General features: G+C 72.2%; 100 protein-coding genes, 1 tRNA gene, 2 pseudogenes and 1 riboswitch. Of the genes and pseudogenes, 69 read left to right on the top strand and 34 right to left on the bottom strand.

Annotation, left to right across the window (positions count from 1 at the left end; translation table 11 throughout):
• Positions 1-44 precede the first annotated feature (44 nt).
• Positions 45-713: a helix-turn-helix domain-containing protein gene (locus tag ACIP5M_RS12030; protein ID WP_401195331.1), complete on the bottom strand. Its 669-nt coding sequence runs from the start codon at positions 711-713 to the stop codon at positions 45-47.
• Positions 714-931: 218 nt separating this feature from the next.
• Here ACIP5M_RS12030 and ACIP5M_RS12025 point away from each other — a divergent pair, with 218 nt between their 5' ends.
• The 3 genes from ACIP5M_RS12025 (at position 932) to ACIP5M_RS12015 (ending at position 5,522) form a co-directional block, all read left to right on the top strand.
• Complete coding sequence (locus ACIP5M_RS12025; protein ID WP_401195328.1) at positions 932-1,918, top strand: helix-turn-helix domain-containing protein; 987 nt, start codon at positions 932-934, stop codon at positions 1,916-1,918.
• 116 nt (positions 1,919-2,034) lie between these two features.
• Positions 2,035-3,390 (top strand): 6-phospho-beta-glucosidase, encoded by a 1,356-nt coding sequence (locus ACIP5M_RS12020; protein WP_401195325.1) that lies wholly within the window; start codon positions 2,035-2,037, stop codon positions 3,388-3,390.
• Positions 3,391-3,539: 149 nt separating this feature from the next.
• Positions 3,540-5,522 carry an MDR family MFS transporter gene (locus ACIP5M_RS12015; RefSeq protein ID WP_401196288.1) on the top strand — a complete coding sequence of 661 codons (1,983 nt, stop codon included), beginning with the start codon at positions 3,540-3,542 and terminating at the stop codon, positions 5,520-5,522.
• Positions 5,523-5,556: 34 nt separating this feature from the next.
• Here ACIP5M_RS12015 and ACIP5M_RS12010 read toward each other — a convergent pair whose 3' ends face one another.
• Complete coding sequence (locus ACIP5M_RS12010) at positions 5,557-6,057, bottom strand: NUDIX hydrolase (protein ID WP_401195323.1); 501 nt, start codon at positions 6,055-6,057, stop codon at positions 5,557-5,559.
• Positions 6,058-6,267: 210 nt separating this feature from the next.
• Here ACIP5M_RS12010 and ACIP5M_RS12005 point away from each other — a divergent pair, with 210 nt between their 5' ends.
• On the top strand, positions 6,268-7,668 hold the full coding sequence (locus tag ACIP5M_RS12005; protein WP_401195321.1) for an NAD(P)/FAD-dependent oxidoreductase: 1,401 nt from the start codon (positions 6,268-6,270) through the stop codon (positions 7,666-7,668).
• 4 nt (positions 7,669-7,672) lie between these two features.
• On the opposite strand, the gene ACIP5M_RS12000 is transcribed toward ACIP5M_RS12005, so the two are convergent.
• Positions 7,673-8,755, bottom strand: a complete 1,083-nt coding sequence (locus tag ACIP5M_RS12000; RefSeq protein WP_401195318.1) for an ATP-dependent DNA ligase — start codon at positions 8,753-8,755, stop codon at positions 7,673-7,675.
• 75 nt (positions 8,756-8,830) lie between these two features.
• On the opposite strand from ACIP5M_RS12000, the gene ligD reads away from it, so the two are divergent.
• From ligD to ACIP5M_RS11970, 6 genes are all read left to right on the top strand, one after another.
• Positions 8,831-9,850, top strand: coding sequence for a non-homologous end-joining DNA ligase (gene ligD / locus ACIP5M_RS11995; RefSeq protein WP_401195315.1), 1,020 nt, complete (start codon positions 8,831-8,833; stop codon positions 9,848-9,850).
• 94 nt (positions 9,851-9,944) lie between these two features.
• Positions 9,945-11,189: a serine hydrolase domain-containing protein gene (locus tag ACIP5M_RS11990; protein ID WP_401196285.1), complete on the top strand. Its 1,245-nt coding sequence runs from the start codon at positions 9,945-9,947 to the stop codon at positions 11,187-11,189.
• A gap of 37 nt (positions 11,190-11,226) precedes the next feature.
• Positions 11,227-11,784 (top strand): pyridoxamine 5'-phosphate oxidase family protein, encoded by a 558-nt coding sequence (locus tag ACIP5M_RS11985; RefSeq protein ID WP_401195312.1) that lies wholly within the window; start codon positions 11,227-11,229, stop codon positions 11,782-11,784.
• A gap of 100 nt (positions 11,785-11,884) precedes the next feature.
• Positions 11,885-12,268 (top strand): VOC family protein, encoded by a 384-nt coding sequence (locus ACIP5M_RS11980; RefSeq protein WP_401195309.1) that lies wholly within the window; start codon positions 11,885-11,887, stop codon positions 12,266-12,268.
• Positions 12,269-12,437: 169 nt separating this feature from the next.
• On the top strand, positions 12,438-13,376 hold the full coding sequence (locus tag ACIP5M_RS11975; protein WP_401195306.1) for an alpha/beta fold hydrolase: 939 nt from the start codon (positions 12,438-12,440) through the stop codon (positions 13,374-13,376).
• On the top strand, positions 13,373-14,815 hold the full coding sequence (locus ACIP5M_RS11970; protein WP_401195304.1) for a DHA2 family efflux MFS transporter permease subunit: 1,443 nt from the start codon (positions 13,373-13,375) through the stop codon (positions 14,813-14,815). The genes ACIP5M_RS11975 and ACIP5M_RS11970 overlap by 4 nt, the downstream gene beginning before the upstream one ends.
• On the opposite strand, the gene ACIP5M_RS11965 is transcribed toward ACIP5M_RS11970, so the two are convergent.
• On the bottom strand, positions 14,799-15,461 hold the full coding sequence (locus ACIP5M_RS11965; protein WP_401195301.1) for a TetR/AcrR family transcriptional regulator: 663 nt from the start codon (positions 15,459-15,461) through the stop codon (positions 14,799-14,801). The two genes, ACIP5M_RS11970 and ACIP5M_RS11965, sit on opposite strands and share 17 nt — an antisense overlap.
• Before the next feature lie 146 nt (positions 15,462-15,607).
• On the opposite strand from ACIP5M_RS11965, the gene ACIP5M_RS11960 reads away from it, so the two are divergent.
• Entirely contained in the window at positions 15,608-16,411 is an 804-nt protein-coding gene (locus tag ACIP5M_RS11960) for a VOC family protein (RefSeq protein WP_401195298.1), read from the top strand.
• A gap of 57 nt (positions 16,412-16,468) precedes the next feature.
• Positions 16,469-16,717 carry a WhiB family transcriptional regulator gene (locus ACIP5M_RS11955; RefSeq protein ID WP_401195296.1) on the top strand — a complete coding sequence of 83 codons (249 nt, stop codon included), beginning with the start codon at positions 16,469-16,471 and terminating at the stop codon, positions 16,715-16,717.
• Between the two features lie 215 nt (positions 16,718-16,932).
• On the opposite strand, the gene ACIP5M_RS11950 is transcribed toward ACIP5M_RS11955, so the two are convergent.
• From ACIP5M_RS11950 to ACIP5M_RS11935, 4 genes are all read right to left on the bottom strand, one after another.
• On the bottom strand, positions 16,933-17,904 hold the full coding sequence (locus ACIP5M_RS11950) for an acyl-ACP desaturase (RefSeq protein ID WP_401195294.1): 972 nt from the start codon (positions 17,902-17,904) through the stop codon (positions 16,933-16,935).
• A gap of 252 nt (positions 17,905-18,156) precedes the next feature.
• Positions 18,157-18,303 carry a hypothetical protein gene (locus ACIP5M_RS11945; protein WP_401195292.1) on the bottom strand — a complete coding sequence of 49 codons (147 nt, stop codon included), beginning with the start codon at positions 18,301-18,303 and terminating at the stop codon, positions 18,157-18,159.
• 102 nt (positions 18,304-18,405) lie between these two features.
• Positions 18,406-20,043 (bottom strand): ABC-F family ATP-binding cassette domain-containing protein, encoded by a 1,638-nt coding sequence (locus ACIP5M_RS11940; RefSeq protein WP_401195290.1) that lies wholly within the window; start codon positions 20,041-20,043, stop codon positions 18,406-18,408.
• A 208-nt stretch (positions 20,044-20,251) separates the two neighbouring features.
• Entirely contained in the window at positions 20,252-20,668 is a 417-nt protein-coding gene (locus ACIP5M_RS11935) for an SsgA family sporulation/cell division regulator (RefSeq protein WP_401195288.1), read from the bottom strand.
• 304 nt (positions 20,669-20,972) lie between these two features.
• On the opposite strand from ACIP5M_RS11935, the gene ACIP5M_RS11930 reads away from it, so the two are divergent.
• The gene (locus ACIP5M_RS11930) at positions 20,973-22,106 is read left to right on the top strand and encodes a WD40/YVTN/BNR-like repeat-containing protein (RefSeq protein ID WP_401195286.1); all 1,134 of its coding nucleotides are present in this window, start codon (positions 20,973-20,975) and stop codon (positions 22,104-22,106) included.
• Between the two features lie 208 nt (positions 22,107-22,314).
• Here the strand turns inward: ACIP5M_RS11930 and ACIP5M_RS11925 are convergent, their stop codons facing one another.
• On the bottom strand, positions 22,315-22,614 hold the full coding sequence (locus ACIP5M_RS11925) for a YciI family protein (RefSeq protein ID WP_401195283.1): 300 nt from the start codon (positions 22,612-22,614) through the stop codon (positions 22,315-22,317).
• Positions 22,615-22,640: 26 nt separating this feature from the next.
• On the opposite strand from ACIP5M_RS11925, the gene ACIP5M_RS11920 reads away from it, so the two are divergent.
• Positions 22,641-23,321 carry an endonuclease V gene (locus ACIP5M_RS11920; RefSeq protein ID WP_401195281.1) on the top strand — a complete coding sequence of 227 codons (681 nt, stop codon included), beginning with the start codon at positions 22,641-22,643 and terminating at the stop codon, positions 23,319-23,321.
• A 1-nt stretch (position 23,322) separates the two neighbouring features.
• On the opposite strand, the gene ACIP5M_RS11915 is transcribed toward ACIP5M_RS11920, so the two are convergent.
• Both ACIP5M_RS11915 and ACIP5M_RS11910 read right to left on the bottom strand, forming a co-directional pair.
• Positions 23,323-24,534 carry a saccharopine dehydrogenase family protein gene (locus tag ACIP5M_RS11915; protein WP_401195278.1) on the bottom strand — a complete coding sequence of 404 codons (1,212 nt, stop codon included), beginning with the start codon at positions 24,532-24,534 and terminating at the stop codon, positions 23,323-23,325.
• 159 nt (positions 24,535-24,693) lie between these two features.
• Positions 24,694-26,352 (bottom strand): hypothetical protein, encoded by a 1,659-nt coding sequence (locus tag ACIP5M_RS11910; RefSeq protein ID WP_401195276.1) that lies wholly within the window; start codon positions 26,350-26,352, stop codon positions 24,694-24,696.
• Between the two features lie 156 nt (positions 26,353-26,508).
• Between ACIP5M_RS11910 and ACIP5M_RS11905 the strand changes: the two genes are divergently transcribed.
• From ACIP5M_RS11905 to ACIP5M_RS11880, 6 genes are all read left to right on the top strand, one after another.
• Positions 26,509-26,901 (top strand): MmcQ/YjbR family DNA-binding protein, encoded by a 393-nt coding sequence (locus tag ACIP5M_RS11905; RefSeq protein ID WP_401195273.1) that lies wholly within the window; start codon positions 26,509-26,511, stop codon positions 26,899-26,901.
• Between the two features lie 94 nt (positions 26,902-26,995).
• Positions 26,996-28,126: a CaiB/BaiF CoA transferase family protein gene (locus tag ACIP5M_RS11900; RefSeq protein WP_401195271.1), complete on the top strand. Its 1,131-nt coding sequence runs from the start codon at positions 26,996-26,998 to the stop codon at positions 28,124-28,126.
• On the top strand, positions 28,126-29,151 hold the full coding sequence (locus ACIP5M_RS11895; protein WP_401195269.1) for an LLM class F420-dependent oxidoreductase: 1,026 nt from the start codon (positions 28,126-28,128) through the stop codon (positions 29,149-29,151). Before ACIP5M_RS11900 ends, ACIP5M_RS11895 begins: the two co-directional genes overlap by 1 nt.
• Positions 29,152-29,161: 10 nt before the next feature.
• Positions 29,162-30,304 carry an acyl-CoA dehydrogenase family protein gene (locus tag ACIP5M_RS11890; RefSeq protein ID WP_401195266.1) on the top strand — a complete coding sequence of 381 codons (1,143 nt, stop codon included), beginning with the start codon at positions 29,162-29,164 and terminating at the stop codon, positions 30,302-30,304.
• Between the two features lie 24 nt (positions 30,305-30,328).
• Complete coding sequence (locus ACIP5M_RS11885) at positions 30,329-31,543, top strand: acetyl-CoA C-acetyltransferase (protein ID WP_401195264.1); 1,215 nt, start codon at positions 30,329-30,331, stop codon at positions 31,541-31,543.
• A gap of 51 nt (positions 31,544-31,594) precedes the next feature.
• Positions 31,595-33,766, top strand: a complete 2,172-nt coding sequence (locus ACIP5M_RS11880; protein ID WP_401195262.1) for a 3-hydroxyacyl-CoA dehydrogenase NAD-binding domain-containing protein — start codon at positions 31,595-31,597, stop codon at positions 33,764-33,766.
• A gap of 64 nt (positions 33,767-33,830) precedes the next feature.
• Here ACIP5M_RS11880 and ACIP5M_RS11875 read toward each other — a convergent pair whose 3' ends face one another.
• The 4 genes from ACIP5M_RS11875 to ACIP5M_RS11860 all read right to left on the bottom strand — a co-directional run bounded on the left by ACIP5M_RS11875 (position 33,831) and on the right by ACIP5M_RS11860 (position 39,212).
• The gene (locus ACIP5M_RS11875; RefSeq protein ID WP_401195259.1) at positions 33,831-34,805 is read right to left on the bottom strand and encodes an antibiotic biosynthesis monooxygenase; all 975 of its coding nucleotides are present in this window, start codon (positions 34,803-34,805) and stop codon (positions 33,831-33,833) included.
• On the bottom strand, positions 34,802-37,528 hold the full coding sequence (locus ACIP5M_RS11870) for a molybdopterin-dependent oxidoreductase (protein WP_401195256.1): 2,727 nt from the start codon (positions 37,526-37,528) through the stop codon (positions 34,802-34,804). The genes ACIP5M_RS11875 and ACIP5M_RS11870 overlap by 4 nt, the downstream gene beginning before the upstream one ends.
• Positions 37,525-38,352, bottom strand: coding sequence for an FAD binding domain-containing protein (locus ACIP5M_RS11865; protein ID WP_401195253.1), 828 nt, complete (start codon positions 38,350-38,352; stop codon positions 37,525-37,527). Before ACIP5M_RS11865 ends, ACIP5M_RS11870 begins: the two co-directional genes overlap by 4 nt.
• A gap of 122 nt (positions 38,353-38,474) precedes the next feature.
• Entirely contained in the window at positions 38,475-39,212 is a 738-nt protein-coding gene (locus ACIP5M_RS11860) for a MerR family transcriptional regulator (protein ID WP_401195251.1), read from the bottom strand.
• An 85-nt stretch (positions 39,213-39,297) separates the two neighbouring features.
• Between ACIP5M_RS11860 and ACIP5M_RS11855 the strand changes: the two genes are divergently transcribed.
• Positions 39,298-41,130 carry an AMP-dependent synthetase/ligase gene (locus ACIP5M_RS11855; RefSeq protein ID WP_401195249.1) on the top strand — a complete coding sequence of 611 codons (1,833 nt, stop codon included), beginning with the start codon at positions 39,298-39,300 and terminating at the stop codon, positions 41,128-41,130.
• A gap of 56 nt (positions 41,131-41,186) precedes the next feature.
• On the opposite strand, the gene sph is transcribed toward ACIP5M_RS11855, so the two are convergent.
• The gene (gene sph, locus ACIP5M_RS11850; RefSeq protein ID WP_401195248.1) at positions 41,187-42,191 is read right to left on the bottom strand and encodes a sphingomyelin phosphodiesterase; all 1,005 of its coding nucleotides are present in this window, start codon (positions 42,189-42,191) and stop codon (positions 41,187-41,189) included.
• A 157-nt stretch (positions 42,192-42,348) separates the two neighbouring features.
• Here sph and ACIP5M_RS11845 point away from each other — a divergent pair, with 157 nt between their 5' ends.
• Positions 42,349-43,251 (top strand): oxygenase MpaB family protein, encoded by a 903-nt coding sequence (locus tag ACIP5M_RS11845; protein WP_401195245.1) that lies wholly within the window; start codon positions 42,349-42,351, stop codon positions 43,249-43,251.
• A 63-nt stretch (positions 43,252-43,314) separates the two neighbouring features.
• Here the strand turns inward: ACIP5M_RS11845 and ACIP5M_RS11840 are convergent, their stop codons facing one another.
• Positions 43,315-44,841: a M1 family metallopeptidase gene (locus ACIP5M_RS11840; RefSeq protein ID WP_401196283.1), complete on the bottom strand. Its 1,527-nt coding sequence runs from the start codon at positions 44,839-44,841 to the stop codon at positions 43,315-43,317.
• A 405-nt stretch (positions 44,842-45,246) separates the two neighbouring features.
• Between ACIP5M_RS11840 and ACIP5M_RS11835 the strand changes: the two genes are divergently transcribed.
• The 5 genes from ACIP5M_RS11835 to ACIP5M_RS11815 all read left to right on the top strand — a co-directional run bounded on the left by ACIP5M_RS11835 (position 45,247) and on the right by ACIP5M_RS11815 (position 51,423).
• The gene (locus ACIP5M_RS11835; RefSeq protein WP_401195242.1) at positions 45,247-46,110 is read left to right on the top strand and encodes a hypothetical protein; all 864 of its coding nucleotides are present in this window, start codon (positions 45,247-45,249) and stop codon (positions 46,108-46,110) included.
• Between the two features lie 98 nt (positions 46,111-46,208).
• The gene (locus ACIP5M_RS11830; RefSeq protein WP_401195240.1) at positions 46,209-48,713 is read left to right on the top strand and encodes a Tex family protein; all 2,505 of its coding nucleotides are present in this window, start codon (positions 46,209-46,211) and stop codon (positions 48,711-48,713) included.
• Between the two features lie 249 nt (positions 48,714-48,962).
• Positions 48,963-49,457 carry a hypothetical protein gene (locus tag ACIP5M_RS11825; protein WP_401195237.1) on the top strand — a complete coding sequence of 165 codons (495 nt, stop codon included), beginning with the start codon at positions 48,963-48,965 and terminating at the stop codon, positions 49,455-49,457.
• Complete coding sequence (locus ACIP5M_RS11820) at positions 49,454-50,647, top strand: MAB_1171c family putative transporter (RefSeq protein ID WP_401195235.1); 1,194 nt, start codon at positions 49,454-49,456, stop codon at positions 50,645-50,647. Before ACIP5M_RS11825 ends, ACIP5M_RS11820 begins: the two co-directional genes overlap by 4 nt.
• Positions 50,644-51,423: an SDR family NAD(P)-dependent oxidoreductase gene (locus ACIP5M_RS11815; protein WP_401195233.1), complete on the top strand. Its 780-nt coding sequence runs from the start codon at positions 50,644-50,646 to the stop codon at positions 51,421-51,423. The genes ACIP5M_RS11820 and ACIP5M_RS11815 overlap by 4 nt, the downstream gene beginning before the upstream one ends.
• Positions 51,424-51,495: 72 nt before the next feature.
• On the opposite strand, the gene ACIP5M_RS11810 is transcribed toward ACIP5M_RS11815, so the two are convergent.
• Both ACIP5M_RS11810 and ACIP5M_RS11805 read right to left on the bottom strand, forming a co-directional pair.
• Positions 51,496-51,798, bottom strand: a complete 303-nt coding sequence (locus ACIP5M_RS11810) for a hypothetical protein (protein ID WP_401195231.1) — start codon at positions 51,796-51,798, stop codon at positions 51,496-51,498.
• Between the two features lie 309 nt (positions 51,799-52,107).
• Positions 52,108-53,745, bottom strand: coding sequence for an ABC-F family ATP-binding cassette domain-containing protein (locus tag ACIP5M_RS11805; RefSeq protein ID WP_401195228.1), 1,638 nt, complete (start codon positions 53,743-53,745; stop codon positions 52,108-52,110).
• A 93-nt stretch (positions 53,746-53,838) separates the two neighbouring features.
• On the opposite strand from ACIP5M_RS11805, the gene ACIP5M_RS11800 reads away from it, so the two are divergent.
• Together ACIP5M_RS11800 and ACIP5M_RS11795 are read left to right on the top strand one after the other, a co-directional pair.
• Positions 53,839-54,798 carry a GlxA family transcriptional regulator gene (locus ACIP5M_RS11800; protein ID WP_401195225.1) on the top strand — a complete coding sequence of 320 codons (960 nt, stop codon included), beginning with the start codon at positions 53,839-53,841 and terminating at the stop codon, positions 54,796-54,798.
• A 193-nt stretch (positions 54,799-54,991) separates the two neighbouring features.
• A complete protein-coding gene (locus ACIP5M_RS11795; RefSeq protein ID WP_401195222.1) occupies positions 54,992-55,627 on the top strand; it encodes a DJ-1/PfpI family protein in 636 nt (211 codons plus the stop codon).
• Here ACIP5M_RS11795 and ACIP5M_RS11790 read toward each other — a convergent pair.
• The gene (locus ACIP5M_RS11790) at positions 55,620-56,378 is read right to left on the bottom strand and encodes an enoyl-CoA hydratase/isomerase family protein (RefSeq protein WP_401195220.1); all 759 of its coding nucleotides are present in this window, start codon (positions 56,376-56,378) and stop codon (positions 55,620-55,622) included. The two genes, ACIP5M_RS11795 and ACIP5M_RS11790, sit on opposite strands and share 8 nt — an antisense overlap.
• Before the next feature lie 87 nt (positions 56,379-56,465).
• On the opposite strand from ACIP5M_RS11790, the gene ACIP5M_RS11785 reads away from it, so the two are divergent.
• A complete protein-coding gene (locus tag ACIP5M_RS11785; RefSeq protein ID WP_401195218.1) occupies positions 56,466-57,191 on the top strand; it encodes an HdeD family acid-resistance protein in 726 nt (241 codons plus the stop codon).
• A 130-nt stretch (positions 57,192-57,321) separates the two neighbouring features.
• Positions 57,322-57,825 carry an ATP-binding protein gene (locus ACIP5M_RS11780; protein WP_401195215.1) on the top strand — a complete coding sequence of 168 codons (504 nt, stop codon included), beginning with the start codon at positions 57,322-57,324 and terminating at the stop codon, positions 57,823-57,825.
• A 60-nt stretch (positions 57,826-57,885) separates the two neighbouring features.
• Here ACIP5M_RS11780 and idi read toward each other — a convergent pair whose 3' ends face one another.
• Both idi and ACIP5M_RS11770 read right to left on the bottom strand, forming a co-directional pair.
• A complete protein-coding gene (gene idi, locus ACIP5M_RS11775; protein ID WP_401195212.1) occupies positions 57,886-58,485 on the bottom strand; it encodes an isopentenyl-diphosphate Delta-isomerase in 600 nt (199 codons plus the stop codon).
• Between the two features lie 162 nt (positions 58,486-58,647).
• Positions 58,648-59,415 (bottom strand): annotated as a pseudogene (locus ACIP5M_RS11770) (SAM-dependent methyltransferase); the annotation flags it as partial.
• A 430-nt stretch (positions 59,416-59,845) separates the two neighbouring features.
• Here ACIP5M_RS11770 and ACIP5M_RS11765 point away from each other — a divergent pair.
• From ACIP5M_RS11765 to ACIP5M_RS11695, 15 genes are all read left to right on the top strand, one after another.
• Positions 59,846-61,624 (top strand): DUF5941 domain-containing protein, encoded by a 1,779-nt coding sequence (locus tag ACIP5M_RS11765; protein ID WP_401196281.1) that lies wholly within the window; start codon positions 59,846-59,848, stop codon positions 61,622-61,624.
• Positions 61,621-62,373, top strand: a complete 753-nt coding sequence (locus tag ACIP5M_RS11760; RefSeq protein WP_401195209.1) for a sugar phosphate nucleotidyltransferase — start codon at positions 61,621-61,623, stop codon at positions 62,371-62,373. Before ACIP5M_RS11765 ends, ACIP5M_RS11760 begins: the two co-directional genes overlap by 4 nt.
• Positions 62,361-63,422, top strand: coding sequence for an iron-containing alcohol dehydrogenase family protein (locus ACIP5M_RS11755; RefSeq protein WP_401195206.1), 1,062 nt, complete (start codon positions 62,361-62,363; stop codon positions 63,420-63,422). Before ACIP5M_RS11760 ends, ACIP5M_RS11755 begins: the two co-directional genes overlap by 13 nt.
• Positions 63,400-64,179, top strand: coding sequence for a CDP-alcohol phosphatidyltransferase family protein (locus tag ACIP5M_RS11750; RefSeq protein ID WP_401195203.1), 780 nt, complete (start codon positions 63,400-63,402; stop codon positions 64,177-64,179). Before ACIP5M_RS11755 ends, ACIP5M_RS11750 begins: the two co-directional genes overlap by 23 nt.
• 8 nt (positions 64,180-64,187) lie before the next feature.
• Positions 64,188-65,060 (top strand): glycosyltransferase family 2 protein, encoded by an 873-nt coding sequence (locus tag ACIP5M_RS11745; protein WP_401196278.1) that lies wholly within the window; start codon positions 64,188-64,190, stop codon positions 65,058-65,060.
• A gap of 95 nt (positions 65,061-65,155) precedes the next feature.
• Positions 65,156-66,085 (top strand): ABC transporter permease, encoded by a 930-nt coding sequence (locus ACIP5M_RS11740; RefSeq protein ID WP_401195201.1) that lies wholly within the window; start codon positions 65,156-65,158, stop codon positions 66,083-66,085.
• Entirely contained in the window at positions 66,078-66,860 is a 783-nt protein-coding gene (locus ACIP5M_RS11735; protein WP_401195199.1) for an ABC transporter ATP-binding protein, read from the top strand. The genes ACIP5M_RS11740 and ACIP5M_RS11735 overlap by 8 nt, the downstream gene beginning before the upstream one ends.
• A 398-nt stretch (positions 66,861-67,258) precedes the next feature.
• On the top strand, positions 67,259-68,194 hold the full coding sequence (gene hpnC, locus ACIP5M_RS11730) for a squalene synthase HpnC (RefSeq protein ID WP_401196275.1): 936 nt from the start codon (positions 67,259-67,261) through the stop codon (positions 68,192-68,194).
• 23 nt (positions 68,195-68,217) lie between these two features.
• Entirely contained in the window at positions 68,218-69,168 is a 951-nt protein-coding gene (gene hpnD, locus ACIP5M_RS11725; RefSeq protein WP_401195196.1) for a presqualene diphosphate synthase HpnD, read from the top strand.
• A 148-nt stretch (positions 69,169-69,316) separates the two neighbouring features.
• Entirely contained in the window at positions 69,317-70,696 is a 1,380-nt protein-coding gene (gene hpnE, locus ACIP5M_RS11720; RefSeq protein WP_401195194.1) for a hydroxysqualene dehydroxylase HpnE, read from the top strand.
• 56 nt (positions 70,697-70,752) lie between these two features.
• Positions 70,753-71,853: a polyprenyl synthetase family protein gene (locus ACIP5M_RS11715; RefSeq protein ID WP_401195192.1), complete on the top strand. Its 1,101-nt coding sequence runs from the start codon at positions 70,753-70,755 to the stop codon at positions 71,851-71,853.
• A 146-nt stretch (positions 71,854-71,999) separates the two neighbouring features.
• Positions 72,000-74,096, top strand: coding sequence for a squalene--hopene cyclase (gene shc, locus ACIP5M_RS11710; RefSeq protein WP_401195190.1), 2,097 nt, complete (start codon positions 72,000-72,002; stop codon positions 74,094-74,096).
• The gene (locus tag ACIP5M_RS11705; protein WP_401195187.1) at positions 74,096-74,749 is read left to right on the top strand and encodes a 1-hydroxy-2-methyl-2-butenyl 4-diphosphate reductase; all 654 of its coding nucleotides are present in this window, start codon (positions 74,096-74,098) and stop codon (positions 74,747-74,749) included. Before shc ends, ACIP5M_RS11705 begins: the two co-directional genes overlap by 1 nt.
• A 5-nt stretch (positions 74,750-74,754) precedes the next feature.
• Positions 74,755-75,783 (top strand): adenosyl-hopene transferase HpnH, encoded by a 1,029-nt coding sequence (hpnH, locus tag ACIP5M_RS11700; protein WP_401195185.1) that lies wholly within the window; start codon positions 74,755-74,757, stop codon positions 75,781-75,783.
• Positions 75,780-77,162: an aspartate aminotransferase family protein gene (locus ACIP5M_RS11695; RefSeq protein WP_401195182.1), complete on the top strand. Its 1,383-nt coding sequence runs from the start codon at positions 75,780-75,782 to the stop codon at positions 77,160-77,162. Before hpnH ends, ACIP5M_RS11695 begins: the two co-directional genes overlap by 4 nt.
• Positions 77,163-77,207: 45 nt before the next feature.
• Here the strand turns inward: ACIP5M_RS11695 and ACIP5M_RS11690 are convergent, their stop codons facing one another.
• The gene (locus ACIP5M_RS11690; protein WP_401195180.1) at positions 77,208-78,026 is read right to left on the bottom strand and encodes a tyrosine-protein phosphatase; all 819 of its coding nucleotides are present in this window, start codon (positions 78,024-78,026) and stop codon (positions 77,208-77,210) included.
• 276 nt (positions 78,027-78,302) lie between these two features.
• Positions 78,303-78,512, top strand: a riboswitch (cyclic di-AMP (ydaO/yuaA leader).
• 4 nt (positions 78,513-78,516) lie between these two features.
• Here ACIP5M_RS11690 and ACIP5M_RS11685 point away from each other — a divergent pair.
• The 10 genes from ACIP5M_RS11685 to ACIP5M_RS11640 all read left to right on the top strand — a co-directional run bounded on the left by ACIP5M_RS11685 (position 78,517) and on the right by ACIP5M_RS11640 (position 87,072).
• A complete protein-coding gene (locus ACIP5M_RS11685; protein WP_401195178.1) occupies positions 78,517-79,506 on the top strand; it encodes a peptidoglycan DD-metalloendopeptidase family protein in 990 nt (329 codons plus the stop codon).
• Between the two features lie 162 nt (positions 79,507-79,668).
• Positions 79,669-80,454 (top strand): SGNH/GDSL hydrolase family protein, encoded by a 786-nt coding sequence (locus ACIP5M_RS11680; protein ID WP_401195176.1) that lies wholly within the window; start codon positions 79,669-79,671, stop codon positions 80,452-80,454.
• Positions 80,455-80,552: 98 nt separating this feature from the next.
• Positions 80,553-81,749, top strand: a complete 1,197-nt coding sequence (locus ACIP5M_RS11675; RefSeq protein ID WP_401195173.1) for an MBL fold metallo-hydrolase — start codon at positions 80,553-80,555, stop codon at positions 81,747-81,749.
• 711 nt (positions 81,750-82,460) lie between these two features.
• Positions 82,461-84,395: an ATP-binding protein gene (locus tag ACIP5M_RS11670; protein WP_401195170.1), complete on the top strand. Its 1,935-nt coding sequence runs from the start codon at positions 82,461-82,463 to the stop codon at positions 84,393-84,395.
• A gap of 83 nt (positions 84,396-84,478) precedes the next feature.
• Complete coding sequence (locus tag ACIP5M_RS11665) at positions 84,479-84,910, top strand: roadblock/LC7 domain-containing protein (protein ID WP_401195168.1); 432 nt, start codon at positions 84,479-84,481, stop codon at positions 84,908-84,910.
• On the top strand, positions 84,910-85,323 hold the full coding sequence (locus ACIP5M_RS11660; RefSeq protein ID WP_401195166.1) for a DUF742 domain-containing protein: 414 nt from the start codon (positions 84,910-84,912) through the stop codon (positions 85,321-85,323). The genes ACIP5M_RS11665 and ACIP5M_RS11660 overlap by 1 nt, the downstream gene beginning before the upstream one ends.
• Positions 85,301-85,909 (top strand): GTP-binding protein, encoded by a 609-nt coding sequence (locus ACIP5M_RS11655; protein WP_401195164.1) that lies wholly within the window; start codon positions 85,301-85,303, stop codon positions 85,907-85,909. The genes ACIP5M_RS11660 and ACIP5M_RS11655 overlap by 23 nt, the downstream gene beginning before the upstream one ends.
• Positions 85,906-86,451, top strand: a complete 546-nt coding sequence (locus ACIP5M_RS11650; protein WP_401195162.1) for a GAF domain-containing protein — start codon at positions 85,906-85,908, stop codon at positions 86,449-86,451. The genes ACIP5M_RS11655 and ACIP5M_RS11650 overlap by 4 nt, the downstream gene beginning before the upstream one ends.
• 76 nt (positions 86,452-86,527) lie before the next feature.
• Positions 86,528-86,890, top strand: a complete 363-nt coding sequence (locus ACIP5M_RS11645) for an MmcQ/YjbR family DNA-binding protein (protein ID WP_401195160.1) — start codon at positions 86,528-86,530, stop codon at positions 86,888-86,890.
• Positions 86,891-86,998: 108 nt separating this feature from the next.
• Positions 86,999-87,072, top strand: a tRNA-Pro gene (locus tag ACIP5M_RS11640).
• 130 nt (positions 87,073-87,202) lie between these two features.
• On the opposite strand, the gene ACIP5M_RS11635 is transcribed toward ACIP5M_RS11640, so the two are convergent.
• From ACIP5M_RS11635 to rpmB, 4 genes and pseudogenes are all read right to left on the bottom strand, one after another.
• Positions 87,203-87,610 carry an FKBP-type peptidyl-prolyl cis-trans isomerase gene (locus ACIP5M_RS11635; RefSeq protein WP_401195158.1) on the bottom strand — a complete coding sequence of 136 codons (408 nt, stop codon included), beginning with the start codon at positions 87,608-87,610 and terminating at the stop codon, positions 87,203-87,205.
• Positions 87,611-87,758: 148 nt separating this feature from the next.
• Positions 87,759-87,929, bottom strand: coding sequence for a 50S ribosomal protein L32 (rpmF, locus tag ACIP5M_RS11630; protein WP_401195156.1), 171 nt, complete (start codon positions 87,927-87,929; stop codon positions 87,759-87,761).
• Positions 87,930-88,072: 143 nt separating this feature from the next.
• Positions 88,073-88,174, bottom strand: a pseudogene (locus tag ACIP5M_RS11625) (30S ribosomal protein S14); the annotation flags it as partial.
• Positions 88,174-88,410, bottom strand: coding sequence for a 50S ribosomal protein L28 (gene rpmB, locus ACIP5M_RS11620; RefSeq protein WP_401195154.1), 237 nt, complete (start codon positions 88,408-88,410; stop codon positions 88,174-88,176). The gene rpmB and the pseudogene ACIP5M_RS11625, both read right to left, overlap by 1 nt.
• 210 nt (positions 88,411-88,620) lie before the next feature.
• Here rpmB and ACIP5M_RS11615 point away from each other — a divergent pair, with 210 nt between their 5' ends.
• The 3 genes from ACIP5M_RS11615 (at position 88,621) to ACIP5M_RS11605 (ending at position 92,768) form a co-directional block, all read left to right on the top strand.
• Positions 88,621-89,331: a hypothetical protein gene (locus tag ACIP5M_RS11615; RefSeq protein ID WP_401196348.1), complete on the top strand. Its 711-nt coding sequence runs from the start codon at positions 88,621-88,623 to the stop codon at positions 89,329-89,331.
• A gap of 219 nt (positions 89,332-89,550) precedes the next feature.
• Positions 89,551-90,822, top strand: a complete 1,272-nt coding sequence (locus ACIP5M_RS11610) for a cytochrome P450 (RefSeq protein WP_401196273.1) — start codon at positions 89,551-89,553, stop codon at positions 90,820-90,822.
• A 116-nt stretch (positions 90,823-90,938) separates the two neighbouring features.
• Positions 90,939-92,768 carry an ABC transporter ATP-binding protein gene (locus ACIP5M_RS11605; protein ID WP_401195152.1) on the top strand — a complete coding sequence of 610 codons (1,830 nt, stop codon included), beginning with the start codon at positions 90,939-90,941 and terminating at the stop codon, positions 92,766-92,768.
• 15 nt (positions 92,769-92,783) lie between these two features.
• Here the strand turns inward: ACIP5M_RS11605 and ACIP5M_RS11600 are convergent, their stop codons facing one another.
• The gene (locus tag ACIP5M_RS11600; protein WP_401195150.1) at positions 92,784-93,830 is read right to left on the bottom strand and encodes an NUDIX domain-containing protein; all 1,047 of its coding nucleotides are present in this window, start codon (positions 93,828-93,830) and stop codon (positions 92,784-92,786) included.
• Positions 93,831-93,852: 22 nt separating this feature from the next.
• Positions 93,853-94,476, bottom strand: a complete 624-nt coding sequence (locus ACIP5M_RS11595; RefSeq protein ID WP_401195148.1) for a LysE/ArgO family amino acid transporter — start codon at positions 94,474-94,476, stop codon at positions 93,853-93,855.
• A 69-nt stretch (positions 94,477-94,545) separates the two neighbouring features.
• Here ACIP5M_RS11595 and ACIP5M_RS11590 point away from each other — a divergent pair, with 69 nt between their 5' ends.
• The 7 genes from ACIP5M_RS11590 to ACIP5M_RS11560 all read left to right on the top strand — a co-directional run bounded on the left by ACIP5M_RS11590 (position 94,546) and on the right by ACIP5M_RS11560 (position 101,853).
• Complete coding sequence (locus tag ACIP5M_RS11590; protein WP_401196270.1) at positions 94,546-95,502, top strand: LysR family transcriptional regulator ArgP; 957 nt, start codon at positions 94,546-94,548, stop codon at positions 95,500-95,502.
• Positions 95,503-95,512: 10 nt separating this feature from the next.
• A complete protein-coding gene (locus ACIP5M_RS11585) occupies positions 95,513-95,905 on the top strand; it encodes a molybdopterin-binding protein (protein WP_401195145.1) in 393 nt (130 codons plus the stop codon).
• 241 nt (positions 95,906-96,146) lie between these two features.
• Positions 96,147-97,229 carry a magnesium/cobalt transporter CorA gene (gene corA / locus ACIP5M_RS11580; RefSeq protein ID WP_401196268.1) on the top strand — a complete coding sequence of 361 codons (1,083 nt, stop codon included), beginning with the start codon at positions 96,147-96,149 and terminating at the stop codon, positions 97,227-97,229.
• Between the two features lie 85 nt (positions 97,230-97,314).
• The gene (locus ACIP5M_RS11575; protein ID WP_401195142.1) at positions 97,315-97,893 is read left to right on the top strand and encodes a GNAT family N-acetyltransferase; all 579 of its coding nucleotides are present in this window, start codon (positions 97,315-97,317) and stop codon (positions 97,891-97,893) included.
• Between the two features lie 94 nt (positions 97,894-97,987).
• Positions 97,988-98,800, top strand: a complete 813-nt coding sequence (locus ACIP5M_RS11570) for a chitosanase (protein ID WP_401196266.1) — start codon at positions 97,988-97,990, stop codon at positions 98,798-98,800.
• Between the two features lie 284 nt (positions 98,801-99,084).
• On the top strand, positions 99,085-99,438 hold the full coding sequence (locus tag ACIP5M_RS11565) for a DUF805 domain-containing protein (RefSeq protein ID WP_401195139.1): 354 nt from the start codon (positions 99,085-99,087) through the stop codon (positions 99,436-99,438).
• 195 nt (positions 99,439-99,633) lie between these two features.
• Positions 99,634-101,853: an NADP-dependent isocitrate dehydrogenase gene (locus tag ACIP5M_RS11560; protein WP_401195138.1), complete on the top strand. Its 2,220-nt coding sequence runs from the start codon at positions 99,634-99,636 to the stop codon at positions 101,851-101,853.
• A gap of 61 nt (positions 101,854-101,914) precedes the next feature.
• On the opposite strand, the gene ACIP5M_RS11555 is transcribed toward ACIP5M_RS11560, so the two are convergent.
• The 3 genes from ACIP5M_RS11555 to ACIP5M_RS11545 form a co-directional block, all read right to left on the bottom strand.
• Entirely contained in the window at positions 101,915-102,382 is a 468-nt protein-coding gene (locus tag ACIP5M_RS11555; RefSeq protein WP_401195135.1) for a hypothetical protein, read from the bottom strand.
• Positions 102,383-102,517: 135 nt separating this feature from the next.
• Positions 102,518-104,776 (bottom strand): germacradienol/geosmin synthase, encoded by a 2,259-nt coding sequence (locus ACIP5M_RS11550; protein WP_401195132.1) that lies wholly within the window; start codon positions 104,774-104,776, stop codon positions 102,518-102,520.
• 13 nt (positions 104,777-104,789) lie between these two features.
• Entirely contained in the window at positions 104,790-106,202 is a 1,413-nt protein-coding gene (locus ACIP5M_RS11545) for a family 2B encapsulin nanocompartment shell protein (protein ID WP_401195129.1), read from the bottom strand.
• 310 nt (positions 106,203-106,512) lie between these two features.
• On the opposite strand from ACIP5M_RS11545, the gene ACIP5M_RS11540 reads away from it, so the two are divergent.
• Positions 106,513-107,829, top strand: a complete 1,317-nt coding sequence (locus ACIP5M_RS11540) for a hypothetical protein (RefSeq protein ID WP_401195127.1) — start codon at positions 106,513-106,515, stop codon at positions 107,827-107,829.
• 34 nt (positions 107,830-107,863) lie between these two features.
• On the opposite strand, the gene ACIP5M_RS11535 is transcribed toward ACIP5M_RS11540, so the two are convergent.
• The gene (locus ACIP5M_RS11535; RefSeq protein ID WP_401195125.1) at positions 107,864-109,375 is read right to left on the bottom strand and encodes a hypothetical protein; all 1,512 of its coding nucleotides are present in this window, start codon (positions 109,373-109,375) and stop codon (positions 107,864-107,866) included.
• A gap of 36 nt (positions 109,376-109,411) precedes the next feature.
• Here ACIP5M_RS11535 and ACIP5M_RS11530 point away from each other — a divergent pair, with 36 nt between their 5' ends.
• Positions 109,412-109,618 carry a hypothetical protein gene (locus ACIP5M_RS11530; protein ID WP_401195122.1) on the top strand — a complete coding sequence of 69 codons (207 nt, stop codon included), beginning with the start codon at positions 109,412-109,414 and terminating at the stop codon, positions 109,616-109,618.
• 152 nt (positions 109,619-109,770) lie between these two features.
• On the top strand, positions 109,771-110,880 hold the full coding sequence (locus ACIP5M_RS11525; protein WP_401195120.1) for an ABC transporter substrate-binding protein: 1,110 nt from the start codon (positions 109,771-109,773) through the stop codon (positions 110,878-110,880).
• Positions 110,881-110,889: 9 nt separating this feature from the next.
• Here ACIP5M_RS11525 and ACIP5M_RS11520 read toward each other — a convergent pair whose 3' ends face one another.
• Positions 110,890-111,969 carry a family 2 encapsulin nanocompartment cargo protein terpene cyclase gene (locus ACIP5M_RS11520; protein ID WP_401195118.1) on the bottom strand — a complete coding sequence of 360 codons (1,080 nt, stop codon included), beginning with the start codon at positions 111,967-111,969 and terminating at the stop codon, positions 110,890-110,892.
• Between the last annotated feature and the right edge of the window lie 344 nt (positions 111,970-112,313).

Here is a 112,313-nt window from a genome sequence, read left to right as displayed (position 1 = left end):
TCCGGATCAGTACTCAAAGGATCAGACCCAGATTTTCGACTGGGTCAGGATTCGTTCGGTTTGACGCTCTCGAGCAGCATGTCCAGCCATTCGGTCACCTTGTCCCGATGTTTGTCGCTGGGCAGTTGGGCGGCTCGCCACGCGATGCCGCGTACACCGTGGTTCTGGAGGAGTCTTGCCAGCGGATCGCCGGCCGAAGCGGCCGCGGCCGGGGAGTTTTCCCGCGCCCGCCCGGCGAAGTCCTGGAGGAGTTCCTGCTCGGTGCGCTGGAGCGCGTCGGTGAGGGCGTCGGCGTCGTGGGCGGTGAGGAAGCCCGCGTGGACCCCGAAGAAGCGCTGGATCGCGTCGCAGTGCTCCATGGTGGGGCGGCGGTCGCCGTTGATGAGGGCCCCGGCCTGCTGCCGGGACATGCCGGCGCCGTCCGCGATCTCCTGCTGGGTGTAGCGGCGGCCGTTGGGTTTGACCCGGGTGCGCCGGAGCAGGTCGAGGCGCTGGAGGAAACGGGCCTGGAGATCGGGTTCGCCGGCCGGTCTGCCGTCGAGCAGGGTTCTGACCACGTCCGCCGGCACCCCGGAGGCCTCGGACAGGCGCCGCAGGTCGAAGACCTGGTTGAGGTCGCGGCCCATCTTTCCCGCGAGTTCGGCGACACGCGTGATGGTGGCTGCCAGGGGTGCGTGGGCCACCGCGACGGGAGCCGGGAAGCCGTCTGTCACCAGTGGTTCTCCTAGATCGCGCGAAGTCGGTACGGGCACGTGGTCGGCTTCTGGAATCTATCCGTTCCTGTGGCGAAGGGCTAGAACGTGCCACAGCTGTGGCGGGAATGAGCTGTCAAGAGGCTGGAATTGCCACAATAGTTGACACTCGAATGAGGTCGGTAGCAGGATCGCCACACGGAAATGAAGATCCAGACCGTGAGGAGGGGGAGCTCTCGGTGCCACATCTCGCAGCGGTGGGCCCGTCCGATGGCTTCGCCCGAGCCGGTGAGGAGCGCCTGGCGGGCGACGAGTCCGCACGCGGCGCTGTGCGGTCGGAGCGACGCAAGGAGATTTTGCGCCAGCGCCGCGAAGAGCTGGGGCTGAGCCAGGAGGACCTCGCGGCCCGGCTCCGTATTAGCGTGCGTGCGTACGGCAACTGGGAACGCGGCCTGGTCAAGGAGTGGACGGACCGCAAACTGCTCGCTCTCGCCGAGGCGTTGGAGATGAGCGAGCGGCAGTGCTTCTGGCTCTTCCGCGTCATGGTCGACCGCGATCCGCCGCCCACCTGGCGGGCCTCGGAGGAGAACCGGCTGCCCGAGGACCCCGCGCAGCGCGACTACCTGTGCGACTACGCGGCCCTCATGGAGGCCGTCCCCTACCCGAGCTTCCTGGTGGACCACCGCTGGGACGTCGCGCTGACCAACTCGGCCTTCGACCGGCTCTTCCAGTCGGTGCGACCGCACCCGACGGCCCTGCCGGACGACAACTTCCTGCGCTTCGTGCTCTTCCACCCGGACGCGGCGGGCGTGCTGGAGGACCACGAACCGGCCTGGTGCGTACCCCTCCTGGCGCAGTTCGCCACCGCGCTCGGCGCCGCCCCGGAGGACGAGGGGCTGTGCAGCATCCGCCAGGAGGTGGCCCGGGACCCGTTCATGGAGGCCGCCTACCGGTACGGGGTGCCGCACTGGCTGAGCATGCGCGGGGCCGAGGCCGCCGAGCAGGACGGGGCGGTGCGGACCGTGCGCCACCCCGACCCGCGGTGGGGGCTCGTGCGCTGCCGGATGGTGGCCGAAACCAGCCGGATGCTGGACGGCATGGGGCTGACCCGGATCACGCTGATCCTCTCCGCCCCGCAGGGCACGCCGACGGGCTACGTCCCGGGCCGCGGGGTCCCGCACCAGCAGGGCGCCCGGCTGCGGGCCGTGCCGTCGCCGGCGGAGTGAACCACCGGGGGAGACTGGTGCCATGACTCCGGCGCGCCGACCGCGCGCGGGCGGTGTGCCGGCCCCGTGCCCACCGGCACGCCACGGCACCGGGCACGGGCGAAGGGCGGTAGGGCGTGCGGCTGACGATCCTCGGCGGGGGCGGTTTCCGGGTACCGCTGGTCTACGGAGCACTGCTCGGCGACCACGCCGAGGGCCGGGTGACCCGGGTGACGCTGTACGACGAGGACGCCGGGCGGCTCGCGGCCATGGCCCGCGTGCTCGCGGACCAGGCGGCCGCCGCCCGAGTGCCGGACGCCCCGGCCGTCACGGCCACCGGGGACCTCGACGAGGCCCTGCGCGGGGCCGACTTCGTCTTCTCGGCCATCCGCGTCGGAGGCCTGGAGGGACGCGCCGCCGACGAGCGGATCGCGCTGGCCGAGGGAGTGCTGGGCCAGGAAACGGTCGGCGCGGGCGGGATCGCGTACGGCCTGCGGACCGTGCCGGTGGCCCGCGAACTCGCGCGCAGGATCGCCCGTACCGCACCCGGGGCATGGGTCATCAACTTCACCAACCCGGCCGGGCTGGTCACCGAGGCGATGGCCGAGGAGCTCGGCGAGCGGGTGATCGGGATCTGCGATTCCCCCGTCGGGCTCGGGCGGCGCATCGCCCGGCTGCTGGGCGCGCGGCCCGAGGAGGCCTGGATCGACTACGTCGGCCTCAACCACCTGGGCTGGGTGCGCGGGTTGCGCATCGGGGGCCGGGACGAGCTGCCCCGGCTGCTCGCCGACACCGAGGCGCTGGAGTCCTTCGAGGAGGGGCGGCTCTTCGGCGCCGAGTGGCTGCGCTCGCTCGGCGCGGTCCCGAACGAGTACCTGCACTACTACTACTTCAACCGTGACACCGTACGGGCCTACCAGGAGGCGGAGCGGACGCGCGGGGCCTTCCTGCGCGACCAGCAGCGCGGCTTCTACGCCGAGGCCGGCCGGGCCGGGCTGCCGGCCGGGGCGGCGCTGGCCGCCTGGGACCGGACCCGGGCCGAGCGCGAGGCCACGTACATGGCCGAGAACCGGGAGGCGGCGGGCGCCGGCGAGCGCGAGGAGAGCGACCTGGAGTCGGGGGGCTACGAGAAGGTCGCGCTGGCCCTGATGCGGGCCATCGCGCGCGACGAGCGGACCACGCTGATCCTCAACGTCCCCAACGGATCCACGCTGTCCGTCCTGGACGCGCAGGCGGTCATCGAGGTGCCCTGCCTGGTCGACGCGAACGGCGCCCACCCGGTGGGCGTCGCCCCGCTGCCGCTGCATGCGGTCGGGCTGGTGACCTCGGTGAAGGCCGTGGAGCGGGAGGTCCTCGCCGCCGCGGCGAGCGGCTCGCGGGCGACCGCGGTGAAGGCCTTCGCGCTGCATCCGCTGGTGGACTCGGTGGGGGTGGCCCGGCGGCTGCTGGACGGCTACGCCTGCGCGCATCCGGGCCTGGCCTACCTGCGCTGATCCCGGGGCGGGATCGCCCGTACGGCCCCGTGCCGCATGCGGTACGGCAGGGCTGCTGTGAGAGTGCGGATGTGACCACTGCCCCCGCCGCGGCCGCGGCGCCACCCGTGCTCGACCGGCGGAGGCGCAACGTCGTCTTCGGCACGATCATGCTCGGCGTGCTGCTGGCCGCACTCGACCAGACGATCGTGGGCACCGCGCTGCCCACGATCGTGGCGGATCTGGGCGGCGGGGACCACATGTCGTGGGTGGTGACCTCGTACCTGCTCGCCGAGACCGTCGCGACGGTGCTGGTGGGCAAGTTCGGCGACCTCTTCGGCCGGAAGCTGATCTTCCAGGTTTCGGCGGTCGTCTTCATCACCGGCTCCTTCCTGTGCGGCCTCGCCGGCAACATGTCCCTGCTCATCCTGTGGCGGGGCGTGCAGGGCATCGGCGCCGGCGGGCTCATGGTCACCTCCATGGCGCTGATCGCCGATGTGGTCCCGCTGCGGGAACGCGGCAAGTACCAGGGCGCGATCGGCGCCGTGTTCGGCGTGGCGACGGTGATCGGCCCGCTGCTGGGCGGGCTGTTCACCGACCATCTGAGCTGGCGCTGGGCCTTCTACGTCAACGTGCCCGTGGCGATCCTGGTCGTCGCGGCGGCCGCCCGGACGATCCCCTCGGTGCGCGCCGCGGCACGGCCGGCGATCGACTACCTCGGCATCGCGCTCGTCGCCGCCGGCTCCAGCGCGCTGATCCTGGCCACGAGTTGGGGCGGGAACGAGTACGCGTGGGGTTCGGGGACCATCATCGGGCTGTTCGCGGCCGGGGCGGTGGCCCTGGCGCTGTTCTGCGTGGCCGAGACGCGGGCGACGGAACCGATGCTGCCGATGCGGCTGTTCCGCAATCCGGTGTTCGCGGTCTGCTCCGTGCTGAGCTTCGTCGTCGGTTTCGCGATGCTCGGGGCGATGACCTTCCTGCCGACGTACCTGCAGTACGTGGACGGGGATTCGGCCACCGTGTCCGGCGTGCGGACGCTGCCGCTGGTCGTCGGCCTGCTGCTCGCGTCGGTCTTCAGCGGCAACGTCACCGGCAAGACCGGGCGGTACCGGATTTTCCCCATCGTGGGCAGCCTGGTGATGGCCGTTGGGCTGTACCTGCTGTCCCGGATGGGCCCGCAGACCGGTGCCTGGCTGGAATCGGTGTACATGTTCGTGCTCGGCGCCGGCATCGGCCTGTGCATGCAGGTGCTGACGATCGCCGTCCAGAACACCGTCGACTACGCCGACCTCGGCACGGCCACCTCGGGCGTCACCTTCTTCCGTACGCTCGGCAGCTCCTTCGGGACCGCCGTCTTCGGCACGATCTACGCCAACAGCCTGGGGCCCGAACTGAAGGCGGGCGTGGCGGAGGCGGCGCGCGCGACCGGGGCCGATCCGGCGGCGCTGGGGCGGGCGGCGCAGAGCCCGCAGGGCGTGCACGCGCTCGATCCGGCGCAGGCCGGACCTGTCATCGCCGCGTACGCGCAGGCCCTGCACACGGTGTTCCTGTGGACCGTGCCGGTCGCGGTGGTCGGCTTCGTCGTGGCGCTGTTCCTCAAGCAGGTCCGCCTGCGCGACACCGCCCGGGCCGGGTCCACGGACATGGGCGATGGCTTCGCCTCGCCGGCCACGGCCTCGGGGGACTCGGCCAAGCTGCTGGAGCTGGCGGTCGGAAAGCTCGTACGGAACATGGGGCCGCAGGAGGCACGCGCCATCGTCGAGGCTTCCGACACCCGGCTGGACATGGCGGGCGCCTGGGCGGTGATGCAGGTGGACCTGCTGACCAGGACGGTCGGCTACGCCAGTCTGGGGCTCGTCGCGAACCGCCGGTCCCTGCCGCCGGAGGTGCTGCTGCCGGTCTTCGACCGGATGGTCGACGAGGGGTACCTGACGCGGGAGGGCAACTTCCTCGCGCACACCGCGGCCGGGGCGCGGGAGGCGGCGGTCATCTCGCGCGCGTGGGCGGACTGGCTCGGCGACCGGCTGGAGAAGGACCGGGGGCGGCCGCGGAGCGCCGAACTGCGGGTGGCCGCGGACGCGATCGCGAAGCGGCTGCTGGCGGAGGACCTGGGCGAGGGCAACTTCGCGCCGCGGATGGGCGCGCGGGCTTAGGCCGTCTCTTTCGGATCTTGTCGGCCGGTCTCCGCTACCGGGCGCCGGCGGCGGGGTGCTCGGCCGTCGGGTAGTCGAACGAGGGTACGGGCGGCAGGGACGTGAGCTCCGGGCACCAGCTGCGCAGGACCGCGGCCGACGGGGCGTAGAGCGCGGCGGGGATCTCGGCCGGGGCGAACCACTGCCAGCGGACGATCTTGTGGGGCTCGGTGACGGCTGGCACGCCCTGCGCGGTGGTGGTGACGGCAGCCGCCGTCAGCCGGGTCACGCCGGATTTCGCGTCGATCTGGACGGACAGGACCCGGATCCCCTCGGGTGCCGCCCGCAGATCCGTCTCCTCGGCCAGTTCCCGGGCGGCGGCCTGCTCGAAGCCCTCGCCCGGGTCGACCTTGCCGCCGGGCAGTTCCCAGCGGCCGTCGTGCGCCTGGCCGAGCAGCACCCGGCCGTCCGGGCCGACAACGACCAGCCCGACGCCGACGACGGCATTGGGCTGGGGGACGGCTCGCTCGGGGCGTTCGCCGGTCGTGGTGGTCATGGACGTCCTTCCTGCCAATGGCTCCATTTGCCACTTCGGCAACAACGTTTGTCAAGCCGGGAGCTGACGGCCGCGGGGCACCTCCCGGCGGCAGAGGCGGAGGGACGGGGCGTACGGTCCAGGACACTTGTGCGGGTTTCGGTCAGGTCCCGCCCGCGCAGGCTCTGAGCGGTGTGATCGTCGTACGGATCATCGGTTCAGGGGGGCGCAATGGCACATGTGCTGGTCATCGGCGGAGGTCTGGGGGGACTGGCCACGGCCCTGCTCGCGGCCCGGAGAGGACACACGGCCGAAGTCTTCGAGCGGGACACCCGCGCCCCGGGCACCGCACTCGACCGCGACTTCTTCGGCTGGCGGCGGCCGACCGTACCGCAGGCCACCCAGCCGCACGCGCTGCTGGGGGCCGCGCGGAACCTCCTGCGCGACGAACTGCCGGACGTCCACCGGGAGATGCTCCGGCTGGGGGCCCGGGAACGGCACGAGCTGGACTGGTTCGACGTACGCCCGCCCGCGCGCCCCGGGGACGAGGACCTGGTGATGCTCCAGGCCAGGCGCATCGTGCTGGAGAGCGCCTTGGCGAGCGCCCTGCGCGCCGAACCGGGCGTCGTGGCGCGGTACGGGGAACCGGTGACCGGGCTGACGACGGCCCGGGGCGCCGGCGACGGGGGCGCGATCCGGGTGACGGGGGTGACCACGGGCTCCGGGAGCCACGAGGGGGACCTCGTGGTGGACGCGGGCGGACGGCGCGGCGGCGCCGAGCGCTGGCTGGCCGCCGCGGGCAGCCGGCCGCCCGTCGTGGAGCGGCACCGCACCGGGCTCGCCTACTTCTGCCGCTGGTACCGGCTGCCCGAGGGCATGGACGAGGGGCCGCGCCGGCCCTGGGCGGTGACGGGCGGGGCCTTCGCCGGATGCGCGGTCTTCCCCGCCGACAACCGGCTCTTCGCCGTGACCCTGTTCGTGCACACCGCGGACACCACGCGCTCCGCCCTGCGCGACCCGGCCGTCTTCGAGGCCGCCGCCCGCGCCTTCCCGCCCGGCGCGGCCTGGCTCGCCCTGGGTGCCGAGCCGCGCTCGGAGGTGCTGGCCACCGCGAGCCTGGACAACCGGTGGAGCGCGCTGGTGGACGAGCGGGGCCCGGTGGTGAGCGGGCTGGTGCCGGTCGGGGACGCGATCACGCACACCAACCCCACCCTCGGACAGGGCACCTCGCTCGCGCTGTGGGCGGCGCGCCGGGTGGCCCGTACGGCACACCGGGATCCGGGATCGGAGCGGTTCGCCGCCGACCACCACGCGTGGGCGGTGCGCACCCTGAAGCCGTGGTTCGACTTCCAGGTCGTCGCCGACGCGGCGATCGGGGAGCGGTTCGCGACCCGGGCCGTGCGCACGGGGCCGGCGCGCGAGGTGGCCGCACTGTTCGACTGCGCGCTGGAGGACCCCGAGGTGATGCGGGCGCGGGCTCGGGTCCGGCATCTGGCCGAGCCGCCGGAGCGGGCGTACGCGGATCCGGAGATCCGGGCCCGGGTGGCCCGCTGGCTGGCCGAGCGGCCGGACTACGCGCCGAACGCGGTGGGCCCGGGCCGGGCGGAGTGGGAGAAGCTGACGGCCGGCTGACGCCTCAGCGGGCGCCGGGGCCGGGGGGCGGGCCGAAGACCTCGGCGAGGTCGTATCCGACGGCCTCCTCCAGCTGGGCGTAGGTGCAGCTCTCCGGCGCCCGGTCGGGCCGCCAGCGGCGGAACTGGGCGGTGTGCCGGAAGCGGTCGCCCTCCATGTGGTCGTAGGCCACCTCGACGACCCGCTCGGGGCGCAGCGCCACCCACGACAGGTCCTTCTTGCCGGTCCAGCGGCTCTGCGCGCCCGGCAGCCGGGCGTCCTCGTGGGCGGACTCCTCGGCCCAGGCGGCCCACGGATGGCCCGCGGGCTCCGGCATGCGCAGGGGCTGGAGCTCCTCGACCAGCTCGGCGCGGCGCTTCATGGGGAAGGCGGCGCAGACGCCGACGTGCTGGAGGGAGCCGCGGTCGTCGTACAGGCCGAGCAGCAGCGATCCGACAATCGGACCGCTCTTGTGGAAACGGAAACCCGCGACGACGACATCGGCCGTACGCTCGTGCTTGATCTTGAACATGAGGCGGGCATCGGGCCGGTAGGGGAGATGCAGGGGTTTGGCGATCACCCCGTCCAGCCCGGCGCCCTCGAACCGCTCGAACCACTCCTGCGCGAGCGCGGGATCGGTGGTCGCGGGCGCGAGGTGGACGGGGGGCCGAGCGGTGGAGAGGGACTGGACGAGGGCGTTGCGGCGGTCGGCCAGCGGAGTGTCGAGGAGTGCCTCGTCACCGAGCGCGAGCAGATCGAAGGCGACGAAGCTGGCAGGGGTCGTCTCGGCGAGCAGCTTGACCCGGGACGCGGCGGGATGGATCCGCTCGGTCAGCCGGTCGAAGTCGAGGCGCCCGCCCATGACGATCACGATCTCGCCGTCCACCACGCAGCGGGCCGGCAGGTTCTCCTTCAGTGCCGTCACCAGCTCGGGAAAGTACCTGGTCAGGCTCTTTCCCGTCCGGCTGCCGATCTCGACCTCGTCGCCGTCGCGGTGCACGATGGCACGGAAGCCGTCCCACTTGGCCTCGTACTGCATGCCCGCCGGGATCTTCGCCACGGACTTCGCGAGCATCGGCTTCACGGGCGGCATCACTGGCAGATCCATGTCTCCGATTCTGCGGTGGTACGTCCGGCCCCGCCCGGTGTGCGCGCCCGGCCGGGCCCGCCTACCGTGGCGCACATGGGTGCTGCGGGCAATGCCATCGAGCTTGAGGCGGGCGGGCGCACGGTACGGCTGTCCAGCCCGGACAAGGTGTACTTCCCCGAGCGCGGCCTCACCAAGCGGGACGTGGCCGAGTACTACCTGGCCGTCGCGGACGGCATCACGCGCGCCCTGCGCAACCGGCCGACGACCCTCGAACGCTATCCGGACGGGGTGGAGGGCGAGTCCTTCTTCCAGAAGCGGGCCCCCAAGAACCTCCCCGGCTGGATCCCGACCGCCCACATCGCCTTTCCCAGCGGACGCAGCGCCGACGAGATCTGCCCGACCGAGCCGGCCGCCGTCCTGTGGGCCGCCAACCTGGGCTGCCTCACCTTCCACCCCTGGCCCGTGCGGCGCGAGGACACCGACCGGCCCGACGAACTGCGCATCGACCTGGACCCGCAGCCGGGCACCGACTACCACCACGCGGTGGCCGCCGCCCACGAACTGCGCACCCTGCTGGACGAACTGGGCCTGCGCGGCTGGCCCAAGACCTCGGGCGGGCGCGGGTTGCACGTCTTCGTGCCGATCGAGCCGCGCTGGACGTTCACCGAGGTCCGGCGGTGCGCCATCACCATCGGCCGCGAGCTGGAACGCCGGATGCCGGGCAAGGTCACCACGGCCTGGTGGAAGGAGGAGCGGGGCGAGCGGATCTTCGTCGACTACAACCAGACGGCGCGCGACCGCACGATCGCCTCCGCGTACTCCGTCCGCCCGCGCCCGCACGCCCCGGTGTCGGCGCCGCTGCGCTGGGACGAGGTGGACGACGCCGAGCCGCGCGACTTCGACATCGTGACGATGCCGGCCCGGTTCGCCGAACTGGGCGACCTGCACGCTGACATGGACGAGCACGCCTTCAGCCTGGAACCCGTACTGGAAATCGCCGACCGCGACGAGCACGATCACGGGCTGGGCGACATGCCCTACCCCCCGGACTACCCGAAGATGCCGGGCGAGCCGAAGCGCGTCCAGCCGAGCCGGGCGAAGCGCGAAGACTGACCCTCCTGGCTCCGTCTCGCGGGGGTGGTGGTGCGGGCCTAGTCTGGTTCTGCCGTCTTTGTCCCGGTACGGCAGGAGGCGCACCGTGAGTTCCATGCATTCCACGCCCCGTCGGATGCGCAGGGGCTGCGCGGCAGTCGCCGCCGCGAGCCTGCTCCTCGCGCCGGCCCTCGCGGGATCCGCGTATGCGGCGCCGAGTGCCCAGGGGCAGAACGTCTTCGCCGCCCCCGTCCCGCCGCCCTCCCCGGACGGTTCCGCGGAATTCCGGCAGCTCACTCCGGCCGTCGCGGCGCAACTCGACGCCGCGATCCGCGAGGTCATGCGCGAGACGAAGGTGCCGGGCGTGGTCGCGGGCCTCTGGGCCCCGGGCAAGGGCAGTTACGTGAAGGCCTTCGGGGTCGCGGACAAGGAGACCGGCGCGCCCATGAAGACCGACGTCCACCAGCGCATCGGCAGCGAGACCAAGACCTTCACCGTCACCGCCCTCCTCCGGCTCGTCGACCAGGGCAAGCTGGGGCTGGACGACCCGATAGGCAAGTACATCAACGGTGTTCCGAACGGCGACCGCATCACCCTGCGCGAACTCGCCGGAATGCGCAGCGGGCTCTTCAACTACAGCGAGGACGACGACTTCGACAAGGCACTGGAATCCGGGCCCAACCGCGTCTTCACCCCCCAGCAGCTGCTCGACTACTCGTTCAAGCACCCGGTGCAGTTCGCGCCCGGTGAGAAGTTCGAGTACAGCAACACCAACCTGATCCTGCTCGGCCTGGTGATCGAGAAGGTCACCGGCCGCCCGCTCCATGACGTCATCCGGCAGGACGTGCTGGAACCGGCCGGGCTGCGCCACACGGTCTTCCCCACGGACGCCGCCTTCCCCGAGCCGCACGCGCAGGGCTACACCGACGAGTCGGTGTCGGGCGAGATCGTGAACGCGACCGACTGGAACCCCTCCTGGGCGTGGGCCGCGGGAGCGATGATCTCGGACCTCCAGGACCTGCGCAGCTGGGCACGCACCCTTGCCACCGGCACGCTGCTGACGCCCAAGACCCAGGCCGAGCGCCTGAAGACCGTCACGATCGGCATCCCCGGCGCCGGGTACGGCCTGGGCATCTTCGACATCCAGGGCTGGCTGGGCCACAACGGCTCACTGCCCGGCTACGAGGTCCTGGCCGTCTACCTGCCGCAGGCGCAGGCGACCATGGTCCTCCTCCTCAACACCGACGTCCTGCACGACGGCCAGGAACCCAGCACCCTCTTCGGCGAGGCCGTCACCCGCATCGTGACCCCGGGTCACGTCTACCCGGGGCACAAGCCGTCTCCGCCGAAGCACGACTGAGCCCCGGAGCCGCGGCGGGGCGCAAGGGAGTGACGCCATGCCAGGACGAGGATCCGCGAAGCAACCCACCACCGAACTCGACGCCCGCTACAGCTCGGCTCTGCAGCCCCGCCCGGGTGCCGCGGACGTCACCGCCACCGACTGGGCCGAGGCCCGGCGGCGGCTGGAGGCCGCCGAGATCTTCTGGGCGTCCACCGTGCGGCCCGACGGCCGGCTGCACGTCACTCCCGTGATCGCCGCCTGGCACGAAGGGGCGCTGTACTTCTCCACGGGCCCGGGCGAGCAGAAGGCGAAGAACCTCGCCCATGACGGGCACTGTGCGCTGACCACCGGCGGCAACTCGCTCACCGAGGGGCTCGACCTGGTGGTCGAAGGCACGGCGGAGCGGGTTGCCGATGCGGCGCTGCTGGAGGAGGTGATCGCGGCGTACGAGGCGAAGTACGGCTCGCACATCACCTCCCCCGAGGGGACGTTCCACGGCATCGGGGACGCGTTCCGGAGGGGGGACGCGGTGGTGTTCGCGGTGGCCCCGGCCACGGCGTACGGCTTCGGCCGGGACGACGGGGTCTACACGCACACCCGGTGGACGTTCTGAGTCTGCTCTGAACGGCGTCGCCGGGGAAGTCCCGTACTCGACAGGCGGTTCAGCCCCGGTGACCGCCCAACTCACGCGTCATGTCCGTACACTGACGGGCATGGCATGCCGTATCACCGAGCTGGTCCTCGACTGTGCCGACCCCGAGCGGCTCGCCGCATTCTGGAGCGGGGTCCTGGGCTATGCCGAACTGGGCCGGGACGACGACGGAAGCATCGAGATCGGCCCGCCCGGCGCCGGCTCCGGCGGCCCGCAGCCCACTCTCCTCCTCAGCCCCAGCGATGACCCGCGGACCGGGAAGCTCCGCCTTCACATCGACGTGAACCCGACCGACCGCGACCAGGACGCCGAGCTGGAGCGGCTGCTCGCCCTCGGCGCCAGGCCGGTCGACGTCGGCCAGACCGGCAGCGAGAGCTGGCACGTCCTGGCCGACCCCGAAGGCAACGAGTTCTGCCTCCTGCGCAGCCGGGTCCGGCCGGTCTGATCCGTACTCCGAAGTCTTCGAGCCGCTCGGCTCCCGCATGGGCTGTCTACGCCTCGAAAACAACACGAACGATCGTGCTAATATCTTCTCACCACCCTGCCGGTTGGTGCCACCTGGCCGCCTGGTCAGTGGCCATCTGAGGAGATCCGGAGAACCGGGCATGCACCCCATGGCTTCACTCCTGCGCACCACCCTCGACGTCAGCGCCCGGCTCGCCCCGGGCCTGGCCGGAGCGCCCGCCTTCGCGCTGTTCGTCCGGCCGCTCGGCCGGCCGCGGCTCCGCCCCGAGGAGGCGGAGGTCATGGCGCAGGCCCGGACCGGCCGGATGCTCGTGCGGGGGATACCCGTCACCACGTACCGGTGGGGCGACGGAGAACGGCCCGTCCTGCTGGTGCACGGCTGGTCCTCGCGCGCCTCGCGGTTCGCGGGCTTCGTCGAGGCCCTGCGGGCCGAGGGGCGCACGGTGGTCGCCTTCGACGCCCCCGGCCACGGCGAGTCCGGCGGCCGGGCCTCCACGGTCCGCGACTACCGCGAGATCATCAGTCGGCTGCACGCCGAGTACGGGGACTTCTCGACCGTCCTCGCCCACTCCGTCGGCGTCCTCGCCGGCCTCTTCAGCCTGCGGGACGGGGTCCGTGCGGACCGGGTGATCGGCATCGGGGGCATCGCCGAATTCGGTTATCTCCTGGATCAGTTCCGCGCCCGGCTGGGGGTGGGCGAGGCGGTCGAGCGCGTGCTGCGCAGCCACATCGAACGGCGCGTGTTCCCCGGCGAGGCCGACATCTGGCAGCGCCTCGACGCCACCCGCGGACCCGCCGACCGGCAGATGCCGATCCTCCTCATCCACGACGTGGACGATGACGTCGCGGACCCCGCCCAGTCCCGCGCGATCGCCGCGGCCCACGGTTCCCGGGCCCGCTTGATCGAGACCAGCGGGCTGGGGCACCGCCGCATCCTGGCGGACCGGCGAGTCATCGCGGAAGCGGTCGAGTTCGCCGTATCGCCCCCGCCGCCCCCGTCGCCCGAGTCATCCGAGTCATCCGAATCGTCCGCGACGTCCCCCTCGTCCCGGCCGTCGGACGCCCGTGCTTCGGCGGTGGCCCGATGACGCACCCCGGTCCGCAGATCACCGACGCCACCCGCGCCCCCTCCGGCCCCGGCCCCGGCCCCGGCGCCGGCGCCGGCCCGGACGCCCGGCGGATTCTTCTCCTCGCCTGTGCCGTCACCTTCCTCGCCTTCCTCGACGCCACCGTCGTCAACGTCGCCTTCCCCGACCTGCGGCGCGCCTTCCCCGCCGTGTCCCTGGCCCGGCTCACCTGGGTGGTCAGTGCCTACGCCGTCCTGTTCGCCGCCCTGCTGGCCGCCGCCGGACGGCTCGCCGACACCCTCGGCCGGCGCGTCCTGTTCCTGGGGTCGGCCCTCGCCTTCACCCTCACCTCGCTCGCCGCGTCCGTGGCCCCCTCCGCGGAGCTGCTGATCCTCGCGCGCGCCCTTCAGGGGGCGGCGGCCGCCGGGATGATCCCGGCCGCGCTGGGACTCGTACTCGCCCACACACCGCCCGCGCGGCGAGCCGCGGCCCTCGGTGCCTGGGGTGCCGCGGGCGGGCTCGCCGCGGCCATCGGCCCCAGCCTCGGGGGACTGCTCGTCGAGGTGTGGGACTGGCGCGCGATCTTCCTCGTCAACGTGCCGCTGGGCCTGGCGGTCTGCTGGGCCGCCGCCCGCGCCGTGCCCCGCGACGCCCGTTCGGCGCGCCGACTGCCCGATCCTCTCGGTACGTTCGCTCTCGCGCTCGGCATCGCGGGCGTGGTGACCGGCCTCTCCCAGGGCGAGGAGTGGGGCTGGACCGACCCTGCGGTGCTCGGGCTGCTGGGCGGCGGAGCCTTGTCGGCCGCCACCGCGCTCCACCGCTCGCGGCGGCACCCGGCCCCGGCCGTCGACCTCGACCTGTGGCGCGACCCGGTCTTCGCGCGCGCCACCATCGGGGCACTGCTCTTCGGCGCCGGGATGTACGCGTGGCTGCTGACCGGACCCTCCTACCTCATCGCGCGGTGGGACTACTCGGTCCTCGAAGCCGGTTTCGGCGTCACGCCGGGAGCCGTACTGGCCACCGTCGGCGCCTGGTTCGTCGGCCGCCGCGTCCCGGTCCGCCTGCAGTGGGCGGCGGTCACCCTCGGCTCCCTGCTGTTCGCCGCCAATGCCCTGCTGCTGTGGGGGTGGGCCGACGCCTCGACCTCGTACGCACAGATCTTCCTGCCGGCGGGCCTGCTGGGCGGCCTCGGCATCGGAATGGTCCTGACCGCCCTCTCCACGGCCGCCTCGGCCGCCCTCCCGCCGCAGCGGTTCGCCGCGGGCACGGGACTGTTGATGACGGCCCGTCAACTCGGGGGCGCGCTCGGCGTCGCGGCCACCGCGGCCCTGCTGACCGGGGCCGGTGACCACTGGCGCGCGGTCTTCCTGCTGGTCGCGGTCGCCGCTCTGGCCGCGACGGCCGCGGGCTGGTCGATGCGGGTGCGGGGAGCGGCGGGCGGGGTCAGGAAGGGGAGCTGACCGCCGACGGCCGGTCCGGGAGTTCCCCCGGGGCGGCCGCCACCGCGCGCAGCCGGTCGAGGATGCCTCGGCCGGCCCTTTCGTATGCCACCGGGTCGTCGTGCAGGACGGAGTGTGCGTTGGCCAGTTCCATCAGGGCGATCACCTCGAAGGCGAGCTGCGGCACGTCCGCCGCGCCGACTCCGTCCCGGAACGCGCCCACGAGCCGTGCCTCGTCCAGGATCCGCTCGATGTAACGCGTCCAGTCGGCGCGCACCTTGGCGATCTCGTCGCGTACGGGCCCGGGGCGCGCGTCGAACTCCGCGGAGACGGAGTAGAAGAAGCAGCCGCCCGGGAAGATGCGCCGCCCGGAGTAGTCGAGCCAGCGCTCGCACACCGTCCACACCTTGGTGAGGCCGGCGGGGTCCTGGCGTACGGGCCGGACCACCTGCTCGACGAACACGTCCACGGCGGCGCGGACGGTGGCGAGCTGAAGGTCCTCCTTGGAGCCGAAGAGCGCGAAGACACCGCTCTTGCTCAGACCGAGATCCGCGGCGATCTTCCCCAGGGACAGGCCTTCGAGACCGTCCACGGAGGCGATGCTCATGGTCCGGTCGAGAACGGTCCTTCGCGTCTGGTTCCCGCGCTCCACGCGTCCGTCTGCCATTCCGCCATCTTACCGAACGCACGGTCGTGCACTCTGTGCCGAGGCAGCCGGGCCGCTGTCAGTGGGGGGTGCGATGCTCGGAGAGGAGAGGGCAGGGACGGCAGCACGGCAGCGGAGGACTGCAGAGGCGGGAAGGAGTACGGGCCATGCTCACCACGGACTACAGGGACGGTTCCCCGAACTGGGTGGACCTCGGCACGCCGGACATCGACGGCGCCGCCGGGTTCTACCGGGGACTGTTCGGCTGGGACTTCCTCGCGGGCGGCGAGGAAGCAGGCGGGTACGGGACGTTCCGCCTCGGCGACAGGACGGTCGCGGGCGGCATGGCCGCTCCGGCGGACCAGGGCCCGTCCGCCTGGCAGGTGTACTTCCAGACCTCGGACGCGGACGCGACGGCGGCGGCCGTGACCAAGGCGGGCGGCACCGTGACGTTCGAGCCGATGGACGTCATGGACCTGGGGCGGATGGCGGTGTTCGCCGACCCGGCGGGAGTGGGCTTCGGAGTCTGGCAGCCCCGGAAGAACCGCGGCCTGGACGCGGTGACCGAGGTGGGCACGATGTGCTGGACGGAGTTGTACACGGGAGACGTGGCCGCGGCGGCCTCCTTCTACGGGGAGGTCTTCGGCTGGGAGCTCGGCGAGATGCCGTTCGAGGGCGGCACCTACACGATGGTCAGACCTGCCGGTACCACGGACGAGGCGGCCTTCGGCGGCCTGGTCCCGATGTCGGCGGACCCGGTGGAGGACACCGAGCGTCCCTACTGGACCCCGTACTTCGAGGTGGGCGACTGCGACGTGACGGCGGCGAAGGCGGAGGAGTCGGGCGGCAAGGTGCGCCTGACGCCGGTTTTCATGGAGGGCGTCGGCCGCTTCGCGAAGCTGGCGGATCCCTACGGGGCACGGTTCGCGGTCATAGCCAGCGCCCCGCCGGTCCCGCCGGCAGGGGTGTGACTGGGTATTGATCGGGCGTTGATCGGACGTCCATCGGCGGCGGTCAGTATCTCCGGCATGTCGATGAACACCACTGCCGCAGCCACCGCCACCGCCTGGTACGACCTCGCCCTGTGCGCCCAGACGGGCCCGGGCTTCTTCTTCCCGGAGCCGGGCTCGTCCCTGCGGGAGGCGAAGCGGTTGTGCGGGGCGTGCGAGGGGAGGGCGGCGTGCCTGGAGTACGCCCTGGCCCATGACGAGCGCTTCGGCGTCTGGGGCGGCCTCTCGGAATCCGAACGCCACGCCTTGCGGCCCCAGCGCCCTTGATCAGGTCCGGGTCGCCTTCCCGCACCGCACCGCCGTGCCGGCCCTGCCTGCAGGGCACCTCTCGAACCCGCCGCCCACGCGTAACCCTGGCAGAGCACGGCTCTGCCAGGGCAAGGGGCGTCGCTCGGGCGAGCGAGCGGGAACCGGTCAGGACCGAGCCCCAGGGGTCCAGGAGCCGGCCGCTCCCGGGGGTCGGGGGTCCTGGGGTCCCGGCGTCAGCCCTTGCGGGCCGCGATGCGCGCCGCGCGGGCGGCCAGGCGCTCGTCGAACTTGCGGGCCTCGGAGTCCAGGCCGTTCATGAAGAGGCCGAGCTCCTCCTGGGCCTTCTGGCCCTCCGGGCCCAGACCGTCGATGTCCATGATCTTCAGGAAGCGGATCACGGGGCTCAGCACGTCGTCGTGGTGGATCCGCAGGTTGTAGACCCCGCCGATCGCCATCTGCGCGGCCATCCGCTCGAAGCCCGGCATGCCGTGTCCGGGCATCCGGAAGTTGACCACGACGTCCCGCACGGCCTGCATCGTCAGGTCCGGGGCGATCTCGAAGGCCGCTCCCAGCAGGTTGCGGTAGAAGATCATGTGCAGGTTCTCGTCCTGCGCGATGCGCGCCAGCATCCGGTCGCAGACCGGGTCGCCCGACTGGTGGCCGGTGTTGCGGTGCGAGATGCGGGTCGCGAGCTCCTGGAAGGCCACGTACGCCACCGAGTGCAGCATCGAGTGGCGGTTGTCGGACTCAAAACCCTCCGACATGTGCTGCATGCGGAACGCTTCCAGCTTGTCCGGGTCCACGGCGCGCGAGGCCAGCAGGTAGTCGCGCATCACGATGCCGTGGCGCCCCTCCTCGGCGGTCCAGCGGTGCACCCAGGTGCCCCAGGCGCCGTTACGGCCGAAGAGGGTCGCGATCTCGTGGTGGTAGCTGGGGAGGTTGTCCTCGGTCAGCAGGTTCACGACCAGCGCGATCTTGCCGATCTCGGTGACCTTGGACTGCTCCGGGTCCCAGGCCTCGCCGTCCTCGAAGAAGCCGGGGAAGTTCCGGCCATCGCTCCACGGGACGTACTCGTGGGGCATCCAGTCCTTGGTGACCTGCAGGTGGCGGTTGAGCTCCTTCTCCACCACCTCTTCCAGCGCGTACAGCAGCTTGGCGTCGGTCCACGCCTCCGAGCTGCCGAGGTGGGGAGAGGTGATCGTCACGGGTACTCCTGGGTGCAAAGCGAATTACCTACGGTTCCGTAGCCTACGGAGTCGTAGGTTAAGCGCGACATCAAGACGAGCCAAGCCCCAGCCGTCCCTATGTCTGGTTACATCCAGTTATCTATGCAGTTTGCGGGGGGCATGAAGCGGAAGCGGAAGGGAAAAGTCGCGCGGAAACCGCAGCGTGCCGGGCCCGCCGGAACCGCCGTCACGCCGAGGGGTGGTCGGCCGCCCCCGCCTTGACGGAGGAGATCAGCGCCGTGGGGCGTCGACGGAGCCGGTGGCGCGGGCGGCGGACTCGGTCGTTCCGGTGTGGGCCCCGTCCTCGGCGGCGCGGCCGAAGCGGAAGCGGTTGGCCCCCGGGTTACGGAAAGCCCCGCCCCGGGGGATATCGGTCATAGCGGTCGGCGGCCCCGGCGGGCGCAGCCGCTCCGGCACCCCCGCGACGCGCCCCCGGCCCCGGCCCACCCCGGCCCCCGTCGCCCCCGACCTACGGCCCCGTCACCCGTGCCACAGCACCTCGCGGACCTCCTCGGCCGTCGTCGCCCGCAGTTCGCCGTCCAGGAGCAGCCATCGGGTGACGCCGATGGACTCGAGGAACGGCATGTCGTGGCTCGCCACCACCAGCGCGCCCTCGTAGGCGTCCAGCGCGTCCGTCAGCTGACCCACACTGGCCAGGTCCAGGTTGTTCGTCGGCTCGTCCAGCATCAGCAGCTGCGGAGCGGGCTCCGCCAGCAGCGCCGCCAGCGCCGCCCTGAAGCGCTCGCCGCCCGACAGGGTGCCGGCCGGGCGGTCCGCGCGGGCGCCCCGGAAGAGGAAGTGCGCGAGCCGCGCCCGGATCACGTTGTTCGTGGCCTGCGGGGCGAACCGGGCCACGTTCTCCACGACCGAACGGCTGTCGTCGAGCACGTCCAGCCGCTGGGGCAGGTACCGCGCGGCGACGTGGGTCACCGCCGCTCCGGACTCCGGCGCGACGAGCCCCGCGATGGTGCGGAGCAGCGTGGTCTTGCCCGAGCCGTTGCGGCCCACCAGTGCGATCCGCTCCGGGCCGCGCAGCTCCCACTCGCCCCGTACGCCGGCCCCGTGGACCAGGCGGAGATCGCTCAGGGTCAGGACGCGCCGCCCCGGTGGCACCCGGGTGGCGGGCAGTTCGATCCGGATGGTGTCGTCGTCGCGCACCGCCTCCACCGCCTGGTCCAGCCGCTCCTTCGCCTGCGCCAGCTTCTCGGCGTGCATGGTGCGGTGCTTGCCGGCCGATTCCTGGGCGGCGCGCTTGCGGGCGCCCATCACGATCTTCGGCTCGCGCTTGTTCTCGTACATCTTCTGCCCGTACCGCTTGCGCCGGGCCAATTTGACCTGGGCGTCGGCCAGTTCGCGCTTCTGGCGCTGTACGTCGGCCTCCGCGACCCGGACCATCCGCTCGGCCGCCTCCTGCTCGGCGGCGAGCATCTGCTCGTAGTCCGTGAAGTTGCCGCCGTACCAGCGGACTTCGCCGTCGCGCAGATCGGCGATCTGGTCGACCCGCTCCAGCAGCTCCCGGTCGTGGCTGACCACGACCATCACGCCGGTCCAGGATTCGACCGCCGCGTACAGGCGGCCCCGGGCCCGCAGATCAAGGTTGTTGGTGGGTTCGTCCAGGAGCAGGACGTCGGGGCGCGCGAGCAGCAGGGCGGCGAGCCGCAGCAGGACGCCCTCACCGCCCGAGACCTCTCCGACGGTACGGTCCAGCCCGATCCGGGCGAGCCCGAGCTGGTCGAGCGTGGCCAGGGCCCGCTCCTCCACGTCCCAGTCGTCGCCGACGGCGGCGAAGTTCGCCTCGGTGGCCTCGCCCGCCTCGATGGCGTGCAGGGCGGCGCGGGTCGTGTGGATGCCGAGCGCCTCGTCCACGCGCAGCGCGGTGTCGAGGGTGATGTTCTGCGGCAAGTGGCCGACGGTGCCGGCCATGGACAACTGCCCGTCAGACGGGGTGAGTTGGCCGGCGATCAGCTTCAGCAGGGTGGATTTCCCGCAGCCGTTCCGTCCGATCAGCCCGGTGCGGCCGGGGCCGACGGCGAGGTGGAGCCCGTCGAAGACGGGAGTGCCGTCGGGCCAGTCGAAGGACAGTGCGGAGCAGGTGACGTAAACAGGGGGATGACTCATGGAGGCCTCCAGGTTGCGTGAGTGGTGCGTGCAACGCGGGGAGACAGCCGACGGTCGATCAATGGACAAAGGTCAATGGCCGGGGGTCGGTGTCTCGGACCTCAGAAGAGCAACGTCCTGCTCCGTTCGACGGCGATGGGGCGCCTACGAAGCTACGGGCGGCCGGAGCCGCCCGCAAACGAATTACGGACCGGCGGGCGGCCGCGGCTCAGCAGGTGTCGCGCATCAACTCGGCCAGGCTGTGGTCCATGTCGAGGTAGAGGTGCTCCAGGCCGGGCGGGACCACGGTGGAGGCCCGCTCCAGGAACCGGCGCAGCTCCGCCGTCACCATGAGCACGACCGCGACGCCCTCCGGCGCGTGGAACTCGATCGTGGTCCGGTCGGCGTCGTACGGGCGCACGCGCACGTCGCCCCAGCCCGACGGCCGCTCCAGCCCGGACTCCAGCAGCTCGCGCGCGAAGGTCCAGGAGATCTCGACGCCCTCGAGGGTGGCCGGGGCGGGGAACGCCATGCGCACGGCGTACGGATCCGCGCGGTCGTAGCAGAGGGTGACGGGAACGGTCTCGACCTTCGGCGCGGTGGCGACCAGACGGGCCTGTACGGCCTGCTCGATGACAGTGATCAAGGCTCACTCCCTTGCGGCGGATCTGCTGCCGGGTTGAGGGGTGGAACCCGGCAACCCGATAGACGCCGGAATCGGCAAATCCGTGCAGGCCCGGTGACGTGAGCTGTGTCACGGGTTGGCCGGAATCAACCCGTGTGATCGCACAGAGTGACCACGGGGGAGAGGCGGCGGGCGGCGGGCCGGTCGGTTCCACCCGTTCCGGAGAGAGGCAAAAGGGCCGGTTAGCGATCACTCCACAGGACCAACGCGGCCTCCGGGGAGGCACCCTGGACGGGACTTCGGGGGTGCGTTAGCTTCCGGCGCCATGAGACTTCTGGGAGTGGAAGCGAGAGCGGGAGTGGGAGCGGGCCTGTGCGCGGCGGCGCTGGTGGTGGGGCTCGCGGCCGCACCCGCCCGGGCCGACGGGGCCTTACCGGCCCTGCCGGGCGGAGCCGCCGCCGTGACGCCGGGCCGGCCCGGCGCGGGCTGGGCGCTGAAGGACACCGGCAAGGACGCGCGGTTCCGCGGCCTGGCCGCGGTCAGCCGGAGCACCGCCTGGGTGGCCGGCTCCAAGGGGACGGTACTGCGCACGGTGGACGGCGGGCGCAGCTGGCAGGACGTCTCGCCGCCGGGTGCGGTCGCCGAGGGACTGGAACTGCGCGATGTCGAGGCCTTCGACGCGCGGCGCGCCGTGGCCCTGTCGATCGGGGAGGGGGAGGCTTCCAGGGTGCTGCGCACCGAGGACGGCGGCGCCACCTGGACCGAGACCTTCCGCAACCCCGACCCGCGCGCCTTCTACGACTGCCTCACCTTCTTCGACTCCCGGCACGGACTGGCGATGAGCGACCCCGTGGACGGGAAGTTCCGCATCCTGTCGACGGACGACGGCGGGCGCAGCTGGCGGGTCCTGCCGGCCGAGGGCATGCCGGCCGCGCTGCCCGGCGAAGCGGGCTTCGCGGCGAGCGGCCAGTGCCTGGTGGCGGCGGGCCCGCGCGACGTCTGGCTGGCCACGGGCGGCGGGGCCACCGCGCGCGTGCTGCACTCCGCCGACCGCGGACTGACCTGGCGGGCCGCCGAATCCACCCTCCCGGCCGGGGACCCGGCCCGCGGGGTCTTCGCCCTCGCCTTCCGCGACCGTACGAGGGGACTCGCGGTCGGCGGCGACTACCGCACCGGGCAGGCCTCCCCGCAGGCCGCGGCCGTGTCCTCCGACGGCGGCCGCACGTGGAGCCGGGCGGCCACCCCGCCGCCGGCCTACCGGTCCGGGGCGGCCTGGTACCCGTACGGCGGCGGCACGGCCCTCGCGGTCGGTCCGACGGGCACGGACGTGACGCTGGACGGGGGCCACACCTGGCGGAGCCTGGAGGCGGGCTCGTTCGACACCGTCGACTGCGCACCGGACGCGGGCTGTTGGGCGGCGGGGGAGAAGGGCCGGGTGGCCCGGCTGGAACGCCGCTGACCCGGGCGGGCCCGGGACGATCAGGGCTTCACCCGGCTCATGACCGGAACGGGGAACGGGCGGCGGGGACGCCGGCGTGAGCCCCCAACCCCCTGACGGAACCGGTCGAGTAACTGGCCGGCGACCAGCGGCGTCCGGAGTGGATCAGGGTCGGGCAGCCCGCGGTGCCAGGCGCCCCCGGGGTCCGGCCCTGACCGCCGGACAGCCCCTAGACCGCGGGGTTCTCGCGGACCGTCGACAGGTCCGCCGAGGTCCTCGTGGCCATGAACTCGGTGATGCGGTAGGCGCAGACGCCCGCCACCGTGAAGGGGTCCTCGGCGGCGATCTTCTCGATCTCCGCGCGGGAGACCCCGCCGGCGAGGATGACGCCGCCGTCACGCGGGACCTTGCGCCCCGACGCGAGGAACACGCCGGCGGCGTAGTAACCGTCCAGCCATGCGATGTGGGCGTCCATCTCCTCTTCGACGGCTTCGATGGGCGCGATGTAGGTGAGCTCCATGACGAACATGATCGCCAGGCTACTCTCGCACCATCATGACGAGTGAGAACACCCCCGCCGACGAGGCCGAGGCCCGGGCGATACAGGACGAACTACGCCACCGGCTCGTGCTCACCGAGCCCGGCCCGCCCCCCGGCCGCGGACTGGTCGCCGGCGTCGACGTGGCCTACGACGACGCCCGCGACCTGGTCGCCGCCGCGGCGGTGGTGCTCGACGCCGCCACCCTGGAGGTCGTCGAACAGGCCACCGCCGTCGGCCGCGTCAGCTTCCCGTACGTGCCCGGGCTGCTCGCCTTCCGCGAACTGCCGACCGTACTGGCCGCCCTCGACTCCCTCACCGCCACGCCCGGCCTCGTCGTCTGCGACGGCTACGGCCTGGCCCACCCCCGCGGCTTCGGTCTCGCCAGCCACCTCGGCGTGGTCACCGGCATCCCGGCCATCGGGGTCGCGAAGAACCCCTTCACCTTCACGTACGAGGAACCGGGCGCCCGGCGCGGCGACGCGTCCCCGCTGCTCGCGGCCGACGGCACCGAGGTGGGCCGGGCGCTGCGGACCCAGGACCGCGTCAAGCCGGTCTACGTCTCCGTGGGAAGCCGCGTCTCGCTCGACAACGCCTGCGCCCACACTCTCGCCCTCAGCCCCCGGTTCCGCATCCCCGAGACCACCCGGCACGCGGACTCCCTGTGCCGCCGCGCCCTGCGCGAAGCCGCCGGGTGATTCAGCGCAGCTCCCTCGCGTCCACCACGCGGAAGGTGATCCCCGCCTTGCGCAGCCGGTCGATCAGCGCGTCTCCCATCGCCACGGCCGTCGTCAGCTGCCCGGCGGTCTGCGGCAGGGCGTCGTAAGCCAGGCAGAGCGCGGACTCCGCCAGCATCTTCGCGGTCTCCCCGTACCCCGGGTCGCCGCCCGACACCTCCGTGAACACGCGGCGGCCGCCGCCCTCGCCGACGAACCGCGCCGTGAACCAGCTGCGGGCCCGCCGCTCCGCGTCCGGTCCCTGCCCCGGCTCCCAGCGGTTCATCAGCCACCGCCGGGCCGGCGGGATCTGGGCCAGGACCACGGCCGCGCCGACCGCCGCCGTACCGCCCACGGCGAAGGGCAGGTGCCTGACCGAGGCGTAGTGCCGGTAGCGGAAGTCGGGGCCGTACCGCTCCAGGGCGGCGGCCGACCGGGCCACGACCGCCGGGTCCAGTGTGGGCAGCGGCAGCGCCCACGTGCCGGTCTCCCGGCTGAACCGCGGCGCGCCCACCGGCGTGCGCGTCCGTCGCCCCAGCAGCCGGGGCTCGTGCAGCCGGCGGGCGCGCGCGGCCGCCAGGGTCTGCGGGCCGCGGCCCACGGCGGTGAGCGCGGAGGCCAGCGTGCCGCCGGAGAAGAGCGCGTTGGACCGCAGGAACCCGTCGACCCGCAGCGGAACGCCCTCCGGCAGCTGCTCCACGGTGAAGTACGCGCCCAGGTCGGCCGGGATCGAGTCGAAGCCGCAGGCGTGCACGAGCCGCGCCCCGGTCTCCCGGGCCCGCGCGTCGTGCTCGACGTACATGCGGTCCACGAACTCGGGCTCCCCCGTCAGGTCCACGTAGTCCGTGCCCGCCTCCGCACAGGCGGCGACCAGCTCCGCGCCGTACCAGACGTACGGCCCCACGGTCGTGGCCAGGACCCGCGTGGAGGCGGCCAGTTCGCGCACCGCCGCCGGGTCGGAGGCGTCCGCCCGCAGCAGCGGCAGGGACGCGCAGGACGGATCGAGTACGGCCAGCCGCTCGCGCAGCCGCTCCAGCTTCGCGGTGTCCCGGCCCGCCAGCGCCCACCGGCAGCCTGCGGGCGCGTGCGCGGCGAGGTACTCGGCGGTCAGCGCCCCCACGAACCCGGTCGCTCCGAACAGCACGATGTCGTAGGCCCGTTCGCCTGCGCGTTCCCGGTCCCGATCCTGTTCCATGACCGCTCCTCCCAGCTGGTGTCGGGGGCCGAGGCTAGCGCGGGTGCGGCCGGGCCGCGCACCCAGGTGCCCCGGACGGCGGGAAACGGGCGGCGCCCCGGGAGCCGGACCGCTGTGGTCCGTTCCCGGGGCGCCGTTCGTACGGGTCCTGCCGGTGGATCAGTTGTCGGCGTAGAAGCCGAAGGTGTCGACGACCAGGTCGGTGTTCTGGTAGCTCATGTTCCAGAAGTCGATGATGTTGTTGCTGCCGGAGCTCGCCTGGACCAGGTTCGGGACGGTCTTGCCCGGGGTCCAGTTGAGGTTGGAGGAGTTCGGCGGGGTCGGCGTGGTGGCCCACTTGTTCTGGTAGGCGTCCCAGGAGTTCGGGTCCGGGGAGACGGTGAGGAAGCCGGTGCCGGCCGTGTTGGTGACGGTGGCGTTGAGGACGAGGGCGGTGACGTGCGGGTCGCCGCCGCCGACGCGGCCGTAGATGTAGTTGCGGCCGTCGAGCGGGCCGTCCCACTCGCGGGTGTCGAACCAGCGGTCGGGGGTCGTGCGGATGAGCGCGCTCGCGCTCTCCGGGCTGTAGTAGCCGACGACGTCGACGACCACGTGCACCCCGGCACCGCCGCCGTTGCGGACGCTGATCCTGCCGTCCGGGCCGATCGGGACGATGACGGAGTTGGCGACGGTCTGGCCCGCGGTGAAGTTCAGGTTCGACGCGGTCGGGGCCGAGCCGCCGGAGGGGTAGACCGTCAGGTGGCCGGCCGCCTGCGGCTCGGTGACCGTCACGTTGAGCGCGACGGCCTTCGCGGTCGACGGGACGCCCGCGCGACCCGCGATCTGCGTGCTGAAGCTGCCGAAGCCCGGGACCGAGCCCTTGCCCGTGCCGAGGCCCTCGCGGGTGTCGACGACGCGGCTCGGGTTGACCGAGGTGTAGCCGTTGGACGGGCTCTTGGTGAAGTAGCCCGTGACGTCGGCGATGAGGTCGATCGCCCCGTCGCCGTGGTTGTAGATGTCCACATAGCCGCCGTCGCCGACCGACGTGATCACCATGTTCGGGACGGTCTGCCCCGGGGCGTAGTTGACGTTCGAGGTCGTCGGCTGGTCGTCGCCCTCGGCGTACACGCGGACGTGACCGGCCTTGGCCGGGTTGGTGACGGTGACGTTGAGGGCCACGGCGGTCGCGTCGGCCGGGATCTTGGCGGCGCCGCCGACCTTCAGGCGGACGATGCCGAAGGCGGGGACCTTGGTCTTGGCCGCGCCGATGCCCTCGCGGGTGTCGAGCAGACGGGTCGGGGCGTGCGGGGTGAAGTCGTTGCCCGGGGTCCGGAAGACCGTCTGGTTCGTGCCGCGGACGCCTCCGCCGCTGCCGTCGATCAGGGTGACCTTGATCGTGTAGGTACCGGCATGCGCGTAGCTGTGGTTCTCGGTCAGGTTGGTGGGGCCGTTGGCGCCCACCTGGACCGAGCTGCCGTCGCCCCACTCGACGAGCACGCCGAGCGCGGTCCCCGGGTCGCTGGTGACGGCCATCTGCAGCGCCACGGCGTGGGCGCTGGTGGCCTGGGCCTCGAGGCCGACCGTGGGCTCGGCGGCGGCCGCGCCCTCGGTCTGCGGCGCGGCCTGCTTGCTGCCCTTGGCGGCCGGGTGCACCGTCTTGGACGCGGGGCTGGAGAAGGTCGCGGACCCGTACGCCTCGTTCTTGGCCTTGGTCAGGTCGAGGTCGGGAACGGACGCCCCCGGACCGGCCGTTCCCTTGGCACCGTCCTGGCCCGCCGCGTTGGCGACACCCGGGACGATACCGACGCCTGCCGCGACGATTGCGGCAGCGGAAAGCATGAGTCGGCGATTGCGCACCGGCCCCCCCATTTTTCGTTTTTTTGAACTTGCTCAGGTTTGAAGCCCGCTCAGAGTACATAGCCGTCCGCCGTGCCGCGAGGAGTTTGATCGGCGGATTCGGGCTAGCGTGAGGATCCGGGCAGGCAGGAGGCGTCGATGAAGGCAGCGGTGCGCAAGTGGGAGGCGGTGCGGGAGTTCGCCCGTGGGCTCCCGGAGGCGGTCGAGGAGTACCCCTGGGGTCCCGAGGACTGCGTGGTGAAGGTCAACAAGAAGATCTTCGTGTTCCTCGGGAACGCCGACGGGCCGCAGGCACCGGGGCTGTCCGTCAAGCTCAAGGACGAGGCGCTGCACGGGCACGCGATGGCCGCGCCCGGCGCGGAGCCGACGGGTTACGGCCTGGGCCGCTCCGGCTGGGTCTCCGTCCCGCTGGGGGAGAAGGGTGCGCCCTCCGCGCAGGTGCTGTGCGAGTGGGTGGAGGAGAGCTACCGCACGGTGGCCCTCAAGCGGCACGTCAAGGAACTGGACGCCCGGATCGAGGCAAATGGCTAAGCGCTTGCTCTTGTGCTGAGTGGGACGCGTTCCTAGCATCGCTGGTGTTACATCAGTTGTGTCACAGACTGGTCCTACCGATGCTGGGGGCTCGATGGCAGTGACAGGGAACGGACCGCTCGCCGGGGTGCGCGTCGTCGAACTGGCGGGCATCGGCCCGGGCCCGTTCGCCGCCATGCTCCTCGCCGATCTGGGAGCGGACGTCGTACGGGTGGACCGGCCCGGCGGCGGCGGCCTCGCGGTCGACCCGGCGTACGACGTCACCAACCGCAACAAGCGCTCCGTGCTGGTCGACCTCAAGTCCGCCGAGGGCCCCGCCCGCGTCCTCGACCTCGTCGAACGGGCCGACATCCTCATCGAGGGCTTCCGCCCCGGGGTTGCCGAGCGGCTCGGCGTCGGCCCGGCCGACTGCCACGCCCGCAACCCCCGGCTGGTCTACGGCCGGATGACCGGCTGGGGCCAGGAGGGCCCGCTCGCGCACACCGCCGGGCACGACATCGCGTACATCGCCGTGACCGGGGCGCTCGGCATGATCGGCAACCCCGGCGAGCCCCCCGCCGTGCCCGCCAACCTCGTCGGCGACTACGCGGGAGGCTCCCTCTACCTGGTGATCGGCGTCCTCGCCGCGCTCCGGCACGCCCAGACCCCCGGCGGCGCCGGCCAGGTCGTGGACGCGGCGATCGTCGACGGCACCGCCCACCTCACCGCGATGATCCACGGGATGGTCGCGGCCGGCGGCTGGCAGGACCGGCGCGGGGCCAACCTCCTCGACGGCGGCTGCCCCTTCTACGGCACCTACGAGACCTCCGACGGCCGGTACATGGCGGTCGGCGCGCTGGAGCAGCAGTTCTACGACACCTTCGTGGAGCTCCTCGGCATCAAGGACGAGGCCCCCGCCCGCAAGGACGTCGCCCGCTGGGGCGAACTGCGCGAGGCCGTCGCCGCACGCTTCAAGTCCCGTACGCGCGAGGAGTGGACGGCGGTCTTCGAGGGCACCGACGCCTGCGTGGCGCCCGTGCTCTCGCTGGGCGAGGCCCCGCACCACCCCCACCTCGCGGCCCGCGGGACCTTCACCGACTTCGGCGGCATCACCCAGCCCGCCCCCGCACCGCGCTTCTCCTCGACCCCGGTGGCGGTCACCGCGGGCCCCGCCCGGCCGGGGGCGGACACCGCGTCCGTGGCCGCCGACTGGGACCTGCCGGCCCTGCTCGGGAAGGAGGCGTGATGGAGCTGTCGATGATGCTCGACTACGCCGGCGACCCGCGGCGGGCCGCCGACCAGGCGGCGGCGCTGGAACCGGCCGGGCTCGACGCCGTGTGGGTCGCCGAGGCCTGGGGCTTCGACTCCCCGACGATCATGGGCTACCTCGCCGCCCGCACCGAGCGGATGAAGATCGGCTCGGCCATCCTCAACGTCTACTCGCGCACCCCCGGCCTCATCGCCCAGACGGCCGCGGGCCTCGACGCGGTCTCGGGCGGCCGGGCGATGCTCGGCCTCGGCGCCTCGGGCCCGCAGGTGGTGGAGGGCTGGCACGGGAGGCCGTACGACAAACCGCTCGGCCGCACCCGCGAGACCGTCGAGCTGTGCCGCCGCATCTGGCGCCGCGAGACGATCGACCACCACGGCATCACCGACATGCCGCTGCCGCCCGAGAAGGGCGGCCGGCACGGCAAGCCGCTGAAGATCCTCACCCGCCCGGTCCGCGACTCCATCCCCGTCCACATCGCCTCGCTCGGCCCGGCCAACGTGCGGCTGACCGCCGAGATCGCCGACGGCTGGCTGCCGACCCTCTTCATCCCCGAGAAGGCCGGGGCGGTGTGGGGGAGCGCCCTGGCCGAAGGCGCGGCGAAGCGCTCGCCCGAACTCGGCCCGCTGCAGACCGTGGCGGGCGGCCTGCTCGCCATCGGCGAGGACGCCGCGGCCGTACGGGAGCTCGCGCGCCCGCAGATCGCCCTGTACGTCGGCGGCATGGGCGCGGTCGGCAAGAACTTCTACAACGACCTCGCCGTGGCCTACGGATACGAGGAGCAGGCCCGCAAGATCCAGGAGCTCTACCTCTCCGGCTGCACTCGCGACGCGGCGGCCGCCGTCCCGGACGAGTTCTGCGAGCTGATGACGCTGTGCGGGCCCGAGGGCTACGTACGCGAGCGTGTCGAGGCCTTCCGGGAGGCGGGCGTGACCATGCTCAACGTCACGCCCGTCGGCGACGACCCGGCCCGGCTGATCGAAACCGTCAAGAACTGGCTGTAAGGAGCCCACCATGAAGCGCCAGATCTTCGACGCCGAGCACGAGGCGTTCCGCGAGACCGTCCGCACCTTCCTGAACAAGGAGGTGCTGCCGCACTACGAGCAGTGGGAGAAGGACGGCATCGTCAGCCGCGAGGCCTGGCGGGCCGCCGGCCGGCAGGGACTGCTGGGCCTGGCCGTCCCGGAGGAGTACGGGGGCGGCGGGAACACCGACTTCCGCTACGCGGCCGTGATCGCCGAGGAGTTCACCCGGGCCGGGGCCGCCGGGCTCGCCATCGGCCTGCACAACGACATCATCGGCCCCTACCTGACCTCGCTCGCCACCGAGGAGCAAAAGCGCCGCTGGCTGCCGGGCTTCTGCTCCGGCGAGACCATCAGCGCCATCGCGATGACCGAGCCGGGCGCGGGCTCCGACCTCCAGGGGATCCGCACCAGCGCCGAGGACCGCGGCGACCACTGGGTGCTCAACGGCTCCAAGACCTTCATCTCCAACGGCATCCTCGCCGACCTGGTGATCGTCGTCGCGAAGACCACGCCCGAGGGCGGGGCGCACGGCCTGTCGCTGCTGGTCGTCGAGCGCGGCATGGAGGGCTTCGAGCGCGGCCGCAACCTCGACAAGATCGGCCAGAAGGCCCAGGACACCGCCGAGCTGTTCTTCCACGACGTGCGCGTCCCCAAGGAGAACCTGCTCGGCGAGCTCAACGGCGCCTTCGTCCACCTGATGACCAACCTCGCGCAGGAGCGGATGGGCATCGCGATGGCCGGCATCGCCGCCGCCGAGTACCTGCTGGAGATCACCACCGCGTACGTCAAGGAGCGCGAGGCCTTCGGCCGGCCGCTCTCCAAGCTCCAGCACATCCGGTTCGAGATCGCCGAGATGGCCACCGAATGCGCGGTCACCCGCACCTTCCTCGACCGCTGCATCACCGACCACTCCAACGGCCGACTGGACCACGTCCACGCCTCGATGGCCAAGTGGTGGGCCACCGAACTCCAGAAGCGCGTCGCCGACCGCTGCCTGCAACTCCACGGCGGATACGGATACATGACCGAATATCGGGTCGCGCGGGCCTTCACCGACGGCCGCATCCAGACCATCTACGGCGGCACGACCGAGATCATGAAAGAGATCATCGGCCGCTCCCTCCTCGGCTAACGACCTCCCCCGAAAGGCTTGACAGTGAGCACCGAAGCTTACGTATACGACGCGATCCGCACCCCGCGCGGCCGCGGCAAGGCCAACGGCGCCCTGCACGGCACCAAGCCGATCGACCTGGTCGTCGGCCTCATCCACGCCCTGCGCGAGCGCAACCCGGGCCTGGACCCGGCGTCCATCGACGACATCGTCCTCGGCGTCGTCGGCCCGGTCGGAGACCAGGGCTCCGACATCGCCCGGATCGCGGCCATCGCCGCCGGGCTGCCGGACACCGTGGCGGGCGTACAGGAGAACCGCTTCTGCGCCTCCGGCCTGGAGGCCGTCAACCTGGCCGCCGCCAAGGTGCGTTCCGGCTGGGAGGACCTGGTCCTCGCGGGCGGCGTGGAGTCCATGTCCCGCGTCCCCATGGCCTCCGACGGCGGCGCCTGGTTCGCCGACCCGATGACCAACTGGGACACCGGCTTCGTCCCGCAGGGCATCGGCGCCGACCTGATCGCCACCATCGAGGGATTCTCCCGGCGCGACGTGGACGAGTACGCCGCCCTGTCCCAGGAACGCGCGGTCGCCGCCATCAAGGACGGCCGCTTCGCCCGGTCCGTGGTGCCGGTCACCGACCGCAACGGGCTCGTCGTGCTGGACCACGAGGAGTTCGTCCGCCCCGGGACCACCGCCGACACCCTGGCCACGCTCAAGCCCTCCTTCGCGGACATCGGCGACCTCGGCGGCTTCGACGCGGTCGCGCTGCAGAAGTACCACTGGATCGAGAAGATCGACCACGTCCACCACGCGGGCAACTCCTCCGGCATCGTCGACGGTTCCGCGCTCGTCGCCATCGGCTCGAAGGAGGCCGGCGAGCGCAACGGACTGCGCCCCCGCGCCCGGATCGTCTCGGCGGCCGTCTCCGGCTCCGAGCCCACCATCATGCTGACCGGCCCCGCCCCCGCCACCCGCAAGGCCCTCGCCAAGGCCGGCCTGACCATCGACGACATCGACCTCATCGAGATGAACGAGGCCTTCGCGGGCGTCGTCCTGCGCTTCGTCAAGGACATGGGCGTCTCCCTCGACAAGGTCAACGTCAACGGCGGCGCCATCGCGCTCGGCCACCCGCTCGGCGCGACCGGCGCGATGCTGCTCGGCACCGTCGTCGACGAGCTGGAGCGCCAGGACAAGCGCTACGGGCTCGTCACCCTCTGCGTCGGCGGCGGCATGGGCGTCGCGACCGTCGTCGAGCGGCTCTGAACAGCGTCCTGTATCCCCCCAGACCTCCTCTCTGACACGGAAGTAGCGAACATGAGCGAGTCCACCACGATCCGCTGGGAACAGGACGAGACCGGCGTCGTCACCCTGGTCCTCGACGACCCGGACCAGTCCGCCAACACGATGAACCAGGCCTTCAAGGACTCCATCGCGGCCGTCGCCGACCGCGCCGAAGCCGAGAAGGACTCCATCCGCGGCATCATCTACACCTCCGCCAAGAAGACCTTCTTCGCGGGCGGCGACCTGAAGGACATGATCCGCCTGCGCCCCGAGGACGCGCAGCTCGCCTTCGACACCGGCACCGAGATCAAGCGGTCCCTGCGCCGCATCGAGACCCTCGGCGTGCCCGTCGTCGCCGCCATCAACGGCGCGGCCCTCGGCGGCGGCTACGAGATCTGCCTCGCCTCCCACCACCGCGTCGCGCTCGACGCCCCCGGCTCCAAGATCGGCCTGCCCGAGGTCACCCTGGGCCTGCTCCCGGCCGGCGGCGGTGTCACCCGTACCGTGCGCCTGATGGGCATCGCCGACGCGCTGCTCAAGGTGCTGCTCCAGGGCACCCAGTACAACCCGCAGCGCGCCCTGGACAACGGCCTGGTCCACGAGCTGGCCGCCACCCCGGAGGAGATGCTCGCCAAGGCCCGCGCCTTCATCGACGCCAACCCCGAGTCCCGGCAGCCGTGGGACGTACCCGGCTACCGGATCCCCGGCGGCACGCCGTCGAACCCGAAGTTCGCCGCCAACCTCCCGGCCTTCCCCGCGAACCTGAAGAAGCAGCTGAACGGCGCCCCCTACCCGGCCCCGCGCAACATCCTGGCCTGCGCCGTCGAGGGCTCCCAGGTGGACTTCGACACCGCCCTGACCATCGAGGCCCGCTACTTCACCGACCTGGTCACCGGTCAGACCGCCAAGAACATGATCCAGGCGTTCTTCTTCGACCTCCAGGCCGTCAACGCGGGCCGCAGCCGCCCGCAGGGGATCGAGCCGCGCACGGTCCGCAAGGTCGCCGTCCTCGGCGCGGGCATGATGGGCGCCGGCATCGCGTACTCCTGCGCCCGCGCGGGCATCGAGGTGGTCCTCAAGGACGTCAGCGCCGAGGCCGCCGCCAAGGGCAAGGCCTACTCGCAGAAGCTGCTCGACAAGGCCGTCTCCCGGGGGCGCACGACCGAGGCCCAGCGCGAGGAGCTGCTCGCCCGGATCACCCCCACCGCCGAGGCGGCCGACCTGGCGGGCTGCGACGCCGTCATCGAGGCCGTCTTCGAGGACACCGCCCTCAAGCACAAGGTGTTCCAGGAGATCCAGGACGTCATCGCCCCCGACGCGCTGCTGTGCTCCAACACCTCCACCCTGCCGATCTCCGGACTCGCGCAGGGCGTGGAGCGGCCCGCCGACTTCATCGGGCTGCACTTCTTCTCGCCCGTCGACAAGATGCCGCTGGTCGAGATCATCAAGGGGGAGCGGACGGGCGACGAGGCGATCGCCCGGGCCTTCGACCTGGTCCGCCAGATCAACAAGACCCCGATCGTGGTCAACGACTCCCGGGGCTTCTTCACCTCGCGGGTCATCGGCCAGTTCATCAACGAGGGCGTGGCCATGGTCGGGGAGGGCATCGAGCCCGCCTCCGTCGAGCAGGCCGCCGCCCAGGCCGGCTACCCGGCCAAGGTGCTCTCGCTGATGGACGAGCTGACCCTCACCCTCCCGCGCAAGATCCGCAACGAGACGCGGAAGGCCTTCGAGGCCGAGGGCCGGCCGTGGGCCGAGCACCCCGCCGACACCGTCATCGACCGCATGGTCGACGAGTTCGGCCGCCCGGGCCGCAGCGGCGGCGCCGGCTTCTACGAGTACGACGAGAGCGGCAAGCGCACCCGCATCTGGCCGGGCCTGCGCGAGCACTTCGCCAAGCCGGACGCCGACATCCCCTTCGAGGACATGAAGGAGCGGATGCTCTTCTCCGAGGCCCTGGACACCGTCCGCTGCCTCGACGAGGGCGTGCTGACCTCCATCGCCGACGCCAACATCGGCTCGATCATGGGCATCGGCTTCCCGGCCTGGACCGGCGGCGTGATCCAGTACATCAACGGCTACGAGGGCGGGCTGCCGGGCTTCGTGGCCCGCGCCCGCGAGCTCGCCACCGCCTACGGGGAGCGCTTCACCCCGCCCGCCTCGCTCGTGGCGAAGGCCGAGCGCGGCGAGACGTACGCCGACTAGCCGCGCAGATCTGGAAGGCCGGGCCCGGGGGAACCCGGCCCGGCCTTCCCCGCCGCGGCAGCGGTCAGGGGAGGGTCCAGAACTGCCGCGTCACGAGGTAGAAGACGAGGACCCAGAACCCGAGCGCCGCCGCGACGGTGCCCAGACCGACGAGGTTGGTCCGCAGCGGCGAGGCGTCCGGTGCGGGCCACAGCCACCGCTTGAGCAGCCGGTTCACGTAGTACGGCATCGTGAGGAAGCTCATCGCGAAGCTGGACAGCAGGTTGCCCACGAGCAGCCCGAGCCACAACGGCCACTTCAGCGGCGACATGGCGAGGGCCAGCAGCACGACGGTGGGGTACAGGCCGACCCAGACCGCGATGGAGGTCTTGGTGTCCGAGGGCGGCGGGACTTCCCTGCCGTTCTCCTCGAAGGCGAACCAGCTGCCGAACGAGTTGTCGATCGTGCGCAGTTTGAAGTCCTCGAACTTCTTCCCCTCGGCCAGAACCTCCCGTCGCTTCTGCGACGTCAGCCAGGCGTCGAGGTGTTCGGCGCTGTCGTACCGGTACAGAGTGGTCCATTCGTCCTGGAGGCCCTCGATCGGGCGGAAGATCTCCGTGCCGCGGAAACCCTCGAACTTCTTCTCCGCGTCGCTCATGCGGCGCTGCCATGCGAGGAAGTCGTCGACCTGGTCCGGGCGGACGCGGTGGGTCACCACCACCGTCACGAGCGGGTCGGCCGGCTGCGTCCCGCCGCTGATCACCTGCTGGGTCGCGGGACCGTCGAAGTACTTCTCGCCTTCGTCGAGCAGTCGCTGCCGGGTCGCGCCGTTGATCCACGCCTGCAGGTGGGCCACCGAGTCGAAGCGGTAGACGACCACCCACTCGGGCTGCAGGGCGGTCGGCGGGGACACCTCGGCGCCGAGGTGCCCGGGGTACTGCGCGGCGGCGGCGTTCACGTCCTCCTGCCACTTCTCGTACGCGCGCTCCATCCCGGGCCGGACCTTCCGGCCGATGATGACCGTCGCCGCGGCCTCCGCGGCGCGCTGTCCGGCGGTCATCGGCCCGGGCCCGTCCGCGCCGGCCGGTTCTCGGCCAGCCGGCCGTAGATGCGCTCCGGAGTGAAGGGCAGCTCGCGGTAGCGGATGCCCGTGGCGTCGCGCAGCGCGTTCGCCAGCGCGGGCGCGACCGGGTTGATGCAGCACTCGGCCATGCCCTTCGACCGCATGGCCCCGACGGAGTCCGAGGAGCCGACCAGGAGCACCTCGGTGCGGGGGACGTCGGCGTAGGCGGGGATCCGGTAGTTGCGCAGGTTCGGGTTGACCATGACCCCGTCCGCGTCGACCTGGAAGTTCTCGGTCAGCACGAACCCGATGCCCATGGCGACGCCGCCGTCCACCTGTCCGCGGACCTGCTCGGGGTTGATGAGCACTCCGGCGTCGGCCGCCTGGACGCTGTAGAGGATGCGGATCTCACCCGTCACCCGGTGGACGGCGATGCGGAACCCCTGGGTGTTGGAGGTGACGCTTCGGGGAGATCCGTAGGCCTTGCGGGCGGCGGTGAACCGGATGCCCCGCTCCCGGGCCAGGGCGACGAGCTCGGCCAGCGGCACGCGCTCGTCCCCGCACCTGACGTGCTGGTCCTCCAACGAGCACATGACGACGTGGACGCCCGTGTGGGCGGCGGCGAACTCGAGGATGCGGTCGCGCACCGCGGCCGCCGCCCGGAGCACCGCGTTGCCCGCCACGAAGAGCCCGGCGCTCGCGAAGGCGTCGGTGTCGAAACCGGTGCGGTCCGTGTCGGACTGCACCAGCCGGATCCGAGACGGCGTGGTACCCAGCTGCCCGGCCGCGATCTGCACGTGCGCGGTCGACGTACCCTCGCCGAACTCGACGGTGCCGACGGCGAGTTCGTACACGAGGTCGTCACCGAGCGTGATCCAGGCCTCCGAGATGTGCTCGGTCGGGGGAGCCGTCTCGTGCAGGGAGCTCGCGGCACCGGCCCCGACCAGCCACTCCGGTCCGGGGGAGGGCTGCTCGGACGTGCGGGCCAGGGCGCCGGCCACCAGGTCGATGCACTGGGCGAGGCCGTCCTCGTTGAACATCACGTCGTCGGGGCCCTCGTGCATCGCGACCAGCGGATCGCCGGGGCGCACGATGTTGCGGCGCCGCAGCTCGAGCGGATCCATGTGCAGGGCGAGGGCCAGCTCGTCCATCGCCGACTCCACCGCGAAGGCCGGCTGCGTCATCCCGTAGCCGCGCAGCGCACCGCTCGGGACGGTGTTCGTGTAGACGGAGTAGGCGTCGTACTTCTTGTTGGGGCAGCGGTAGATCATGACGGCGGCGCCGCCCGCGTACAGCGTCTCGCCGCCGTGGTTGCCGTAGGCGCCCGTGTTGGACACGTTGCGCACCTGGAACGCCGTGAGCGTGCCGTCCGATGTCGCACCGAGCTTGACCGTCAGCTTCATCGGGTGTCGCGGTGACGCGGTGGTGAACTCCTCCTCGCGCGTGTACTCGAGGCTGACCGGCCGCCCGGTGTCGAGGGTGGCGAGCGCGACCAGGTCTTCCGAGATCACTTCCTGCTTGCCGCCGAAGCCGCCGCCGACGCGCTTGCAGAAGACGCGCAGCTGGTCCGGTCGCAGCGAGAAGAGGTACGCCAGTTTGACCTTCGCGATCGACGGCGACTGCGAACTGGTGCGGACGTTGAGCCGGCCGTCCTCCATCCAGGCGATCGAGCCGTGGGTCTCCAGGTGCGCGTGCTGCACGCGCGGAGAGAAGTAGGTCCCCTCGTGGATCACATCGGCCGCCGCGAACCCGGCGTCGACGTCGCCGATGTGGGAGTGGATGTCGACCAGCAGGTTGCGGGTGCAGTCGCGGACGAACGGATCCGCGGAGACGTGCAGTCGGGGCGCCCCGTCGGCCATGGCCTCCTCGGGGTCGAAGACCGCCGGCAGCACCTCGTACTCCACGGCCAGCCTCCGGCAGCCCTCCTCCGCGGCCCCGACCGTGTCGGCCAGGACGGCGGCGACGCGCTGGCCGACGAAGCGGACCGTGTCGTCGAGGACGTAGGTGTCGTCCGGGTCGACCAGGTGGTCGGTGTGGATCGCCGTGGTGAAGCGCCTGCGCGGCACGTCCTGCCAGGTGTAGACGCGGTGCACGCCGGGGACCGCGAGCGCGGCGGTCTTGTCGATCGAGACGATCCGGGCGTGCGCGTGGGGCGAGTGCAGCACCTTCAGGTGCAGCAGGCCCTCCATGTGGGTGTCCATCGTGAACTCGGCCCGCCCGGTCACCACGTCCTCGGCCGCCGGCGCGCCGACGCTCGTGCCGACGGCCTTTCCCGGCGCGGGCGTCCGCACCGCGGTGACGCCCTTCACGGCGTCCTCGATCGACCGGTAGCCGGTGCAACGGCAGAGATTGCCCTTCAGCGCCCTGGGCAGGTCGGCCTTCTCGGCCTCGGTGAACGTCGCCGAGGTCATGATCATCCCCGCGGTGCAGAAGCCGCACTGGAACCCCGGCGCATCGCGGAACTGCCGCTGCACCGGATGCAGGTCGCCGGGTGCGCCCAGACCCTCGATCGTGGTCACCTCGCGGCCGTCCGCGCGGAAGGCGGGGGTGATGCAGCTGTGCACCGGCCGGCCGTCCAGCCACACCGTGCAGGCACCGCAGTCGCCCGTGTCACACCCCTTCTTGACGCCGAAGTGGCCGAGTGCGCGCAGGAAGGTGCGCAGGCACTGGCCGGGGGCCGGCTGATCGTCGAAGCTCCGTCCGTTCACGAGGTAGGTCATGCCCGGCCCCCGGTGATGAATTCGCGGCGGATCTCCTCGGCGAAGTGCTCCGTCAGGTGACGGCGGTGGTCCGGGGTCCCGTTGGGGTCGGCGAACCACACGTCGGCGGGGATGGCGTCGATGCTCTGCCGCAGGGTGTGGGCATCGGGAAAGCTGTCGAAGGCGAACCGGACCGGCCGCGTGGTGCCGGCGGTGACGGTGAGGAGCAGATCGCTCGTCCCGGGCGTGTGCGTACCGATGAGGAACACGGTCGAGCGGCCGAGGCGGGTCAGCGAGAAGCGGCGGTGCGCGGGGCGTCTGCGCAGGGCGTGCGCGGGAATCCGGATGCGGCGCAGCACCTCCCCGGGCGCGAGGACGTTGCCGTTGTTCCCGGTCACGAAGTCGAGGGCGTCGACGGTGCGCACGGACCCGTCGCGAGCCCACAGCTCGTACCGGGCCTCGAGTGCGACCGTGAGCGTGATCATCGGGCCGGCAGGCAGGGACATGCAGATGTTTCCGCCGACGGTCGCCGCGTTCCAGACCTTGAACGAGGACAGGAACGCCTCGCAGGCCGTCGGGATGAGGCTGCCCGCGGTCCAGTCGGCCGGCGGTGCGAAGGCGTACAGGTCGCGGATGGTGCACGTGGCACCGATCTCGAGGCCGGCACCGCTCGGGACGAGCTGGTCCCAGGGCAGGGCCGTCAGGTCGACCAGGCGGGCCACGTTCGGCTGTTCGGTGGAGAACAGCCAGGTGCCGCCCGCGAGCCAGGCGTCCCCCTCGCGCCAGTCCCTGCCCGGCCGGTCGGCCGGTCGCCGGACGACCTCGGTGACGGCGTTGAGGTCCATGGGAATCGACCTCCCTCACGAAGACTCGTGAGCTGCTCGGGGAGGGCCGGCCCGTCGCGGAGATCCCCCGTCCAGCGTAACGGGAACGGGTGGGCCCCGCTCGAGCGCTCGCCCCCGCCGGGCTACCCGCCCGGCGTCTCCCCGGAGACGAAAGCCGCCCGCAGTTCCTCGCGGAGCGACCGCTGGAAGGCCGTCACCAGGGCCTGCACCACCATCGGCTGCATGTGCGCCGACAGCGCCTTCATCGACTCCACCCGCTCCGGATCGCTCTCGCCTTCCGTGAACGGCCCCCACACCTCGTCGCGGAACAGCGCCGTCAGTTCGTGCGCCGCCGAGCGGGTGTGCTCCACCAGCACCGTGCGCGCCGCCAGGATCGTCTCGTGCGCGATCGGCACGTCGAGCAGCGCCACGCCCAGGCGCAGCAGCCCCACGTCCACACGGAACCCGTCCCCCGAGGCCGCGAGCACGTTCATCGCCGTCAGCCGCCGCACGTCGGAGTCCGACAGGCTCCGCCCGGCCCGCTTCTCCAGCTCGGACCGCGACACCTCCTGCGCCGAATCCGGTGCCCAACTGGCCACCATCGCACGGTGGATCGCCAGGTCGTGCGCGCTCAGGTCGTCCGGCAGCGCGTCCAGGTAGCGCTGACACGCCGACAGCGTCATGCCCTGGTGCTGCAACTCCTCGATCAGGGCCAGCCGGGAGAGGTGCTCCGGGCCGTAGTGGCCCACCCGACGAGGGCCGATCACGGGAGGGGGCAAAAGCCCGCGCGTGCTGTAGAACCGTACGGTACGGACGGTGACGCCCGCCCTGGCCGCCAGCTCGTCGACGGTGAGCATCGGCTCGGGTGCCTGGTCGGCCATCGTCTGCGCCTCGCTCTCTGCTCCACAGCTTGGGTTCAACAGTATTGCTGTCGCACCAACGATGTGAAACGGCCAGGAGCTGCCCATGACCACGAAACTGCGACTGCCCGGACACCCGGAGGAGACCACCCTCCCCGCCCTGCTGGCCCGCAACGCCGCCGAGTACGGGGCACTGCCCGCGCTCTCGTGGCGCACGGCCGGGGCCTGGGAGACCCTCAGCTGGAGCGAGGTGCGCCGCAAGGTCGCCGTCCTCGCCTCCGGCTACGCCGCGCTCGGCGTCGAGCGCGGCGACCACGTCCTGCTGATGATGGGCAACCGCCCCGAGCACTGGCTCAGCGACCTGGCCCTCGTCCACCTGGGCGCCGTCCCCGTCACCGTGTACGGAACCTCCGCGCCCCAGCAGATCGCCCACATAGCCCGCCACAGCCGGGCCAGGCTCGCCGTCGTCGAGGGCGAGCGCGAACTCGCCCGCTGGGAGCCGCTGCTCGCCGACCCCGCAGTGCCCCTGGAACGCCTGGTCGTCGCCGAGGCCGCGCAGGCCGGCCCGCACCGCACGTACGGCTCGCTGTACGCGAGCGGCGCCCGCCTGCACCACCCCGACGCCTTCGAGAAGGCCTGGCGGGAGACCCGCCCCGAAGACCCGCTGACCGTCGTCTACACCTCCGGCACCACGGGCGACCCCAAGGGCGTCCGGCTGACCCACCGCAACATCCTGCTCCAGACCGTCCGCCTCGACCGGAACGTGGACCTCCCCGAGCACGCCGAGCACATCTGCTACCTGCCCTTCGCGCACATCGCCGAGCGGGTGCTCGGCATCTACCTGCCCCTGCTGCGCGCCGCGCACGTGCGGCTGTGCGCCGACCCCACCGCCGTGTCCGGCGCGGTCCGCGAGCTGCACCCCGTGCAGTTCTTCGGCGTGCCCCGGGTGTGGGAGAAGCTCGCCGCCTCCGTACGGGCGGTCCTCGCGCAGCTCCCGCAGGAGCAGCGGCAGGCCATCGAGGCCGCGAACGACCTCGCGCGGGCCCGGGCCGGCCACCGGGAGCGCGGGCAGGCGGTCCCGCCCGCGCTCGAAGCCTCGTACGCCCGCGCGAAGGAGCAGGTGCTCGACCCGCTGCTGGGCCTGGCGGGCCTGGACCGGCTCGTCTGGACGGCCAGCGCGACCGCACCGATGCCGATCGACGTGGTCCGCTTCTGGGCGGGCTGGGGGATCACCATCATGGACGCCTGGGGGCTGACCGAGACCTCCGGCGTGTGCACGGTCAACAGCCCGGACGCCTTCCGGCTCGGCTCGGTGGGCCGCCCGATCGAGGGGCTGGAGCTCAGGCTCGCCGAGGACGGCGAGATCCTCGCGCGCGGCGCGACCGTCTTCGGCGGCTACCTGCGGCCGGACGGCTCGGTGGAGAGCGCGTGCGACGCGGAGGGGTGGTTCCCGACCGGCGACGTGGGCCGGCTCGACGAGGACGGGTTCCTCTGGCTGACGGACCGCAAGAAGGAACTGATCATCACCTCGAACGGCAAGAACGTCTCGCCGGCGCTCGTGGAGAACACCGTCAAGGAGCACCCGCTGATCGGCCAGGCCCTGGTCCACGGCGACGGCCGCTCCTACCTCGTCGCCCTGCTGGTCCTGGACCCGGAGCTGGCCCCGGCCTGGGCCGCCGCCCGGGGGATCGAGGCCGCCTCACCGGCCGAACTCGCCGAGCACCCCGCCGTCCGTTCGGAGGTCGACCGCGCCGTCGAGGCGGCCAACGCGCGGCTCAACCGGACCGAGCAGATCAAGCGCTACCGGCTGCTGACCGAGGAATGGGGGCCCGAAACGGGTGAGCTGACCCCCTCGCTGAAGCTCCGCCGCCGGGTGATCCGCGACAAGTACGGCGACCTGATCGACGGCCTCTACGGGCCCTCGTACGAAGCTCCGTAGCCCGCACGGGCGGGTCGGTGAGCGGGCGACCGCTGACCGACCCGCCACGGGCCGGCCTAGCGGCCGATCAGCGGGTAGTGGTCGGAGAGGTTGGTGTAGGTGTAGGAGGTGCCCCAGCTGGAGACCGTCCAGGGCGCCGACTCCTCCTTGACCACGTTGTTCTCCCAGCCCGCCGGACGGGCGTTGCCCTTGCGGTAGAGGACGTAGTCCAGGTCCTCGCGCGGGTCCGTCGGGTAGCGGTAGTGCGCGATCGAGTTCAGCGCGGTGTCGAAGGAGTACGGGTGGCCCGTGCGCGTGTCGGAGCCGGCCAGGTCGGCGTTGGCGAGCATCGAGGCGTACTCGGGGGTCCGCGAGTCGACGTTCATGTCTCCCGCCACGATCACCTGCTCGGCCGCCGGGATGTTCTTCCCGTCCAGGAAGGCGTCTATCGCGCGGAACTGACGGGCGCGCATCTCCGCCGCCTCGCCCGCGCCGCAGCCGGAGTCGGTGGACTGCGCGTGGGTGCCCACCACGTGCACCCTGGTGCCGTTCACGTCGAGGACCACGTAGGCGAAGCCCTTGTTCGACCACCAGTCGGAGCCGCAGGCGTCCTTGTAGACGACCTGCTCCTTGCGCACGATGGGCCACTTGCTCAGGATCGTGACGCCGCCGTCCTCCGGGGTGGTGGAGGAGTAGGAGCCGCCCGTGGCGTCCCAGCCGCTCTTGCTGCGGCCCACGACCGGCGTCTGGTACGGGTAGCGGGCCGCCGAGTTGGCCTTCAGGGCGTCCGAGGCGCCGTTGTCGAAGGCCTCCTGGAGCACGACCACGTCGTGGCCCTGGTAGAAGGAGGCCTTGGGGATCTCCGCGGCCCGGTGGTCCTGGCCCCAGTTCGGGTACAGGTTCTTGCTCATCAGGAACACGTTGTACGACAGGACGCTGAGCCGCGGCGCGGCGGCGGCCGTGGTCGTGGCGGCGGGAGCGGCCGTGGCGGAGGGTGCGGTGGTGACGGCCAGCGTGCCGGCGGCGACCGCGGCGACGGCCACGGCGGCGGCCCGGTGACGGCGGTGCGAGGTGTGCAGCATGAGGTCTCCCTCGTTCCTGTGGGGAAGATCGGCTTCGCCATCCAAGCAGCCGCGGTTACCTCTGGGTAACACCCGTGACAAGACTTTCTGTCCGGCCCGGGACATCGTGGGGGCCCATACTGGGATGACGGCACGAAGCGCACTGGGGGCAGGGAACATGAGCACGACGCGGGAGCCCGCAGAGCAGACCGCGCGCGGCGGCCCCGCCGGCCGGACGGACCCGGAGCCGCCCCCGCCCGGCGGCGTGCTGTGGACCATCGCGGGGGACGTCAGGGCGCTGCTGATGCTGCCCGCCGCCTTCACCATGCAGGTCGCGCACCCCGCCATCGCGGCCGGCGTCGACGAGTACTCCGTCTTCCGCACCGACCCCTGGGGCCGCGGCGAGCGCTCGCTGCGCTCGGTCCAGCTGTGGGTGTACGGCGGGGAGGGCGCCGCCGAGGAGGGGCGCCGGGTACGCCGTCTGCACCGGGGCATCCAGGGCACCGACACCCGCGGCCGCCGCTACCACTCCCTCGATCCGGCCTGCTACGCCTGGGTGCACGCCACCGGCTTCCCGGTCTACACGTACGCCGGCCGCTACCTCCTGCGCCGCTTCACCCCCGCCCAGGAACGGCAGCTGTACCGCGAGTGGCTCCAGGTGGGCCGGATCCTCGGGCTCCACGACCGGGACATGCCGCAGAGCATCGAGGAGTACCGGGAGTACTGGGGCCGGATGCTGGCCGAGGAGATCGAGCCGACGGCCGTCGCGCGCGAGCTCGTCGCCACCGATGTGCCGCTGCCCCGGCCCGAGGGCGGCGGCCCGCTGTCCCGGCTGCTGCTGCGGCTCACCTGGCCGGTGCTGCGCGTGGCGTTCCTGCGCTTCCGGGCCTTCGTCTCCGTCGGCTACATGCCGCCCGAGGCGCGCGCCGCCATCGGGCTGGAGTGGAGCCCCGCGCAGGAGCGCAGGCTCCGGCGGTTCAGCGCGGTGGTGCGACTCCTCGTACCCCTGTTGCCGGAGCGCCTGCGGTATCTGCCGATCGCCCGCCGGGCGCGCGCCGAGTGGCGCGCCGGCGCCCGCTGAGGGGCGCCGGGCGCGCCGGGCCCCGTACCTCCGGGAGGACCGGGGCCGGGGCCGGAGCGGGACTCAGTCGCGGTGCTCGTGCTCGTGGACGGTGTTCGTCTCCGCGATCTTCTTCCAGGACTTCGGCTCGGCCGCCGGCTTGACCGGCGCCGCCTGGGAGGCACGGGCCGCCGGAGCCTTCGCCGTCCCGTTCAGGGCCGAGGCGTCGGGCTTGCCCGGGGTGTAGAGCCAGGTCTCGAAGAGCTGCGCGAGCGGCTTGCCCGAGACCTTCTCCGCGTACCGGACGAAGTCGCCGACCTTGGCGTTCCCGTAGGCCCGCTCGGTCGGCCAGCCCTTGAGGATCCGGAAGAAGCTCTCGTCGCCGATCTCGTTGCGCAGCGCCTGGAGGGCGATCGCGCCGCGGTCGTAGACGGCCCCGTGGAACTGGTTCTCCGGACCCGGGTCACCCGGCTTGACCTGCCAGAACGGGTCCTCGGCCGGCCGCAGGGCGTACGCCCAGTCGGCCAGCTCCTGCGCGGTGCCCTCGCCCTCCTTCTCCGACCACAGCCACTGGCTGTAGCGGGCGAAGCCCTCGTTGATCCAGATGTCCTTCCAGCCCTCCACGGACACGCTGTCGCCGTACCACTGGTGGGCGAGCTCGTGCACGACCACCGAGACGTTGGCGCCGTTCGAGAACTGGCGCGGGCCGTAGAACGGACGCGTCTGCGTCTCCAGCGCGAAGCCGGCCGTCACGTTCGGCACGTAGCCGCCCAGCGCGTTGAAGGGGTACGGGCCGAAGACCCCTTCCAGCCACTCGGCGACCTCGCCCGTCCGCTCCACGCTCGCGCGGGCCGCACCGGCGTTGTCGCCGAGGTCCTTGCTGTAGGCGTTGAGGATCGGCAGCCCGTTCGCCGTCTTGTCGGTGGTGATGTCGAACTTGCCTATCGCCAGAGTGGCGAGGTAGGTGGCCTGCGGCTTGTTGGAGCGCCAGTTGTACCTGGTCCAGCCGAGCCGCGAACTCTGCGACTGGAGCACGCCGTTGCTGATCGCCTGGGTGCCGTCCGGGACGTTGACGGAGACGTCGAAGGTGGCCTTGTCGAGCGGGTGGTCGTTGCTCGGGAACCACCAGACGGCCGAGTCGGGCTCCTGCGCCGCGACCCCGCCGTCGGGCGTGCGGTGCCAGGCCGTCCAGCCGTCGACCTTCAGCTCCGAGGGCTTGCCGGCGTACTTGACGACGACGGTCAGCGGGGTGTTGCGGGCGAGGGGCTTCGCCGGGGTGACCTCCAGCTCCTGCGCGCCGGAGGCGGCGAACTTCGCCTTGGCGCCGTTGACCCGCACCTCGCTGACCTGGAGGCCGAAGTCGAGGTTGAAGCGGGACAGGTCCTGCTTGGCGGTGGCCAGGAGGGTGGCGGTGCCTTCGAGCAGGTCCGTCTGCGGCTGGTACTTCAGCCGCAGGTCGTAGTGGGACACGTCGTATCCGCCGTTGCCGCTGGCCGGGTAGTAGGGGTCGCCGATACCCGGGGCGCCCGGACCGTAACTCGCGGCCGACGCCGGGATCACCAGCAGCAGGGAAGCGGCGAGCACGCTCGGGGCGATGACTTTGCGGTGCACGAAGGGCTCCAAGTGGTAGGGGAGACACATCGGTTCAAGGTCTCGTCGTCCGACCGTATTCACCCGTGCGTCCCACGTCCTGTCCATGGCCCCTGCCGTCACACGATCGGCATCCGGCCGCAAAGAAACCGCAGCGGGGCGGCCTCCCCGTCTCGCGCGCCGGGCCGGAAGCAGCGATCGCCGCCGAACGGGAGTACAGGCCGACCGCACCGGCAGCCCCGAAGTTGGCCCGAAGTCGACGCTGCCGCGCGCGGGGCCCGGGGCCCCGCACGCCGGCCCGGCGCTCCCCTTCGCCGCGCCCGGCGGCCCTCGCCTCCCGCCTCTGCGTGGCCGTGCGGGCGGCCCCACCGCGTCCTGGGGCACCTCGCCCTTCCGGACATACTGAGCAGTCGGTAACCTGCGCGCATGACTCTTCCCGCGCTCGCCGCCCGGCACGCCTGGCATGGCGCCATCAACCCGCTGCACTCCACCGTGTACTTCTCCCCGGACTACCTCAAGGAGCTCGCCGCCTTCGGGGTCGACAACCCGAACGCCGCCAACCTGGCCGGACGGGCCGCGGCCATGGGACCCGTCGGACCCGGTCTGGTCGCCGCCACCTTCTACAACTACCGCTACGACCACCTCGCCCGGTTCCTGCCCGCCGTCTGGGACAGCGTCTCCCCCGAGGAGGTCATCGCCGCCCGCTACCGAGCCGCCGACAGCACCCTGCGCCGGCTGCTCGGCGACGAGACCGTCGAGTCACCCGAGCTGGCCGAGGCCGCCGAGCTGGCCCTGCGTGCCACCGAGGGCTGTACCCGCCACGCCCGCCCGCTCTACGCGGCCCACGCCGACCTCCCGGTGCCCGAGCAGCCGCACCTGCGGCTCTGGCACGCCACCACCCTGCTGCGCGAGCACCGCGGCGACGGCCACCTCGCGGCCCTGCTCATCGTCGGGCTCGACCCGGTGGAGGCCCTCGTCAGCCACGGCGCCACCGGCAAGGGCATGACCTCCAAGTGGCTCAAGGCCACCCGCGGCTGGGAGCAGGCCGACCTGGACGCCGCCGCCGAGCGCCTGCGCGAGCGCGGCGTGCTCGACGCGGCCGGAGAGCTGACCGAGGAGGGCAAGGCCCTGCGCGAACGGCTGGAGACGGAGACCGACCGCCTGGACTCCGCCCCGTACGAACACCTCGGCGCGGCCGGCCTGGCCCGCCTGGCGGAACTGGGCGGCGGCTTCGTGCTCAAGGCCGTCGCGGCCGGGGCCTTCCCCGCCGACCTCCGCGGCAAGGGCTGACCGTCGGGCGGCCGGTCGGCAGGGGTCCCGCCGACCGCGCCGCCACCTGCCACAATTGGCAGCCTTCCAGTGCAAACGAAGGCAGGCGGGACCCGATCGTGACGATGTCCATCGAAGGCAGGATCGCCGAGGAGCTCGGCGTACGGGAGCGGCAGGTCAAGGCCGCCGTCGAGCTGCTCGACGGCGGCTCCACCGTGCCGTTCATCGCGCGCTACCGCAAGGAAGCGACCGAGATGCTCGACGACGCCCAGCTGCGCACCCTCGAGGAGCGGCTGCGCTATCTGCGCGAGCTGGAGGACCGGCGCGCCGCGATCCTGGACTCCGTACGGGAGCAGGGCAAGCTCGACGCCGAGCTGGAGGCGCGGATCAACGCGGCCGACACCAAGGCCCGGCTGGAGGACATCTACCTCCCCTTCAAGCCCAAGCGCCGCACCAAGGCGCAGATCGCCCGCGAGGCCGGCCTGGAGCCGCTGGCCGAGGGCCTGCTCGCCGACCCGTCGGTCGAACCGGCCGTCGCGGCGGCCGCGTTCGTCGACGCGGACAAGGGTGTCGCCGATCCGGCCGCCGCCCTGGAGGGCGCCCGCGCCATCCTCACCGAGAAGTTCGCCGAGGACGCCGACCTCATCGGTGAACTGCGCGAACGCATGTGGAGCCGCGGCCGGCTCGCCGCGAAGGTCCGCGAGGGCAAGGAGGAGGCGGGCGCCAAGTTCGCCGACTACTTCGACTTCGCCGAGCCGTTCACCGCGCTGCCCTCCCACCGCGTCCTCGCCATGCTGCGCGGCGAGAAGGAGGAAGTCCTCGACCTCACCCTGGAGCCGGAGCCGCCGAGCGAGACGCCCGGCCCCTCCACGTACGAGGGGCTCGTCGCCCGCCGGTTCGGGATCAACGACCGTGGCCGTCCCGGCGACAAGTGGCTCGCCGACACCGTCCGCTGGGCCTGGCGTACGAAGATCCAGGTGCACCTCGGCATCGACCTGCGCATGCGGCTGCGCTCCGCCGCCGAGGACGAGGCCGTCCGGGTCTTCGCCGCGAACCTGCGCGACCTGCTGCTCGCCGCGCCCGCCGGCACCCGTGCCACGCTCGGCCTCGACCCGGGTTTCCGTACCGGTGTGAAGGTCGCCGTCGTGGACGCCACCGGCAAGGTCGTGGCCACCGACGTCATCCACCCCCACGTTCCCGCCAACAAGTGGGACGAGTCCCTCGCCAAGCTGGCCCGCCTCGCCCGGGAGCACGCGGTCGACCTGATCGCCATCGGCAACGGCACCGCCTCCCGCGAGACCGACAAGCTCGCCGGGGACCTCATCGCCCGCCACCCCGAGCTGGGCCTCACCAAGGTGATGGTCTCGGAGGCCGGCGCCTCCGTGTACTCCGCCTCCGCCTTCGCCTCGCAGGAACTCCCGGACATGGACGTGTCCCTGCGCGGGGCGGTCTCCATCGCCCGCCGCCTCCAGGACCCGCTCGCCGAACTCGTCAAGATCGACCCAAAGTCGATCGGCGTCGGCCAGTACCAGCACGACCTGTCCGAGGTGAAGCTCTCCCGCTCGCTCGACGCGGTCGTCGAGGACTGCGTGAACGGCGTCGGCGTGGACGTCAACACCGCCTCCGCGCCGCTGCTCTCCCGCGTGTCGGGCATCAGCGCCGGACTTGCCGAGAACATCGTGGCCCACCGCGACGCCAACGGCCCGTTCCGCAGCCGCAAGGGCCTCAAGGACGTGGCGCGGCTCGGCCCGAAGGCGTACGAGCAGTGCGCGGGCTTCCTGCGGATCCGCGGCGGGGACGACCCGCTGGACGCCTCCGCCGTACACCCCGAGGCCTACCCGGTGGTCCGGGCCATGGGCAAGACGGCCGGCGGCGAGGTGGCGTCCCTGATCGGCAACACCGGTGTCCTGCGCTCCTTGCGGCCCGAGCAGTTCGTCACCGAGGCCTTCGGCCTGCCCACCGTCACCGACATCCTGCGGGAGCTGGAGAAGCCGGGCCGCGACCCGCGCCCCGCCTTCAAGACGGCCACCTTCAAGGAGGGCGTGGAGAAGATCGGCGACCTGGCCCCCGGGATGATCCTGGAGGGCGTCGTCACGAACGTGGCCGCCTTCGGCGCCTTCATCGACATCGGCGTGCACCAGGACGGGCTGGCGCACGTGTCCGCGCTGTCCAAGACCTTCGTCAAGGACCCCCGCGACGTGGTCAAGCCCGGGGACATCGTCCGCGTCAAGGTCATGGACGTGGACATCCCGCGCAAGCGGATCTCGCTCACCCTGCGGCTGGAGGACGAGGCGGACCGCACCGCCGGTGCGCCGAGGCAGCGCGAGGAGCGGCAGGAACGGCGCGCCGGCGGCGGCCGTCCTCCCCGGCAGCGCGGCGACGCGGGCACCGGCACCCGCGAGGGCGGCCGGAACCAGGGCCAGGGCCAGGGCCAGGGGCAGGGGCAGGGGCAGGGCCAAGGTCAGGGTCAGGGACAGCGGAACCAGGGCCGGCGGGGCCAGGGGCAGGGCGGCCAGGACCGCCGGCAGGGCGGCGGCAGCGCCCCCGCCCCGGCCAACAGCGCCATGGCCGACGCCCTGCGCCGCGCCGGCCTGACGGGCCCCGAGGAGCGGCGAAAGCGCTAGTCGGAGCCGGTGGCAGGCGGGTCTTCGCGCGAATGGCCGAATAGGTGCCCTGGATTCCGGGGCACCTTGCCAATTCGCGTACAAGATCTGTAGGCATGGTGGAACGCCCGTTCGTCACCCGGCGGACGGGCATCCGCATTTCCCCTCAGGACCGCATTCCCCGAGGCCGCCTTGAAGGCACAGGACACCATGCCCATGCCCACGCACGCCTACCGACGCTGCCCGAGAAAGGGTCCGAAGAGGGATCACATGCCCCACCCGCAACTCAGCCTGCGCAAACGGTGCGAGAACATTCTCGGCCAACTGGACCTGACCCGTCCGTTCTCCCTCGACGCGCTGTGCAGCCGAATAGCCGAGCAGCGCGGCCGCCCCATCCGACTTCACCCCCTCCCCAAGGAGGCCGCCGAATCCGGCGTCTGCGGGCTGTGGGTGGGCACCGCCACCGTCGACTACGTCTTCTACGAGGCGCAGACCACCCCGCTGCACCGCGAGCACATCGTGCTCCACGAGCTCGGGCACATCCTCTTCGGCCACCACTCGCTGGAGGGCGAGGAAGCCGACGGAGCCGCACCGACCGTGCTCGGGCGCACCAACTACACCACCACCCAGGAGCAGGAGGCGGAGATGCTCGCCAGCATGATCCGCATCCGCACCGCGAACTCCGGCCCGCACACGGCCGCCCCCGCCCGGGGCACCCTGGCCCGGCTGGAGTCCGCCATGGGCTACGGACGGGGGGAGAGATGACCGCCGCCGACCTGACGGACTTCGGCAACGCGCTCGCCGTCCCGAGCGTCGTGTGCCTGTGGATCGCGGTCCTGCTCCGCGCCCCGGGCGCCCTGCGCTCCCCGCAGCAGCGCGGCCTGTGGCTGGCCGTCGCCACCGCCGCCGCCGCGATGACCCTGAACCTCCCGGACGTCGTCGCGTACGCCATGCGCCGCGGCCCCGAGTACGCCCACACCATCGGTCTCGTCCGCAACCTCACCGGTGTGCTCTCCGCGGGCGCCGTGATCTACTTCGTGGCCGCCACCACCCGCGGCCGCCGGCTCCAGCTCGCCTCGTGGATCGCCACGGTGGGCTGGCTCTCCGCGCTGATCGCCCTGGACCTGGCCGCTCCCGCGCACGGCACCCACACCATGCCGCCCGTCGGGGATCCGGTGCCCTCGCTCGCCTACTGGCTGGTGCTGATCTCCGCGCACGTGGTCGCCAACACCATCTGCGTCGCCCTGTGCTGGCGCTACAGCCGCCGCACCGAGAGCCGCGGACTGGCCGCCGGGCTGCGGCTGTTCGGCCTCGGTACCGCGCTGGCCGGCCTGTTCTGGTTCGCGTACCTCCTCAAGGCCCTGTTCGGCAACACCTGGGCGATGCCCGCCCTGCCGCTGCTGATGAACCTGCACGGGCTGCTGCGCGCCGCCGCGATCCTCGTGCCGACCCTGTTCACCTTCCGCCGTACCGCCGCCGACATCGCCACGGCCTGGCGGCTGTGGCCGCTGTGGCGCGACCTGGTGCAGGCCGTCCCGCACGTGGCCCTCAACAAGCCCCGGGCCGGACGGGTCGTGGAGCTGCTGTGGCCGCCGGTCCCGCGCGACATGCTCGTCTACCGCAAGGTCATCGAGACCCGCGACGCGATCCTGATCCTGGGGGAGTACGTCGCCCCCGGCTCCCTGGAGCTCGCCCGCGGCCAGGTCGCCGGGCGCGGGATCCCCGAGCAGCGGCGCACCGCGGCCGCGCTGGCCTCCGTACTGAAGGAGGCGCGGCAGGCGAAACTCGCCGGACTGCCCGGGCACGCCGGGGAATCGGCCGGGCTGGAGCTGCCCGCCGCGATGCAGAGTTCGCACGAGGGCGGTGACCTGGCCGACGAGGCGCGGTTCCTCGTCGACGTCGCCCAGGCCTACGCCTCGGCGACGCCCGGAACCGAGGGGGTGAAGGTGTCGTGAGCACGACCGTACTGATCACCGGGGCGAGCGCCGGACTGGGTGCCGCCTTCGCCCGGGGCTTCGCGGCCAAGGGCTGCGACCTGGTGCTGGTCGCCCGCGACAAGGAACGGCTGGAGGCCGTCGCGCAGGAGCTGGGCCGCGAGTTCGGCACGGTGTCCGAGGTACTGCCCGCCGACCTGCTGGACGCGGCGGACTGCGCGGCGGTCGCCGAGCGGCTCGCCGACCGGGGCCGGCCGGTGGACATCCTGGTCAACAACGCGGGGTTCGGACTGCCCGCCCCCTTCCCGTACAGCCCGGTCGAGGACGAGGAGCGGATGCTCGACCTGCTGGTCAAGGTGCCGCTCCGGCTCACCCACGCCCTGCTGCCGGGCCTGCGCGAACGCCGCCGGGGGGCCGTCCTCAACGTCTCCTCGGTGGCCGGCCTGCTGCCGACCGGGACCTACGGGGCCGCCAAGGCCTGGGTCACCGCCTTCAGCGAGTCCCTGCGGGTGGACATGGAGCCGTACGGGGTGCGGGTCCTGGCGGTGGTGCCCGGGTTCACGCGCACCGAGTTCCAGGAGCGCGCCGGGATGGACGTCAGCGCCCTGCGCGAAGCGGTCTGGCTGCAACCGGAGGACGTGGTCGCGCGGGCCCTGCGCGACCTGGCCCTGCGCCGCCCGCTCAGCATCACCGGGCGCCGCTACCGGGCGTACGCCCTGGCGGCCCGCCACCTCCCGCGCGGCTTCGTGGCCCGCAGGATGGCCCGCACCCGGCGCGCTCCGGAGGACACCCCGTAGGGGGCCGTCGATCAGGCCAGTGCGCGGCCCGCTGAGGGGCCGCGCACCGGCATGAGGGGATGAGGGGACGAATCAGCAGTCGTGGCCGCCGTGGCCGCCGTACCCACCGTGGCCGCCATAACCACCGTGGCCACCGTGCCGGCCGTGTCCGCCCCAACCGTTGTCGTCATCGTCGTCCCAGCCGCCGTAGCCGCCGTGGTGCCAGCCGTAGCCGTCGTCATCGTCGTCGTCGTCCCAGCCACCGGCGACGTAGCTGACGTGCTGGGCCGGTGCTGCCGCCGAGGCGGTGCCCGCCGTGCCGAGCGCGGCCCCGCCGGCCATCAGAAGACCGGCAGCGGAGACCACGAAGAGGCGCTTCGCTCTCTGTGCAAACATGAGAATTTCCCTTTCCTCCCGCCCTCTCGCCCCTCTGTGAAGCGTGAGGAAGCGGAACCGCGGCCGCAGAACAGAATGCGCAGCGCGGATCGGATACAGGGCCGCGGGAAATGCGGAAGCACAGGTCAGGCCACGGGGGCTCGGGCGCCACAAGGGTCACTTGGCGGGCCACGCTCGGAGGTTCCACCCTCGTTCTACGCGCGACTCCGGCCCATGCGGGCGTGCTCCGCGGATGCGGCTCTCACCCACAAAGGCTAGTCGGGTGCAGGCCGGTCGGCACCTTGGGAGCCAGCCCCGCAGGCCGGGAGCCTAAAGCTCGGTGACCCTGCCGTCCGCGACCCGCAGGCGGCGGGTCACCGAGACGGCGTCCAGCATGCGGCGGTCGTGCGTCACCAGCAGGAGCGTGCCCTCGTAGGCCTCCAGGGCCGACTCCAACTGCTCGATCGCGGGAAGGTCGAGGTGGTTGGTGGGCTCGTCCAGGACCAGCAGGTTCACCCCGCGGCCCTGGAGCAGCGCGAGGGCCGCGCGGGTGCGCTCGCCGGGGGAGAGGGTGGCCGCCGGACGCAGGACGTGGGCCGCCTTGAGACCGAACTTCGCCAGCAGCGTGCGCACTTCGGCCGGCTCGGTGTCCGGGACCGCCGCGCAGAAGGCCTCCAGCAGCGGTTCGTCACCGAGGAACAGCCCGCGGGCCTGGTCCACTTCGCCGATCAGGACCCCGGAGCCGAGGGTGGCGGAGCCGGAGTCCGGCTCCAGCCGGCCGAGCAGCAGGGCCAGGAGGGTGGACTTGCCCGCGCCGTTGGCCCCGGTGATGGCCACCCGGTCCGCCCAGTCGATCTGGAGGCTCACCGGCCCCAGGCGGAAGTCCCCGCGCTTGACGGCGGCTTCGCGCAGGGTCGCCACCACCGAGCCGGAGCGCGGGGCCGCCGCGATCTCCATGCGCAGCTCCCACTCCTTGCGCGGCTCCTCGACGACATCGAGCCGCTCGATCGCGCGCTGCGTCTGGCGGGCCTTGGCGGCCTGCTTCTCGCTCGACTCGCCGCGCAGGTTCTTGCCGATCTTGTCGTTGTCGCTCGCCTTGCGGCGGGCGTTGCGGACGCCCTTGTCCATCCAGTTGCGCTGCATCTGCGCCCGGCCCTCGAGCGCGGACTTCTTGCCCGCGTACTCCTCGAACTCCTCGCGCGCGTGGTTCCGGGCCCGCTCGCGCTCCTCCAGGTACGCCTCGTAGCCGCCGCCGTAGAGGTTGATCTGCTGCTGCGCCAGGTCGAGTTCGAGGACCTTGGTGACGGTCCGCGTCAGGAACTCGCGGTCGTGGCTGATCACGACGGTGCCCGCGCGCAGCCCCGTGACGAACCGCTCCAGCCGCTCCAGACCGTCCAGGTCGAGGTCGTTGGTGGGCTCGTCGAGCAGGAAGACGTCGTAGCGGGAGAGGAGGAGCGAGGCGAGGCCGGCCCGCGCTGCCTGGCCGCCGGAGAGCGCCGTCATGGGCAGGTCCAGGCCCACGGTGAGGCCGAGCTCCGCGGCGACCTCCTCGGCCCGCTCGTCGAGGTCGGCGCCGCCGAGGTTCAGCCACTGGTCCAGGGCGGTCGCGTACGCGTCGTCCGCGCCCGGCGTCCCGTCCACCAGGCCCTGCGTCGCCGCGTCGAGCTCCGCCTGCGCGGCGGCCACGCCCGTACGCCGGGCCAGGAAGTCCCGTACCGACTCCGCGGGCCGGCGCTCCGGCTCCTGCGGAAGGTGGCCGACGGCGGCGGTGGGCGGGGAGAGCCGCAGCTCACCGGTCTCGGGGGTGTCCAGCCCGGCGAGCAGGCGCAGCAGGGTGGACTTCCCGGCGCCGTTGACGCCGACGAGGCCGATGACGTCGCCGGGCGCGACGACGAGGTCGAGATCGGCGAACAGCGTGCGCTCACCGTGCGCGGCGGTGAGCTTCTTGGCGACGAGGGTTGCAGTCATGGTCCGCCGATCCTATCCGCGCCGGGCCGCATGGCCGTAAAGGTGGGAAGCCCGGCATTGCAGCCATGGGGCGCGGCGTCACACCATGAGGCCATGTCGTTGCGAAACGTGCTCGTCGTCCTCTACGACGGGGTGCAGAGCCTGGACGTGACCGGGCCGGTGGAGGTCTTCGCCGGTGCGGCCCGGTTCCCCGGCCGGGAGGGCTACGGGATCCGGACGGTCTCCCTCGGAGGCGCGCCGGTCCGGACGAACAGCGGGCTCACCCTGATGCCGGACGGGGAGCTGGAGAGCGCCCGGCCGGGGGCCGGGACCACGCTGCTGGTGCCGGGGGGCCGGTATTCGGCCGACTTCGAGCCGAGGCTCGTCGAGTGGCTGCGCGCCCACGGGGGTGGCGCGGAGCGGCTGGTGTCCGTGTGCACGGGAGGGCTGCTGCTGGCGGCGGCCGGGCTGCTGGACGGACGGCGGGCGACGACCCACTGGAACGCGTGCGATCGGATGGCGCGGGACTACCCGGCCGTGCAGGTGGAGCCCGACCCGATCTACGTACGGGACGGGCCGGTCTCCACCTCGGCCGGGGTCACGGCCGGGATCGACCTGGCGCTGGCACTGGTGGAGGAGGACCACGGGCGGGACGTGGCGCTGACGATCGCCCGCCACCTGGTGGTGTTCCTGCGCCGGCCCGGCAACCAGGCACAGTTCAGCGCCCAGCTGGAGGCGCAGACCGCCCGGCGGGAGCCGCTGCGGGACGTGCAGCAGTGGATCACGGAGCACCCGGACGGCGACCTGAGCGTGGAGGCCCTCGCCGCGCGGGCGCGGCTCTCCCCGCGCCATTTCGCCCGGGCCTTCCGGTCCGAGACGGGGGTCACGCCGGGCCGCTACGTGGAGCGGGTCCGGGTGGAACACGCCCGCCGGCTCCTGGAGGACACCGGCGCGGGCATCGCCCAGATCTCCCGCGCCTGCGGCTACGGCACCCCGGAGGCCCTCCGCCGGGCCTTCGTGAAGACCCTGGGCCAGCCCCCGGCCGAATACCGCCGCCGCTTCGGGGCCACTTGACCCCTGTCGCGCGCCGCGAGCCGCGGGCCGGTGGGGGTGCGGTGCCGCTGCGCGGGGCTTTCCCCACCCCGCCCCTTCCCGAAACTGGGGCTCCGCCCCAGACCCCGGTCCTCAAACGCCGGACGGCTGGATTTTTTTTGCCCCCGAGCCCCGAACCAGAACCCGAGAAACCGCCTACCGCTCCGGAGGAGCCATGCAGATCGCCGTACTGCTCTACGACCGGTTCACCTCGCTCGACGCCGTCGGGCCCTACGACACCCTCGGGCGGCTGCCCGGGGCCGAGACCGTGTTCGTCGCCGAGCGGCCCGGGGCCGTGCGCAACGACTCCGGGTCGCTCGCGCTCGTCGCGGACAAGGCGCTCGGTGACGTGCCGAGCCCCGACATCATCCTGGTGCCCGGCGGGCCCGGGCAGAGCGACCAGATGGAGAACGAGGTCCTCCTCGACTGGCTGCGGACCGCCGACTCCACCAGCACCTGGACCACCTCCGTGTGCACCGGCTCGCTGCTGCTGGCCGCCGCCGGGCTGCTCCGGGGGCGCCGGGCCACCTCCCACTGGCTCGCCCTCGACCAGCTCCCGCTCTACGGGGCCACCCCCACCGGGGAGCGGGTGGTCACCGACGGCAAGTACGTGACCGCCGCCGGCGTGTCCTCCGGCATCGACATGGGGCTGACCCTGCTGGGCCGGATCGCCGGGGACCGGGTGGCGCAGTCCGTACAGCTGCTGACCGAGTACGACCCCCAGCCGCCCTACGACGCGGGCTCGCCCGACACGGCCCCGGCCGACCTCGTGGAGGAGTGGCGCGGCAAGAGCCGTTTCATCCTCAAGTAGTCCAGGTCCACATGAAGCGGGGCTGGCGACGCTCCAGGAAGGCGGCGACACCCTCCGCGGTGTCGCCGCTCCCCGTCGCCTGGGCGGTCCAGTACGCGTCCCGGTCCGTCCGGCCGTCCGCGAACTCCTTCGCCGCCGCCTGGGTGAGCTGCGAGCGCGCCGCCAGGATCCGTACGAACTCCGCCACGCGCTTGTCCAGTTGACCGGCCGGTACCAGCTCGTTCAGGAAGCCGGCCCGCAGCGCCTGCTCCGCGCCGATCAACTCCGCCGAGAAGAGCAGGTACTTGGCCCACGCGGGACCCACCAGGCCGGCCAGCCGCCGGGTGGAGGACGCCGGGTAGACGATGCCCAGCTTCGCCGGGGTCACCCCGAACGACGCCCCCTCCTCGGCGAACCGCAGGTCGCACGCGGCCGCCAGCTGGCTGCCGCCGCCCACGCAGAAGCCCCGGACCGCCGCCAGCGTCGGCTTCGGGAAGGCGGCCAGCGCCTCCTCCGCCGCCACGGCCAGCGCCTGCGGGTCGTCGTCCCCGCCGATGGAGGAGATGTCGGCCCCGGCGCAGAAGGTCGGTCCCGCTCCGGTCAGCACGAGCACCCGTACGGCAGGATCCGCCGCCAGTTCCGCCAGCAGCCCGGGGAGCGCCCGCCACATGCCGGCCGTCATGGCATTGCGTTTGGCGGGGTGCGAGATGACGACGGTGGCGACCCCGTCGGAGACCGTGTGCAGGAGGGCTGCGTCCCGGGCTGCGTCCATGCGCCGGATGCTATCCCGGGCCGCCGCTCCTATGATCAAGGGGATCGAGGCCAGTCCGTCCGGGGGGTGCGAGGAGGTGGCACGCCCATGGGCGCAGACGACCGTACCGGCGCGAAGGACGCCAAGGGCGGGAAGGGCGCCAGGAGCGCCGACAGCGCCAAGGGCCGCGAACCGCAGCGGGAGAAGGAGAAACTGAGCCGCAGTTTCGGGCTGCTGACCCTCCTCGGGGTGATTCTCGTCCTGGCCGGTCTGGTCGGCCTGGTCTACACCGGCGTGGCCACCCTGACCTCGATGTTCCTCTTCGGCTGGCTGCTGCTGGTCGGGGGTGTGGTGGGCCTGTTCCACGCCGTGCAGTCGCGCAAGAGCAACTACTTCTGGCTGGCGGTCATCGTCGCCGCGATCAACCTGGCGGCCGGCTTCGTGGTTCTGCGCCGTCCGGAGGCGAGCGCGGAGGCCCTGACGATGTTCGCCGCGCTGCTCTTCCTCACCGGCGGGGTCTTCCGGCTGGCCGGCTCCCTCGTGGTGCGCGGTTCGAACTTCGGGCTCTCGCTCGTGCAGGGCGCCTTCGGCATCCTGCTGGGCGTCCTGATCCTGTCGAACTGGCCCGGCAACAGCCTGTACGTGATCGGTACCTTCTTCTCGCTCGCCCTCCTGTTCGACGGGCTGAGCCTGGTGGGGCTGGGCATGGGCGCCCGCCGCATCCTGGGGTTGGTCAGGGACGACGGGGCGGACTCCGGGCCGGCGGCGGCGGACGATGCGCGCCAGGCGGCCGAGAAGCACCGCACAGAAGATCAGGAACAGTCGAACAACTGACTCTGTCATACGCCAGTGGTCAGAAAGTGTCCGATTGACGCTGACTTCTGGTCAGGGCTCCGGCCCGGACCGGCCCGTTCCCCACTCTGGAGGCGTGGAGACGATCGAGCGTGAAGACGGGGGACGAAAGATGGATGTCAGCGGGAGCGTCCCGCCAGCCAGGGAGGGGGAACCGCAGGCTCCGGCCGATCCCCTCGCGTACGAGGGAGTGTGGCGGTTCACCGCTCCCGCCGTAGAAGAATCCGTTCCGCAGGCGCGCCGTGCGGTCCGGGACCTGCTGGGGCGCCAGGGGGTGCCCGCGCACCCGGACCTCGTGTACTCCCTGCTGCTGATCGTCTCCGAACTGGTGACGAACTCGGTCCGGCACGCGGCCCTGCTCTCGCCGGAGGTGGCCGTGGAGGTCGCGATCGGCCGCGAGTGGGTACGGGTGGCCGTCGAGGACAACCATCCGTACCGTCCCAAGGCGCTGGAGGCCGATTTCGGCCAGACCGGCGGCCGGGGGCTGCTCCTCGTCCGGGAGGTCACCCTGGAGGCCGGCGGGGTCTGCGACGTCGAGCACACCTCGACCGGCGGCAAGGTCATCTGGGCGGCGCTGCCGCTCACCGCACCGGCCCCCGCCGCCCCCGCCGTCTGAACGGCGCGGTGCCGGGGACCGGGGCCGGACGGCGGGAAGCCCGACGGCGCCGACGGAGGGCTACCAGCCCGCGGCCTCACCCGTCAGCTCGCGGATCGCGGGCCGCGCCGCGTCCAGCACGGTCATGAACCAGGCCGAGAACGGCGCTTCGGCGTGCCGCTTCGCCAGCTCCTCGGCGGTGACGAAGGCGGTGTCCCCGACCTCCTCCGGATCCGGCCGGACGACCGCCTGCGCGAGTCCCACGAAAAGGTGGTTGAACTCCTGCTCCACCAGGCCCGACGCGGGGTCCGGGTGGTTGTAGCGCACGGTCCCCGCCTCCGCCAGCAGCGAGGGCGACAGCCCCAGCTCCTCGTGGGTCCGCCGGGCCGCCGCGGCGAACGGGGACTCTCCGGGATAGGGGTGACCGCAGCACGTGTTCGACCAGACGCCGGGGGAGTGGTACTTCCCGAGCGCCCGCTGCTGGAGCAGCAGGCGGCCCTGCTCGTCGAAGAGGAACACGGAGAACGCCCGGTGCAACAGCCCGGGCGCCTGATGGGCGGAGAGCTTCTCCGCCGTGCCGATGGTGTTCCCGGACTCGTCGACCAGTTCGAGCATGATCGGCTCTTGAGTCGCGGTGCCGTTGGACGCGCTGCTCGCGGCGGTGGCTGGTGTGGTCGGCATACCCATCCTTCGCTTCGGACTTCGGCCCTCAGTCTGCCGTACAAAAGCGGCTTGCCCCCACTTACGACGTCCGCGCATGTCTGCCCCCTCCCCGCGTGACAAGCGGGGAGGGGGCAGAGGTCACGCCACCTGGTGCGCCCCCGGCGGTGGCCCGGGAGGCGCCGGGTTGACGGCCCGCAGGACGTAGCCCGTGTACCCGTACTCGTTCCCGTGGCGGGCCCGTACGCCGAGCTCCTCGCGCGTGGCGGCCAGCGCGGCCGCCATCGCGGGGGCGTGGGGCTCGGCGGCCCGGGCCCGCACCCGCTCGGCGAGCGGTCCGTAGTACTCGGCCCAGTCGGAGTCGGGCAGGTGGTGCACGCCGAGCACCCGGTACCCGGCGGCCCCTGCGGCCGCGAGGTTCCCCGCCGTGGAACGCAGCAGCGGGTAGTCGCGGTCCCAGAAGGCCCGCGCCCCGGCCGACGGCTCCGCGACCGTCCACTCGCACTCGGTCAGCACCAGGGTGCCTCCCGGGGCGAGCAGCCGCTTCCACCGGGCGAGCGCGGTGTCGAAACCGATGGCATAGGCGGATCCCTCCGCCCACACGAGGTCGAAGGAGCCGTCGGGGCAGGGGAGCGCGCCCATGTCCGCCCGGACCGGGTGGACGCGGTCGGCGAGCCCCCGGGCCGCGGCGGCCGTACGGAGCTCTTCGAGGAAGGGGCCGTGGAGGTCCACGGCGGTCACCTCGGCGCCGCCCGCCCCTCCCGCTTCGGCGGCGAGCAGCAGGGCGCTGCGGCCGGGGCCGCAGCCCAGGTCGAGGACGCGCGGCCGCCGGGGCAGCGGTCCGCACAGGGACAGCAGACGGCGGGTGCTCGCGTCGGAGCCGGGAGCCTGCCGGGGCAGGCCGCCGTGCAGGTCGAAGAACGCCTCCCGGAAGGCGGCGCCGTCGTCGATGCCGGTACGGGTGTCGCCGGTGGCGTGGGTGTTGCTGGTGTTGTCGGTCAACGTGAACCCTTGAACGGGGGCCCCGGCCGACGAGGCGCGCCCAGCGGTGGCTGGGGGATCAGCTGATGATCAGGCCTGGCCGGATGCCCGGAGGAGAGAGGGGATGCACCGGAGTTCGCTGCGCACGGCAGCGACCACTGCGACGGTCATCGACCCACCTCTTCCCACTCGGCTCGTTCTGGGGCGTGTCCACCGTAACACCGGCGCCGTTTGTGGTACGCGCGGTGATCGTCAATGATGACCCGGCAGGGCCCGGAGCCCCGGGACGTACGGCTCGTCGGGGTGTAAACGGGTGGTGAACCCCCGCTTCCATTCATCCGATAGCCTCTGCCGACGTGCCGCCGCCCCCCGAGGCGCCCGTTACAAGGAGTGAGTTCGTCTGCCGACCGCCATCCTCACCGGCCTGCCGGTTCCCGGATCACCGCTCGCGGACGAGCTGCGCTCCCTCGGCTTCGAGGTCCGCCCCGCCGCGGGCCCCGAGGACGTCGCCGCCGCACTGGGCGCCGTACCCGCCGACCAGCGGGTGGCCGTCGTGGACAGTGCCTTCGTCGGACACCTCCACGCCCTGCGCCTCGCGCTGACCGACCCCCGCTTCGACGCCTGCGCCATCACCGGCGCCCTGGCCGTCCAGCCGGGTGCCCGGGCCGCCCTGGACAAGGCCGCCGCGACCGTTGGCCACGGCCCGGCGCCGTACCCCGACCTGCTCGCCGCCGAGGTGGAGGGCGCCGGGACCGCCGTTCAGCGGCCGGAGCTCGGCACGCTCGTCGCCGCCGTCCCGGCCGGCGACGCGGAGCACCGCGCCGCGACCGCCGCCGTCGCCGCCGTCGACGACGAGGCCGTGCGCCTGCGGACCGCCGTGAAGTCCCGAGACGGGTTCTTCACGACCTTCTTCATCAGCCCCTACTCGCGCTACATCGCCCGCTGGTGCGCCCGCCGCGGCCTGACCCCGAACCAGGTCACCACCGCCTCGCTGATCACCGCGCTGATCGCGGCCGGCTGCGCCGCCACCGGCGAGCGCTGGGGCTACGTGGCCGCCGGTGTGCTGCTGCTCGTCTCCTTCGTCCTGGACTGCACCGACGGGCAGCTGGCCCGCTACTCGCTCCAGTACTCGACGATGGGCGCCTGGCTCGACGCGACCTTCGACCGCGCGAAGGAGTACGCCTTCTACGCGGGCCTCGCGCTCGGCGCGGCCCGCCACGGCGACGACGTCTGGGCACTCGCGCTGGGCGCCATGATCCTCATGACCTGCCGGCACGTCGTGGACTTCTCCTTCAACGAGGCCAACCACGACGCCACCGCGAACACGAGCCCCACCGCCGCCCTGTCCGACCGGCTCGACAGCGTCGGCTGGACGGTCTGGGTCCGGCGCATGATCATCCTGCCGATCGGCGAGCGCTGGGCCATGATCGCGGTGCTGACCGCCGCGACCACCCCCCGGATCGTCTTCTACGCCCTGCTCGCCGGCTGCGCCTTCGGCGCGCTCTACACCACCGCCGGCCGGATCCTGCGCTCGCTGACCCGCAGGGCCGAGCGCACCGACCGCGCGGCCCAGGCGCTCTTCGACCTCACCGACTCCGGGCCGCTCGCCGAGTTCCCCCGGCGCCTGCTGAAGGCCCGCAGGCCGGCCGCGAGCTCCGTGTGGGTGGCCGCCTTCGGAAGCCTCGCGCTCGTCGGGTTCACGCTGGGCCGCCCGTACGGCGACCCGGTGCTGATCGCCGTCGCCGTGCTGTACGCCGTGGCCGCGGGCGAGGCCGTCTCGCGCCCCCTCAAGGGCGCCCTGGACTGGCTGATCCCGCCGCTGTTCCGGGCCGCCGAGTACGTGACCGTCCTCGCGCTCGCCGCGAAGGCGGACGTCCCCGGGGCCCTTCCCGCGGCATTCGGACTGGTCGCGGCCGTCGCCTACCATCACTACGACACGGTCTACCGCATCCGCGGTGGCTCGGGCGCGCCCCCGCACTGGCTGGTGCGGACGATCGGCGGCCAGGAGGGCCGGGTCCTGCTGACCGTGGTCCTGGCCGCCGTCCTGAGCCGGGACGCGTTCCCCGTCGCGCTCACGGCCCTGGCCGTGTTCGTGGCACTGGTGGTGCTCGTGGAGAGCATCCGCTTCTGGGTCTCCTCCGGAGCACCCGCCGTACATGACGAAGGAGAACCAGCATGATCGGCCTTGTACTCGCGGCCGGTGCCGGACGCCGCCTGCGTCCCTACACCGACACCCTGCCCAAGGCCCTCGTGCCCGTCGGTCCCGAGGGCCAGGAGGAGAGCCTCACGGTCCTCGACCTGACGCTCGGCAACTTCGCCGAGGTCGGCCTCACCGAGGTCGCCATCGTCGTCGGCTACCGCAAGGAGGCCGTCTACGAGCGCCGCGAGGCGCTGGAGGCCAAGTACGGCGTCACGATCACGCTGATCGACAACGACAAGGCCGAGGAGTGGAACAACGCCTACTCCCTGTGGTGCGCGCGTGACGTCCTCAAGCAGGGCGTGATCCTCGCCAACGGCGACACCGTCCACCCCGTCTCCGTCGAGAAGACCCTGCTCGCCGCCCGCGGCAACGGCCAGAAGATCATCCTCGCCCTCGACACGGTCAAGAACCTGGCCGACGAGGAGATGAAGGTGGTCACCGCCGACGGTCAGGGCGTCCGGAAGATCACCAAGCTGATGGACCCGGCAGACGCCACCGGCGAGTACATCGGTGTCACCCTCATCGAGCCCGAGGCCGCCGAGCAGCTCGCCGAGGCCCTGAAGACCACCTTCGAGCGCGACCCCGACCTCTACTACGAGGACGGCTACCAGCAGCTCGTCAACGACGGCTTCACCATCGACGTGGCCCCCATCGGCGACGTCAAGTGGGTCGAGATCGACAACCACGACGACCTCGCCAAGGGCCGGACGATCGCATGCCAGTACTGACGAGGCTCATCCCCTCGCCGGTCGTCGTCGACATCAGCTGCGGGGCGATGGACAAGCTGCACGGCGTCCTGGCCGACCAGCGGATCTCCGCGTCCGGCACGCTCGCGATCGCGATCAGCGGGGGCTCCGGCGTCGCCCTGCGCGCCAAGCTGGAGCCCGTACTGCCCAACGCCGACTGGTACCCGGTCGTCGACGGCACCATCGACTCCGCGGTCAAGCTGGCCGACGACATAAAGGGCCGCCGCTACGACGCCGTCGTGGGCCTGGGCGGCGGCAAGATCATCGACGTGGCGAAGTACGCCGCGGCGCGGGTCGGGCTGCCCATAGTGGCCGTCGCCACCAACCTCTCGCACGACGGCATCTGCTCGCCGGTGTCCATCCTGGACAACGACAACGGGCGCGGCTCCTACGGCGTTCCGACGCCGATCGCCATGGTCATCGACCTCGACGTGATCAAGGAAGCCCCGGTGCGGTTCGTCCGCGCCGGCATCGGCGACGCGATCTCCAACATCTCGGCCATCGCCGACTGGGAGCTCTCCCACCGCATCACCGGCGAGCCCATCGACGGCCTGGCCGCCGCGATGGCCCGTACGGCCGGCGAATCCGTGCTGCGCCACCCCGGCGGCTGCGGCGACGACGAGTTCCTCACCGTGCTGTCCGAGGGCCTGGTGCTCTCCGGCATCGCCATGTCGATCAGCGGTGACACCCGCCCCTCGTCCGGCGCCTGCCACGAGATCAGCCACGCCTTCGACCTGCTCTACCCCGGGCGCTCCGCGCTCCACGGCGAGCAGGTCGGCATCGGCGCCGCCTTCGCGATGCACCTGCGCGGGGCCGAGCAGCAGTCCGGGCTCATCGTCGAGGTGCTGCGCCGGCACGGCCTGCCGGTGCTGCCCGACGAGATCGGCTTCAGCGTCGACGAGTTCGTCACGGCCGTCGAGTACGCCCCGCAGACCCGCCCGGGACGCTTCACGATCCTGGAGCACCTCAACCTGTCCGCCGCCGAGATCAGGGACGCGTACGCCGACTATGCCCAGACCATCCGTAGCTGAACTCCGGCCGGTCGTCCACCCGCCGGGCGTCAAGGACCGGCGCAGCGGCGAGCACTGGGGCGGCCGCCTCTACATGCGCGAGATCTCCCTGCGCATCACCCGCCGCCTGGTCACCACCAAGGTCACGCCGAACCAGCTGACCTACGTGATGACCCTCGCCGGCGTGCTCGCGGCCCCCGCCCTGCTGGTGCCGGGCGTCTGGGGCGCGGTCCTCGGCGTGGTGGCGGTCCAGCTGTACCTGCTGCTCGACTGCGTCGACGGCGAGGTGGCCCGCTGGAAGAAGCAGTTCTCGCTGTCCGGCGTGTACCTGGACCGGGTCGGCGCCTACCTGTGCGACGCGGCGGTCCTGGTCGGTTTCGGCCTGCGCGCCGCCGACCTGTGGGGCGGCGGCCGGATCGACTGGCTGTGGGCCTTCCTGGGCACCCTCGCGGCGCTCGGCGCGATCCTGATCAAGGCCGAGACCGACCTGGTCGGCGTCGCCCGGCACCAGGTCGGCAAGGAACCGGTCAAGGAAGCGGCGTCCGAGCCGCGCTCCTCCGGCATGGCGCTCGCCCGCCGGGCGGCCGCCGCGCTGAAGTTCCACCGCCTGATCCTCGGCATCGAGGCCTCCCTGCTCATCCTGGTGCTGGCCGTGCTGGACCAGGTCCGGGGCGACCTGTACTTCTCCCGCCTCGGCGTCGCCGTCCTGGCCGGCATCGCGCTGCTCCAGACGCTGCTGCACCTGGTGTCGGTCCTGGCCTCCAGCAGGCTCAAGTGACCGCGCCGATGCGGCTGGGCGCCGTGATCATCACCATGGGCAACCGGCCCGACGACCTCAAGGCGCTCCTCGACTCGGTCGCCCGCCAGCAGGGCGACCCCGTCGACGTGGTCGTCGTGGGCCAGGGCGTCGAGGTCACCGGGCTGCCCGAGGGCGTGCGCACCGTGTCGCTGCCCGAGAACCTGGGCATCCCGGGCGGCCGCAACGTCGGCATCGAAGCCTTCGGCCCCGGCGGCCGCGAGGTGGACGTCCTGCTCTTCCTGGACGACGACGGCCTGCTGGAGCGCACCGACACCGCGGAGCTGTGCCGCCAGGCCTTCGCGGAGGACCCCGAGCTGGGCATCGTCAGCTTCCGGATCGCGGACCCTGAGACGGGTGTCACCCAGCGCCGTCACGTGCCCCGGCTGCGTGCCTCCGACCCGATGCGCTCCTCCCGCGTGACCACCTTCCTGGGCGGCGCGAACGCGGTGCGCACGAAGGTGTTCGAGCAGGTCGGGGCGCTGCCGGCGGAATTCTTCTACGCGCACGAGGAGACCGACCTGGCCTGGCGGGCCCTCGACGCGGGGTGGCTGATCGACTACCGGGCGGACATGGTGCTGCTGCACCCGACGACCGCCCCCTCCCGGCACGCCGTCTACCACCGTATGGTGGCCCGTAATCGTGTGTGGCTCGCCCGCCGCAACCTGCCCGCTCCGCTGGTCCCGGTCTACCTGGGCGTCTGGCTCCTGCTGACGCTCCTGCGCAGGCCCTCCGGACCCGCGTTGAAGGCCTGGTTCGGCGGGTTCCGGGAGGGGTGGACCTCTCCCTGCGGTCCCCGCCGCCCGATGAGATGGCGTACGGTCTGGCGGTTGACCCGTCTGGGCCGACCACCTGTCATCTGACCAGCCCGCGTCTGCGAACATGGCGCGATCATGGGCCTCGTGCCACCGGCCTGATGCCCGACCTGGCCGCATCTTGAAGACGAAAGTTTCAACTTGTGAGTGACACAACCCACGACGGCGCCCTCGCCACGAGCAAGCCGCCGTCCGCCGACGCGGGACTGAGCCCCGCGGAGCTCGCCAGGAAGTACGGCCTCTCGGTGAGCGGCGCCCGACCCGGTCTGGGCGAGTACGTGCGCCAGCTCTGGGGCCGGCGCCACTTCATCATGGCGTTCTCCCGGGCCAAGCTGGTCGCGCAGTACAGCCAGGCGAAGCTCGGCCAGGTCTGGCAGGTGGCGACCCCGCTGCTGAACGCCCTGGTCTACTACCTGATCTTCGCGCTGATCCTCCAGGCGGACCGCGGCATGGAGAAGGGGGTCTACATCCCCTTCCTGGTGATCGGCATCTTCGTCTTCACCTTCACGCAGAGCTCCCTGATGGCGGGTGTCCGGGCGATCCCCGGGAACCTCGGCCTGGTCCGCGCGCTGCACTTCCCGCGCGCCTCCCTGCCGATTTCCTTCTCGATGCAGCAGCTCCAGCAGCTGCTGTACTCGATGATCGTCGTCCTCGTGGTCGTGATGGCCTTCGGGAACTTCCCGCGGCTTTCCTGGCTGCTGGTCCTTCCCGTGCTGGTGCTGCAGTTCGTCTTCAACACCGGCCTCGCCATGGTCTTCGCGCGGCTGGGCTCCAAGACCCCCGACCTCGCGCAGCTGATGCCGTTCGTCACGCGTACGTGGATGTACGCCTCGGGCGTGATGTTCTCGATCAGCGAGATGCTCAAGGACAAGCCCGCGTGGATCGCCGACGCGCTCCAGTGGAATCCCGCGGCGATCTACATGGACCTGATCCGGTTCGCCCTGATCGACAACTACGGCGCGGAGAACCTGCCGCCGCACGTGTGGGCCTTCGCCGTCGGCTGGGCCGCTCTGATCGGCCTCGGCGGCTTCGTGTACTTCTGGAAGGCTGAGGAGCGTTACGGCCGTGGCTGAGAACACCCAGGGGCGCGTCCCCACCGTCATCGCCGACGGCGTGCACATCGTCTACCGCGTCAACACCGGCAGCTCCGGCAGGGGCAGCGCCACGGCGGCGCTCAGCAAGATAATCCGCCGGGGCAAGGGCGACGCTCCGGGCGTCCGCCGGGTCCACGCCGTACGCGGTGTCTCCTTCACGGCGTACCGCGGCGAGGCCATCGGGCTCATCGGCTCGAACGGCTCCGGCAAGTCCACGCTGCTGCGTGCCATTGCCGGCCTGCTGCCCTGCGAGGAGGGCAAGGTCTACACCGACGGCCAGCCCTCGCTGCTGGGTGTCAACGCGGCGCTGATGAACGATCTGACGGGCGAGCGCAACATCGTCCTCGGCGGTCTCGCGATGGGCATGAGCCGCGAGCAGATCAAGGAGCGCTACCAGGACATCGTGGACTTCTCGGGCATCAACGAGAAGGGCGACTTCATCTCCCTGCCGATGCGCACCTACTCCTCCGGTATGGCGGCGCGCCTGCGCTTCTCCATCGCGGCGGCCAAGGACCACGACGTCCTCATGATCGACGAGGCTCTCGCCACCGGTGACCGCAGCTTCCAGGTGCGCTCCGAGAACCGCATCCGCGAACTGCGGCAGAAGGCCGGCACCGTCTTCCTGGTGAGCCACAACAACAAGTCCATCCGCGACACCTGCGACCGGGTCCTGTGGCTGGAAAAGGGCGAACTCCTGATGGACGGGCCCACGGAGGAAGTCGTCTCGGCCTACGAGAAGGCGACCAACGGCTGACCGCCGCCGCGCACTCCCCGCCCCCGGGCGGACACGCCGAGGCCCCCGCCGCTCCGCACGGCGGGGGCCTCGGCGTGTCCGTGGCGTGCGGTGCGCCGCTTCCCGTCGCCGTCGTGCCGGCGACATGAGCGGGCACAGCGAATACCCCAGAGGCTTCCGCGGCGTTGTACAGCGTAAGCTGAAGCAGTCCTGAATCGCGGCAAGAGGGGACGATTCCCCGCAGGTGAACGGCCCTGGGGGCGCCCCGGGGAATTCCCGGCGGCGTGTCCGAAATAGGATGTATTGGGTCGGCAGTGTAGAACGGGAGATGTGACGGCAATGGCTACGGGAATTCTCCGGCCCCCAGGCATTACGGCCGTCCCCGCCGCGGGCGGCGGGCGGTGACCCCGGCGCACGGCATCCGTCCCCCGTCCGACACCGCCCACGCGCGCGCCACCCTCGACGCCTCCGCGCGCGCCACCCTCGACAAGGCCGCCACGGAGAACTTTCCCGTCGCCCCCGCTTTCCTGCCCCGTGCCTGGCGGGACGGCCTGATGGCGGTCTACGGCTACGCCCGGCTCGTCGACGACATCGGCGACGGCGACCTCGCCCCCGGCGGGCGCGACGCCGTCCTCCTCGGCCTCGACCCGGCCGCCGCCGACGACCGGCTCGCCCTGCTCGACGCCTTCGAAGCCGACCTGCTGCGCGTGTTCGGAGGCACCGACGGCCCCCCGCGCCACCCCCTCCTGCTGAACCTGCAGCCCGTCGTCCGCGACCACGGCCTGACCCCCGAGCCGTTCCTCGGGCTGATCGAGGCCAACCGCCAGGACCAGCGGGTCGCGCGCTACGAGACGTACGGGGACCTCCTCGCCTACTGCGAGCTCTCGGCCAACCCGGTCGGCCGGCTCGTGCTGTCCCTCACCGGCACCGCCACCCCCGAGCGGATCCGCCGCTCCGACGAGATCTGCACCGCGCTGCAGATCGCCGAACACCTCCAGGACGTCGCCGAGGACCTCGGCCGGGACCGGATCTACCTTCCCGCCGAGGACATGCGGCGCTTCCACGTGGGCGAGGCCGACCTCAAGGCCCCGACCGCCGGCGCGTCCGTCCGCGCCCTGGTCGCCTTCGAAACCGAACGCGCCCGCGAGCTCCTGGATGAAGGCACCCCGCTCGTGGGTAGCGTGCACGGCAGGCTCCGGTTGCTCCTCGCGGGCTTCGTGGGAGGGGGGCGTGCGGCCCTGCGGGCCGTCACCGCCGCCGGTTTCGACGTACTTCCCGGCCCGCCCAAGCCCACCAGGAGCGGCCTGCTCCGCGAGGTGGCCGCCGTCCTGCGCACAGCGCCGAGAAAGGGGTGAGCCCGGTGGAGGGCCCCACACACGTGTTCGCACCGACCGCACTGTCGGCACCGGTCTCGGCGGCGTACAGCTACTGCGAGGCCGTCACGGGAGCGCAGGCGCGCAACTTCGCGTACGGCATCCGGCTGCTGCCGACCGACAAGCGGCAGGCGATGTCCGCGCTCTACGCCTTCTCCCGGCGCGTCGACGACATCGGCGACGGCGCACTGGCACCCGAAGCCAAACTGGCCCGGCTGGAGGAGACCCGCTCCCTGCTCGGGCGGATCCGCGCCGAGGAGATCGACGAGGACGACACCGACCCGGTCGCCGTCGCCCTCGCGCACGCCGCGCGCCGGTTCCCCATCCCGCTCGGCGGCCTCGACGAGCTCATCGACGGCGTCCTGATGGACGTGCGCGGCGAGACCTACGAGACCTGGGACGACCTCAAGGTCTACTGCCGCTGCGTGGCCGGCGCCATCGGACGGCTCTCGCTCGGCGTGTTCGGCACCGTGAACGCGGCGGGCTCCGGCGCGCCCGACGCCGACCGAGCCTCGGAGTACGCCGACACGCTCGGCCTCGCCCTGCAACTCACCAACATCCTCCGGGACGTTCGCGAGGACGCCGGCAACGGGCGCACCTACCTGCCCGCCGAGGACCTCGCCAAGTTCGGCTGCTCGGAAGGCTTCCACGGCGACCGGGCCCCCGAGGGCTCCGACTTCGCCGGGCTCGTCCACCACGAAGTGCGGCGCGCCCGGGCCCTGTTCGTCGAGGGCTACCGGCTGCTGCCGATGCTCGACCGGCGCAGCGGCGCCTGCGTGGCCGCCATGGCCGGCATCTACCGCCGCCTCCTCGACCGCATCGAGCGGGAGCCGGAGGCGGTGCTGCGGGGCCGCGTCTCGCTGCCGCCGCACGAGAAGGCGTACGTCGCCGTGCGCGGCCTCTCCGGCCTCGACGCGCGGACCATCTCCCGTCAGAGCACCCGGAGGCGGATGTGACGACCCCGACGAGGACCGCCCCGGCCGGCCGTCCCGCGCGCAGCGCGTGCGCAACCCCGGCGCCGCCGGCCGCGTCTCTTCCGGAGGGCTCCGCCCCCGGCGGACGCCGGGCACGTGCGGCCGCACACCGTACGACGGGGGAGGGCTCATGAGCGGCAGCGCACACCGGGCCGTCGTCGTCGGCGGGGGACTCGCCGGTGTCACCGCCGCGCTCGAACTCGCCGACAGCGGGCTCGAGGTGACCCTGCTGGAGGGCCGCCCGCGGCTCGGCGGGCTCGCCTTCTCCTTCAAGCGCGGCGACCTCACCGTCGACAACGGCCAGCACGTCTACCTGCGCTGCTGCACCGCCTACCGGTGGTTCCTCGACCGCGTCGACGGCGCCGGCCTCGCACCCCTCCAGGACCGGCTCGACGTACCCGTACTCGACGTCGCCCACCCCAAGGGACCGCGCCTCGGCCGGCTGCGCCGCAGCGCCCTGCCCGTGCCCCTGCACCTGGCCGGCTCCCTCGCCACCTACCCCCACCTGTCCCTCGCCGAGCGCGCCGGCGTCGGCCGCGCCGCCCTCGCGCTGCGCCGCCTCGACCCCGCCGACCCGGCCCTCGACGGCCTGGACTTCGCCACCTGGCTCGGCCGTTACGGCCAGACCCCGCGCGCCATCGAGGCCCTGTGGGACCTCGTCGGCATCGCGACGCTCAACGCCACCGCCGAGCAGTCCTCGCTGGGCCTGGCCGCCATGGTCTTCAAGACCGGCCTGCTCTCCGAGAACGGCGCCGCCGACATCGGCTGGGCCCGCGTACCGCTCGGCGACCTGCACGACACGCTCGCCCGCAAGGCCCTCGACGCGGCGGGCGTACGGACCGCGCTGCGCGCCCGGGTCACCGCCATCTCCCGTACGGACGAAGGGAACTGGCGGGTCGACACCGAGGACGAGTCCCTCGACGCCGGCACCGTCGTCCTCGCCGTCCCGCAGCGCGAGGCGCACGGACTGCTCCCGGCCGGGGCGCTGGCCGACCCGGACAAGCTCCTGGACATCGGCACCGCGCCCATCCTCAACGTCCACGTCGTCTACGACCGCAAGGTGCTCAAGGCACCCTTCTTCGCGGCGCTCGGCTCCCCGGTGCAATGGGTCTTCGACCGCACCGACTCCTCCGGGCTCCCCGACGGCGGCCAGTACCTCGCGCTCTCGCAGTCCGTCGCCCAGGACGACATCGACGAACCCGTCTCCGTCCTGCGCGCCAAGTACCTGCCCGAACTGGAGCGGCTGCTGCCCGCCGCGCGCGGTGCCAAGGTGCGGGACTTCTTCGTCACCCGGGAGCGGACGGCCACCTTCGCCCCCACCCCCGGCGTCGGCCGGCTGCGCCCCGGGGCGCGGACCGACACGCCGGGGCTCTACCTGGCCGGTGCGTGGACTGCCACCGGTTGGCCCGCGACCATGGAGAGCGCCGTCCGGAGCGGACTGAGCGCGGCGCACGCCGCACTCGCCGCGCTCGGCCGCCCCCGTGAACACCCTCTGACGGAGGCGGCATGACGACGATCACCACCAGCACGACCGGCACAGCACGTACAGGAACAAGAGGAGAGCCAGTGAACCCGGGGAATCCGGCTGTCGAGAACACGGGTGCCAGTGCGGGCACAGCCGGCGGGGGAGCGGAGAAGGCGGACACGCTCGCCCTCCTGGAGCGCGGCCGCACGCTGTCGACGCCCGCGCTCCGCGCCGCCGTCGACCGGCTCGCGGCGCCCATGGACACCGTCGCCGCCTACCACTTCGGCTGGATCGACGCCCAGGGCAACCCGGCGGACGGCGACAGCGGCAAGGCCGTCCGGCCCGCCCTCGCGCTGCTCTCCGCCGAGGCCGCCGGCGTCCCCGCCGAGGTCGGCGTCCCCGGCGCCGTCGCCGTCGAGCTCGTGCACAACTTCTCGCTGCTGCACGACGACCTGATGGACGGCGACGAGCAGCGCCGCCACCGCGACACCGTGTGGAAGGTGCACGGCCCCGCCCAGGCGATCCTGGTCGGCGACGCACTGTTCGCCCTCGCCAACGAAGTCCTGCTGGAACTCGGCACCGTCGAGGCGGGCCGCGCCGCCCGCCGGCTGACCACGGCCACCCGCAAGCTCATCGACGGACAGGCCCAGGACATCTCCTACGAGCACCGCGAGCGCGTGAGCGTCGAGGAGTGCCTGGAGATGGAGGGCAACAAGACCGGCGCCCTGATCGCCTGCGCGGTCTCCATCGGCGCCGTGCTCGGCGGCGCCGACGACCGTACCGCCGACAAGCTGGAGGAGTACGGCTACCACCTGGGGCTCGCCTTCCAGGCCATCGACGACCTGCTCGGCATCTGGGGCGACCCGGAGTCCACCGGCAAGCAGACCTGGAGCGACCTGCGCCAGCGCAAGAAGTCCCTGCCCGTCGTCGCCGCCCTCGCGGCCGGCGGTCCGGCCTCGGTCGAACTGGCGCAGCTGCTCGCCGCCGACGCCAAGAGCAACGACTTCGAGAACTTCTCCGAGGAGGAGTTCGCCGCCCGCGCCGCGCTCATCGAGGCCGCCGGCGGCCGCCAGTGGACCGCCGACGAGGCGCGCCGGCAGCACGCCGTGGCGATCAGGGCCCTGGACGACGTCGACATGCCGCAGCGGGTCCGCGACCAGCTCGTCGCGCTCGCCGACTTCGTCGTCGTACGCAAGAGGTGAACGCCGCGCACCGGCTGATATGACGCGCAAGTCGCCGGCCGGCGCCGCCCCTTCGGACCGCATCGGACTCGATCGGACCGGAGCGGCGGCGCCGGCCGACGGCACACCCCAGCACAGCAGAGGACCAACTGCACGAAGGGGAAGCCATGACAGCGACGACCGACGGCAGCGCCGAGGGCGCAGGCGCCGGCAGCGGAACCACCACCCCGGGCGGCCCACCGCCCGGCGGGGTGCACGTGAGCCCGCTCACGGACCGGCTCGCCCGTCCCATGCCGCAACAGCCCGAGCCCGGCCGGGAGGCGGGCACACGGGTCGCCACGGCTCCGCCCGGACCACCGGACGGGCACGGGCCGGAAAGGGTCCGGGAGGCCGCCGCGCGCGCGACCCGGCACCTGCTGGAGCGGCAGCACCCCGACGGGTGGTGGAAGGGCGACCTGGAGACCAACGTCACCATGGACGCCGAGGACCTGCTGCTGCGGCAGTTCCTCGGCATCCGGGACGAGGCCACCACGCGGGCCGCGGCCCTGTTCATCCGCGGTCAGCAGCGCGACGACGGCACCTGGGCCACCTTCCACGGCGGACCGCCCGAACTGTCCGCCACCATCGAGGCGTACGTCGCCCTGCGCCTCGCCGGGGACCCGCCGGACTCCCCGCACATGACCCGCGCCTCCGCCTGGATCCGGGCCCACGGCGGCATCGCCTCCGCCCGCGTCTTCACCCGGATCTGGCTGGCCCTCTTCGGCTGGTGGAGCTGGGACCACCTCCCCGAACTCCCGCCCGAGCTGGTCTTCCTGCCGTCCTGGATGCCGCTGAACATCTACGACTTCGGCTGCTGGGCCCGCCAGACCATCGTTCCGCTCACCGTGGTCTCCGCGCTGCGCCCCGTCCGCCCGGCGCCCTTCGCCCTGGACGAGCTGCACACCGACGCGCTGGCGCCGTACCGCGCCACACCACTCGCCCCGATGGCGAGCTGGGACGGGGCCTTCCAGCTGATGGACAAGGCCCTGCACGTCTACCGCCGGTTCGCCCCGCGCCGGCTCCGCAAGGCGGCCATGGACAGCGCCGCCCGGTGGATCGTCGAGCGCCAGGAGAACGACGGCTGCTGGGGCGGGATCCAGCCACCCGCCGTGTACTCGGTGATCGCCCTGCACCTGCTCGGCTACGACCTCGGCCACCCCGTGATGCGGGCCGGCCTGGAATCCCTGGACCGCTTCGCCGTGTGGCGCGAGGACGGCGCCCGCATGATCGAGGCCTGCCAGTCCCCGGTCTGGGACACCTGCCTCGCCGCGATCGCGCTCGCCGACGCGGGCCTGCGCCCCGACCACCCGGCGCTGGTCAAGGCCGCCGACTGGATGCTCGGCGAGGAGATCACCCGCAGGGGGGACTGGGCGGTGCGCCGCCCCGGGCTCGCCCCCGGCGGCTGGGCCTTCGAGTTCCACAACGACACCTACCCCGACATCGACGACACCGCCGAGGTCGTCCTCGCCCTGCGCCGCATCAGGCACCCCGATCCGGCCCGCGTCGAGGCGGCGATCGCCCGCGGCGTCTCCTGGAACCTCGGCATGCAGTCGAAGAACGGCGCGTGGGCCGCCTTCGACGCCGACAACACCAGCCCTTTCCCCAACAAGCTGCCCTTCTGCGACTTCGGCGAGGTCATCGACCCGCCCTCGGCCGACGTCACCGCCCACGTGGTCGAGATGCTCGCCTTCGAAGGCAGGGCGGGCGACGCCCGCGCCCGCCGCGGCATCGCCTGGCTGCTCGCCGAACAGGAGCCCGACGGTTCCTGGTTCGGCCGCTGGGGCACCAACTACATCTACGGCACCGGGTCGGTGGTCCCCGCCCTGACCGCCGCCGGCATGGCCCCCGCGCACCCCGCGATCCGGCGGGCCGTGCACTGGCTGGAAACCGTACAGAACGAGGACGGAGGGTGGGGCGAGGACCAGCGTTCCTACCAGGACCGGTCGTGGGCCGGGAAGGGCGCCTCCACGGCCTCCCAGACCGCGTGGGCCCTGATGGCCCTGCTCTCGGCCGGCGAACGGGACGGCAAGGCCGTCGAACGGGGCATCGACTACCTCGTCCGGACGCAAGGCCAGGACGGATCCTGGGACGAGCCCTGGTTCACCGGCACCGGCTTCCCCTGGGACTTCTCCATCAACTACCACCTGTACCGCCAGGTGTTCCCGCTCACCGCGCTCGGCCGCTACCTGTACGGGGAACCGTTCGCGCCGGCCGGGGAGTGGTGATGTCCGCCGCCAGGGGCGACCGGGCCGGGAACCCGGCCCCGCTGCTGGTCGCCTGCGCGCTGCGCATCGAGCAGGCGGCCCTGCGCAGCGGGGCCCGCGGCGCGCCGGAGGCCTACGGGCTGCTGCGCACCGGGATGGGCCCGCGCGCGGCCCGGCGGGCCGTCGGCCGGGCCCTTGAGCGGCCGGGGATGGACCGGGCCGCCGTCCTCGCGACCGGGTTCTGCGCCGGTCTGGTCCCCGGCATGCACCCCGGCGACCTGGTCGTCGCCGAGGAGACCCGGGACCCGGAAGGGGCCGTCCCCTGCACCGGAACCCCCCTGCTCGCCGAGGCACTGGCCCGGGCCGCGCCCGGCCGCACCGTGCACCTCGGCGTACTGACCGGATCCGACCACGTCGTCCGCGGCCAGGAGCGCGCCCAGCTGCGCGCCACCGGCGTCATCGCGGTCGACATGGAATCCGCGGCCACCCTGTGGACCGCCACCCGCGGCGCGGGCCGTCCGGTTGCGGCCGTCCGGGTGATCGTGGACGCTCCGGAGCACGAGCTCGTCCGTATCGGCACCGTCCGCGGAGGAATATCGGCCTTCCGTGTCCTGCGTGCCGTACTGCCCGCGTTCTATGACTGGCACCGTTCTTTGCTGCTCCCCAGGAGGTGAGCCAGATGGCCATGCCGCTGCGCCAGACCATCAGGGTCGGGACCTATCTGCTCGAACAGAAGCTCCGCAAGCGAGAGAAGTTCCCGCTGATCGTCGAGCTGGAACCGCTCTACGCCTGCAACCTCGCCTGCGAGGGCTGTGGGAAGATCCAGCACCCGGCCGGAGTGCTCAAGCAGCGCATGCCGGTCGCCCAGGCGGTCGGCGCCGTGCTGGAGTCCGGCGCTCCCATGGTGTCCATCGCGGGCGGCGAGCCCTTGATGCACCCGCAGATCCACGAGATCGTGCGCCAGTTGGTGGCGAAGCGGAAGTATGTATTCCTCTGCACCAACGCGATGCTCCTGCGCAAGAAGATCGAGAAGTTCACCCCCTCCCCGTATTTCGCCTTCGCCGTGCACATCGACGGTCTGCGCGAACGCCACGACGAGTCGGTGGCCAAGGAAGGCGTCTTCGACGAGGCCGTCGCGGCCATCAAGGAGGCCAAGAGGCGCGGCTTCCGGGTGACCACGAACTCCACGTTCTTCAACACGGACACCCCGCAGACCATCATCGAAGTACTCAACTACCTCAATGACGACCTCAAGGTGGACGAGATGATGATCTCGCCCGCCTACGCCTACGAAAAGGCCCCCGACCAAGAGCACTTCCTGGGTGTCGAACAGACCCGGGAACTCTTCAAGAAGGCCTTCGCCGGCGGCAACCGGCGGCGCTGGCGGCTCAACCACTCGCCGCTCTTCCTCGACTTCCTGGAAGGAAAGGCCGATTTCCCCTGCACGGCCTGGGCCATTCCCAATTACTCCCTCTTCGGCTGGCAGCGGCCCTGCTACCTGATGAGCGACGGCTACGTCACCACGTACCGGGAACTGATCGAGGACACCGACTGGAGCAAGTACGGCCGCGGCAAGGACCCGCGCTGCGCGAACTGCATGGCGCACTGCGGCTACGAGCCCACCGCCGTCCTCGCCACCATGGGGTCGCTGAAGGAGTCGCTGCGAGCGGCCCGTGAGACCGTCTCGGGGAACCGGGAGAAGCAGTGACCGGCTTCGACCTCCGTGCCCTGCTGGAGGCGCGGGGCGCGGAACGGTACGAGCTCCACGCCCGCCACCTCAACCACCAGCTGCCCCGGATGCTGCACACCATCGGCTTCGACAAGGTCTACGAACGGGCCGAGGGCGCCCACTTCTGGGACGCCGAGGGCAACGACTACCTCGACATGCTGGCCGGATTCGGAGTGATGGGCCTGGGCCGGCACCACCCCGTGGTCCGCCGGGCCCTGCACGACGTGCTGGACGCCCAGCTCGCCGACCTCACCCGCTTCGACTGCCAGCCGCTGCCCGGTCTGCTGGCCGAGAAACTGCTCTCGTACAGCCCGCACCTGGACCGGGTCTTCTTCGGCAACAGCGGCACCGAGGCGGTGGAGACCGCCCTGAAGTTCGCCCGGTACGCCACCGGGCGCCCCAGGATCCTCTACTGCGACCACGCCTTCCACGGGCTCACCACGGGCTCGCTCTCGGTGAACGGGGAAGCCGGCTTCCGGGACGGCTTCGCGCCCCTGCTGCCCGACACGAAGATCGCGCTCGGCGACCTGGCCGCCCTGGAGCGGGAGCTGGCGCGCGGCGACGTGGCCGCCTTCGTCGTCGAACCCATCCAGGGCAAGGGGGTGCTCGCCGCCCAGCCCGGATTCCTGTCCGCCGCGCAGGAGCTGCTGCGCCGGCACAAGGCGCTGCTGATCGCGGACGAGGTGCAGACGGGCCTCGGACGGACGGGGGACTTCTACGCGTACCAGTACGAGCCGGGCGTGGAGCCGGACCTGGTGTGCGTGGCCAAGGCCCTGTCGGGCGGCTACGTGCCGGTCGGCGCGACCCTGGGCAGGGACTGGATCTTCAAGAAGGTCTACTCCTCCATGGACCGGGTGCTCGTGCACTCGGCGAGCTTCGGCTCCAACGCGCAGGCGATGGCGGCCGGGCTGGCGGTGCTGTCGGTCATGGAGAACGAGGAGGTCGTGGCCAACGCGCGGGCGATGGGCGACCTGCTGCGCGGGCGGCTCGCGGCCCTGGTGGACGAGTACGAGCTGCTGCACGAGGTGCGGGGGCGCGGGCTGATGATCGGCATCGAGTTCGGCCGGCCGTCCTCGCTGGGGCTGCGCAGCCGGTGGACCATGCTCCAGGCGGCCCGCAAGGGGCTCTTCGCGCAGATGGTGGTGGTGCCGCTGCTCCAGAAGCACCGGATCCTCACCCAGGTGTCCGGAGACCACCTGGAGGTCATCAAGCTCATTCCGCCGCTGATCGTGGACGAGCGGGACGTCGACCGGTTCGTCGGTGCCTTCCGCGAGGTCATGGACGAGGCGCACGGCGGCTCGGGGCTGATGTGGGACTTCGGCAGAACGCTGGTGAAGCAGGCCGTCGGCAACCGGTGAGGGCCTGACGGCCCGCTCCACGCCTGACGGCCTGCTCCACCGGCGTCAGTCCAGCAGCCTCTCGCGGAGCCGGCCGAGGGTCTCGGGCGCGAGCCCGAGGCCCTCGGCGAGGTAGGTCTCCACCCCGCCCCAGTGCTCGTCGATGGTGTCGAAGGCGGCCGTCAGGTACTCGGCGCGGGCGTCGAAGAGCGGCGCGAGCAGCTCCATCACCTCGGGGGACCGGGCCTCGGCCGTCTGGCTGGTGCGCCGGACGCGGTAGCGGTTGTGCGGGGCGTTCGACTCCAGGTAGTCCGCCACGATCGCCTCGCGCGGGACGCCGAGCGCGAGCAGCGTGACGGCGATCGACAGGCCCGCGCGGTCCTTGCCGGCCGCGCAGTGCAGCAGGGCCGGGACGCTGTCCTCGGCGAGGGCGTGCACCACCCGGCTGTGCTCGGCGGTGCGGTGCCTGATGATCCGCCGGTACGAGTTCGCCATCCGCGCCGCGGCCTTCCCGTCGCCCAGCAGCGAGCGGAGCTGGTCGAGGTCGCCGTCGCGGACCAGCTTCCAGAACTCCCGGCCGTCGGCCGGATCCGACAGCGGGATGTTGACGTTGCGCACGCCGGGCAGCGTGACGTCCGGCCCCTCCAGGGCGTGATCGGCCTCGTTGCGGAAGTCGAAGACGGTGTGGAGGCCGAGCGAACCGAGGAATTCCGCATCGGTTTCGGTGGCATGTGCGAGATGTCCGCTTCGGAACAGTCGTCCCGAAGCGACCCGCCGTCCGTCGGATGTCGGCAATCCACCCACATCGCGGAAATTGCGCACTCCGGTCAGCTCCGGCTCCGGCTGCGGACGCACCGGCGGGGCCGGGGGTATCTGCTGGGTCAAGGAACTCCTCCGCTTCGTCGTAGGTGTCCGAATTACACTGTTTGGCGCCAACTTGCCATGAGCGGAGGCGAGATCGGGCACGTCCCCGTGAGCCAGATCATACGGTGACCGTGAGTGCCTGATCGCTAAAGCCGAATGGCCCGGCCGGGGCGGTTGTTGGCGGTGGGGAATGGACACAGGGTGACCGGAATTCCGCCGGTCCCTCATTCCTGTGATTCCGTCAGGAAATTCATGGCTTGTTACGCGCGGCCGAACTCGATTACCTTCGCGATCGATCCGGGTGGACCGCCGAATCCTGCCGCCGCCCGGGAACCGCACCCGACCATTCACACGCGCGGCAGGAGCGGGGGAACCCAGGTAAGCCGCCGATCCGGATCTCCGATTCCGGGCCGGCTAGGGGTGAAGTCCTACATGGTCCGTTCATGTACGACCGGACATCTCCAGTCCGAACCCGACAGCTCACCTCGCAGGCGCCGGAGAGGAATTCACCATGCCTGCAAAGGGTAAGCACCGCCGCCCCAAGTCCCTTTCGATATCCCGCGGCTTCGCTGCCGCGGGCACCGGCGGCGCCGCCTTCGCGCTGCCGCTCCTGGGTGCCGCCGGCGCCCACGCGGCCGGCGCCGCGGCCCCGGCGCCCGCGGTGGTCCCCGCCGCCGCCCCCGCGGCGGCGCCGCAGGTCCCGGCCGCGCTGCAGGCCGCGTCGACCGTGTACACGGTCGTGCCGGGCGACTGCCTCTCCGTGATCGCCGCCGAGCGCCACCTGTCCGGCGGCTGGGAGCAGCTGTACGCCGACAACCGCGAGGCCGTCGGCAGCAACCCCTCCCTGATCCACCCCGGCCTGAAGCTGACGCTCGGCGCGAAGGGCGAGGCCGCCCCGGCCGCCGAGCCCGCCCCCGCCGAGGCTCCCGCCCCCGCCGAGGCTCCCGCCCCGGCCGAGGGCGCCGCCGAGGAGGCCGCCCCCGACGAGGGCTCCGCCGACGAGCAGGACGCGCCGGCCGCCCCCGCCCCGGAGCCGAGGCAGGCACAGAAGCCGGAGAGCACCGGCTCGTCCACGGTGGCCGGGGCCCCCGCCGCCGGCGGCTTCGTGGCACCGGTGGGCGGCGGGATCTCCACCCAGTACAAGACCCCCGGCGCCATGTGGTCCTCCGGCTACCACACCGGCGTGGACTTCATCGCGAGCTCCGGCACCACCGTCAAGGCCGTCGGCGCGGGCACCGTGGTCTCCGCCGGATGGGGCGGCTCGTACGGCAACGAGGTCGTCATCCGGCACGAGGACGGCAAGTACTCGCAGTACGGCCACCTCTCCTCGCTCGCCGTCTCGGTGGGCCAGAGCGTCACCGCCGGCCAGAGCATCGGCCTCTCCGGCTCCACCGGCAACTCCACGGGCCCGCACCTGCACTTCGAGATCCGCACCGGCCCGTCCTACGGCTCGGACATCGACCCGCTCGCCTACCTCCGCTCCAAGGGCGTCACCATCTGACGGCACCCGCCGTCGGAAGCGCGGACACACGTGAGGCCGGGGCCCGAGGGGGGTCCCGGCCTCACGTGTACTTATTCCTTATCCCCCGGGTGGTATAGATCACGGCCCGTCAACCCCGCATTACGTTGGCGTAGGTTGGTTACGGGAGTGAAGGATGTCGTCGTGGCAGCGACGACGACGACACTCAAGACCATCGGCTCGTACGCGGCGATCGGGGACAGCTTCACCGAAGGGGTGGGGGACCCGGGGCCCGGGGATTCCTATCTCGGCTGGGCGGACCGGCTCGCCGTGCTCCTGGCCGACCAGCGCGACGAGCACGACTTCCGTTATGCGAACCTGGCCGTGCGCGGCCGGCTCCTCGACCAGATCGTGGCCGAGCAGGTGCCGCGGGCCAAGGAGCTCGCCCCGGACCTCGTGAGCTTCTGCGCGGGGGGCAACGACATCATCCGGCCCGGCAGCGACCCCGACGACGTGGCGGAGCGGTTCGAGGCCGCCGTCGCCGACCTCACCGGGGCGGTCGGCCGGGTCATGATCACCACCGGCTTCGACACCAGGGGCGTGCCGGTCCTCAAGCACCTCCGGGGCAAGGTGGCGACGTACAGCGCGCACGTCCGCGCCATCGCCGACCGCTACGACTGCCCGGTGCTCGACCTCTGGTCGCTGAAGTCCGTACAGGACCGGCGGGCGTGGGACGCCGACCGGCTGCACCTGTCGCCCGAGGGGCACACGCGGGTCGCGCTGCGCGCCGCGCAGGTGCTCGGGCTCGAGGTGCCCACCGACCCCGACCAGCCGTGGCCGCCGCAACGGCCGCGCGGCTCGGTCGACGTGACCCGGGACAACATCCAGTGGGCGCGCGAGCACCTGGTGCCGTGGATCGGCCGGCGGCTGCGCGGGGAGTCCTCCGGGGACCACGTCGAGGCGAAGCGGCCGGACCTGCTCCCGCTGTAACCGGACCGGGGGCCGCAAGCGGAATCCTTCGGGGCACGTGTGCGTTGGGATGGTCGTAGACCGACGACCATCCCGACCCCTTCCTCCCAGGAGGCGCCTTGACCGGCTCCAGTCCCCTGCGTCCGCGGCTGCGTGCCCTGCGGCCCGAAGCCTTCGGCGCGGACCCGTCCGGCGCCCGGCTGGAGCGGATCCGCCGCTCGCCGAACTTCGCCGACGGCGTCTTCCAGAATCCGGTCGGTGCCCGGACCAGGCCCTCGGGGTCGATGAAGGAGTTCGCCAAGATCTACTTCCAGAAGGAGCAGCGCGTCAGGCGCAGCCCCGGCGCGCCGATCCCCGTGTACCCGACCACCCTCGCCGAGCTGGCGAAGCCGCCGGCGAGCGGACTGCGTCTGACCTGGATGGGCCACTCCAGCGTGCTCGCCGAGATCGACGGCCGCCGCGTCCTCTTCGACCCGGTGTGGGGCGAGCGCTGCTCCCCCTTCCCCTTCGCGGGCCCCAAGCGGCTGCACCCCGTACCGGTGCCGCTGGCCTCCCTGGGCAAGGTCGACGTCGTGGTCATCTCGCACGACCACTACGACCACCTCGACCTCCCCACGATCAAGGACCTGGCCGGTACGGACACGGTCTTCGCCGTCCCGCTGGGAGTCGGCGCGCACCTGGAGCGCTGGGGCGTTCCGGCCGGCCGGCTGCGCGAGCTGGACTGGAACGAGACCACCGAGGTCGCCGGCCTCTCGCTCACCGCGACCCCGGCCCGGCACTTCTGCGGCCGCGGACTGCGCAACCAGCAGCACACCCTGTGGGCCTCGTGGGTGGTCGCCGGCGACGAGCACCGGATCTACCACAGCGGGGACACCGGCTACTTCCCCGGCTTCAAGGAGATCGGCGCCCAGCACGGGCCCTTCGACGCGACGATGATCCAGATCGGCGCGTATTCGGAGTACTGGCCCGACATCCACATGACGCCCGAGGAGGGCATGCGCGCCCACCTCGACCTCCAGGGCGGCGTCCCGCACGGCACGATGCTGCCGATCCACTGGGGCACCTTCAACCTGGCCCCGCACCCGTGGGAAGAGCCGGGTGAGGGCACCCTGGCCGCGGCCGAGGAGGCCGGGGCGGCGGTCGCCCTGCCCATTCCGGGCGAGCCGTTCGAGCCGGGCAGCGCGCAGGCCCCGGCGAAGCCGTGGTGGCGCCCCTTCGCAGCGGCCACCCCGACGAACCCGACGCCGCCCCTGCCCCCGATCCCGCAGCAGCCGCACCCCGCCACCCAGGAGGAACCGGAAGCCGTCGCCACGTAGCCCCCGACCCCGGACCCGGCTCACACCCCCACCTCCCAGCGGCCCCGGTCCCGCGCAGAGGCTCCCAACGCGGCTCACACCGCCAGGTCCGGCGCGCCGGGGCGCCCTGGCAAGGTCCCACCCCCAGGTTCCGGCGGGGCCGGGTGTGTGGCGGGGCGCCCCCGCAGGGTGCCGAACACTGTCCCGCAGAACTGCCCACTCCCTGGCCACGTTCGGCGCCCGAGGAGGTGCCCCGGCGCGCACCCGGCCCCGCCGGAACCGCCCCGCACCCGGCCCCGCCGGAACCGCCCCGCACCCGGCCGCGCCGGAACCGCCCCGCACCCGGCCCCGCCGGAACCGCCCCGCACCCGGCCCCGCCGAAACCGCCCCGCACCCGGCCCCGCCGAAACCGCCCGGCCGCCCCCGCCGTCGTGGCACCGAGTCCGGAGCCACCGCCCCGCGCTCCGACCCCCGCCCCGCACGCCGAGCCCGCCGCAGGCGACCAGGCGGCTACGGCGCATCACGGCCGCCCCCGCACTCCGCCGAGCCCGCCGCAGGCGCCCCGGTGGATTCGGCCGCCCGTACGAGCGCTCCACCGGGAGCGGGAAGCACCCCCGCGAACTTCCCCAACTGGCGGTCCAGGGCAGGACGGTGCGGTCTAGCGTGGGTATCCGGTGATCAACACCGGACCCCGGGATCGCTGGGGCCGGGCCCCACGTACCGAGGACGCCGATGTCCGGACTCCGCGCCGCCCGCCACGCCCCGACGAGACACGCCCCGTCGAGACACACCCCGACGAGACACACCCCGTCGAGGCACGCCGTCACCGGTCCGGCCCGGCAGATACGCCCCCAGCTGGTCCGCGCAGCCGTACTGCCCACCCTCGCCGCCGGATTGAGCGGCGCCGCCGCGGTCATCTTCACCCTCCAGCTCGGCGGCGGAGCGGGCGAGCGGGACGCCCGGCTCTGGCCGGTGCTCACGGGCTGTGCGCTGCTCGTCGTCGGCGCCCTCGCGGCGGCCCTGCTCGGAGCCGAGCGCGCCGCCAAGGCCGTCCGGGACCGGTGCGAGGCGCTGCGCCGCTCCAGCGTCCGCGGACGCCAGGAGCTGCGCACCGCCGCCGAGCGGCTGGAGCGCGGCGAAACCCCGCCCCGCCCGCTGCGCGGCGGCCCGGGGGCGGCGCCCCTCGGGGCGGATCCGGTCGGGGTGGACGAGTTCTGGCTGCTCTCGCAGGAGCTGCGCGGCGCCCGCGAACAGGCCCACGCCACCCTCCTACGGCTGGCGGGTCCCGCGGCTCCCTCCGACAGCGAACGCAAGGTCGAGGTCTTCGTCAACCTCGCCCGCCGGCTGCAGTCCCTCGTCCACCGGGAGATCTCGCTCCTGGACGATCTGGAGGACACGGTCGAGGACCCGGACCTGCTCAAGGAGCTCTTCCACGTCGACCACCTCGCCACCCGCATCCGCCGCCACGCCGAGAACCTCGCGGTGCTCGGCGGCGCCGCCTCCCGCCGCCAGTGGACCCGGCCGATCGACCTCAGCGAGGTCCTGCGCTCCTCGGTGGCGGAGGTGGAGCAGTACACACGGGTCAAGGTCGTGCCCCCGGCGGGCGGCAGCGTGCGCGGCCACGCCGTGGCCGACGTGGTGCACCTGCTGGCCGAACTGGTCGAGAACGCCACCGTGTTCTCCGCCCCCGACACCGACGTGGTGCTGCGCGCCGAACGGGTCACCGCCGGGATCGCGGTCGAGGTGGAGGACCGCGGGCTCGGCATGCCGGCCGAGGAACAGCACCGGATGAACGCCCTGCTCGGCGACCCCGACCAGATCAGCGTCCGGCACCTGCTGGCCGACGGGCGGATCGGCCTGTACGTCGTCTCGGCGCTGGCCCGGCGGCACGGGATCGCCGTAGAGCTCAAGTCCAACATCTACGGCGGCGTCCTCGCGGTGCTGGTGCTGCCACAGGAGCTGCTGGGCGCGGAGGCGCCGAGCGCCGCCGACGCGGCGGGCGGCTCCCGGGCCACCTCGTGGGGCACCGGCGCGGGCGCCGCGCCGATCGCGCCGCCGCCGCCCCTGGAGCCCGTACGGGTGTCCGTGCCGCACCCCCCGCCGGAGCCTGCCCCGGAGGCCTGGCCCACCCCGGCCCCGGCGGACCGGCCCGTGCCCGCGGCCGGCCCGGGGTTCCGGCCGGCGGACGGTCCCCAGGCCGAGACCCCCGGGACCCCGCTCCCGTACGAGCCCGAGGCGGCCGGCGGGCCCGCCGCCGGGCCCGGCGTTCCGTCCCTCTCCGTGCCGAACCCACGGGCGGGAACTCCCGACGCGACCGGGAGCGCCGCCGCGACGCGGCCCGGCGTCCTGCCCGACCCGCGGCCCCGGACCGTGCAGCCGATCGAGCTTTCGTACCCGGCCGCGCCGGAGGAGGAGCGCACGGCCGCGGCCGGCCACCCGGACCCTCCGGTCCCCGGGGCCGTCGTCCCGAGCGCGGGCCTCGCCGAGGGCGCCGGGACCCGGCCACCGTTGCCCAAGCGGCGAGCGCAGACCCACCTTGCGCCGCAGCTGCGCGACGCCCCCGCACCACGGCCGGCCCCTGACCCCGACCAGCCCGTGCACGACCCCGGCCTGATGGCCGCCTTCCAACGCGGCTTCGGCCTCGCCCAGTCGGAGAACCAGACATGACCCGGACGACACCGACGACACCGACGACACTGACGACCCCGACCCCTCACCCCAGCACAAGCAACGGCAAGGAGCGCACCCCCATGAGCGGCGAAGTGGCGACGAAGACCGGCAGCCGGCTCTCGGACCTCGACTGGCTGCTCAGCGGCCTCGTGCAGCGCGTGCCATACACGCGCAGCGCCGTACTCCTCACCGCCGACGGCCTCGTGACCTGCGTACACGGCCTGGACCCGGACAGTGCCGACCACATGGCGGCGCTGGCCTCCGGCCTGTACTCCCTGGGCCGCAGCGCCGGCTCCCGCTTCGGGGACGGCGCCGGGGTCCGGCAGGTCGTCGTCGAGCTCGACACCGCGCTCGTCTTCGTCTCCGCGGCCGGATCCGGCACCTGCCTGGCGGTGCTCGCCGACCGTGAGGCCGACGCCGGCGTGCTCGGCTACGAGATGGCGATGCTGGTCAAGAGCGTCCGCCCGTACCTGGCGGCCCCGCCGCGGCGGCCCGCCGCCGACCCGGAGTGATGCGGGTCCGGGCGACGGGGGCGTACGTGCGGGGCCGGGACATCCCCTGGCTCGACGACTCGGCGGGCCGGGTGATGCGCCCGTACACCGCCAGCGGCGGCCGGACCCGGCCCGGCGCCGCCCTCGACCTGCTCTCCCTGGTGAGCGCCACCGGTGTGCGCCCGCGCGTACCCCTGGGAGCGGAACACACCCTCGCGCTCCGGCTGTGCGCCGGCGCGGCGGCCGTCACGGTCGCCGAAGTGGCCGGGCAGCTGCGCCTCCCCGCGGTGGTGGTGAAGGTGCTGCTGTCCGACCTGATGGAACACGGGGCCGTCATGGCGCAGGCGCCGCGGTTCCCGGGCGGCGGCGCGTTCGCCGCCGACGACCAGACCCTGCTCCAGGCGGTGCTCGATGGCCTACGCAAACGACTGTGACGCTCCCGCGACCCTGAAGATCCTGGTGGCCGGGGGCTTCGGGGCGGGCAAGACCACCTTCGTGAGCGCGGTGAGCGAGATCGAGCCGCTGAGCACGGAGGAGCTCCTGAGCGACCTCGGCGAGACCGCCGACCCGCTGGACGGTGTCGAGGCGAAGACCACGACGACCGTCGCGCTGGACTTCGGCCGCATCACGCTCGACCCGCGCACCGTGCTCTACCTGTTCGGCACGCCCGGCCAGCACCGCTTCTGGTTCCTGTGGGAGGAGCTGTGCGCCGGCGCGCTCGGGGCGGTGGTCCTCGCCGACACCCGCCGCCTCGCCGACTGCTTCCCCGCCGTGGACTTCTTCGAGCGGCGCGGCATCGGATTCATCGTCGCCGTCAACGAGTTCGACGACGGCCACCGCTACGCACCCGGCGAGGTCCGCGAAGCGATGGGGCTCGGTCCGGACGTGCCCGTCGTACGGTGCGACGCGCGTCTGGCCAGCTCGGGGACGGGGGCGCTGGCCGCTCTCGTCCGCCATCTCCTGTGCATGTCCGCATCCATAGCCGGCACTTCGTCTTCGGAGTCGGGGGAACCGTCATGACGTACTACGAATCGACCGGACACCTGCTGCTCACGCCCGTGGACCGGGAGGCGCCGGCCCGCGTCGTCCGGCTGCGCGAACTGGGCCTGGGGGAGCGGGTGGACACCGAACTGGACGCCTTCGCCCGGCGCGTCGCCGACGAACTGGCCGCGCCCTACGCGGGGGTCAACTTCATCGGGGAGGAACGGCAGTTCTTCGCCGGACTGCACCACGCGGCCGACGCCCCGGCGAGCGGCTACCCGGCCAGGGTGCTGGCCCGCGACCACGGCTACTGCCCGCACGTGGTGGTGCGGGGGCGGGCGCTGGTGCTGGAGGACGTACGGGACTTCGCCCGCTTCGCGGGCAACGCCGTGGTGGACGAGAGCGGGGTGCGCTCGTACGTCGGCGCGCCGGTGACGGACCGGCGCGGGACCGTCCTGGGCACGGTGTGCGCGGTGGACGTGGTGCCGCGCCGGTGGGGGACGGCGGGTCTGGCCACCGCCAAGGCGCTGGCGGCGGAGCTGGGGGCCCTGCTCCAGGAGCGGGAGGAGCGGCGCGGCTGAGACGGCCGGTGGGAGACGGGGACTACGGTCGTCGGGAGAGGCTCACCGGTGGCCGGCTTCGGAGAGGTGACGCGGGATGGCCGCAACCGCGCACGACGTCCGCACGATCGCGCTGTCGCTCCCGGACAGCAGCGAAAAGCCGGCCTGGGGCATGCCGGCCTTCCGGGTGGGCGGGAAGATCTTCGCCGCCCTCGCCGACGACGACACCTCGATCGGGGTGAAATGTCCGAAGGAGGACCGGGCCGGGCTGATCGCGGCCGAGCCGGAGAAGTTCTTCGTGCGCGAGGGCCACGACGACAACTACGCCTGGCTCCGGGTCCGCCTGGCAGCCGTCCGGGATCGGTCCGAGCTGCGCACCATCCTGATCGACTCCTGGCTTCAGGCGGCCCCGAAACGCCTGGCCGCCGCCCACCCGGAGCTCGTCCAGGGCCGCGGCTGATCCGCGGCCTCCCGCCGGGGTCACGGAAAGGCGCGCGCGACCACCCTCCGAAGTGCGGTATTGTTCTCCTGCGCGTTCAACCAGGGGAAACCCCAGGTCAGCGCGCATCGGGACGTGGCGCAGCTTGGTAGCGCACTTGACTGGGGGTCAAGGGGTCGCAGGTTCAAATCCTGTCGTCCCGACTCTGCTTTTACGCAGGTCGGAGGCCGTTCTCTCATCCATGAGAGGGCGGCCTTTTCCGTGCCCGGGATGCTGAACGCCCCCCGCCCCTTCCCAGCGACGCAGCGCGCCGACGGGAAGGAGCGGCCAGGGTCACTGGGCGCTGCTCCACCCGGCTGTGCCGGAATACGAGTCGAGCAGGTCCACGACGAAGATCAGGGTCGAGCCCGCCGGGATCAACGGTGAGGGCGACTGATTGCCGTAGCCGAGACGCGGGGGAACGATGATCTCGCGCCGACCGCCGACCTTCATCCCCCTCACCCCCCGGTCCCAGCCCTTGATGACCTTGCCACTGCCCAGGGCGAACTTGAACGGCCGGCCCCGGTCCCAGGAGGCATCGAACTCCTTCCCGGACTCGAAGGTCACCCCGACATAGTGGACCCGGACCACCATGCCCGGCTTCACCTCAGCGCCATCCCCGACGACCAGGTCCCGGATGGTCAGCTCGGTGGGAGCGTCACCCTTCGGAACGTCGACCTCGGGCTTCGTCAGTTCACTCATTGCCGTCCCCTCACTCTCCGCCGGAAGCCCTCGTACGGACCAGCCGGACACATGGACACCCCATGCGGCAGAGGGTCACGCTACCGAGAAGGCCGATCCCCGAGGTGCGAGGACGGTCACGCGTAGTCGGTGGTCCGGCGCCAGTGGGTCAGCCCTCCGGGTTGATCAGGCCGCGTTCGTACGCCTTCACCAGGCGCTGCGGCACCAGGTGTACGGAGCCGTCTACGGTGACGGGGACCAGTTGCGCGGTGGTGGCCTTCCACTGGGCGCGGCGGTGGCGGGTGTTGCTGCGGGACGTCTTCCGTTTGGGAACGGCCATGGGAACCTCCTGGGTGGGTGACGGGAAGGGAGTGTTGCGTGCCGGATGGCGGGCCCCGTGGATGGGGCCCCGCCGGGACGGTCGGCTCGTGGGGGCGGTGTCAGGGCCGGGCCGCGAAGATCTCCAGCTGCTTTTGGTCACCGGGGGTCGGCGATGACCGCCTTGAGGGCGGCACGGCGCAGGGCGTAGCGGGCGACGGCCAAGCGCCGCTTCTCGTTCTTGGTGATCTCGCTCTTCTTGGCCATCAGGCCTTTCCCCCCTTGGCGCGGATGCGGGCCACGGCGGCCTCGATGCCGATGGTGTCGACGGTCTTGATGCCCTTGGCGCTCAGGGTGAGCCGTACGTGCCGGCCTTCGCTGGGCAGCCAGTAGCGCTTGCTCTGGATGTTGGGATCGAACCGGCGCCTGGTGCGGCGGTGCGAGTGGGAGACGTTGTTGCCGAAGCCGGGCTGCCGGCCGGTGAGTTGGCAGTGCGCGGACATGGATCCTCATCTGCTCGGGGTCAGTGAGGCTTCACCGTAGCAGCTAAATGAAAATGAAAACCAATAGCGTGTGAACGACTGTGCCTGCGGCGCGCTGCGGGAGGACCTGGTTCCGGAGCTGCTAGGGCTCGCCGACGCCGGCAGACCCAGCGTCACTCCAGTGGGGCATCTCTGCCTGCCGGAGCGTGACGAGGCCGAGAGACTGAGGTCATGGCCTTCAACGGGAGCCCGACCCCCGGCGAACCCGCGGGCGCAACGGAAGGGCCGGCGTCTGCCGAACCGACCCCGAAGAAGCGCTACGAAGTGGCGCAAGCATGGGTGAGTACGTTGGTCGGCGTAGTGGCCTTGGGGCTGTCGGTCTACAACCTGCTGGCCCTTCAGCGAGAACCTGCCGTCGATGTCTCGCTGCCACACATCACCCGCATCGCCCAGGGCAAGGACGCATGGCTGTACTTCCAGCCGACGCTGTCCAGTCGGGTCAAGACCGAGCGGGTCGAGGTGATCACTCACGTCGGGCTTGAACTCAAACCGGTGACGCCGGGGGCCGGGCAGCCCGCGTTCTTCTGGGACGAGACCGGCTCCTTCTCGTATGACGCTGCCGCTCATGCCCTCACCTATCAGCGGGTCGCAGACCCCAGTCCCCTCCTGGTCGGCCAGAGCGAACCGCAGCAGCCCCTGTTGCTGTTCAACGCTGTCGGATGGCGCTTCGCCGAGGGGCGCTACGAAGGCAGCCTGGTGTTTCACCGCGCGAGCGGACTGGAGCCCCTGAGGAAGGGCATCTGTCTTGTGGTTTCGAAGGACGCCGTGGCGATCATGCGGCGCGGCGCCCAGTACGAGTTCCACGACTTCCGAGACGACGTGCCGGGCACCGCGTCGCAGAAGGGCGGGACCAAGGGCTGCTACGTGCTGTCGCCGGTCTGAGCGGACGGGGTGTCGCCTCTCGCGCCCGTTCCCTTACAGTGCGTGATGTCCGACCCGATCCGGCTCGGCCCGGATCCGGCCCGTCACGACGCGCAGCCGAACAGGAGCAGACCCGTGGCCACCCACGCTCGCCCCGGCTACCTCTCGAACCCCGACCCGAACCCCGCCCCGGACCCCGCCCCGGACCCCGCCCCGGACCCCGAGCCCTCCCCGGCCGGCCTGCGGGTTCCCGAGCTGGAGCCCGCCCTCGTGGAGCAGTGGCGGGCCGGGGGAGGGGAGCTCATCGACCTCTTCACCCTGGCGCAAGCCCGGCTCGGCGGCGTCGCCGCCTTCCGGCTCGGTCCGAGCCCGACCGTGCTGGTCACCGCCCCCGAGGCCGTGCAGCACGTCCTCGCGCTCCGGCCCGACCGCTACGTGAAGCGCTCGCACCGCGCCCGCCTGCTGATCGGCGACGGGCTCCTGGCCGCGACCGGCGAGGCGTGGCAGCGGCAACGGCGGCTGCTGCAGGCCCAGTTCACCGGCCGGGGAATGCGCCGCTACGAGCAGCGGATCGCCGAGGCCGCCCGGACCGCCGCGGCGCGCTGGGCCGCGTACGCCCGCACCGGGCAGGTGTTCGACGTCGGGGGCGAGATGCGCCGCTTCGCCCTGGACACCATCTGGCGCGCCCTGACCGGGCACCCCCTCGATCCCGGCACCGAGCGCGAACTGGCCGCCGTCCCCGCCGTGGTGGCCGCGCTCCCGAGCCTGCCCGCCGATGGCGCCGCCGCCCAAGGGGCTGTCGCCGCCGAGCTGGCCCGCATCGACGCGGTGGCGGGCCTCGCCATCGCCGCCGCCCGCGACGGCGAGGCCGGACCCGACGGCCCGGGGCTGCTGCACGTCCTGATCGAGGCGTCGGGCACGCGCCCCGAGTACACCGACCGGCTGATCCGCGACGAGCTGGTCACCCTCCTCGTCGCCGGACACGAGACCACCGCCACCACCCTGACCTGGCTCTACCTCCTGCTGGACCGCCACCCCCAGGCGCGGGAGCAGGCCCTCGCCGCGGGTCCCGAGGGCTCCGCCGAGCGGCGGCAGGCCATACAGGCGCTCGTCCACGAAACACTGCGCTTCTACCCCTCCGCCTGGATCCTGCCGCGCTCCGCCGCCCAGGACGACGTCCTCACCGGGTACGGGATCGAGGCCGGCACCGACGTGCTGGTCTGCCCCTACCTCACCCACCGGGACCCCGGCCTCTGGGAGGACCCCGAGCGGTTCGACCCGGGGCGCTTCACCACACCCGGCCGGCGCCCCGCCCACCCGGGCGGCTACCTCCCGTTCGGCATCGGGCCCCGCGCGTGCCTGGGCCTGCAGTTCGCCCTGCGCGAGTCGACCGTATTGCTGGAGCACCTGTTGCCCGCCCCCACCCCGCGCTTCCGCTCCGTCCCGTCAAAGGCCGTCTACAGCATCACCGTTCGCCCCGACGGGCCCACACCCGCGGTGCTGGCCGGTTAGGCCGTCTCTAGGGGGTGTCGTACGCCTCCCCGGCCGAAAAAAACGCTTGGACCGCGTGGGCGTCGCCGCGGGACACTGCCGATTCGGTCTTGTAGGTCCGACAAAGCAGGGTCGGGATGGAATTGCCTGAATCGCGTAAAAGTTCGCCCGGCAGGGGCTCGGTGCTCCTCGCCCTTCGTTACTACGGACGGGAGTTGGCCCGCCTCCGGCGGCTGACCCTGCCCGCGATGCTGCTTCCGGCGCTGGGCAACATCGGTATCGACTACATCGCCCCTCTGGTCATCGCGAAGCTCGTCGCCCGCATCGCGGAGGGCGGCGCCGTCGGCATCGGCCCGATGTTGCCCTACGTCGTCTGCTTCGCGGTGGTCCTGCTGTTCGCGGAGGCGCTGTGGCGCCTGGGACTGCACTGCCTCAATCGTCTCGACGCCCTCGGCATCGAGCAGCTCTACGTCACCGGAATGGACGAACTGTTCGCGAAGGACTCGGCGTTCTTCCACGACAACTTCGCCGGCTCGCTGACCAAGCGGGTCCTGAGCTTCGCCTCCCGCTTCGAGGAGTTCGTCGACACGCTGACGTTCAACCTCGTGGGCAGGTGCGTGCCGCTGATCTTCGGATCGGTGGTGCTGTGGCACTACGAACCGCTGCTCGTCGTCGCGCTCCTGGTGCCGATCGCCCTGACGGCGCTGTGCGTGATGCCGCTGATCCGCCGCCGCCAGGCGCTGGTGGACCAGCGGGAGGAGGCGATCGCCCGGGTGTCGGGCCACGTCGCCGACAGCCTGATGAACATGGACACGGTCCGGGCGTTCGCCGCGGAGGAACGCGAGGCCGCCGAACACCGGTCGCGGGTGGGGGAATCGCGGCGGCTCACGCTGCGTTCGTGGGACTACGGCAACCTGCGCATCGACACCGTCGTCGCCCCGATGTCCGTACTGACCAACGCGCTGGGCCTGCTGATCGCCATCGCGCTGGCGGGGGCCGGGCACGGCGTGGAGGCGGTCGTGGTCGCCTTCGCCTACTTCAGCAGCGCGACGCGGATCATGTTCGAGTTCAACCAGATCTACCGCCGTCTGGAGAGCTCGATGACCGAGGCCGCGCAGTTCACGGAACTGCTGATGACACCGCCGACCGTGGTCGACCCGGCCTCCCCGGAACCCCTGCGGTCGCAGGGCGCCGACGTGCGCTTCGAGCGGGTCACCTTCGCCCACGCCGGCGCGGAGCCGCTCTTCGAGGGGCTCGACCTGGCCGTGCCCAGCGGAGCGAAGATCGGTCTCGTCGGCCGGTCCGGAGGCGGCAAGACCACACTGACCCGGCTGTTGCTGCGGATGTCGGACATCGACGCCGGCCGGATCCTGATCGGCGGGCAGGACATCAGCAGGTTGCGGCAGGCCGAACTGCGCAGCCTGATGGCCTACGTGCCCCAGGACCCGGCGATGTTCCACCGCACGCTGCGGGACAACATCGCCTTCGCCCGGCCGGACGCCACCGAAGCGGAGATCCGCCGCGCGGCCGAGGCGGCGCACGTCACGGAGTTCGCGGACGCGCTCCCCGATGGCTTCGACACCATGGTCGGCGAGCGCGGGGTGAAGCTGTCGGGCGGTCAGCGCCAGCGGGTCGCCCTCGCCCGGGCGATCCTGCGCGACGCGCCGATCCTGCTCCTCGACGAGGCGACGAGCGCCCTGGACTCCGAGAGCGAGATCCTCGTCCAGGACGCGCTGTGGCGGCTCATGGAGGGACGGACGGCGCTCGTGGTGGCGCACCGGCTGAGCACCGTCGCCACCATGGACCGGCTCGTCGTCCTGGACCGCGGCCGGATCATCGAACAGGGCACGCACCAGGAGCTGCTGACCGCGGACGGCGCCTACGCGAAGCTGTGGCAGCACCAGTCGGGCGGCTTCCTGGAGGACACCCCCGCTCGGGCCAACCTGTCCCTCGGCTCTCACGAGTAGCGGTGCCGGCGGCGGTCACCCGCCGTCGGCCGGGCGGCCGGCGTGGAGCTCGAGGGGGCCCGCGCCGGTGGCCCGTGCGGTGAGGCAGGCCTCGATCCGGCGCAGCAGTGCGGGCTTGACCAGCGCGGGGAGCTCCGTGGGCGGCACGGCACGCCACTGCAGGAGTTCGCCGGGGGCGAGCCGGATGCGGGCGAGGGCGGGGGCGTCCAGGACGCCGCCGTCGTAGAGGAAGCGGACGCGGGCCAGCCGGCCCCGTTTGTGGGACCAGTCGACGGCGAGCAGCCGCCCGGGGGCGAGGTCGAGGCCGATCTCCTCGCGGACCTCCCGCCGGGCGGCGGCGCGCGGGGTCTCCCCGAGGTCGCTGTCGACGCCCCCTCCGGGCAGGTGCCAGCGAGGGGTGTTCCCGTACGAGGGCCGCACGAGCAGGATGCGGCCCTCGGCGTCGGTGAACAGCACCTTCGCCGAGGTCAGGGCCTTGGGGCGGTGGGCCAGGTGGCCGGCGGCGCCCAGCGTGCCGCTGTGTTCGAGGGCGGCGCGGGCGGCCGGCTCCAGGCCGGCCGGTGAGCCGGGCTGGGGCACGCCGTCGACGAGGTGGGCGAACGAGCCGGTGCGCAGGGCGGCTAGGGCGGCGCGCAACCGGGGGGCGATGCGGGCGGGGAGGGCCGCGCAGGCCTCCTCCGGCTCCAGCCAGCGCGCCTCGGTGATCTCGCCGTCCGGGAAGGAGATCGCCGCGGCCTCCTCGGGTGCCAGCGGGCCGACGAGGTGGACGTGCACGACGAGCGAGCGCCCGAGGGGGCCGGGCCGCCGGGAGTCCACCGCGAGCAGCCGGCCGACCGGGCGGGCGAGGTCGAGCTCCTCCTTCAGCTCGCGGGCCAGCCCTTCCTCGGGGGTCTCGGTGTCCTCGACCGTGCCGCCCGGAAGCTCCAGGTCCGCCTTGTACGAGGTGGTCAGTACGAGGACCCGCCCACGCGTGTCCAGGACGATCCCGGTGGCGGCCACGAGCGGGGCGGGCTGGGCGGCGTAGTACGCCCGTACCGCGTCGGGGGAGGGGCGGTCGGGCACGGCGGGCTCCTGTGGGGTGTCGTCAGGCTCGGGCCAGCAGCATGCCGCCCATCGTGACCATCGTCGCCGCGACCAGGCCGTCCAGCACCCGCCACGCGGAGGGGCGGGCGAGGAGGCCGCTGAGCAGCCGGGCCCCGTACCCCAGAGCGCCGAACCAGGTCAGGCTGGCCAGGCCGGCGCCGGTGCCGAAGGCCCAGCGCAGGTCCCCGCGGTCGGCGGCGAGCGAGCCCAGCAGCAGCACGGTGTCCAGGTAGACGTGCGGGTTGAGCCAGGTCATGGCCAGGCAGGTCAGCATGGCCCGGCGGCCCGATCCGGCGGCAGCGCCCTCCGTGGTGAGGGCGGCGTCCGGGTCGGGCCGCAGGACGCGGCGGGCCGCGAGGACTCCGTAGCAGATCAGGAAGCCGCCCCCGGCCAGTCCGACCACGGTCAGGGCGGCCGGCCAGGCGGTGACGAAGGCGCCGACCCCGGCCACGCCGAGGGCGATCAGCACCGCGTCGGAGAGGGCGCAGATGGCGACCACGGCCAGGACCGCGTGCCGGCGGGCACCCTGGCGCAGGACGAAGGCGTTCTGCGCGCCGATGGCCACGATGAGGGAGAGTCCGGTGCCGAAACCGGCGAGGGCCGCCGTGAAGATGCCGTGTGTCATGCCTCCGACCGTAGGCAGCCAGGTCTTTTCAGTACAGCTAAGGATTTTTACGTACCATTAGCGCTCGTGATGGACGAGCTTCCCCTGGACCAGGTGCGGACCCTGCTGGCCGTGGTGGACGAGGGCACCTTCGACGCGGCGGCGGCCGCCCTGCACGTGACGCCCTCCGCCGTCAGCCAGCGGGTCAAGGCCCTGGAACAGCGGACCGGTCGGGTGCTGCTGATGCGGACGAAACCGGTACGGGCCACCGAGTCGGGGGAGGTCGTGGTCCGGTTCGCCCGGCAGCTGGCCCGGCTGGAGCGCGACGCGCGGGCCGAGCTGGGGATGGCCGCCGAAGGGGCCGGGCCGGTGCGGCTGCCGATCGCGGTGAACGCGGACTCCCTCGCCACCTGGTTCCTGCCCGCCCTCACGAGGGTGCCGCAGGATCCGCCGGTCTGCCTGGAACTGCACCGCGAGGACGAGTCGCACACGACGGCGCTGCTGCGGGAGGGGCAGGTGATGGCAGCCGTGACCTCTTCGCCCGATCCGGTGGCGGGGTGCGCCGTACGGATGCTGGGGCTGGCGCGATACCTGCCGGTGGCGGACCCGGATTTCGCGGCGCGCCACCTGGCGGGGGCGCCGGAGCGGGAACTGACGCGGGCTCCGACGATCGTCTTCGACCGCAAGGACGAGCTCCAGGACGTCTTCGTACGGTCGCTGACCGGGGGCGCGGCGAACGGGGCCGGGCCGGTGCGGCACCACGTACCGACCTCGGAGGGGTTCCGCGACGCGGTGGTCGCGGGGCTGGGGTGGGGGCTGGTCCCCGAGCAGCAGGCACGCCCGCTGTTGCGGACGGGGGAACTGGTGCTGGTGGTCCCCGGGCGGCCGTTGGACGTCCCCCTGTACTGGCAGCAGTGGAAGCTGGACTCGCCGGTGCTGTCGATGGTCGCCGAGGTGATCGCGGAGGCCGCCGCGGAGGCACTGCGGCGGCCCACGGGCGGTGGCGTTCAGGGGGTGTCCCGCAGATCGCGACCGGAGACCGCCTAAGCTGCCGACCATGGAGTCCTACACGATCGGCCAGGCGGCGCGGCTGCTCGGCGTCAGTGTCGACACGGCGCGCCGCTGGGCGGACGCCGACCGGTTCCCGACCCGCCGCGAGGGCGCACGGCGCATGGTGGACGGGCCGGACCTGGCCGCGTTCTGCGTGGAGGCGGCGCGGGAGACCGGTGACGGCGAGGAAGCCCCCTACACCTCGGCGCGCAACGCCTTTCCCGGGATCGTCACCGGGGTGAAGCTGGGCACGGTCGCCGCCCAGGTGGAGATCCAGGCCGGGCCGCACCGCATCGTGTCGCTGCTGACGCGGGAGGCCGTGGAGGAACTCGGCCTGGAGGTGGGCGCCCGGGCCACCGCGCGGGTCAAGTCGACCAGCGTGTTCATCGACCGGACCTGAGCGGGCTCGGGCGGACCCAAGCGGGCTCGGGCGGACCTGGGCGGGCTCGTGCAGACCGAGCCGGACCCCGGAGGGCGGCAGCCGGCCTGAGCGGGCGCGGCGGATCCGGCCGGGGCCCGGCGGATGGCGCCGGCCTTTGCGGGTATCGGCGCACTCGGCCCGGGCGGACCCCGGCGGGGGCCGTCCGGCGGCGGTGGCAGACTGGCCGCTGACCAGCCCGAAGAGGAGTACGCCGTTGTCCATGTTCAGCACCCTGCGCCGGGCCGTGCGCCGCGGCTACCGGCGGGCCGTCGACCTCAGCCACCCCGCCCGCTCCCCGCTCGGGAGCGCCGTGGTCAACTGCGTGGTCTACCAGGACGGCGTACGGCAGGACGGCTGCGCGGAGGTCGAGGAGGCGCTGCGCCGCGTCCGCAAGACGGGCGAGGGCTTCGTGTGGATCGGCCTGCACGAACCGGACCAGGAGGAACTGGCCGGACTCGCCGCGCTGTTCGGCCTGCACCCGCTGGCCGTCGACGACGCCGTGAACGCGCACCAGCGCCCCAAGGTGGAGCGGTACGACGACACGCTGTTCTCCGTCTTCAAGACCGTGCGCTACGTCGAGCACGAGGAACTGACCGCGACCAGCGAGGTGGTGGAGACCGGCGAGCTGATGGCCTTCACCGGCGAGGACTTCGTCATCACCATCCGGCACGGCGGCCGCGGCACCCTCGGCCCCGTCCGCGAGGCGCTGGAGGCCGATCCGGAACAGCTGGCCAAGGGGCCGGCGGCCGTACTGCACGCCATGGCCGACCACGTGGTCGACGACTACACGGCCGTGACGGACGCGGTGCAGAACGACATAGACGCCGTCGAGACCGCCGTCTTCAGCGAGCACGGCGGTCGCGGCGACGCCGGGCGCATCTACCAGCTCAAGCGCGAACTCCTCGAGCTGCGACGGGCGGTGGCGCCGCTGGGCCGTCCGCTCCAGCAGCTGGCCACACAGCCGATACCGGTCATCCCGCCGGAGATCCGCGCGTACTTCCGGGACGTGGCGGACCATCTGACCCGCTCCACCGACCAGATCGGCGCCTACGACAACCTGCTCGACTCCATCCTCCAGGCCCACCTCGCGCAGGTGACCGTCGCCCAGAACGAGGACATGCGCAAGATCACGGCATGGGCGGCGATCGTCGCCGTCCCCACCATGGTCTGCGGGGTCTACGGCATGAACTTCGACCACATGCCCGAACTGCACTGGACGTACGGGTACCCGGTCGTCCTCGCGGTCATGGTGGTCGCCTGCTTCGTCATCCACCGCGGCTTCCGGCGCAACGGCTGGCTCTGACCCGGGAAACCCTGACGAGGAGGGGTGCGCGCGCACAGTAGGGTCCGCTGGTCACTGATGATCGACAGAGCGGATGGCACACCCCATGGAACGGGAACTCCTCGGCGCGCGCGTACGGTTGGAGCCGCTGGCGCACCGGCACCACGACGGCCTGTGCGAGGCGGTGCGGGACGGGAGGCTATGGGAGCTCCCGGTGACGATCGTCCCGCACCCGGACGACATGCGGGCCTTCATCGAGGACGCCCTCGCGGCGCGCGAGGCGGGCACGCAGATCGCGTACGCGACGGTGGACCTCGCGACGGGCAGGATCGCGGGCTCCACCCGGTTCATGATGATCAACGCCCCCTATCGGCGGCTGGAGATCGGTTTCACCTTCCTCGGTGCCTCCTGGCAGGGGGCCGGACTGAACACCGAGGCCAAGCTGCTCATGCTCACCCACGCCTTCGAGGAGATGGGCATGAACCGGGTCGAGCTCCTCACCGACGTGCGCAACAGCAGGTCGCGGGCGGCGATCGCGGGGCTCGGCGCCACGCACGAGGGAGTGCTGCGCCACCACATGGTGATGCGCGACGGCTGGATCCGGGACACCGCCGTGTACAGCATCATCCGCCCCGAGTGGCCGGAGGCGAAGCGGGCCCTCCACCTGCGCGTGCACGGGTCTTGAGCACGCGCGAACTCTGGTAGTAAAGTTTCCTAACGAACCGGGAATGCCTCAACTACCCCACGGAGGCCTTGTGTTGACCCCCCACCGCAAGAAGATGCTGGCGATCGGTGCCGTACTGGGCAGCGCCCTGATCGCCGTACCGGTCACCGCCCACGCGACCGCCCCCGCCCCGGCCGCCGCCACCGCCGTGGCAGCGGCCGTCGGGCTCGACGATCCGGCGAAGAAGGAGATCGCCATGCAGATCGTCTCCAGTGCGGAGAACTCCTCGCTGGACTGGAAGGCGCAGTACAAGTACATAGAGGACATAGACGACGGCCGCGGCTACACCGCCGGCATCATCGGATTCTGTTCCGGTACCGGCGACATGCTCGACCTCGTCGAGTACTACACCCAGGTCAAACCGGGCAACGTCCTCGCCAAGTACCTGCCGGCACTGCGCCAGGTCGACGGCACCGACTCGCACGCCGGCCTCGACCCGAACTTCACCAGGGACTGGGCGAGGGCGGCGCAGGACGGCGAGTTCAAGAAGGCCCAGGACCACGAGCGCGACCGCGTCTACTTCAACCCGGCGGTCAAGCAGGGCAAGTCCGACGGCGTCGGCACGCTCGGCCAGTTCATCTACTACGACGCCATCGTCATGCACGGCGACGGCGGGGACTCCACCAGCTTCCGCAGCATCCGCAAGCGGGCCCTGTCCAAGGCCAAGCCCCCGTCCCAGGGCGGCAGTGAGACCGCCTGGCTGAACGCCTTCCTCGACGCCCGTGTCTGGGCAATGAAGCAGGAGGAGGCGCACAGCGACACCAGCCGCGTCGACACCGCGCAGCGGGTGTTCCTCAAGAAGGGCAACCTGGCCCTCGACACTCCGCTCGACTGGAAGGTCTACGGAGACTCCTTCCACATCGGCTGACCGTCTCCGCGGTGTCGCAGTGCGATAACGATGTCAGCACCGCCGGAGCCGGCGCGTCCGGCGGCGGGCGCGCGTACGGCGCGGACGTTACGGACTTCCCAGGACAGGACGCCCCGTCCGCGCGCCCGCCTTAAGGTTCCCGTCATCATTCCGACACCGAAACCCCTGCTGTGAGGCCGGATTTGCGTCTCACGAAGTGGCTTGACCGCGCCATAAGCGGGGCATAAGTTCTGCCCCGGCTTGCTCCAGCAGGACGGGCCGGAACACTGCCTCTGGGGGGACCTGTGCACTACTTCACCGACGTCGTCAAGCGGTACGCCGACTTCAACGGCCGCGCCCGTCGCCAGGAATACTGGATGTACACGCTGTTCTACGCGGCGCTGCTGATCATCGTCATGATCCTCGACTTCACGCTCGGCACCTACCCGCTGTTCTACTTCATCGTCGCGCTCGGCCTCTTCCTCCCCACGCTCGGCGTGGGTGTGCGCCGCCTCCACGACCAGGGCAAGTCCGGCTGGTGGATCCTCATCGGCGCCATCCCCCTGATCGGCTGGATCTGGGCGATCGTCCTGATGGCCACCGAGGGCACCCCCGGTCCGAACCAGTACGGCCCGAGCCCCAAGTCGATCCACGCCTGACCGGTCCCCGTACCGGCACACCCGAGCGCCGTCTCCGACGTCACCCGTCGGCGGCGGCGCTCGCGCGTGGAGCGCGCGTGACGCGCGTCTCCCGCAGCTCGTGGCAGGGGGCTGTCCAGTCCGGGCCGATCAGGAGATATCTTGATGTCGAGCAATGTTGCAGACGAGAGACCAGACTGTGGAGCGGAGCATCCGGTGACTGACTCGACCATCATCTACACGCACACTGACGAGGCCCCGGCCCTCGCGACGTATTCCTTCCTGCCTGTGATCCAGGCGTACGCGTCGACGGCCGGTGTGAATGTCGAGACCCGTGACATCTCCCTGGCCGGTCGGATCATCGCCAGCTTCCCCGAGTACCTCGAGGAGGGCCAGCGCATCGCCGACGCCCTCGCCGAGCTGGGCGAGCTGGCCAAGACGCCGGAAGCCAACATCATCAAGCTGCCCAACATCTCGGCCTCGATCCCGCAGCTGAAGGCCGCGGTCGCCGAGCTCCAGGGCCAGGGCTACGCCCTTCCGGACTACCCCGACGACCCGAAGTCGGACGAGGAGCGCGAGATCCGCGCCCGTTACGACAAGGTCAAGGGCAGCGCCGTCAACCCGGTCCTGCGCGAGGGCAACTCCGACCGCCGCGCTCCCGCCTCGGTCAAGAACTACGCCAAGGCCCACCCGCACCGCATGGGCGCCTGGACCCCCGAGTCGAAGACGAACGTCGCCACCATGGGCGCCGACGACTTCCGCTCCACCGAGAAGTCCGCCGTCATCGCCGAGGCCGGCACCCTGCGCATCGAGCACGTCGCCGCCGACGGCGCCACCACCGTGCTGCGCGAGTCCGTACCGGTGCTCGCCGGCGAGGTCGTGGACGCCTCCGTCCTGCACGTCGACGCGCTGCGCACCTTCCTGAACGACCAGATCGAGCGGGCCAAGGCCGAGAACGTCCTGTTCTCCGTGCACCTCAAGGCCACGATGATGAAGGTCTCCGACCCGATCGTCTTCGGCCACGTGGTCCGCGCCTTCCTCCCGAAGACCTTCGCGCGCTACGGCGAGACCCTCGCGGCCGCCGGCCTGTCGCCCAACGACGGCCTCGGCGCCATCCTGAACGGCCTGGGCGCGCTGCCCGACGGCGACGCGATCAAGGCCTCCATCGACGCCGAGATCGCCGAGGGCCCGGCCCTGGCCATGGTCGACTCCGACAAGGGGATCACCAACCTGCACGTGCCGTCCGACGTCATCGTCGACGCCTCCATGCCGGCCATGATCCGCACCTCCGGCCACATGTGGGGCCCGGACGGCCAGGAGGCCGACACCCTGGCCGTCCTCCCGGACAGCAGCTACGCGGGCGTCTACCAGGCCGTCATCGACGACTGCCGCGCCCACGGCGCCTTCGACCCCGCCACCATGGGCTCGGTGCCGAACGTCGGCCTGATGGCGCAGAAGGCCGAGGAGTACGGCAGCCACGACAAGACCTTCGAGATCGCCGCCGCGGGCACCGTCCGCGTCGTCGACGCCGCGGGCAACACGGTCCTGGAGCAGGAGGTCGCCGCCGGTGACATCTTCCGCGCCTGCCAGACCAAGGACGCGCCGATCCAGGACTGGGTCAAGCTCGCCGTCACCCGCGCCCGCGCGACCGGCGTCCCGGCCGTCTTCTGGCTCGACGAGGGCCGCGCCCACGACGCGCAGCTGATCGCCAAGGTGAAGACGTACCTGGCCGACCACGACACCGAGGGCCTGGAGATCAAGATCCTCTCCCCGGTGGAGGCCACCGCCTTCTCCCTGGAGCGCATCCGCCGCGGCGAGGACACCATCTCGGTGACCGGCAACGTGCTGCGCGACTACCTGACCGACCTCTTCCCGATCCTGGAGCTGGGCACCAGCGCCAAGATGCTGTCGGTCGTCCCGCTGATGAACGGCGGCGGCCTCTTCGAGACGGGCGCCGGCGGCTCCGCCCCCAAGCACGTCCAGCAGCTGGTCAAGGAGAACTACCTGCGCTGGGACTCCCTCGGTGAGTTCCTCGCGCTGGCCGTCTCCTTCGAGCACCTCGCCACCACCACCGGCAACGCCCGCGCCCAGGTGCTGGCCGACACCCTGGACCGCGCCACCGGCACCTTCCTCAACGAGGACAAGTCGCCGAGCCGCAAGCTGGGCGGCATCGACAACCGCGGCAGCCACTTCTACCTCGCCCTGTACTGGGCGCAGGAGCTGTCGCGCCAGATCGACGACCCGAAGCTCGCCGCGGCCTTCGAGCCGCTGGCCAAGACGCTGGCCGAGCAGGAGCAGACCATCGTCGGCGAGCTCATCGCCGTCCAGGGCTCCCCGGCCGACATCGGCGGCTACTACCAGCCCGACCCGGCCAAGGCCTCCGCGGTCATGCGCCCCTCCGCGACCCTGAACAAGGCGCTCGCGCTCCTGGGCTGACGCCCACGGCGGTACGCGTTCCGCCCCGGCCGGCCTCGAGCCCGGCCGGGGCGGACCCGTTTCACAGGCGGTGCACCCGCTCCTGTTCGAGGGCCAGCGGGGACCGGGCGGCCGCGAGGATGCGCAGGCCGGGGGCGACTGCGAGGAGGTCCCGCAGCCAGGACCGGGCGGCCGGGGAGAGCTGTTCGGCGCCGTCCAGGACGAGCAGCATGTCCCGTTCGGCCAGCCACGAGGCGGCGTTGGCCGTACCGCAGGGCAGGAAGGGCATACCGGGGACGCGGCCCAGTTCGGCCGTCAGCTCGCGGACGCCGTAGCCGCCGTGGAGCGGGTCCAGCGCAACGACGGCGGCCCCGTCGCAGAAGTTGGACGCGAGCCGCCGCGCGATCTCGCGGACCAGCAGGCCGCGGGGCTCGCGGAACCCTCCCGTCACGGTCAGGACGCGCCCCCGCCGGACGGCGGTCAGCAGCCGGGACATCTCGGCGGACGTCGCGGGCAGTGTTCCGGTCGACCCGGATTCCCTCATCGGCACGATGCCCCCCATTGCATGCGTGACCACGCGCGGCGACAGGGTTTTTTCAAGCCGCGTGACGACGATTATGCGCCACTTGCGCCGCAAGACCAGGGGAATGTCGTATTCCGCCAATGCTGTCCGCTTCCGCGCAGGTCAGGTGGCCCACGCGGCGCGGTGCGCCGCCGCGGGCAGCGGCCGGCTCCCGTCCGCCCGCCGCGTCGCGGCCGCCGGTGCCGCGCCCGCTGCGCCCGCCAGGTGCGTCAGGCCCGCCCGGTGGGCGTGGTGCCGCTTGAGGTCCTCCTCCCGGTAGCGCTTCGTCCGGTCGTGCCAGAAGGCGATCCCCGCCATCCACCGCCTGAGCTCGTCGGCGCTGCGGTCCACGGCGGCCCGGGCCGCCGCGTCCAGCCCGTGGTCCGCGTACATGACGGGGAGTTCCCTCTCCACCACGTGCTCGAACTGTGTCATCCGCGCGGTCATCAGGTCGTTCGCGATGCGCAGCGCCGTCGGATGGTCGCAGTCGAAGAAGTTCTCCACGACGATCAGGAGGTTGTGCAGCTCCCCCTCGTACTCGGCCTCCTTCTGGTACGAGTACACGTCGTTCATCACGGCCGAGTACTCGAAGGCCGCCGCCTGCATGGACTGCACGGCCGAGCTCGCGTAGACCTCCTCCGGTACGACGTCCAGGTGGGCCATCCGGGAGAGCGCAATGGTCATCGGCGATCCGAAGGTCACCCGGCGCATCTCGAGGTAGTCCACCGGGTCCGGCACCCGGTTGGCGGCCTGGTTCTCCAGCTCCCAGTACCAGCTGTCCAGCACCTGGTCCATGGCGGAACGGAAGATCTCCCGCCCCCGCACCGGCATCGGCGCGGCCGTGCGCCGCCACAGATCGGCGAGCCCCCGCTCCATGGCGTTGGCCGCGGGCGGCGGCGCGGACAGGTCGAGCGGCATGCAGCCGCGCAGGCGCGCCGTCTGCGCGTTGGCGGCGGCCAGGCCCCGGGTGGTGCCGAAGAGCAGCGGATAGGCGTCGTCGGCGTACGTGCCCCAGCTCAGCCAGCCCGCGCTGAGGTCCAGGGTCCGCGGCGGAGCGTGCGGGTCCATGCCCGCCGAGCACAGCGCGAAGTCAAAGTCCCGGGCCTTTTCCTCCCACCACATCCCCTCGTCGAACATGCCCATCCGCCGGTTCCACTCGATGAGCCGCTCCCGGGCGCCGTCCAGGTGCGGATTGAGGACGTTGCGCAGCGGCAGGTAGAACTCCGGAATCACCGACGGCCCCACCGGCCGCGGGACGTTGCCGTACCGGCGCAGCCGCGTGGCGCCGCCGGTCAGCCCCAGCAGCGCCCTGATGCCGGCTGCGGTGGTGCCCGGTCCCGTGGGGCCGCGCAGCACTCCGGGTGGGCCCCCGCCGGTGCCGGCCGGGCGCTGGTTCATGTACCGGCTGGAGCGCATGTGCCATTCGTGGCCGCCGGACTGCCAGTCCTGGAGCCCCCGGGCGTAGGTCAGCACCGCGAGGACCTCGGCCGGGGTGAGGCCCTTCTCCGCGCACAGCGCGGGCAGTTCGGTGAAGAAGGTGGTCTCGAACTGCTGGAGGCGGGAGGTGAGCAGGTCGTTCAGCCGGTCGGCGGCCTGCTGCGTGGTGCAGCCGAAGAACCTCTCCAGGACCAGCACCCCGTTGCTGAGCTCCCCCTCCGCCCCGGTCTCGCGCTGGTACGAGAACAGGTCGTTGCGGAAGTGGACCGCGTCGGCGAAGCAGTCGCGCAGGACGCGCAGCGCCCGCTCCCCGGAGACGGACGCGGGCACCTCCGCGCCCACCGCGTGCTCGACGATCCCCGCCGACCAGGGCGCGCCGCCCACCTTGCGGCGCTGTTCCACGTATTCCATGGGGTTGGAGACCCGGCCGATGTTGATGTTGTCGAGCTCCCACAGCGACTCGTGGAGGAGGTTGCGGGTGCTGAGCGTGAAGCGCGCGGTCCAGTCCGCCGAGTGGCCGGGGACCGTACGCCGCCACAGGTCGGCCAGGCCCGCCTCCACCGGGCCGGCGGGCTCGGGCATCGGCGCGCGCGGATCGGCGGGCATGAACAGCGCCAGGCGCTCCACCGCGTCCCGCCCGGCCGTGCGGTCGCCGGTGCGCTTGAAGCGCTCCAGGAACCAGTCGTCGAAGAAGAACACCCACACGTACCAGTCGGTGACGAGCGAGAGCACCGGCCCGTCGCACTCGGGGTGGGTGTAGGCGCACAGCAGTGCGTAGTCGTGTGCTTCGAGATCGGCGGGGTCCCAGATGCCCGAGCCCTCCAGCATCCCCAGCTCCGCGGCCCAGGCGCGGGAGTGCCTCCGGGCCTCCTCCAGGTGAGGATTGAGCCGCGCGGGGTGCGGCAGGTAGAACTCGGGCAGCTCGAAGGGCTGCTCGGCGGTCATGGGGGCGCCCCTGTCAGTCGTCGAAGCGGGAGATCTCCACGTTCTCCAGGACCCCGACGGCGTCGGGGACCAGGATGGCCGCGGAGTAGTAGGCGGTCACCAGGTAGGAGATGATCGCCTGCTCGTTGATGTTCATGAAGCGCACCGACAGGCCGGGCTGGTACTCGTCCGGCAGCCCCACCTGGTGCAGACCGATGACGCCCTCGTTGTCCTCGCCGGTGCGCAGGACCAGGATCGAGCTGGTCCGCTCCTTCGTCACCGGGATCTTGTTGCAGGGCAGCAGCGGCACGCCCCGCCAGGAGGGCAGCGCGTGGCCCTGGAAATCCACGGAGGCCGGGTACAGGCCTCGCCGGCTGCACTCGCGGCCGAAGGCCGCGATGGTGCGCGGATGGGCGAGGAAGAACTGCGAACCGCGCCGGCGGCTGAGGAGTTCGTCCATGTCGTCGGGGGTCGGCGGACCGGTGCGGGCGTAGATCCGCTGCTCGTAGTCGGCGTTGTGCAGCAGCCCGAACTCCGGATTGTTGATCAGCTCGCTCTCCTGGCGTTCCCGCAAGGCCTCGATGGTGAGCCGCAGCTGCTGCTCGGCCTGGTTCATGGGCTGGTTGTAGAGGTCGGCGACCCGGGAGTGGACGCGCAGCACGGTCTGCGCGACGCTGAGTTCGTACTCGCGCGGGCTCAGGTCGTAGTCCACGTACGTGCCGGGCAGCATCACCTCGCCCGTGTGCCCCGCGGACAGGTCCACGGCGTCGCTCCCCTTGCGGCCGACGCGTTCCGCCTCCAGGTAGGCCTCGGCGTGCCGGCGCAGCGCGGGGGAGCTGTTGAGGGCCGCGTCCCAGTCGCCGCGGTTGAAGGTCATCGTCACCACGTCGGTCAGGGCGCGTGCGGTGAACTCCCAGCGGGCGTCCGGCAGCGGGTGGTGGCCGAAGTGGTCGCCGTCGCTCAGGACACCGAGGCTCGCCGCCTCCCCGTAGGCGCTGGCGCCGAGCCGCTCGATCCGGCCGTGGGCGACGAGGTAGATCTTGTCGACCGGATCGCCGCGCCGGACGATCACGTCGCCCTTGCGGAACTCCTCCTTGACGAACCGCTCGGCGATCGACTCGACGACCCGGTCGTCGGGGAAGTTCCGCAGCATCCCCAGCTCGCGCAACATCGGCGGGATCACCCGGAGTTCGGTGCCGGTCTTGACGAAGGTGATGCGGCCGTCGCCGAGGGTGTAGCTGACGGTGCGGTTGACCCGGTACGTGCCGCCGCCCGTCTGCACCCACGGCAGGATCTTCAGCAACCAGCGCGAGCTGATGCCCTGCATCTGCGGGGCGGACTTCGTCGTGGTGGCCAGATTGCGGGCCGCCTCGGTGCTCAGGCTCTGCCGGGAGGCGGCGGCCGGATGCCCGGCGGCGCTCACTTCGGGGGCGGGGTCGACGGACATGGCAGGCCTTCCTCTCGGTCGGTCTTCCTGGGCGCGGCGGCGTGGGGCGCCGCCGGCTGGTCGGGGGTCGTGAACGGGGGTGATCGGAAGGAGTGGTCCCGCTTCCAGTGATCTGCCGCGCTTCCGTACGCCGACGGGACGCGGTGTGATCGGGTGCCGCGGAGCGCACACGTCTTGATGGGGGAGGGCACATGTCTCAGTTAGGGGCAGGACGGCTTCACCGGCTACGGCGGCCCCGCCCCCACCCTGTTGAATGTCCCCTCGCGTTGAAGGGCTGGACGCTTGTACGAGCCGGGCGGTTGTGATGGCCATGCGTGAACCCAACGGACGACTCCGCACCCTCCTCGCCGACGCCCGCTGGAGCGGGCAGGACTTCGCCCGCGCCGTCAACGGCGTGGCCGCCGAGACCGGCCTGACCCTGCGCTACGACCGGACCTCCGTCTCCCACTGGCTCTCCGGCACCCGGCCGCCCGCCCATGTCGTCGCCCTCGCCGCCGAAGCGCTCAGCCGGCGCACCGGGCGGCGCGTCAGCCCCGCCGACACCGGGCTCACCCGGCCCGCCGGCGTCAGGGTGCGGGACCGCGGCGGCGCCGAACCGCGGGGTGTCGACGCCTTCGGGCCGGGCGGCGTCTACGCCGACGCCGAAGCCGAGGCCCTGCTCGGCGAGATCCCCGTCTACTCCTCCGGCTGGCGGCCCCCGGGAGGACCGCCGCCTGCTGTGACCCCTTCGGCCTCCTTGACCGCGGGGCGGATCGGCGCGGAGCACGTGGCGGCCGCCGAGGCCGTCCTGCCGGTCTTCCGCAACGCCGACATGATGTTCGGCAGCGGCCTGGTCCGGCCCGCCCTGACCCGCTACCTCGCGACCGCCGTGGCACCCTGGCTGCGCGCCGCCGCCGCGCCGGCGGTCCGCCACCGGCTGCTGGGCTGCGCCGCCCGGCTCGCCTACACCGCGGGTTTCCTCTGCTTCGACGGCAACCAGCAGGGCGTGGCCCAGGCGTACTACCGGGCCGCGCTGCGGCTGGGGCAGGAGGCGGGGGATCCGCGGTGCTGGGCGCCCGTACTGCGCGCGATGAGCGTGCAGGCCCACCACCTGGGCCACCGCAAGCAGGCCTGGGAGCTGGCCGAGGCGGCCGCCCGGGAGGCCGGGCGGCTGCCCTCCCTCCAGGCCGCCTTCGTCACCGGGCAGTTGGCGGTGGCCGAGGCGGGCTGCGGGGACCGGCGGGCCGCGGTGAAACATCTGGCACAAGCGCAACGGTGGTTGGAGCGATCCGACGGGCAGTCGGCACCGATCGGCGATTACCACCACGCCGCCCTCGCCCATCAGCAGGCCGAAGCACTGGCGGCCCTCGGGGACGCACGGGGCGCGATGGCGGCCCTCGGCACGTCGCTGAGGCACCGGCCGGCCGGCGAGTGCCGGGCGCGGGCGGTCACGACGGCCCGGCTCGCCGAACTCCACCTGGGGGAGGGGCACGTGGAGCGCGCCTGCGCGGTATGGCACGAGCTGCTCGACCTCGTGCCGCAGTTGGACTCCGGCCGGGTGGAGGAAGCCGTCCGCAGGCTGCGCGCCCGCCTCCACCCCCTGCGCACCCACCGCGCGGCCCGCTCCCTCCTGTCCCGCCTCCCCTGACCCGGCGCCCCGCCGGTATCGTCTTATCGCCCTGTCACTTGTCCGGCTTCTCCTCGCTTGCGCCCTTTTCGGTCGAGCGGGACTCCTCCAGGAGTTCCTTGAAGGGTGTCTCCGCCGCGGAACCGCGCACACGCGTGAGACCGTAACGGTCGATGAGCTCTGGGCTGTAGTGGGGGAATTTGGGGTCAAAAGTGATCGTGTTGCCGGGTGGTGATATGGCGACATCTATGCGCGACCACTCGCCCTTGGACACCCGCCACACCGTTATGTGCTGGAGGCCTCGGGTGATATTGAGGATCTCGCTGCTGTTTGAAATTTGGGACTCGTTCTTGTATTTTGTGGATTCCGGCTCCCGACGGGGGTCCAGTGCTATGCCTTTTCTTTCGAGTTCCTCGGCGGTGACCCTGGACTGCTCGTAGTTGGCGGGCAGTTTCATTCTGTCCTTCCGGACCACGTACAGTTCAGTCTGCGCCCTGATCGCCTCGTAGTTCGCCTTTTCCGGGTTCTGGATCTCGATGACCGCGTCATGTGTGATTTCTTCCCCTGGATCAAGCACACGGCCTGCAGGGGTGACGAATTCGCCGTCGAAGATCAGTCTGTACTGCTGCGGTCTGTCCTCGGAAAGGGCGTTCGCGGGTCCGCCGTGGATCCAGTAGATGCTGCCGAGCACGTAGACCGGAATCTGGCCCTCATTTTTCGCATGCAGGTGAACCGTTACGTACATCGCGCCGCTCTTTCTGTCCAGGCTCGCCTCCTTGAACTCCGCACTGCTCATGATCAGCGGGTTGGTCACGTAGGGAACATAGATTTGCGTATAAGCCAGGTTGACGCCGGCGAGGAGGGTGGGGACGATCGCCCCGACAGCGATGCGCCCGGGATTCCGGAGGCCTTTCCATGCACGGGATTTGATGAGTCCCGTTCCCGCCACGGCAGATCCGACGAGGAAGAATACCGCGAGCGCGGACCATCTGTTGAAACGCTCGCCGATCTGCAGCAGGAGGAGCGAGAGGCTGCCGAGGAAGACGATGACGACTCCGGCCAGTACGGTGACCCCCGAATAGCGCCTTTCCCGCTTGTGCCAATAATCGACAGCCGCCAAAGCGGCGACCAACACAACGAGGCCCGCGGCGAAGACCGTAAATCCTGCGAGCCGGCCGCCGAAGGTCAGGGCGTCACCGCTGTCCACCCAGCCGATCCGCAGGAGCAGGCACGCAGGCAAGAGGAATCCGGCACACATGATGGTGCCGAGCAGTCGCCGCTGCACCGTATTGTGCGGCCAGACGGTTTCGTCTCCGCCGAGCCAATGGATGGGGTGCCCGGATGGCAGCCCGGCATCGCGCAGGATTCTCTGGAGTTCCTCGGAGGACCGAACCTTGCCGGCGGAGTTGCCATTGATCGCGGTTTGCCGCCAGCCCAGTCCGTCGGGCGGACCTACGGTCACCTCGGGCGTGATCGCCATAACACCAGCCTGACGCTTGTCAGCCGCGGCCGCCTCTGGAGCACCCATCGGCGTGCGCGACGGGCAGTGCAGGGCGAAGCTGGACATGACGTGTCGGTGTCGCTCATCCCTACGGGAGCTCCCATGCGTACACGACTTCTCGGCTTCACCGCAGCTCTGATCCTGGCCGCTCTCGGCGCCATGGGTCCCGTTGCGCAGGCGTCCGTGCCTGCCGGGCCCGCGATCCCCGGGCCGAAGTGTGTCCAGGGTGGCGGAACGGTGGAGTACGACTCCGGTGCCGGCATCTGGACCTGCGTGGACGGCAGTTACGACGGCGAAGCCATCAACTGATCACAGGCGTCGGCGCGCAGGCGGCGTCCTCTCAGGGCTGGGTGCCGGCCGGGCCGCTCCCGGACCCCGGGGTGTCCCGCGCAGCGGCGGGCTGCAAGGCTGGAGCCCGGGCTCACGGCAGCCGCATCGTCGACACAGGGGGACGCCTGCGCATGAATACGCCACCATCGCGGCTGGGAACGGGCTCTTCTGGCGAGGCGCCGGTGCAGATCGGTGCTCTCGTTCCGCTGGCCCCGCCCGGGTGGGTCGAGGCGGGCCGGCACTTGCTCGCCGGACTCGAACTTGCCGTCGGCGAGGTCAATGACGCGGGCGGGATCGGTGGGAGGCCACTCGAGTTGGTGGTCCGGGACACCGCAGCGGATCCGCAGAGGGCCACGGCGGCCGTGGACGAGTTGGCGCGGCTGGGCGTGGCCGCCGTGGTGGGGGAGTACCACAGCGTCGTCGCTCGCGCGGCTGCCGCCCGGGCCGACGCTCTCGGCGTGCCGTTCCTCTGCTCGTCTGCGGTGCTCGACGCCCTCACCGAGGAGCCGACGCAATGGGTCGCGCGCCTCGCCCCGGCGCAGTCCCACGGCTGGCAGATCTACGCCGAGTTCCTCCTCGCCGCGGGCCACCGCCGCATCGCGGTGGCCACCGTACCGAGTGTGTACTGGGAGTCAGGGGCCCGCATCCTGCGGGACCGGTTCGCGCCACGCGGCGGCACGGTGATCGAACTCGATGCGCGCATGCCCCCTGAGGCCGTGTGCGACGAACTCCTTGCACACCGGGCGACGGCCCTCCTCCTGCTGGTCGGCTTCCCGGAGCCGGCGGTGTCGATCGTCGCGTCCGTCCGCCGCGACCGGCGCCTCGCCGAGATCATGATCGGTGCTCCGGCCGGGCAGCCGGAGTTCGCCGAATGGGCGAGGTCGCTCGGCGACGACAGCACCGGAATCCCGTTCTTGCGCTACCTGCCCGAGCGGCTCGGCCCCCTCGGCCTGCGCGTCGAGACGGCTCTGCGCGAGCGGCTGGCCGAAGCGCCCTCCTTCGTCGCGTTCGAGGGCTACGACAGCATCGCGGTCCTCGCCGACATGCTGCGATCGCACGGCTCGGATCGGGCGCGCCTCGCCGAGGCCTGGCCGCGCGTTGCGGTCGACGGCACCCGCGGGCCAATCCGGTTCTCGCGGACACCCGGCATCGGTGTCTGGCAATGGGCGTGGCCGCCGACCCAGGTCGTGGACCGTGATCCGGCACGACCCGACCGCTTCCGGGTCCTCCACGCCACCTGAGGCAGTGCGTCAGACCCCGCCGTGGTAGCGGGGGCTCGTGGCGTGCCATTGCTTCGCGCCGCCCATCCAGTTCCAGACGCCCTCCAGGAAGCGGCCCAGCATCGGTGAGCCCAGACCGGCCAGGGCCGCCGACTCCGCCTCGACCATCCGCATCACCTCGTCGTGGATCGCCGCCGTCCGGTTCACCGCCTCCTGGAGCGAGCAGGCCTCCTCAGCCGCGATCAGGTTCGGGAGGTTGGTGTCCGCGGGGCCCTCCCGGGCCATCGAGTACAGGTCGTTCAGGAGGCAGGTGGCCACTCCCGCGTACATGTACGTACGCCGCACCCGTGCGTCCGCGAACTCGGCCGCCGGCACCTCGTAGCCGCCGACCGGGTCGGTCAGGACCATGCAGGGGAAGAAGCCGTTCTCGTACCGGTGCACCAGGTACTCCCAGACGGGCGGCCGACGGCCGGACATCCGCCACTCGGCCTCGTGGTTGTAGCCGACGAACATCACCGCCAACTGGTAGCGCAGCCGCGTCACCTGAGTCGGCGAGGCGAACTCGGCGAGGTGCTCCAGAGCGGAGCGGAACGCCCGCAGCACCGGTTCGGCCGCCACCCGCTCCTCGAACCGCCGCTCGTAACGCGGGGGCAGCCGCACCGGATCCACCACGGCGTGCGCGAGCGCCGACCGCAGGCCGATCAGCGCGGGGTCGGGGTCCCGGCCCTCGTCCACCCAGTGGTCGTCGACGGCCCACTCGGCGAGCCCGCACCGGGCGGCCGCCAGCAGCCGGTCCGGGTCGTCGCAGTCGGGGTGCGCCAGCATCATCAGCCGCCCGAAGCCGCAGGAGCGCAGCATGTCCAGCCGGCCCTCGTAGATTCCGACCTCGGCAGCCCACCGGACGAGCCGCTCGTCGACCACCTCCGCAAGGGCCGGGTCGTCCCGTACGGCGTCGGGGCAGTACAGCGGGGGGACCACGATGCCCGTACGGGCGCTCGAAGGCCGGGCCGGCGTCCGCGCCGGCGCGGTGCCCAGTCCGCTCCGGCCGCCGAGCAGCCGGCGCAGGACGTCCTGCGGTGCGTCGAAGGCGGGAGCGGGGCCGCGGTCCATGGGGTCCTCCTGAGGGTCGGCACACCCATGGAGCGCGGCCCGCCGGCCGCCCCGGTAGGCCCCGGAGCCCACCCGCCTGTTGAAGAAGCCGCGGCGTTGAAACCCTGCACTGGTGTCCGCACCCCCGGCAGGCCCGGCCTCGTACAGGCGTACACCGCTTCAACCCGCCGCGATTTTCAACATGCCCCCCACCCCGGACCGGTACCGCCACCACCGCCCCGCACCCCACCGTGAGCCGTGCCGCACGCTCCTAGGGGGTGTCTTACGGATCAGGCCGGGCTCGCGGTGTCCGGCACCGCGCCTCGCCGCGTTGTCCTCACTCGCCGACGCTCCGCGTCGACTCC

It is taken from the genome of Streptomyces sp. NPDC088762 (assembly GCF_044750905.1).
Lineage (GTDB): Bacteria > Actinomycetota > Actinomycetes > Streptomycetales > Streptomycetaceae > Streptomyces.
Note: the sequence above shows the minus strand (reverse complement) of the source record. Positions and strands in the feature narration are given on the sequence as shown.

Coding starts and splice junctions, on each gene's coding strand:
- ACIP5M_RS11905 (WP_401195273.1), top strand. CDS start 26,509: ATGAAGGCAGCGGTGCGCAAGTGGGAGGCGGTGCGGGAGTTCGCCCGT.
- ACIP5M_RS11965 (WP_401195301.1), bottom strand. CDS start 15,461: ATGGCAGACGGACGCGTGGAGCGCGGGAACCAGACGCGAAGGACCGTT.
- ACIP5M_RS11990 (WP_401196285.1), top strand. CDS start 9,945: ATGCATTCCACGCCCCGTCGGATGCGCAGGGGCTGCGCGGCAGTCGCC.
- ACIP5M_RS12000 (WP_401195318.1), bottom strand. CDS start 8,755: ATGGATCTGCCAGTGATGCCGCCCGTGAAGCCGATGCTCGCGAAGTCC.
- ACIP5M_RS11595 (WP_401195148.1), bottom strand. CDS start 94,476: ATGACACACGGCATCTTCACGGCGGCCCTCGCCGGTTTCGGCACCGGA.
- ACIP5M_RS11615 (WP_401196348.1), top strand. CDS start 88,621: ATGGCCTTCAACGGGAGCCCGACCCCCGGCGAACCCGCGGGCGCAACG.
- ACIP5M_RS11670 (WP_401195170.1), top strand. CDS start 82,461: ATGTCCGGACTCCGCGCCGCCCGCCACGCCCCGACGAGACACGCCCCG.
- ACIP5M_RS11970 (WP_401195304.1), top strand. CDS start 13,373: ATGACGCACCCCGGTCCGCAGATCACCGACGCCACCCGCGCCCCCTCC.
- ACIP5M_RS11660 (WP_401195166.1), top strand. CDS start 84,910: ATGCGGGTCCGGGCGACGGGGGCGTACGTGCGGGGCCGGGACATCCCC.
- ACIP5M_RS11875 (WP_401195259.1), bottom strand. CDS start 34,805: ATGACCGCCGGACAGCGCGCCGCGGAGGCCGCGGCGACGGTCATCATC.
- ACIP5M_RS11655 (WP_401195164.1), top strand. CDS start 85,301: ATGGCCTACGCAAACGACTGTGACGCTCCCGCGACCCTGAAGATCCTG.
- ACIP5M_RS11585 (WP_401195145.1), top strand. CDS start 95,513: ATGGAGTCCTACACGATCGGCCAGGCGGCGCGGCTGCTCGGCGTCAGT.
- shc (WP_401195190.1), top strand. CDS start 72,000: ATGACAGCGACGACCGACGGCAGCGCCGAGGGCGCAGGCGCCGGCAGC.
- ACIP5M_RS11835 (WP_401195242.1), top strand. CDS start 45,247: ATGACTCTTCCCGCGCTCGCCGCCCGGCACGCCTGGCATGGCGCCATC.
- ACIP5M_RS11810 (WP_401195231.1), bottom strand. CDS start 51,798: ATGTTTGCACAGAGAGCGAAGCGCCTCTTCGTGGTCTCCGCTGCCGGT.
- ACIP5M_RS11870 (WP_401195256.1), bottom strand. CDS start 37,528: ATGACCTACCTCGTGAACGGACGGAGCTTCGACGATCAGCCGGCCCCC.
- ACIP5M_RS11865 (WP_401195253.1), bottom strand. CDS start 38,352: ATGGACCTCAACGCCGTCACCGAGGTCGTCCGGCGACCGGCCGACCGG.
- ACIP5M_RS11535 (WP_401195125.1), bottom strand. CDS start 109,375: ATGTCCAGCTTCGCCCTGCACTGCCCGTCGCGCACGCCGATGGGTGCT.
- hpnH (WP_401195185.1), top strand. CDS start 74,755: ATGGCCATGCCGCTGCGCCAGACCATCAGGGTCGGGACCTATCTGCTC.
- ACIP5M_RS12005 (WP_401195321.1), top strand. CDS start 6,268: ATGGCACATGTGCTGGTCATCGGCGGAGGTCTGGGGGGACTGGCCACG.
- ACIP5M_RS11880 (WP_401195262.1), top strand. CDS start 31,595: ATGAGCGAGTCCACCACGATCCGCTGGGAACAGGACGAGACCGGCGTC.
- ACIP5M_RS11975 (WP_401195306.1), top strand. CDS start 12,438: ATGGCTTCACTCCTGCGCACCACCCTCGACGTCAGCGCCCGGCTCGCC.
- ACIP5M_RS11790 (WP_401195220.1), bottom strand. CDS start 56,378: ATGGACGCAGCCCGGGACGCAGCCCTCCTGCACACGGTCTCCGACGGG.
- ACIP5M_RS11685 (WP_401195178.1), top strand. CDS start 78,517: ATGCCTGCAAAGGGTAAGCACCGCCGCCCCAAGTCCCTTTCGATATCC.
- ACIP5M_RS11925 (WP_401195283.1), bottom strand. CDS start 22,614: ATGTTCGTCATGGAGCTCACCTACATCGCGCCCATCGAAGCCGTCGAA.
- ACIP5M_RS11825 (WP_401195237.1), top strand. CDS start 48,963: ATGCCCCACCCGCAACTCAGCCTGCGCAAACGGTGCGAGAACATTCTC.
- ACIP5M_RS11805 (WP_401195228.1), bottom strand. CDS start 53,745: ATGACTGCAACCCTCGTCGCCAAGAAGCTCACCGCCGCGCACGGTGAG.
- ACIP5M_RS11705 (WP_401195187.1), top strand. CDS start 74,096: ATGTCCGCCGCCAGGGGCGACCGGGCCGGGAACCCGGCCCCGCTGCTG.
- ACIP5M_RS11900 (WP_401195271.1), top strand. CDS start 26,996: ATGGCAGTGACAGGGAACGGACCGCTCGCCGGGGTGCGCGTCGTCGAA.
- ACIP5M_RS11940 (WP_401195290.1), bottom strand. CDS start 20,043: ATGAGTCATCCCCCTGTTTACGTCACCTGCTCCGCACTGTCCTTCGAC.
- idi (WP_401195212.1), bottom strand. CDS start 58,485: ATGCCGACCACACCAGCCACCGCCGCGAGCAGCGCGTCCAACGGCACC.
- ACIP5M_RS11785 (WP_401195218.1), top strand. CDS start 56,466: ATGGGCGCAGACGACCGTACCGGCGCGAAGGACGCCAAGGGCGGGAAG.
- ACIP5M_RS11550 (WP_401195132.1), bottom strand. CDS start 104,776: ATGACCGCCGAGCAGCCCTTCGAGCTGCCCGAGTTCTACCTGCCGCAC.
- ACIP5M_RS11520 (WP_401195118.1), bottom strand. CDS start 111,969: ATGGACCGCGGCCCCGCTCCCGCCTTCGACGCACCGCAGGACGTCCTG.
- ACIP5M_RS11945 (WP_401195292.1), bottom strand. CDS start 18,303: ATGACCGATATCCCCCGGGGCGGGGCTTTCCGTAACCCGGGGGCCAAC.
- rpmF (WP_401195156.1), bottom strand. CDS start 87,929: ATGGCCGTTCCCAAACGGAAGACGTCCCGCAGCAACACCCGCCACCGC.
- sph (WP_401195248.1), bottom strand. CDS start 42,191: ATGCTGCACACCTCGCACCGCCGTCACCGGGCCGCCGCCGTGGCCGTC.
- ACIP5M_RS11745 (WP_401196278.1), top strand. CDS start 64,188: ATGCGGCTGGGCGCCGTGATCATCACCATGGGCAACCGGCCCGACGAC.
- ACIP5M_RS11930 (WP_401195286.1), top strand. CDS start 20,973: ATGAGACTTCTGGGAGTGGAAGCGAGAGCGGGAGTGGGAGCGGGCCTG.
- ACIP5M_RS11845 (WP_401195245.1), top strand. CDS start 42,349: ATGAGCACGACGCGGGAGCCCGCAGAGCAGACCGCGCGCGGCGGCCCC.
- ACIP5M_RS11650 (WP_401195162.1), top strand. CDS start 85,906: ATGACGTACTACGAATCGACCGGACACCTGCTGCTCACGCCCGTGGAC.
- ACIP5M_RS11635 (WP_401195158.1), bottom strand. CDS start 87,610: ATGAGTGAACTGACGAAGCCCGAGGTCGACGTTCCGAAGGGTGACGCT.
- ACIP5M_RS12015 (WP_401196288.1), top strand. CDS start 3,540: ATGCTCGGCGTGCTGCTGGCCGCACTCGACCAGACGATCGTGGGCACC.
- ACIP5M_RS11915 (WP_401195278.1), bottom strand. CDS start 24,534: ATGGAACAGGATCGGGACCGGGAACGCGCAGGCGAACGGGCCTACGAC.
- ACIP5M_RS11980 (WP_401195309.1), top strand. CDS start 11,885: ATGGCATGCCGTATCACCGAGCTGGTCCTCGACTGTGCCGACCCCGAG.
- ACIP5M_RS11960 (WP_401195298.1), top strand. CDS start 15,608: ATGCTCACCACGGACTACAGGGACGGTTCCCCGAACTGGGTGGACCTC.
- ACIP5M_RS11760 (WP_401195209.1), top strand. CDS start 61,621: ATGATCGGCCTTGTACTCGCGGCCGGTGCCGGACGCCGCCTGCGTCCC.
- ACIP5M_RS11575 (WP_401195142.1), top strand. CDS start 97,315: ATGGAACGGGAACTCCTCGGCGCGCGCGTACGGTTGGAGCCGCTGGCG.
- ACIP5M_RS11570 (WP_401196266.1), top strand. CDS start 97,988: ATGCTGGCGATCGGTGCCGTACTGGGCAGCGCCCTGATCGCCGTACCG.
- ACIP5M_RS11525 (WP_401195120.1), top strand. CDS start 109,771: ATGAATACGCCACCATCGCGGCTGGGAACGGGCTCTTCTGGCGAGGCG.
- ACIP5M_RS11590 (WP_401196270.1), top strand. CDS start 94,546: ATGGACGAGCTTCCCCTGGACCAGGTGCGGACCCTGCTGGCCGTGGTG.
- ACIP5M_RS11890 (WP_401195266.1), top strand. CDS start 29,162: ATGAAGCGCCAGATCTTCGACGCCGAGCACGAGGCGTTCCGCGAGACC.
- ACIP5M_RS11820 (WP_401195235.1), top strand. CDS start 49,454: ATGACCGCCGCCGACCTGACGGACTTCGGCAACGCGCTCGCCGTCCCG.
- ACIP5M_RS11605 (WP_401195152.1), top strand. CDS start 90,939: ATGGAATTGCCTGAATCGCGTAAAAGTTCGCCCGGCAGGGGCTCGGTG.
- ACIP5M_RS11920 (WP_401195281.1), top strand. CDS start 22,641: ATGACGAGTGAGAACACCCCCGCCGACGAGGCCGAGGCCCGGGCGATA.
- ACIP5M_RS11545 (WP_401195129.1), bottom strand. CDS start 106,202: ATGTCCGTCGACCCCGCCCCCGAAGTGAGCGCCGCCGGGCATCCGGCC.
- ACIP5M_RS11910 (WP_401195276.1), bottom strand. CDS start 26,352: ATGCTTTCCGCTGCCGCAATCGTCGCGGCAGGCGTCGGTATCGTCCCG.
- ACIP5M_RS11860 (WP_401195251.1), bottom strand. CDS start 39,212: ATGGCCGACCAGGCACCCGAGCCGATGCTCACCGTCGACGAGCTGGCG.
- ACIP5M_RS11955 (WP_401195296.1), top strand. CDS start 16,469: ATGTCGATGAACACCACTGCCGCAGCCACCGCCACCGCCTGGTACGAC.
- ACIP5M_RS11755 (WP_401195206.1), top strand. CDS start 62,361: ATGCCAGTACTGACGAGGCTCATCCCCTCGCCGGTCGTCGTCGACATC.
- ACIP5M_RS11665 (WP_401195168.1), top strand. CDS start 84,479: ATGAGCGGCGAAGTGGCGACGAAGACCGGCAGCCGGCTCTCGGACCTC.
- ACIP5M_RS11895 (WP_401195269.1), top strand. CDS start 28,126: ATGGAGCTGTCGATGATGCTCGACTACGCCGGCGACCCGCGGCGGGCC.
- ACIP5M_RS11855 (WP_401195249.1), top strand. CDS start 39,298: ATGACCACGAAACTGCGACTGCCCGGACACCCGGAGGAGACCACCCTC.
- corA (WP_401196268.1), top strand. CDS start 96,147: ATGTTCAGCACCCTGCGCCGGGCCGTGCGCCGCGGCTACCGGCGGGCC.
- ACIP5M_RS11985 (WP_401195312.1), top strand. CDS start 11,227: ATGCCAGGACGAGGATCCGCGAAGCAACCCACCACCGAACTCGACGCC.
- ACIP5M_RS11750 (WP_401195203.1), top strand. CDS start 63,400: ATGCCCAGACCATCCGTAGCTGAACTCCGGCCGGTCGTCCACCCGCCG.
- ACIP5M_RS11780 (WP_401195215.1), top strand. CDS start 57,322: ATGGATGTCAGCGGGAGCGTCCCGCCAGCCAGGGAGGGGGAACCGCAG.
- ACIP5M_RS11795 (WP_401195222.1), top strand. CDS start 54,992: ATGCAGATCGCCGTACTGCTCTACGACCGGTTCACCTCGCTCGACGCC.
- ACIP5M_RS12010 (WP_401195323.1), bottom strand. CDS start 6,057: ATGACCACCACGACCGGCGAACGCCCCGAGCGAGCCGTCCCCCAGCCC.
- ACIP5M_RS11800 (WP_401195225.1), top strand. CDS start 53,839: ATGTCGTTGCGAAACGTGCTCGTCGTCCTCTACGACGGGGTGCAGAGC.
- ACIP5M_RS11530 (WP_401195122.1), top strand. CDS start 109,412: ATGCGTACACGACTTCTCGGCTTCACCGCAGCTCTGATCCTGGCCGCT.
- hpnE (WP_401195194.1), top strand. CDS start 69,317: ATGAGCGGCAGCGCACACCGGGCCGTCGTCGTCGGCGGGGGACTCGCC.
- ACIP5M_RS11540 (WP_401195127.1), top strand. CDS start 106,513: ATGCGTGAACCCAACGGACGACTCCGCACCCTCCTCGCCGACGCCCGC.
- ACIP5M_RS11645 (WP_401195160.1), top strand. CDS start 86,528: ATGGCCGCAACCGCGCACGACGTCCGCACGATCGCGCTGTCGCTCCCG.
- rpmB (WP_401195154.1), bottom strand. CDS start 88,410: ATGTCCGCGCACTGCCAACTCACCGGCCGGCAGCCCGGCTTCGGCAAC.
- ligD (WP_401195315.1), top strand. CDS start 8,831: ATGGGTGCTGCGGGCAATGCCATCGAGCTTGAGGCGGGCGGGCGCACG.